Genomic DNA, 115,343 nt, shown 5'->3' with positions numbered 1-115,343 from the left:
ATTGGATTTGCAGTATCTGTATTATCTGTTATAACTGTAGATAACATTACTTGATCTACTACACTGTCTATAGTAGTAGGGAATTCTAATGTCCATTTATAATCTCCTGCATTTTGAGTTATTTCACTTGCTAAAGTTTTCAATATATTTTTAGACAATATTGTACCTGTATTATAATAAAAATTATCTGCCATGTTATATATCCTCTCCTTTATTTTTTATTAATTTTATTGTTTAGGTCTAATATATTGTAAATCACATAACAATTGACGAGAATTTCCACTGTTATTATGAAATACAATATCAATATCTTTATTAATATCAGCCAATTTTATAGAACGTAATAGATGCTCTTCTCCAATTTCTTTGGTAGGTATATTATTTAAAATTACACTTTTATCTACTTGTAAACCCCAAGTGTCTTCTGGCTTCCATCCAGTCATAGTAATAAATATACCACTAACATATATTAAACTGCCATAATTAAAAGTTATTGTATAATCATTCTTTATAGCTGGTATATTTATCATTTTTCCTTCAATAAAAAAATCTCCTTTTAAGGAGATTGCTTCTTGTAACATTTGTAAATATTTATTTTCTTCATTTATTATGTCTTGTAAATTAATCATACTTTTTATTTTTTCATCTATTTCAGTTATCTTTTTCTCCATTTCTGGGCTAAAATCTACTTGGCCGAGATTAGGATCTAATTTTATTTTTTCTATTTCATTTTTTAGTTCTTCCGATATATCGTCAATATTTATTATTCGTTTTGAACGTGTTAGTATCATTTTTTATTACTCCTTATTTTTAAACAGTATTATTTTCTAGAACATTAATGTCTACCCATAATATTTTATTACCTCCACTAGTATTATGAAATATTATTTTTATGATATCATCTTTACTTATATCTTTATATTTTTCAAAATGTTTATTTTCTCCAAATTCTTTAGTCGTCATATTCGAAAATATCTTAATATCATTTATCAATAAATCCCATGTATCATTATAATTCCATGCAGATAATGAATATACTATATCTGTAAGGAACCCATCTTCGTTAACCGTAAAATCTATTTCATAATCACCAACCGTAGCCGGAATAGACAAAGATTGCCCATATCCCTTATTTTCACCTGATATACCTAATTGTTGACTTAACCCTTGTATTGTAACATTTAAATTATTTAATACTGATTCTAATCCTGCTAAGTCAATAGGTTGTGGTATTTTATTATTAATTTGTGTCAATAAATTTTCCAAATCATCTGTATTTACTGTAACATCACCAATATTTACTGTAATATCATTGGATAAAACAGCAGCAATTAAATCTGCTAACTCATCCAAATTAACAATTACTACATCATTACCTGCAATAATATCTGACATTTTATTATTCGCCACTCTTTCTAATAATATATATAATTTGTTTTTATAACTTTATTATTTTCATCTCTAATAAATTCTGTTGTTTTTATAATATTTCCATCTTTATCACATAATACTATTTGGTTAATTCTGCCGTCAACATTTCTTCCGAATAATTCTTTATATAGAATTATTTCATTTTGTATATAATCTGTTTCTATTATTCTTTTACCTTCTGAATCATATATATATTCACTTGGCAACTCTAATAAATTTATACTACTACCAGAATTATTATTCCCGCTATTAGTATTGGAATTAGAGCCTCCATCGCCACCATTATTACTACTATTACTACCTTGATTTGTCCCAATTTTACTTATATTTATTATTTGTGTTATAGCATCAGGTACTAATCCATCAGAAGTTAATATTGGCTGAAATTCTTTATCTCCATTTCTATAGTATCCTAACATACCATTAGTAATTCTTATACCCTTATCTGAATTCCCTAGTTCATGAGAATACAATCCACGATAGTCTATACCAGAATTTTGACCTATTCCACCAACTATAGGTTTATCATTTGCATTATGTACAGAAGTATTTATAGTTTTTTGTATATTCTCTGTTTTATCTTTTAAAGAATTAATATTAGATTCTAACTTATTTATTTTCTCTCCTGCTCGTTTAGCATTTTTAAGAGTATTTAATAATTCTTCTTTTTTGGAGCTTTTATTTATATTATCTAAATCTGATATATTTAATTTTATAGTTTTATCTTTAGTGTTTACTGTATATCCAGTAAAATTACTTGTAGAAATATTAATATTATTATAATGTATAATCTTATTAAAATCATAGGGCAATATATTACTATCTGGCATCATAAATCCCCCTCTTCATCGGAAGGAATATACTCTTCATCACCATATCTGAAATCACTATTAATATCCAATGGCGTATAATTAATTATAATTTTATCTCCCAATTTTAGCTGTTTCCACATATCTTGTTCATCTATACATTCAAGGAAATTAACATAATCAATATTTATAGTAATCTTAGATTTATTCTTTTTCTGTAATTGAATTTGCCCTTCCATATATAAATCTTTTGGATCAATGTAACTTTCATCTTGCCATTCACCCACTATAATATAAGGCTTTAATTCCATTAATTCTGCACTTGTAAAATTATTTTCATAACTCAACTCTTTTTTTATATCATCTATTTCATTTTCTATATTATCTAATATAGATTGAATTTCATCTATTTCATTTTTTTTATTAGTTATATCACTTTCTATCTGTTCCTGAATATCTATAATAGGTTGAGTAGAGTTCCCCGATCCCTGTGCCACTGCTAATTTATCCGCAAATAAACTTTTTTGATTCTTTAAAGAATTCAATTCTTGATTCTTATATAACACTAAAGAATCATATGTATTTTTTCTATCTGTTAATTCATAAATTTTCCCTCTATATGTCATTATTTTAGCTTGATATTTAGTTATAGCAACGCACAAGTCATCCGACATCATATTATCACTATGTTTTAATATAGTACCATCTCTAGTCATTTCAAATGGATACATAAAATATGAGAAATCATCTATATATGGTTGTCCTGTTGGATTAATAGAACTAATATCTAAATTATCTTTTCCTCTACAATATAATCTTGTACACATTACTTCAGAATCAGCGTTCTTATCTTCGTTAATTGTTTTTAAGTATTTTTGCTCATTAAATACTATTCCACTATTGTTACCATAATTCTCGATATAATAAAAATTCAATAATCTATTTTCAGTATCAAATTCAACTATATATTCAAACATAGTTTTAAGATCTTCTACTATAGCCTGTAATACAGTCCCAGTATAACTATCAAATGTTCTATATACTTTATCATATCTTTTATCCATATAGCCAATAGACCATTGTGTATCTGATAATATACCTTTTGTTCCATCCAAATAATTACCTGCTAATATTTGTCGTAGTGTTGCAGATTTAGTTGTATAATTAAAGACTGTCGTATCTTTTAATTCATAACCTAAACTATAGCTTTGTATGACAACATAATCTTTCTCTTCTTCTCCTGTTTTATTAGAATCCATAATTATAAACCATTCTTCTTGATCATTATATAATACTTTTATTAATTTTCTATTAGATAACAATTTTATGTGCGGATTTTTTATTGGATATTCCCTACCATATTTCTCTGTTGTGTCATTAGGATTTTCTTCAAAATAATCTTCTTCTTCTAAAAAAGCCGGCATATTAAATGTCATTTCATCTATATTACTAACTTTATAACTAATTGTCGGTTCTATTTCGAATAATGAAGTTATGATTGTCTTATCTGGTTTTGCTAACCACAATTTAGGTCTTGGTATTTTCTTTTGAAAATCTGGTTCCAGAAATATAATTAATCACCTACCTTTTTTTCTTATTAAATAGAAAAATATGTTATAATAAGTATGCCACTAAAGTATTACACAAAAGAAAGGGGTGATCCCGTATGACCAAAAGGAAATCACACCTTAATCATTTGACTCTTATGGAGAAAATTGCTCTTACTAGTTTATTCTTTCAACTTATCTCCATAATCTTCATGTTCTTACACTAACGTAACATAAGCGGAATCTTGCCTTAACTCATTATAGGAAGTCGCAATTCCTTGTGGCATGAAAGTGAGACAAGCAATTCTGCTTTTTTAAAACAAAAGAAAGAAACTAGGTCGCAACTAGTTCCTTTCCCCCATATGACCATTTAATGTTTTAAATTATTAGCTTTCTTATAAATTAAAAGATTTTCATCTTCTAATGTACTTATATTATAGTATACTACACAAAAAAGTCAAGTTTTATTCCTAAAATGAGAAATAAATACACAAAAAAGAGACTTGGAAGTCCAAATCTCCTTTATAATATATTTATTTTTATTAATTTGCATTAATATCATTGTCTATATGATTTATGTATTTATCATATAATTTATCAATGAATTTAATAATTTCATCTATTTTATCTCTAATTAATTTACTCATATCTATTCCCATATTATCTGCTATTTCTTGTAATTTTTCTTTTTTCTCTTCAGATAAACGTATAATTATTTGTGCATTTTTAGTTGCCAATATAATCCACTCCCCAATTACGCAACAAATATAATTGATTTCTCTTATATTATAGACAAAATTAAATAACTTTTTGTTAGAGTATCTGCCACTTATACATTATTATATCATAATTTATAAATCAATAATAATCAAATATATTGTAATACAATTTCATTTATTAATTTTATTTCGCAGAGCATTTTATATTCTGTTTTTATTAATATTATATTCTTTAAATTTATTTATGTCAATATATAGTGTTTATTTTATATACAATATAATTAAAATAATATTGTATCATATGAATAATTTACTATAATTTATGTTATAATTTATATGTTAGTAACATATGTTGTCAGTCCGTTCATACTGGACATTTTCCTAGGGGATAGGGAGGTGTTAAACGAATGACTATACTTACTATATTACAAATTATAGCGTATATTTTAATAATAATTGCAACAATAATTGATATTAAAAAATCCATAAAAAATAATTAACCCAATAGTAATTCTAATTAGTATAAAATGAAACTCTTTTAGCAGAGAGAGAACGTAAAAATGCTATTTTTCACATATAGCACATCCAGTATTGATTATATTAATTAGAATTATTTAAGATATAAATAAAGTGGTCAAGAGTTAGCAGTCTCTTGACCTTTCACATTAAATAACTATACTCACTATATTTTTATGTCTTTTGTTCATGTTTAATATAGCACACAAAAAATAAAAAGTCAATAGACCTGAATTTTTAAAAATAGCAAATAGTAAGTAACTTTCGCAAGAAGCTACTTACCTTACACGTTTGTTTTCTAAATACATAAGTTAAACGAACCTTTCCATAATCCGTTCATCAATTATTATAACACATAATTTATATTTTTTGCAATATCCAGCCATTTTCTTTTTCCAAATAAATAAAGCATTCTATTTGCTTCTCTCAAATAGTTTTTCTCGGATCTCTTACAATTACATATAAAATAATTGCAATTAATCCAAAAAAGAATGTTGACCACCACCAGTTTGATGAATTCATATTTCTTTTTTTAGCATCTTTTGAAATAAGATTTGCTACAATAATATTAAAAATAATAAATGGAGTCAAAATTACCAAAAAAGGAGATATTCTACCTAAAAAAAGTAGAATATTATTTGTATTACTTGAAGAAGAAGTATTATTTTGTTCAGTATCTTCATCGGCAATATCCTGAGTAGAATCGCCAGTATTATCAGAAATATGATTAATATCTTTGTATACCAATTCTACGGTTGCATCATCTGGATAAATTTTATATAAAGTATTAACTATAGGCCCAAAATTACTGTAATAACAAGAGAGTTCTTCATCATCAAAATTATAACTAATAGAATGTCTATGAAAGACATAATCAACAAAATCATATTTAATAGATTTATTATTCTTATTATTTTCAATAAATTGACAAATATCGTCCAATTTATTTTTATCAATCTCATTAGTCGCATTTACATTTAATAAATTTTCTATATTTTTTTCTTCAGTAGTAATATTTCTTTTATCATTTTGCATTTTCGCTAACATCATACTAATAAATACAACTAATACTGTTAAAATACATATTATAATTTTTGTCCTTCTCCCCATAACAATCTCCCCTTAAAATATAATAATATGACATTTCTTTAAATTACTTTTTTATATAAAATAAGACAATTACTTCTTAAATTTTATTTTAATATCATATGTAACATACTTCAAGGTTTTATTTGTTAAATATATAATATCATACCATTTAAATATAATCAATATGGTTTTATTAATTATATTGATTATATTAAGAGAGTTATTAAAACTCTCTTAATATAATTTACATCTGTTGAAAAATATTCTTCTCACTATTATTTTCTATCATTTTATATACGTTACCACTTTCTTGATCTACTAAAAAAGTATTTTCTTTACTATCAAAAAACCACCAAAATCTTCTTTCAGATAAATTTATACCTTTGTCCGTATAATCGAAATCATGTCCAAATCCTTCCATACCTGATTCTAAACTGTTATCACCTGTTTTTTCTCTAACTATTCTTGTCGCTTGTTCTTCAGTTAAGCCATATTTATCTAACCAATGTGTATATTTTGTTAATACATCAGCATCACTATCATCAAAGTCTGGTATTGTATTTCCACCAATTTCAGAATTATATTTCCATACTTTATCCATGAAATCTTGAGGTATTAAACTTTCTCCTCCAATAATTTTTACATTATGAATTTTATCTGTATTTTCACCAATATATTTTTCAATTTCACTCATATTATTTTCATTAACAAATATAATTGGACTATTTGTTGTACCTGCTAAAGTTGCTACACTTAACCCATCTGCAAAAGATTTATCAGAAACAATATATACGGTATTAAAATTAAATTTATCTTTATAATAATCTAAAATTTTTTTATTTAAATTTTCTCTACTTGTTTCTGTTATAATATTAATATTTGTAGAATCCTTATACCATGAATGATCTGTTATTGTTTGAGCTGTATTATTATAATAATCTGTATTTGAAGAAAAACCTATTATATCAAATTTTTTTATATTTTGATTACGTAAAGTATCCGCACCACTTTTTTTAAAACCCACATCTGAACCATATATAATTGGTGTTTGAGTTGGACAAGATAATGGAGCAACCATTAAAGCCGATATCCAATCATCATCTTTTACTACATAAGCATTATCATTCTCAGGAACTAAATAATGAGCTACATTTATAGAAGTATCGAACCTATCTTCTCCGCCTGCTCTAAAATAAATAGAAATACCTAAATTATTTAACTGATTAACAACACTATCTGAAATAACTCCATTACCACCAATTAATATTACTTGCTTAGTTTTTAACCTTTTTAATTCATCAGTTATAACATTAGGAATAGAATCCTTATATGTTAATAATACAGGTGCTTCCATTTTATAAGCTATAGGAGCAGCAGTAATAGCATCCGCAAAGTTTGTCCCATTTACTAATACTGCATAATATGATTCACTAAAATCTTGACTAGATAATTTAGCAGAAGTTTCAAATCTATCTTGTCCATATATCCTAGTATCACTTAAACCTATAGTAGAATCTTCTGCTTTTACATCGTTTGAATTATATAAAAAACAACTAAGACTTATTACAACTATACCAATAACAATTAAAAGATTTCTTATAGTTCTCTTCAATCTGACCAATCCTTTCATATTTCTATTTACTTTTACATATATTATACTATAATATGAAAAGATTTACCAATATTTTTAACAATATATTAACATTAAAATTATTTTACTATATAATGTCTTACATTTTTAGCTATAATCAGTGAATTTGTGATATAATAAGGACAAGTTGTCAGCGACTATGTTAGCCCCTCGTTCATACTGGACACCAACTCTGTTGTGAGGAGGTGTTGTCATACGAAAATCTACAAAAGAGAAAATAAAATTTGTAAAAATTGTCGTAGATATAATCCTGAAAATATACACAACATTCTTTAAATAATGCATAAGAATTACAAAAGGCAAAATGAAACCCTTTGACGAGGGAGAACGTAAAAAGCTAATTAACCGTATTAGCAGTCCAGTATTGATTGCCTTTAGTGATTTTTATTTTTACATAAAGTAAAATACCAGAGATTGACGTCTCTGGTATACCGTAATATGCGAAAATCTACTTTTCTTTTTTCTACATTTATAATATAACACATACAAAAAAAAATGTCAACAAAACAACTTAAATATTATAAGTCTCTCTATAAGCAAATTGTATAGTAAAAGTTCCTTCTTGGCTTGATAACTCCACACCCTCTAATGGAACTTCAAGCCAATTATTATTAAAATTCTTATACCTATCCTTACCAGAATCACTAACTATTTTCTGATTTTCATTGTCTATAATCAAAGTTTCACCGGCATGTAAACCGTCAAGTCCACCACTTAACTTTTTAGCAGATAATTTGCCATTTACACAACTTGTATTCATATATATATTTCCTATCTCTCCTATTTCTTTATATACTATATTTAACTTTGTATAATCAATATTACTACTATTTTCTATAGTTGCGTAATCAATATCTATATTATTGTCATAATTAGTAATTTTATTCTTTAATGCAGTAATACAACTTTTCGCAGTAGGGTCTTCTCCTCCAATTAAGGTTTCATTATCCCATTTAGCAATTTGTTTTTCTCTTGTCAAAAAGTCTTGTAAATTAACTAAAGATGTATTACTAACAGAAGTATCAGTATCATTTGTAATTAAATAAGGCGTTTGATATTGCTGATTTACATTAGCTAAACATATAATATCATTATATCTCTTTCCACACATTTTATGCTCTATGGTTAATGTATTTGAATCATAATCTACTATATTATATTGATCCTTATTATAACGTTCTTTTTTATCATTTTGTTCTTCTATTGTCTTAGATAAAGCTATAATTGCATTACTACAAGTACAATCTTTTCCTCCCTCTAATGTAGGAGTTAAAAAATGATTTCCTGGATCTACCTTATCAATTAAACTTATTGGGATATTATATTTTGAACCATAATCTAATCCATCTAATTCCATTTCATTTTCATTTAATAATTGTGCTAAAACCATAGGATGTTTATATGTACCTTGAGAATATTCAACACCATATGTTCCTGTATTATTAATTGCTTTTATAAAATTAATAAGTGTATTTCTTATATCATTCTCTATTTTAAATTGATAAGATCCATCAAATAAATAATCTTCAGCTTCTCTTTCATCATACATTTTATATAAATCAGTTACTTCTATAGCAGATATATAATTCGTGGTTCTTATACTCTCATAAAAATCTATATGGGTTTTATTATTTGCTAATTCTGTCACCGATTTTACTATATGATATTCTATTTTCGTATTTTGGTTAATAGCATTTGTTCCTTTATTTAAAGACGGGGTATCTCCTTCACCTTGTCCATGATTATTTATTAAATTCTCTTCATTGTTTATCGTAATTTGTAGTTTTACAATATCTCCTGGAGCAACAGTCTTTATTTTTAAACCTTCACTATATTCTTTTATTTTTTGTTCTGTTTCATATCTATCTTTTCCACCTAATCTTGTCGCACCATTTAATGATATAGCACCAATTCCTTTAACCGTAACTGTTTCACCACCACTGGTTACAGCCGTATCAGTTGCTTGCATACCACCTACAACAACATCATTCTTAGTAAATCCAATATTACTTTTTTCTTCATCTGTCATCATACCTACATTAATAAAATTAGCAAATCCAAATCCATTTAAATACTTAATTGCATTATAATAATCTGTACCAGCTCCATATACATTGCTTCCTTCTGGCACACTATATACTAACGTTATACCATGCGGACATATATTAGATTCATATTCCAAATTATCTGTACCACCATGCTTTTCTTTTTCATATCTATCCCTAAATTCTTGCATTGCTGCTAAAGTACCTTTTCTTCCTGCATCAGCAGCACTTCCTTGTAATCTTTGAGCTGGATAAATATTTATTTCCATAGGTATTCCTGTTACTCTCGTAACTCTGGTATCATCAGGATTTGTTTCACTTGGTGCTGACGTTAATAAATTACCTGTTGTCGGATCGAAATCTGTAGGTATTGTTCCAGCCAAAACACCACCAATAACCAAGTCAAATGGTCTAAATAATATCTCTCTTTTTTCATCTAATGTCATACTTGTCGAATCTACTATCGTATATCCTAGTGGAGCTAATATTTCAACTGCATTAGTATAGTCGTCTTTTATATTATCAACAGCATCTATAGGACTTTTTCCTGCATATACCTTCGCTCCCACAGGAATACTAGATGGAATTAAAGCATTAGGATCTGCTTTGAAATCTTTATCATGATGTTCATATAAATATATATCATCACCTGGAATCATACCCTTTATCTTTTTTATATCTGTTTTTTTTATAGATGTATTAGGTAAAAATATACTTGAATCAATATTAATAGAAATTGCTGAATCATATTCTTTTGTTGTAAAAGTAACTATTTCTGTAGTCATATTCCATACTTGAATTCCTACATATGTTTTATTAATTACCTCTTTTACATAAGTCTCCATTCTTTCTTTCGTTTTTTCTCTATTTGTTGAAGCTAAATTTTCAGCATTATTTGTATTTATTCCCTTATCCGGTATACTAATAATAACTGTACCATCTTTAACAGTACCATCATCATTGAAATCACTTGTTTCTAATCCCCCAGTATTTTGCATCAAAATATCATCTTTTTGAAATATAACTTTATTTCCATTTGTATCATATATATCAGATCCTTGGACAGTATAGCCATTAGTTTTAATTACGTCAAAATAATCCCCAAATATAGCAACAGCATTTTCATAATCACCATCAGGAGGAACACTACCTGCAAAAACTCTTGGTTTATTGGTCTTTTTTACCTCAGAATTAGCATAAACATGATACGTAGTACCTTTCTCCCATACTTGTTGAGGTTCTATAGGAAATATTTGTATTCCACTATTATCTGCTGTCGGTTCAATCTTTGCATTTACCTTTTCGCCTTTACTATTCATAACCCATATATTATTGCTATTCACAGTAGCAGGATCTAAAGCATAATTAGTATGATAAACTATAGTTTTATCTATATTTACATCTGTATAATCATCTTGTAATGCAGATTTATTCCCCTTCTCAACTTCCGAATATGAGTCAGTCATTTCATCAGACAACCTTTGGGTTGCATATTCCTCTGTTTCAGTTATTAACTTATATCTTAAAGGTGCTAATATATTATTCTTTCCTTCTAATAACATAGCTTGACTGATATATAGAAAATAATAACTATTATAATTTAAAGGGACTTTTGGTGTTATATCTAACACATTATTAGCTAAAGGACTAATATTTACATCTACATAGACTTCATTATTATTTCCATCTAATAATTGCAACTCTCTACCAACAATACTGTTATCTACATATTTACTATCCAATTTTCCATCAAAAGGTATTTTAATAGTTTCAGATATGGGAACATTACCTATTGGTATAAAGTCCATATCTGCATGAGTTATATTGGTATCTTCGGCAGTAGTAAAATAAATTAATTTATTTTCAGTTACTATATTTTTGCCATCTACATCTTTTAATCCTTGCTCTACGTGTACTGTATAATTCTCATTATAATCGTATTTCGTTTTAGGCGAAATTTCTATTGTTTTTCCACTATTTATTAATTGAGTTTTCGTATCTTCTCTTATATAACTACCTGATTTAGTTACATAAACATAATTATTTATTGTTGAACTATCTATTTTATAAGCAGAATATATATAAAATGTTTTCGTAACTGGAACATTTTCATACCTTTCTGTAGAAGTATCACCTTCTTTTTTTGTATGAAACTTAATCCTTTTAGTTTGAGTATATTTTTCTCCATTTGCTTTCTTTAATTCTGGTGAAACATATACAAAATAATCAGAATCATATTTATAATCTTGTGTAGGAATTATACCTACTGTCTTTCCACCATCATTAGTAGAAATATCATAAGTGCAATCAATTAGTATACCCTCACTATCTCTAACTTGTATTGTATCAGAATTAACAGTAGATTTATCTATAGGCTCATTAAAAGCAACTATTACTCTACCATTTATAGGTACATCATCAATCTCAGTATCAAAATCTGTACCACTTTCCCCATCATTTAATACCCACACAAAGTCTTTATTAATATATCCCATTTTTCTTATACCTAGATCTGAAGGATTCCTTGTGATATTCCTTACTAAACAAGTATTAATATCTCTAGTTTGTTTTGTAGAAATATTAGTAGTATTAGTTTCTAATGACTCTCTATTAATTTCTAGATTATATACATCTTCTGAAAAATCACTCAATAAATGATCTGTCATTTTTATTACATCTTCTCTTGTGCCACCTTTAGCTATATAAGTAATATCCCCTATTTTTATTTTTTGATCAGGTGTTAAATTACTATTTAAATGTAATATTCCTTTAGCTCTACCCATATATAAACTGATATCCACCTGAATATCACTAGGAGAATATACCTCATTACTATCAAATTCAAATATCTGATCCCCTATAGTAATCGTACTAGCATCTTCCACTATACTTCCTTCATCAAAAACCAATCTATTATGAGCCTTTTTAGCATATACTGGTATTAAAATATTTTCTATATCATTCTTATTATATGGTTTCCCATATCCTAAATCAAATTCATACACAGAATCTCCTAACTTAAATTCTTCTCCATAATAAACCGTTCCAACTAATTGAAAAAAGCCACTTGCTTTACTACCTTTTTTTAATTGAAATATAGGATATTTGCTAAAATTATAAGCTTCATCTACAAATATTCTATTAAATCCATCATTTGTTTCATTACCTGCACCCGCATTTTCAGGTGTTATCTTATTACCTATTATTGTTAATCCTAAATTATTGGGATCTTCTCCATCACTCATACCTACTATTATTTTCATTTGAGGTAATATAGGAAAATCACCATGATTAAAAAAATTTACAATACTTCGCTTTGTAGGATCAATAATATTATCGTTTGTAGTAAGATTATATATATTTCCTCCTCTTTCTAATGAATAGCAATAAGGAGAATTTGTTTCGAATTTTATATCTCCAACGTATCCTTCAGGCATACCAAAATGATAAAAATTACCAGCATCTATAATAGTTGCTTTATAAATTCTTCGAGGCTTAGTTATATCATATGTTCCATCGATCTGTTTACAATCATCTAAAAACCACAAATCTTTATAACCATTATATGATAATAACCAAGATTGTATAGCTCTCAATAAGGAATTTGTAACTTCTATACCATATTCAAAAGCTAAACTTAATATAACTTGTTTATTATCTGATTGTATGTTTTGAAAATATGATCTAGATCTATATTTCAATTTTTCTTTGGTTAACGTTCTCGTTGAAAATAATGGATCTACCAACATAGTATTTGAACTATCATCTATATTAACATTCTTTACATGAAATTCTGTTGAATAATGCCCATTATAATAAAAATCCTCACTTGATCTAATCAAAATAATTCCCCTTCCTATTTTTTAATTTATTAAATATATTATAAAAGAAACTCATTCATTCCCTTTATAATATATTTAATAGTAAGGAAATACCATATTTAATGGTATTTCCAATAATTTATCCTTGTTTATTTATATAACTTAAAGCATCTCGTGCAAATTCTTCAGCAGTATCTTTATCAGTTCCATATACTTTACCAATCTGAATTATATATTGTGTTGGCACTACAGGAGTACTAACGTTATTACTATTAGATCCTCCAATATTATTATCCATAACATTTTTTATTTTAGACATAGTATTATAATAATCTTGAACCATAGGACTATTACTTAGACCTATGCTATTTTCTTTTAATTGCTTATTTACTACATCAGGAAGTTGCATTAAAAATGAATGTAGTCCTTGTCCTTGATCATAATTTATTACTGTTTCAGGTTTACTTTTACTACCATGTAACATTGCCATCCCTGTAAAGTCAACGTCACCGCCTTCAGCAAATCCTTCTATATCTACTGGAAATCTATCAAATTCATCTAATAATTTTTGTATTGCTGCTAAGGTATCTTGCCTATTATTCCCCCATAACCATCTAGCACCTGAAGGTAATACATTTTCACTACCTTTTATTACACCTGGGCCACCTACTACTATATCATTTTCATTTAAATCAATTCCACTAATATCATTGGTATCAATAAACGTATATCCAAATTTACCTAATAATTTCTTAGCATTTTCTAAATCTGTGCCAGTTCCAAATACTCTACCCGATTGACTCATAATTCCAAATTGTTTTATATAATCACTCATAGTTTGATTATTATATTCCGAAATATAAGGAATAGTACCATTAACCGAATCCTTGAACATTTGCAAAAATAATGCTGTTTGATACCTGTCTCTACCTGTCAAATTCGTTGCACCATTTATTTTATTATTAGGTACACTACCACTTAACACAATATCCCCTGATTGAGGATTAACTTGATCAGCAGATGTCCAACTTGTATCCACATAATTATATCCTTCTGTACCTAATATAGACTCAGCATTTTGTAAATCAACACCAGTACCATATACAGTTCTAACTTTAGATGTAGAATTGATTTTAGTCGTATCTAAAGTACCAAATTCATTCATTAGATCCTGTACTTCTTTTAATTGATCTATTAATTCAGTTTTTATTTTATTACCAAGAACTGTTAATCCTTCTCCGAATTCATCTTCATAATTCTTTAATGCAGTTTCTAAGTCCACCTTGTTTCCATTAGAATCTAATAAATAACCACCTATTAATGCTTGATTAGCTTGTTTATTTAAATTTGCATCATCATTACTATTATCAATAGCATCGGCATATGATTGTTCTAATTTCTCATATTCATCTTTAGCTTTATTCAAGGCATCTTCCCTATTTTGGATATTCTGATCCATAGTATCACTAGCGAATTGTCTATTGGCTTCATCTAATTGCTTCTGTAAATCTTCTCTTTGTGCTTTAGAAGCGATATCATCACCTTGTATAGCATTTAATTGCCTTTGCAAATCATTAATATTTTGAATATCTGTATAATTAGTTTCATTGTTTTCCAGTTTTTTTCTAGCTTCTTCTAATTTGTTTACTTCTTTATCTACAGCATCTTCAAATAATTTAAGATTCTTATCTAATCCATCTTTAAATAATTCATTGTTCTTAGATATTATTTCTTTAATTTTGTCAAGAATTGTACTAGTCAAATCGGATATAGAGTTTTTTATATCTTCAATTCCTTTGTTATCCTCAGATAATGTTGTTTTTGCTTTATCTAATTCAGCATTTATTTCTTTAATTTTATCAAAAAGATAAACCGCACCTGTTTTTGCTTCTTCTGCATTTAATTCACGCAATAAATCTGTTAAACTTTGAATATATTTTTTATCTTCATCTACTTTTTGAGTCTGTAATGATAATTTTGAAGATAAATCAACAGTTTTAGCATTATCTAATCTATTTAGAGCATTTTCAATTAAAGTTAAATTCGTTTGAATAGTAGTTGTAATATTATCAAACTTAGATTGTGCCCATGCATATCCAGCTTCTTTTATAGCTTTTTGTACATCTGTTATAGTATTTACAAGTTCAGTACTTTTTTCTTGCATCTCTTGTAATACCGCATCTGTATATACACCACCTGGATTCTTTAATTGGGAATTGACAAAATTTTGTTCGTTTTTTAATATTGCTATTTTACTATTCGTAGTATCTAATATTTGTTTTAAATTTGCAATATAAGCATTATCATTTTCGCCGTCTATATCTTTCATTGATTCCATTTTCTGAATGGAAGAATCTATTAATTTCGTTTGATTGTCGTATTGAGTAATCCAATCTTCATATATATCCTTATATAATTCATGTATTTTTTGAGTATCATCCTCAATTTTAGAAGCATATTCTTCAACTTTTGACATCATATCTTGTTCATCTGATAATGTCCCTGAAACTGAAGTTGTTGGCATTTCTAATTTATCGTTTGCAAATTGAGATGCATAATTTAATACTGCATTAGCATAAGATTGAGATCCCCCACCATATTCGCCTGTATTATATAAAGCTACACCTTGACGCTCACCATATTTTTTAACCAAATAAGCTAAATATGCAGTACCACCCATAATATTTTGATATGGATTATATACATCAGCAACACCCCATTCACTAGCTGTTCCAGGCATAAGTTGCATAAGTCCCTTAGCTCCTGCGGGTGATACAGCACTTGCATCCCAACTACTCTCTTCCTGAATAACACCAGCAATTAAATTGGGACTTAAACCATATTTTTGTGCAGCAGCATTTACTATATCTGCATATGTTAATTTAGAAGATGTTACCGAAGTATTAGAACCATTACCTGATATAATCCTTCTAGCACCGATATAATCATTTCTAGCATCTAGATCAGATATTTTAACAACATCACCAGTTTTGGGTGCTTGTACATATTTACCATCACCTGCATATATACCTACATGTCCTGGACTACTCCATGAACCATCTGAACCTTTAAAAAATACCAAATCACCAGGTTCAAGATCTTGTTTACTTACAGGAGTGCCTTGCTTATATTGATCATAAGTTGTTCTACTTAATTCAACACCAACTTGTTTATATACATATTGAACAAGTCCACTACAATCAAAGCCCTGTGGAGATTCACCACCCCACACATATGGGGTTCCCAAATACTTCTCTGCATCTGTAACAATTTGTTTTCCAATAGCTGTACCACTTTGATTTGCAACAATAGATCTCATACTAGTTACTGAAGAAGCACTAGCCTGAGCATCTTGATATATCCCAATTTCTTGCTTTACTAACTCAATCTCCTGTTGCATTGAAGTTCTACGTTTCTCAGAACCTTTTGCATAATTCTCAGTAATATCTTCTTGCTTTTTTATTACATTAGCCAATGAAGATAGTTGTAATTCATACTCTTTAGCTACTTCTTTAGCTCTATCCATTGTAGCTGTATTATCTTCGATTTTTTTCGTATTATTTTCTAATGCATCACTATTATCATTTACAGCATCAGTTCCATCTTGTGTAGATTTTGTATTGTCATTTTGAGCATTTGTATTATTCTTCACAGCGTCCGAAGCTTTATTATATTGAGTCATATATTTATTCCAATCTATATCACCCTGATTTTCACTTGCTGCTTCTGATTTTAATGCTTTCAATTTCTTTTCAGACTGATTCAATAAATCTACATTATAATTATAATCTGTAAGATCCTTACCTAATGTACTATTTTTTACTTTATCACCTATTACGGGGATTTTTTCAATAAACGTAATTAACCCCTTTAGGACAGTCATTTCTGCCTTATATGCATCTATACGCCCTTGAGCATTCTTTATCGTAGTTTCAGTTTGATTTATTTCATTTTGAATCATTGATTTAGCTTTTGCTTGTCCTACTTGAGCTACCAATGCAATATAATTTCCTTCAGCACTTAGAGAAACTATTTTTTCATCAATCATTTGTTTATTTTTATCGATGGCATCTGTATCACCATTAGTTACATCAATTAATCCAGGAACTAAATCTTTTAACTGTGCTGTTGTATCGGCTAATTTCTTTTTTTCATCTGCTGTTAAATCAGTTCTACTTGCTAATTTAACATATGTATCTTCTAAATTACTTAATTGGTTCTGTTCATCTTTTAATTGACTAGAAGCAAATGCAGTTTCAGAATCACTTTTTAAGTCTTCAATTTTTTCATTTATCTTTCCCACTAATCCCTGAACATCATCGAGATCATTCTATTACTTTCAGTATTTCTACTTACAGACCATATATTAATATGGCGGTTAAGGTACTTCCGAAAGTGTCTGGTTACACTTGACCTTAACTCTCACGTTTCATTTCTAGATTATAGCGTGATGTTTAGACTGTTCCACTAAGATATAATTACTATCCCATTGATTCGTTCCAGTCGTTGTTGGTGACTCAAAATATTTTAATAATAAAAATAAGCAAAGTGTGTCGAAGACTTTACTTATTCATTAATAACTTGACTTTTTTGTTTAAATATTAAATAATCATCATAATACATCCATCTTAAATGATCTCCTGTTATTGGATCTTTTCCCGCATATTTAGCTATATTTTTACAACAATTAATTATGTTAACATTGTTTTTAAAATACCTTTTTGCTTCGGATACAGAATTAAATATTTTTTTATTATTTAAACATATTACTTTCGTACCATTATTCCCAAACAATTTACCATTGTTTTTTTGAATTTGTTTAGGATTATATTGGCACCAATTTAACTTAGTTCCTTGTTTTAAATAATTTCTTATAGTACCGTCACTTATATTCAATATTTCCCCTATCTTATTAGTAGAATAATCCTTTTGTTGCCATAAATCACAAGCTTTTTTAACCAAGGAATTACATGCGTATTTATGGCATTTCAACCAATCTATTTTATTTAAATTAAATATATTATTTAATTTATTAATTATATTATTCTTTATGTATTTTAATTCTGATTTATTACATTCTATTCTAATAACTTCAATTTTATGGTTATTTGCTAATTTATCTTTTATATTATCTATGTATTTACTTTCTCCTTTTGTTTGTCCACTTATTTTATTATCTTTATTATGCCATCCTCCATCAGTTTCCACTATATATTCATTATTATTAATTTTAAAATAGAAATCATATCTGCCTTTTTTATTTTTACTATTTAATTTATATTTACACCACTTAGGAGAATATTGATATATAAATTTTATATTTAATTGTTCTGAAACTCCCACACCTAAAGGCAAGGGGTTCTTATATACATAAACTTCTATATTAACTCGAAAGCTAATATAACTGATTTATTTCTATAAGACTTTTACTATCAAGGATTGCAACCANGGGGTTCTTATATACATAAACTTCTATATTAACTCGAAAGCTAATATAACTGATTTATTTCTATAAGACTTTTACTATCAAGGATTGCAACCAATCCATTAACGATAGTATAAGGCTCGCTTCAAAACCTTTATTATAAATTCTATAAGCATTCATCCCACGCTTAAAAGACGTGGGCTTTCTGCTAAGATTTTGTAAACTATTAATAAAAACTTTTTTCATCCTTTTCTCCCTTGTACATAATACATTTCTACTTAAAAAATTCATTATTAATTTTCAACACTTTTTTATTTATTTTTTATTATTAAAATATTTTGAACCTTCCAAGGCATCGCCTATCACTAGGTTTCTGCCGTATATTAGAATCAATTTTCTTAGTAGTTTATGTATTATACTACTAAGCCACATTTTTCTTTATGGTAATAGTTCAGGATCTTCCTGTATGATTTTTTTATCTGATGCATTTAATTTACCATTTATCTTTATATCATTTAATATTTTATTATATTTATTGATCTGCCGGACATCAGTTGTAAATTGATTTTTAAATTCTTTTACACTTTTGTTTAAAGAATTTATTTTAGTAATATCTTGAGATATTTTACCGGTATCTATATTAAAAACTTTTTTTAACTGATTAGCAGATAATGAAGTACCTGATATCTGTTTTATCTTTTTTACTAAATTATCGGTATCTTTAGTGTACTTTTCTACAGGTACTGCTCCAGATTTCACTTGTTTATTTAACCTATTGATTTCGCTTATTAATTTTAAGCTATCATTATTAGCATATAACTTACTAACTGCATTTACTTGTTTCTGGACATCTATACCTGACTTCATCTTACTAAACTCAGTATTTTGCATTGCCCAATTCTTTATTGATGTTTGTAAAGCTGGATTAAGTTTTTGATAAGCATCGTCAATTTTTAATATATCTGGAATAATATTTTTATACCAACCAGATGCCTGTGCATTTTCTTTGTTTAATTGTGCTGTCATTGCTGCTGTTTGAGATTTATTAGCAAAGAAATCTTGAAAAGATCTTATCGGATGAGTAAAACCCATCTTTATATTATTTGCAAAATTTCCAGCTCCATAACTTTGATTTAAATATCCAATTCTGTTATTATTTTGTTCCTGTTCTGCTTCCGATTCTTCTTTAAATCCACTACTATTAATTACTTTTTGAGATTCCCATCTTGCTCTTTCTTTTTCTTTATCTATTAAATCTTGTAAATTACCTTTAACTGTTAATATTGCGTTCCCTTGAGAATCATAACCACTTACAAGATCAGGAAATTTAGATGCTAAATTATTGTTCATATCATTCAATGCTTTTGTATCTTCTGTTAAAGGCGTTAACCCTTTATCTTTGTATGTTTGTACTCTATCATATACATCACTATATTTAGCAGACATTTCACTAAGCATTGATACATTAGATTCATGATCTTGTATATTTTGCTTACTAGACTGTAATAATTCCTGGTTCTTTTGTTTTAATGTATCTACTTTATTAACATAATCTTCTATCTTTTGTATCAACATACCTATAGCAATACTTATTCCCATCGTGATGGCTGCGTTTAAAGCAATCTCTGCTACTCGCAATACTCCAGTAGCTACAGCTGTTAATCCAGTTTCTATTCTTAATGCTTTCATTGTAGCAGTTGTTCGTTCTAATAAAGTCGGAGTTTGCCCCGTTGTTTTATTTAGTCTTTGTACTGCTTCAATCGCTGTATTATATGATGTGCTTATATTCTTTATATCAGATAATCCTTTTCCAAATACACGTATTCCTGTTCCACTTACTAAATCTATAGGTTTAAAATTTTTAAATTTATCAAATTGCGTTAAAATAGGTACAATTCCGCTGAGCAAAGTTGGTAGCAAACCAAACTGACTTGTTAGGCTAGTAAAAGTTTTTAACAATCCATTAAGAGCATCAATACCCTTATTAATTTCTCCTGAATTACCTATAGTACGATATAATTCCTCTACCGAATGTTTGAAATCATTAATCTTTGCTTGTGTACCTTTAGACCACACATTATTATATTTATCTTCTGCGTATCCAGCACTTTTACCTATATCCTTAAGCATACCATTAACTTTATCATAATTCTGCATTAATACCTGGAAGTCATTCAAGTGATAAGTACCGGCCATTGCCTTGCTAACTGCTGCTTGTCCCACACCAGATAATTTATTATATTTACTAGCAACTTCATCCAATACCTCTTCAAATGACTTAAAGGTATTTTTGTCTTTTCTTATATCTATATTTGCATATCTTTTCAAATCTCTCTCAACGTTACTCAATGGTTCGTTATTAGGATCAAATTTTTTTCCACCTTTTACATTTTCGAATCTTGCGAACATTGCATTAAATGATTCGCCTATACTTGAAGCGCTTTTTCGTGTAGCACTAGAAACAGTACTTATATAAGATAACAAATGATCAAAATCGACTTGTACAGATTGAGCAGTTGAAGATGAACCCTGCATTGCAGTTGCAATCTCCTTAAAACTTGTAGCACTATCGTTATCAGCTTTTGTAAGTTTTGAAATTACATTCATCATGCCTTGTGCATCTTTAGTATTCATTCTAAAACCATTAGATATAGCTATTAACTGATCTGCTACTTCCTGATTAGTTTGTCCTGATAATGCAGCACCTATAGTGGTCGCTTTTAACATAGACTTACTTTCTTTAACAGTTTCTCCAGCTCTAAGGAAAGTTTCAGCTCCATCCATCATTTCTTTATTAGTAGAATGTAATTGAGTAGCTAAATCAGCATATTGATCTGTTAGTCCCTGTATCTGTTGATTATTCATTCCAGTAATCATCTGAATGTTCGTTTGAGATTTATTAAGTTCATTCAAACTTGAAATTGCTTCTTTAATTTGATTTAAAGTTCCAAAGAGTGCAGTACCAGCTACCGTCCATTGTAACATTCCTCTGATACTACTTAACATTTGTTCTCCAAGTGTACCATGCCTACTACTTAAATCTTGAATACCTTTTGACATATTATATATAGAACCTGTAGTTTCATCCATAACAGCTCTATATTTACTAACAATATTATGTCCTTCATTAACACTATAATTAACTTCTCTTATTTTGTTACCGAGACTATCTACATTGTTTTTAACGCTAGAAACATTCGCTCCTGCATTAACACTCTGACGTAAAAAATCCTGGATATCTCTTAATCCAGAATTCATATTTAATCCACTAGCAGAAAAACTACTAATTTTTTCACCCAAGTTTTGAGTTAAACTTTGTGTCCTAACACGTTCATTTAATTCATTTTTTAATTGTTGATGTTTGGTAATGATTTTATCCATATCACCAACTAAATTATTAGTTTCTGGATCAAATCCCTTTAGAGAATTGATGTATCTTTCAACTTCACCTGGATTTAATACAGATTTATATTTATTACTAATATTATTTAATTCATTTTCTTGTGATCTAATAAAACTATTTACATTTAGATATTCATTGGACAATCTACGTAAATTATTAATTTGTTCAGTAATATTAATTTTATCTTCAGCAGTTAAAGATTGCTTTTTTGCTTTATATTCATCTAACAGACTAAAAATATTCCTATATTGATTTTGTAAATTACCATATAAACCACTATTAGTATCAATTTTTGTACTATAACCAGATTGAATATTTTTCAATCTCTCTTGTTGAGAAGATATATATTTCAATAAATCCTCTTGTTCTTTTAATTGTTGATTCTCATCTTGAATCTTTTTTTCATAATCTTTTTGTTGTTCAACTAACTTATTATATTGAGTTTCAATACCTTTTAATTGACTAGTATCGGAAGTTCCAGCTAAAGAATTCAATCTATTCTCTAAATCTAATATCTTGGTATTATCTACTCCACCATTATTATTTCTATACAAGCTATTTATTTTAGCAGTGTACTTATCAATAAAGGAAATAACTTTTTGTATATTAGATTGCTGTTTGTTAAATAAGCTATCAGATTCTTTAGATACAGAACTTATTTGTTTCCTTATATTCTCAAAATCAAGTTTACTGCTATCTATATTTAAAGAATCTAAAGTTTTTTGTAAATTCTCTATAGTACCTGGAGATAACATATCTTTGTTATTAATTTGATTAATAGCTTGTGTCCATTTTTCTTTAAATTCTTCAACTTTTTTTACCAGTTTATCAGTATTATCAGTTATGCTTTTAATTCCATCAAATTTATAAAGATCTTTACCATTCATTGCAAATTGTAAGTCTACTATTTTCCCCTTTGCAACTTCAATAGAAGCAGCAAGTTTTTTTATACCATTTTCATCAATTAAATTACTTTTTATATTTCTAATCTCACCCAGCGACTTTAACTTTTGTTTAACTTCATCTAAGTTACCAGAATAATTTTTTAATTCCTTTATTTGAGTAAGAATATTATCCATATTGAAGCCAATCTTATTACCATTCAATCTTTCAGTAGCTTGATTAACTTTATTTATGACTTCATTTATTTGACTTAACTGTTGAGTTGTATCATTATTAATATCAAAACTTAGCTTCAAATTTGTTGCTTTTGATAATCTTTCCAATGCTCTGTTTAAATTTTGTAAATTAGCATTATAATTATCAAAATCAATATCAATGCTGATTTTTAATCTATCTTCACCCATAAAATCCCTCCTATTATTTATGTGATTTTATACATAATAAAGGAAGTGTATTAATAAGTTATCTTAAGAATATTTAAAGAGAAATAATTTATTAATACACTTCCAAAAACAAACTTAGAAGAATAGTATTGATATCTGTTATTATTTCACATCAATACCACTCTTCTTTAATCCATTTTTTAATGCCTGAACATATTGTTTATTTTGTTTTAAATCATTTATAGTATTTTTAGTGAAAGGTCTTGGATATGGTTGCTGTTTATATATATCGCTATATTCCCATGTATACCCAATACCTTCTTCAATTATATGTTCGATATATCCTGAAGTTGATCCCATTATCCATTTAGTGTTTCCTCTGGTGTTATTTGTTACATACATACTGATCCCATTAACATTATCAGTAAATTGAGCATCGATATTTTTTCTGTCTATTAATCCATTGTTTGACATTCTTCTTTCATACATCATAGGATAGTATGCATCATATACTGTTTTTTCAATAGTTTCTATTTCAACATCTTTTATTTTTTCTGTCATATCTTTTTGAGCTACTTCTCTAGCTCGTGATATAAGTTGTTCTCTTAATTGTTGTAAACTATTTGCCATATTATTTCTTACTACTTTCTAATGGATTTTTACTTATCTTTTCTATTTTCTGTAAATTGTCTCTGATTTCTTTTGGTACATTTAACTCATCTTGATTTATTAATTTATTGGCGTTTTCTTGTAACATAGCACCTTTTATTGCTATTATCGTTCCATTTATAATATCTTGTTTTACATCAAGCATTTTCATTATAAGTTTAGTTAATTCATTACTTAAAATATGATTAACTTCCTCTAAATCTTCGTCTGGATGCTCAATAATATCTTTTAATTCTCCATCATCAACTTTATCTATATCCTGCAAATCAGTTAATTCTTTATACAAAATTCTAAATACTTCTTCTCCACTAATTTCCACTTTATTATTTTCTTTATCAACATGAGATTCTACAAACTTTTCTATATAATTATACTGTTCAGAAGTCGGAGCATAAACAGTTATATCATTCACTATTTTTATTACTTTTCTTACCTCTTTACCATTCTCATCTAGTTTTTGTTTTTTATTAATTATACTAGTCGCCATTAATTTTTCACCTCATCATAATCTAAAATTTGGTCAGCACAAAATTCTTCCACAATATTATTAATTACTTTTAATATAGTGTTTTTAAGTATAATTCCATATTTACTAGGATCATTAAATAAATAATCAATAAACATTTTTTTCTCATTTCTTTGTAACTCTATATCAGTAATTAATTGAGTAGCCAATAAAAAAGTCATTTTATTAGTTATATCTATTTCTACTTTATCACCATCGTTTGATTTACTATTTTTTATTAAAGATTCTATAATCTTTTCCTTCACTTCCTCTGAAGGAGTTGTTTCTACTTTAATTGGAGCTTCACCATCATGTAAATCGACTTCTTTTATAGTAGATTTTCTTTTTAATATATTTAAATTTATTTTTCTACTCATATAAACCTTACATACTCCTTTAAAATATAATTATAGGTTGAGGAATATGCCCCCAACCTATTCATTCTAATTTATTAATTTATTTTTCTTTTATAGACATTTTGTTCTTTGTATATTCTACAGTAACAATATCACCCTTTTTATATTTATTATTTTTATTAATAAAGGAAAATCTTAATCCTTTAAAAGCAATAAAAAATTTATCATTTATTACTTCAACAACTCTGCAATTCATTGTTTTCGTTACATTATTAGTATTCACAGCAGGTTTTACATTCGTTGCTGATTTTACTGGTTCTGTTGCCATAATATCACTCCATTCTTTATTAAAATAACAATTAAATAAATTATTATGCTGCTATAATTTCGTCTTCAATTTGCATAATAATTATTCTTTGATCCCTTGTAGGTTTTAATGCTTGTATATCAAATTTGTATGTTGCTGGATCTCCATCAGGCTTAAATACAAATTCGGTATCTGCTATCAATTTTCCTTTTGGTATTATTATATGTGCATTATGATCATATCCATCTTGATCTCTGAATAATGTTTGACCTTCCCAATAATATGTACCTGCATATTTATCAGCATCTATAGATACTTCTGTCAAATTTTTATTATAATAATAATCTACAATCACCGTATCTCCTTCTACAAAATCATCTCCACTAAAGAACAATTTTGCAGAAGAAGCGGGAGCAACAGGTTCAGTGGTTGCAGGAGTATAATTCTGCAATACGTAATTACCCTTACTAACTGTAGTTGTTTCAGTAGAAGCCGTAATTTCTAAATCATTACTTGCTTCATCTGTTAATATTACAGAACCATTTCCTGCACCCTTAAACACATATATTAAATGATCGTTGCTATCTAAATCGACACCATGTATAGGTTCTCCATTTTTATCCAATCCTAATTCAACATAGTATTCTGCACCAGTTGGGGCAGTCACTCCAGGTGGTATACTTTTCACAAATAAAGCATCTTTTTCATTTACAAATTTTTGACCTTTTTGTACATTTGTATTAAAATATAATCCTAAATTCTTAGCAGAGAACAATGCATCTTCACAATTAAAAGTAGTTTCTCTATTTCCAGTCCATCCTATCAATTGAGGATTTCCTTGTCCACCTCTTGCATATACTGTTGAAGTTTTATTAGTTAATTGAGTTGCTTTCAAATAGTCAAAATAAACTTTTGGTTTTTTTGTAAGAATATCTTTAGCAACCATATTTAACACTTCTCTACTACCAAATTCTTGTCCTTCATTATTTCCCATAAATATAATTCCTCCTTATTAATTTTTTACTAACTCTTAACATATTATAATTTTTTTAGATAAGTATTATTTTTAAAATCAATACTTCCTCCACCAAAACTATTACCTAATAAATATTTCTGCATACTATAATTTTCATTTACTGCAATTCTTTGTAATTGATCTTGTAATATATACATATTAATATCATAAACACTTACTATATTAAGACCTATATCATTATTACTAGCCACAATAGATATGATATCTCGTAATTGTAGACCTGAATTTTCTTTACTTTTTTGCACCGTCTTTCGCATTTTATCTCTTAATTTTATTAATTCATTTGCAACACTATTAAATGGATTCAATTTTTCTTTTTTTTTTTCAACAATAACATTTTGTATTTTTAAAATAGTTCTTATGTCCTCAAAATTGCTTTCATTTATTAATTTGTTATCTTTTAAATCATTAATATAAAAGACTGCTTTTTTAATATCTTGAATACGACCACTAAATAAAAAACCAATTTTATCTTCTTTTTCCCCTAAAAAATATAATAGTGCATTTTGAAACAAATTAAAAAATTTTTTGCTTTGAGCACATTGTAAAACCAGCAAATCAAAACTAGTCATATTCATAAAAAGATTTCGTTCTACTTCATTGCATCTTTGTAAATCGAAATTTTGTAGTATATCATTTTTATCCAATAATAATATATTCAAACAATTATAAAAATTTTTTTGTCCATATTTAACTATTTCATTTAGAGATTTTGGCTTTATCTCTATGTTGTTTACTTTACAAGATAAATTTGCTAATGCTTTATCTTCAATATCTTCTTTATCCATATGTTATTTCCTTAATGTTCATCAATTATTTTATAAGCAAATTTAAAATGAACAAAATTTATATTATTTTTAGGATAATAATGTATCCAATTTGCATTTGTTAAATTTAATTGACCAATACCAAAATTTCTATTGTCACTAAGCAAACTATCTATTTGATTCATAATTTTGTACATTCTATTTCCATTAGATATTTTTATCAGTTTATTATACATAAAGATATCAATAACAAGGAAACTATTTTTATAAAAATTATTTGTGATATTAGGTTCAAAGTTATCGAAATAATAACAGATTATAGTTTTTTGCAAATCTTGTGTTGGTGTTATAGGAGCATCGAAAAAGTTATTCTCTATCAAATTCAATAAGTCCTTTTCTTTTAAATCAGCTTTAGATAGCGGATCATTATCAGTATAATTTATTAATTTTAATAATTTTTGATTAGATAAAAATAGTTCTAAAACTAATTCATCATAATGTTCAATCTGCTTTAATCTTGCTAGTATTTTATTATTTATCATTATTTATCATTCCTTATTTACAGTGATATTCTTTATAATAAAAGTAGGTAATCCTATCTCTTTTATATCTAATGTTTTCGTCCATGAATCAACGATCGCAAAAGCTTGATTACCTGTTACTGGATTAGAATTAAATAATTTTTCACCTACAGAATTAATTATTGTTAAATCATACATATCTTGACTAACATCTAAATCTTCTCTAAAAGTAGCATAAATTTCAGTATCTTTATATTCAGTTTTTGCCTGAGTTAAAGTAGTTATACTATCTTTAGCAACTATTAATTTTATCTCTTGAGTAGAACCACATACAAATTTTCCAACTGAATCAGGCGAATCAATATCTAAATCACTAATTTCTAATATCTCTTCTCCATTTTTTAGGATTTGTATAATTCCATCTACTCCGTTTGTACTTAACTTTATTGACGAAGGTAATGGCTCCAATATTACTGCATTTACATTTGTATATGAAGTAGTATCTACTTTAGATATCTTTAAATCTTCATTTATTATAAATTTCTGTTGAGACATAAAAACCCCTGGCTAAGGAAACTTAGACAAACTTAACCTCTCCTTTCTCTATTTTATTTGTTTCTTTCTAAGTTTAAAAATAATATATTTTATTAAATCTCCATATTAATTTGCAAGATTTAATTCCATAATTTCTGAATGTATTTCCTTTTATGGAAGTGAAATTTATATTTCCATTTGTTTTTATTGCTGTTATATATCCTATATAACTTTCTCCATTTCGTTTCGTATATTTAATTAAATCCCTGTGTTTGAATAATTCGTTAGTATTTTTTGCTTTCGATTGTCTCCTCATAGGCTTTATAATCCAATCTTTTATATTACAATCTTTAGAATTTACTCTTAAATCTGTTATGACCACAGCATCATTGCTATGACTTTTATTTACGCCCCAATCTATTCTCTTATTAGCAGTATCTCCACCTGTCGTTAATATTAATTCACCTAACTTACTTAATTCATTTCTTAAATATATTTTACCCTGCATCACATGTTGAGCATAATCAAATCTTATATTATTACCTTTTATTATATCTTGATAATGTTTTATAAATAATTTTTCTTTACCTTCTGTCTTTTGATGACAATTACTACATAACGTAATTAAATTACCTAAATTATTACCTCCATGCAATCTTCTGGGTACAATATGATGTACTTCAAGAATACAATCAGATTTCCCGCATTCTTGACATCTACAATCATCTCTTAATATAACTGCTTTTCTTATATTCTCATCTAATCTATTAGATTTTTGATATTGCCATCTATATAATTTATGTCCCTCTGTCAATGTTCTTATATCTATTGCTACATCTTCAAGATGATATTCCAAAATATCTATATATTTATTTAATCTATTAATCACCCTTAAAGTAGTTTGTTTTTTCTGCAATATACTTGGAGCAATTCTATTTTTCCTTCTACTATTAGCTCTATTATCAAATCTAGGTTTCCTATATCTTTTATGACTCCTATGATATCTTCTATATCCACGTCTAGTATCCATCAAAGATTTTACATCTTGTCTCTGTTCTATAGTCCCTTTAAAGACTACTTTATTTTTAGTTTTACATTTCTGTACTATAGCAATACCAACATGAGCAGATCCATCATCAATACCACAAATAAAGTCAGAATTATCTTTATCTTTTTTAGATTTTACTTCTCTTTTTAATTGAATTATCATAGGGTATTTTTTAACTTGTATTGCTTTGCCTTTTCTAATTAAATACCAAGCCTTATTTATCTTACAGGGACTTAATTTATTACCTTTATTATCAATAACAAAACTATATTGATTATTATTAATATTATTAGTCATTTCTGACTGACCTCACTTTCATGGGAATTCTCTTCTTGCCAATGTTATAAAGAGAATATGTGTTTCTCTGTTATCTCTACAGGACAATAGTAGAGTTTCTTGATTGGCACTCATAGAGCTTCAGACTGAAGATTACATCTAAAGGTATGTCTTTACCTTACTTTATAACGTAGTTCATCATGCTATAGATTTTTCAACCTACTACACTCACTAAGACTTGAGAACATAAAATAATCAATTATACAAAATATCAAATGTCCAATTTTGTATAATTATTTTACAACTATTTTAAGTTCCTTGCTAATTTGACGTTAAACTTTTTATTTCTATTTCAAAATCTCTTTTTATCATATTATTACGATCGCTTACCGATAAGATCAATATTCCGTATTGATGATTCTTATTACATTGTATTGTGCAAGAATTTGCAGTTGTACTAATTATATCGCCTAATAATACAGCTTGATTAATATCTTTATTTCTTACAGTAAAATTAAAGATTTCATCCTGTATGACTATATCATTATTTTTTAACTGTGCAATAAATGTATTATTTATAAAAGGCATTACACTAAAATTACCATTTTTATCTTTTAACTCAATACTATAATTATTTACTGGTGTATCTTCAATTACATTTAATGAACAATTATATACAGCAATATTATTTTCGTCTTCCTCATTACCTTGAATACTTATACTAATATTACATATACCTGTCTTATATGTAGTAACAACTATATTTTCTCCATTATTTTTAATAGTAGCAATATTTTCATTATCACTATAACAAATAATTTTATTAAATATATTTTTGTTATTTTTTATGTCTATAACACTATTTCTATTTTTTAACTCTATATTTAAATTTTGAGTACATCCTTTACTCAAAGTCAATATATTATTATTAGCGTCTAATATTGTTAAAAAATAATTGCTTTTTAAATTTGTATAGTTTGCAATGTTTAATTCTAAATTATCTACTAACAAATTTATTTCAGTACTTATCATCGTGATATTTAAAAGTCCTTTTTCTGAACTCCTATTTATATTTGTAATCTTAAATTTATCCACATGATCGAATATAAATTCCATATCTTTTTTTAGATTATTAGTTTCTTCATTATTCTGTACTTTTATTTCTATAACTTTATTTGTTACACTAATATCACCATAATATATATAATCATTCATACTTGATGTAGGAGAAGTGTATATACAAGGCATTGTGATAATATCTCCATTACCATTTATCCAATTAAGACAATTATTACACTCTCTAATAAAACTAATATCATAATCCTGCTTTTCTTCTCCACTCAATATACTCAGATAGACTTTTGTTTCACCTTTTATATTTCTATAAATATAATCACCTATATTAATTTCATCAATTATCGACCACATTTCTCTAGTTAAAGGATTAATTTTTTCTTTACTTATTTTTTTACTATAATCTACAACAATACGGGTTTCTTTTTTTATACTAGCAGATTTTACTATTACCTTTTCTGCCCTGTCTGTATTAATTAATATATTAAAAGGAGATATAGCTTTATGATATTGATTATTATATCTTTTAGATAAATCTAATATCATATTGTCATTTGTATCAGTATTACCATTTAAATATCTTCTATAATAATTAATATCCAAAGTCAAAACAACATCTCCTTTCTACTTATATATAGATTTAATTTCCCATGTTTTTCTATCCCTACTCAAATAATTATTTATATTTCTCATATTTGTATTCTCAATAGAGTTTAACATTTTTAAAAAGCTATCTCTATTTGCAGCAGGAGAAAAAACATTCAATTCATTAGAAGTAAATGTTAATTCATAAAAATGCATCTTGTTTCTATCTTCTGCTCTGTAACACTCGTACATTAAATCTACAAGTAACTTAATTTCTTGATTAAATAAAATTACATTAAATGTTTCATTCTTGTCATCTTTGTCATAAAAATCAACATCTGGTTTTCCTATATCATAAATTTTTCCTATAGCTTGATTTAATAAATCAACACAATGGTCTTTAACTAAATCTTCCACTTCTTCCTCAGAAATATTTTTATAGGCTAAAAAATCATCATCGTTTTTTAATCTCTTTACAAATTTATCAAATACTTCTTTATAAGTAGTCATACTATACACCTACTACACTGTTTTAGATTTTTCAGATGATGCTTTTGCCGTTGTTCTTTTACCTTTATTATTTTTTAATTCAGCGTTTTCTTTCTTTAAGTCTTGTACAATTTTCAATAAATCTGTTAAAGATTTCTTTGTTTCTTGTTCTGATTTTTGTTTTTCTTGTTTTAAATTATTAAATTCCTCAGATAATTTTTTAATCATACTAGTTAACTCATTTTCATTATTGGCTTTTTTCTGCTTTTCCAATAAACTATCTAAATATCCTTTTTCATTTTTCTTTCCCTGGTTTCGTAAGGAATCATATCTATCATTAATAACATTAATTATATCAATTGGAGCAGATTTACCAACTCTTTCTAAATTAAATAACATTGACTTCATTCTAGTTATTAAAGAAAAAGACTTAATATTATTTATTCTCTTTAAATTATCCATACTATCATTTAATAGTACCTTTACAATGTCTTCATCAGCCAATATATTTTCTCTATCTTCAATTCCTAATTTTTTATAAATTTCATCTTCCTCATCAGGATGAAATCTCAACATTCCAGTTCTAAAAATATCACTATTAGCATTTTCTTCTTCTATATCTTCCCAAAGAATTCGTTTCATAGTATATTCTTTGTCTTTGTCTTTCCCACTTATAAAGTTCCCTTTTTTTAATACATTTGATGGAAATCCAACCGATGAGTTCCTATAATTATATACACGTACTTTCCCATTCAACAAGTTCATTTTTAAATCCTCCATATAAAAAACGCAAAAATATTTGTTATATTTTTGCGTTTTTATTAATTATATATAATTTTATTAATTAGCAAAAACTATTCTTGCAATTCTATCCAGATTAAAAATTATATAATCTATACTAAATCCTGTAAATTTCAATTTTACTTTCTCAGCATCGTTATCATAAGTTTCATAATATCTTAGTTCTCCTCGAACATCCATTTCACCAATTCTTCCAGCTATACCAAAGATTCTTTTATCAGGTATCAAATTCTTACCATCAGCAGTTTTCCTAGCTGTTGGAACTGAATTAACTCTAACACCAGTATATGTTACCAATCTACCAGTCTTATTAAATTCGTTTTTCATATCTTCACTTAAATATTTCTCTGCTCCATCTAATCTTGCTATTGGATCAGTATATTTAGTCAAACCAATCATAAATGGATTACCATCAACTGCCATATCTCTTAAATATCTAGTAAATTCATCCAAAGTAGCAATTGGCAAAGCCGAGCCAGCATCAAGATTCTGTTCTCCAGTTAATGAATTTAACGCATTATCAACACCCGTAAACAATCTATAATATTTTTCATTATCAAAAGATTCTGCTGCAAACTCACTCAATTTAGAAATAGATTTAAATCCATTTCTTCTTAAATCACTATAATTTAACTCTGTTTCTATCTGTAACTCAAAACTCTGAGGAGTATATATAGTTGGATCTATGTAGGATTTAGGTATATTACCTCCTCTTACAGCATCGTGTGCAACCAAAGTATTTTTTGGTAATCCAGTAAAAGCTTTTTCATCAAATTCACCAATAGTTCCCATCTTAAACATATCATTTAAGATAGACTCATCTGGATTAAAAACCACTGGTTCAATGGTTTCTTTGATATAATTGGCTACTACTGCATTGTTCTCTGAACTTCTTCCCTGTTTTCCAATTTCTCTAGCAAAGTTATCAATAACTTCTATAGCTTCACTATCTTCATTAGATAATGATATTTTGCCTTTCTTTGATTGCTCTAATTTTTCTGATAATGATATAACATTTTTCTTTTTTACTATCTCTGCAACTTCTGTATTATATAATTTCATTAATTTTCCCTCCTATTTTCAAATTTATGCTATTGTCTTTGGTTCAACTATTTCAAATGCCTGTAACTCATGACCAGCATCATTATATTCGCCAACATATTTATAGACAGTTGTCTTACCACTAATTGCTTTTACAAATTTACCTACATCATCACCTGTACCAGCCATTAAATAATCACCTTTTGCTACTTCTGCCATATTTATCTGATCAGTTGCCCATACACTACCAACTGCTGGTTTTACTAATATTCCAAGTGTACCTGCTGGTACTATATCTGCTTGATCAGTATAAGCTGATATCTCCATATCTGACTGATATCCCATTGGCTGAAAATCAAAATCTAACAAATAAGTTTCAGTTCCTACATCATCTGCTTTATCCGCACTTTCAGTCGTAAGATTCTTTACCATTAAAGAACCTCTTCTTGTTTCTTTACTAATTTTATAAATTCTAGTTATATTTTCTCCTTCTATTACATTCCTTAACATTTATATTGTCTCCCTTCTTTATTAATTATTTTTTACTAACATTGATTTTATTATATCTGTTGCTGTTAATAGACCTTCATCAGTATTAGTTAAATCTGTTTTTATATTTGATTTATTAGAAGTATCAGAAGTCTCTATTGATGGCTTCTCATCTAATTTAGCAATTACTCTTTCAGCAATTTCAGCTTTTATACCCTTTTCATCTACTTCTTCTATCATTTTCTTTATCTTCTCTGACTTTTCTAATTCATCTTCAGAAATATATCCACCTTTTGTTGCTAAGGTTTTTAATTCTTCCTGCTTTTTAAGTTTATCTTTTGCTTCTTTCTCAGCAACTAAAGTATCATGTTCTTCTTTAAAAGGTTTCAACTCGGCAATTTCTTTATCTTTATTAGTTATTTGTTCTCCAAGTTTCGCTATGGCTTCTGTCTTATCAGACAGCTCCTTATTTACAGTAGACAATTCTTTTTCCAGTTCATTAATTTTAGTTTCTTTTGTAGAAAGCATTTTAGCTGTATCATCCAAATTCATATTAATATTAACATGAGTCATTTCTGACAATAGTACAGATAATTTCTTTTCTACTCCTTCACTTAATGTAAGATTATCATTTCCATCAACTGTATATGTAAATACCATTAAATCATCTTCAGAAGCTTCAATGTCCTGACATATTACTTTTTTTTCTTCAGGATAAACACTCCATATTGAATAATATGGTTGACTATCCCATCCTCTTGGATTTAATTGCTCCGAAATTTTCTGATATAAATCATATATTGTGAGACTTGCAGTTACAATTTTTTTTGCTTTTGGCATTTTATTTATACTTCCTTTCTCTATATTATTATTTATTAAATTTAATAAACTCATTTTTGTTGATTGCACATATTTATCTTTTAATTTATTCTTTTTATTATCTTTACTTAATGCATTAGACAATTCCAAATCAATACCACATGAAGATATTTCCAATACTTCTGAAGTACCATCATAAGCTGGAGTAATACCATTTTTTACTGATCCTAAAATACAATTTCCCAAAAATATCCAATTATCGCTACTACGAGGATTGGGTATATTTTTATTAGTTGTATTATCCGATGTAGAACTAATCATTTGTATTTCCCATGAAGTACCAAGCTTATCAGATCCATTGCTACTTATAGCATCATCCATCCTTTTTTTTAACGTTTCATAATATATAGGAAATCTACTTTTCCATATCCTTGCTTTACCATAAATACAAGGCAAAACAACTTTTCTATTTGAAAACACCGGCATTACTTCATCATTTTGAATCCAAGCTTTTATATGAGTACCTATAGCTTGTGTACCAAATTGTACTCCATTCACTGTAAATGATACCCGATGTCCATCAAAATCGTCTGTATCAATATTATAATACGCAACTACAGGAGTATTGACTAAAGATTGGACACAATTATCTACTCCATCACTAGACAATAATCTTATACCATTTAAGTTATAATCATCTAAATAGCACAATCTAACGGTTATATCACAGAAATTATCATCTTCTGAAATTTCATAAGATACAATTTTACTTTGTAAATTCGTATTTATTTTGTTTTTTATTATGTTTTTCTCACTCGTAAGTGTCACCTACTTTCCTAGCCAAATTCAATACCATTGTCTTTTAAATATTTTATAGCTTGTTCTTGTGACATCTGGATTTGTTTATTGTTTTTATAAATATTAATTATATTGAAATTATCATCTATTTTTATTAATATAGAATTTTGACAATATGGACATTTTACTTTTAAGGTCTTCAAAATATCACCTCTTTTAAGTTACACCATCATCTTTCTTTCTCTGCTCATCATAATCTTGTCTATCTATATCTTCATCGTCATTTGGTCTTCCAATATTAGAATTATTATCAACATCTGTACCACTTGTTGTATAACTTGTAGGATGTGGTCTAAATACTTGTTCATATTCTAAATTATTTTCTTCTTTTCTTCTTCTAAATTCTTCATTAATATCAATACCCAAAAATTTATACGCTGTTTCATAACTACATCCCATAGTAGAAAACAAGAATTGTACTAAATCTTTCACTATATCTTGAGATAATTTTTCACTATCTAAAATTTTTATTTTTGGACATAATGAAATATCATATCCATTGTCAAGCAATAACCCTTTATACCATTTCTCCAAAATATCAGACAATTGTGCAGCAATCTTATTTATTAATTTCATTAATTCTGTAATACTAATTTGTGAAGTACCAACTTTATCAGAACTTAAAAAATTAATTCCTAATGCTGTCATTATATCTAGCCTACATTGTTTCTTTGTTGCCACATCATTTTGTTCTAATTTAGGTTCCACATATTCTACTGATTCAATCCAAGGTGCTCCAGTATAAACACATGGATTTGTTTTTAATGCTTCTATAATTTCACCATGAGAAAATGATACAGCCTCTAACCAATTCTTCACTCCACTTTGTTGGAGATCTGTTATTAATTCTTTTCTTATCTTTTGAAATATAATTTTTTTCCCCTTCGCTTGAATATTAATATTGTCTGATTTTTCTATTTCTTCAAGATATATAATAGATTTTAAAGTTTTAAATATCGGAGACAATCCATATTTTCTACCTAAATTATTTATTCTCATAACTCCTGTATTCTCTATATTTAATTTAGCATATTTTTCCTTATTTTTATAGGCATTATATATTTCTATAGGATAATTATTTTTTATTTCCTCATCTAAATTTTTATAAAATAAAGGAGTCCCTTTTCTTGTTTTTTTATAAACTTTTCTTAATCTATTTGTTAATTCAGTTATATTTATTAAAACACATGGTTCTGCTCCTGCTTTATAATCAGCAATTTCAGCCACTTTCAAAGGAAAATAATCTATTGTATATGTTTTATTTAAAGAATCTTTTCTCAAATTTAAAATATAATTACCTTCATCAAAACATATTGGTATGGATTCAATGATTAATTGCCTTAATCCTATTTTATTATTAAAATCCTCTATTAAATCTTTTATCTCCGAAAGTAATTCTTTATTATCATCTATTTTTTTTGGAAATATAAGTTCATAGTCTGAATTAATATTAGTACCTATAACTTCGTGAACCTTCCCTAATATGTCATTTTTATTAATAAAATATCTAATAATATTATTTATTTTAATAATATTGTTTATTTTACTTTGAGCATTATAAGCCAAATCGTCAATATCTTTTATTGTAAAATTTATTAAAGAACTGTCTTCATTAAAATATGAAGACATGTAATTTTTACTGTTATATTGATATACAGCTTTTTCAATAGCTTTTCTAGATAACTTTTCCGAAGTTATTACCGTTGTATCTTCATCAACTTCTGTAATTAAAGTCTCTTTTTTTTTTTCAGTTATAGCAAACCACCTACCTTATAATAATTTAGAAACTAATTCTGGAGACAAAAGAATGGATTTTGGATAAATCTAATTGATTTTTTTTATTTATTATATTTTCTCTTCTCAAATTATATAAAAAATGACTTAATAAAATAATTGTATAAAATCTATCATCATGTATAGTGCTTTCTTTATCTTTAGGAATCCTATAAGTTTTATTAGTATTCTCAGGATTTGTAATTTTATGGATAGCTGTTAATTCAATTTTTAACAGATCCATTTGCATTAATGCAGTTTCTTCTTCTCTACTTAATTTTTTATCATATAACTCTATTTCACCATTCTTTTTCTTTCTCTCTAATGTTATATATCCTTTTCCATTATATTCTTTAGGAAATTTCAATAGATCTAATTTCATTAATTCTATGAATTCTTCTACCATTTGAGTTCTATATTTTTTAGCACTAATCAAATGTAATTTATCACTTGTATTAGGATATCTACTAAAATACCCCTCATACCTTTCATCGTGTATATCTAAGAATCCTTTATGTGAAATCCCTTTTGAATCCTGCCATTCTTCTAATAAATTATCTCCAAAAGCCGAAATTCCTCCACCACCTGCTCCATCATCAAGGTTAATAGCTAATATATTTTCATAATCTGGAGCATTACCATTATAATTTAAAATTTGTTCTTTTAAAATTTTTATTTGTTCAGGAGATGATAATTTTATATTCTTATTACTAGTTTTATCAATTAAATTGATACAATTTACTATTTTACCATAATATCCAATATTTTTATCCTTGATTATCTTCATTATAGTAATAATTGAATTATCATTTATTCTAGCAGGATCAAAAGCTATAACATATTTTCCTCCTGCTCTATCACTACATACTTCTGGTAATAAAAAAGTCTCATTTCGTCTAATTTCTCCCCATTTTACAATCTGGTCTTCTCCTCCATCTTTTGTAAATTTATTGAAATATTCTCTAATTGCCTTTTCTTTATTTGATTTCATTGCACTATCTATTTTTGATTGTGTTAATAATGCCGTATATTTTTCACCATTCATTATGGGGTGTAAAGGTATTTCACATGGTATATCACAACAAAAATAATTATTATCCCCTAAGAACATTTGTTTTGCAAAGTCTTTATAATGTCTAAAAAAAGTAGTATCAACATCACTAGCAGAAGACGCATATATTAATTGTGTAGGACATTTTTTCCTTTTAGCTTTTACATCATAATTCTTTTTTGTTGAAGTTGAAAAATTAGAATTTTGAGTCGCAAATGCTTCCATAATACTTATAGCTTCTTCCGACATGAAACCACTTTCATCAAAAAATACAAGTGAACTTCTCTTACTTCTGTTATTGTCTGGTTTCCCATTCAAACTAGTTATTTCTGATCCATTATAAAAAGATACATGGAATCCCGATTGAGCATGAATAAATCCTGTTGAATTAGATTTCGTTATAACTATTTCTTTAGAAGCTATCTTTTTTAATGAATCTATAGATGCTGAAGTTTTACCTACTTTTAATACAATTTCTTCTATTTTTGTGAATAATTCTTTACTTTGGTCACCGACTGGAGCAGCTATATATATACTTTGGTCTTCATATAATAATGCTTTTAAAAGTATTATTATTGCACCCATAAATGATTTACCTGCGTTCAGTTACGGCTACAACACCAAAGACACATTGGTTTGTTCCAAGATTCTTGCAATATGTATTTCTGAAAATCTAAAAGTTCTATTCCTAATAAATCTTCACAAGCAATACATGGATTTCTCCTCCAATATTTTATTATTTTAGAATTTGCAGAATATAGTTTTATTTTTCTTGAACTTAATGTTGCTTTAGCTCTAATAGCCATATATATAACCACCCCCTTATGTGAAATATTCAATTATTCATATTGTAAATAATCTTTTTGCGTTCCTTCAAAGTTTGCTATCCCCAATTTAATAATTTTATTAATTTTAAAATATGATCCTGTCCAACCCATGAAGTCATTCATTATCAAGATTATTCCATCCTCTCTATTTGCCAATTCATCTCATGATTGAAATCACGAGTGTTCTTGTCAATTTCTTAAAACCTGCATTTTAACATGTAGTTGCCTGTTTTCTTCTTCTAAATCCATTACTTTATCTTGTAATTCTTTTATTCGTTTCCTTTGACTAAAAAACATCTCATTAACATCATTTTCATCAAATTGTAATTGTTCCAATATACTTTTATTTGAAATATCTGCACAAACCTTCATGCCATAAGCTTTGTTTTGATCATAATAATCTTGTTCTGCATTTTCAAACCCTTTTTCTCTATATTCTTTCATCTTAGATGTTAATTCAGATTCGCCGGTCTTCTTATCCGATCTGTTTTTAACTGATATACCATTTTCTTTTGCTAATTTATCTGTTGTCTCAGATATGGCTTTTACTATATTTGTAAGTTTTTTTAATTCTTCTGCATTTTTTAAAATACCATCAGTAATTAATTTATTTTTTTGTATATTTATATTCCTAATTTGGCTGTTATTATCTACTATCTGTATTATTTGACTTAAAAGATAACTATCTTCTAATGTCTCTTCATTTAAATAAGGTAATAATTCATTATATAAAAATTTCTGATCCGCTTTAGAATATTGGCAAAATAAATCATATCCAATTAATTCGACAACTTCACTTTTTACTTTTTCATCTTTTCTAGTAAATATATTAGTATTATCGATATCCTTATTATTTATATTTAGTGGAACATTTTCTTCTTTATAATCATCACTATCAGAGAACCGTAATTCTGTATATGCATTAAATGAAATATCTTTTAAATATGTACCTAAATCAAATCCTCCTTCAGAATTCAATAGCTTTAAATAAACATCTTTAATAAATGGTTTGTTTAAAAATTTTAATACATACATTAAACCATTTATATTAATTTGATTATCAGAACCCATACAAAGTTCTTTTAAGCAGCCTTTACAAATAGGAGCATATCCTCCGCACATCTCATTGTTATGAATAGGGTTATTTGATTTATAAAAATTATATGCGTTTCTAACCAACAATCTATGACCACAACTTGTACCTTGGCATTGAATCTTAGGTTTTTCTCGATTTATTTTTTTAGGCATTATATCACTTCCCTTGTGCTTTACAATTTATTAATGATATGCTAAGCTTTTTCGTTGACAACTTTATACTCTACATTATCTCTTATCTCATTATTCTCTCTAAAAATTTTAAATTTATTTGCCAAAATACAATCTACGTTTTCCTTTATACTGATTTCTTTATCATTATCTATTATCATTACTACTTTATATTTCCCATTCATTTTTCTCCTCTTTCCTCTGAAACATTCCTTATTTCTTTCTTGACTTTTATTAATTATAGTATTATAGTATAATTAATGGTTTTTTTAAATTTCTTAAGAATAAATTAAAGTATTTATACTTTAATTTTGATTTTCTATCATATTAGTAACTCCGTCAGCCAATTCTTGTGCAATTTGCAATCTATCCAGCATAACCCCAACATAATAACCTTCCGCAAATAGTTCTGTTAATAATTCTCTCTTTTTATCTTCATCGGTAACATAATATGATATATCCAAATACCGATCTACAATCTCATTAGAAGCAATCTCATATTGCTTAGTAAGATTATAACCTTTTATATCCTCTGAATTATCATTACTCATATCTTCAATAGAAGATTTATCAAATATTTTCATTTTTTCATCTTTATTACTCAAAATATAAGCTTTATTAATTATACGATCTTTGTAATCGCTTAATTTTTTAATATCATCTTCTTCTAATAAACAATAATTACATTTTTTGTTGGTTGATTTTATATCTTTATCTGTTATTACGAAATCTATATTATCTTCACCTATATTTAACAATATATCATTCACAAATGATTCCGCACCTATTATTAAAATATATTGTTTTTTATTCAAATTAAACACTTTTTTACAAAATTCCATTTCACTCTCATAATCTTGAAATTTCTTTAATTCAGCCTTCATAATCAACACCTGCTTTTTCTGAATTTAGATTAATATTATAAGTACACTCCCGCCAATCATCATTATTAAAAATTATTAATTTTTGTGATGGCTTAGAAGTTCTTCTAATATTCTTAGCATATTCATCCACTCCAGACAAACTGCTGTTTACTACAACATCTACATCATGATATTCATTTTCTTCATGATGATGAGTATGTCCCAAACAAACCATAGAAGGAATAATCTTTAACATTAGAGTTAAATTAGGTACAACATCTTTTACTTTATCTTTATCACCATGTACTCCAAAAACATATTTACCACAGATATTTGCAATAACTATACCTTCATCAACTTTGTTATCGACAAATTCTATATTATTAATATCTTTTAACCTTGCTTTTAAATACCAAGGAATTAAAAACATAAAATTCTCATCCATTAAGGATTCTTGTTTATTTGGCATAAGTCTATCATGATTTCCAACAGTATTATAAAAATATATTTTTGGAAAATTTTCTGATAACTTTAATAAGAAATTACTTAATAATTCAGCTCCTAATTGTGTTTGTTGAATTACATTCTCAGTATTTGTTATTCTTGCTGTTATATGAATAAATCCATTTATCAAATCACCCAATGAAAAAATATGTAATTTATTAATTCTATGTAATTTACCATATTCTATTACTTTATTTAATAATTTATTTACCCTTTTATATAAAACATCTTTATTAAATTCATTCCAATAATTACTACAGAATAGCCCTACATGCCAATCAGACGTTAAAAGTAATCCTTCTTTATACTGATCAGGATAATAATGTATTACCTTTATTTGTTCTAATGGTGTTATATCTTTTATTGATTTCTGTATTTCGCCATAAAAATGTTCTGCTCTACTCCATTTTCGTACAATATTTCTTAACTCTCTTTTTTGATCTTGATATTTAATTTTTTCTTTTTTCAATTCGATCATCTTTAGATCTATTTCATTTAATTTATTTTGTATATTCTTATCAATACAATCTGATTTATTGGGAAGTTTTCCCTGTTTACGTAATTCCCGTTTAATAAATTGACGTACATTCTCGCCTGAATTATCAAATAAATTCGGATATTTATCTGATATTTCTTGCCACGATAACTCTATTTCACGATTACGTTTTTTTATGCCTAAATTAAAAATCTCTTTTAAATCTTTATCCATAATATATACCTCTTTATCATATATTTACTTTATTTTGAAATTATATTTTGTTCTCCACACTTATTACAATATATACTCCTAACAACTTGTTTTCCTGCATGTGTTGTTTCTATGTCTTCTTCTCTAAGTTCGATTTGATCTCCGCAGTTAAAACATTTTATGAATTTTTTCTTACGTTTCCTGCCCATGTTTTTCAGTGTCAATTCTATTACAATCCTTTCAAATAAAATTTCAATTTTATTAATTTATTTTCTTATCTAAAGAAAATCTATTAAACCATCTAATATTTTTCCTTTATATTCTTCCATTTTTATATAATTCCTTCCTTTTTTAATACTTTTTGTTCTAATTCCCTTCTATTAATCCATTCTAAAACAAAATTATAATCATACCATTCCCCACTAATATTTAAATATGAACTAAACACTCTATGATAATATGCTTCAGTATCTCTACTTGCACCATCAATCACATATAATAATTCCAATTTATATGGACATCCTGTCTGAAGCTGTTTGAGTCTTTTACTAGGATCATTCTTTGTATATCCAATTTTAATACCCATCCTATTACATCCTATGAAATAAACTTTACCATTTTTCACTAAATCACTCCAAAAAAAGAGTAGAAAATTAATTCTACTCTTCTAAAATTATTTATTTTATAATCACTCTCTTTTTACCATTTAATACATCTTTACTCCAATTGAATGGAATAATATCTTTTAATGCTTCTTCCGAACTAACATATATATGCTTTTTATTATTTAATTTATTAATATTTAATTTTCTCATTATATTCCCTTCAGAATTTTCCAATAGAACTTAGAATTTATATACTTATTTATTTTATGTATTCTAACTTTTTGGTATATCCCTTATTTCTCAATTCTTCATTGATCTTTAATTTTAAAATATCATACTTTGCTTCACAGGTAGCTTCTATGATATTTTTTCTTTGCTGAAAATCCATATTTGCAATTAACAAAGAACTATTTAATATTTGCAACTCATATAATGCTTTATTTATTTCAATTCTTAGATGTTCTCTAGTATTAATATCATTAAATGATAGAAATTCTTTTATACTCTTTGCACTTTGACCTATCAAAGCGATATTAAGCATATCAGCCTCTTTAGCAAATACATAAGGATTTATTTTTGCTCCTGGATAATTACGGGTATACCAACCAGCTATGTATTCCCTCATTTCATTATATCCTGCTTTTTCTGGCTCCCTAACCACTAAATGTTCAGTCATACCTTTTACAGCTTTTTCCATCAAAATAAAATAGTTTCTTGCCTCATGAGCATTTATTGTTCTAGCTTGCATTGTCAGATGTTTAGCAAATTCAATAGATACCTCAAAATCCATTGTTGGTCTACCTCCAAGAGAGTTTTCGACTTCATGTCGAATACCTACCCAATCCACATTTTCTTTAAAAAACTCATTCTTAATAATATTTTTTGTGTACCATCTTGCCCACTGTGTTTTATTTAATCCAATTTGTTCATATAATCTCCTTACACTTTTAATTTTAGTAGCACCATTCTCTAACATTTCTGGAAATATCCTTTGTGCTTTCATTACCAATTCTGTTTCTTCTTCATTAAATCCAAGTACCTCATTTAAAAATCTTTTACTAAATTTCTGTGACATTAATATATTACCTCCATGTAATTTATTAGCGTATAATATTCTTATACACTTATTGCAGAATCCAAAATATTTAACGCATAATAGAACCTACCCTTTTTACGGATAAGCTCTATATACGCTAAATATGGAGCATGGAGTCTCCAATAAGTGTATAAATAAGGCTCAAGGCTTCAAAAGTTTCTTGAGCACGATCTTTTCTCATTTTTATTAATTTTATTTGACAAATTTATTCTTCATATCAATCCTCAAGACTCAAATATTTCTTTTTCCTCATGATTATCATCAAAATATTCTCTTACTTTACTTCTATATTCTGGATTTAGTATCATTTTTCCAATTTCATAATCACCTTTATCAATTTTCGCCAACTTATCAAAACATTTTTTATTAAGTTCTTTTCTTTCTTCAACAGTTAATTTACTATATCCAGTTTTTTCTTCATGCTTCTTAGCCATTTCTAATAATCTTTTAGATGGCATAATATCCACTCCTTAATTTTGTACTTAAATTATTGGATGGGCGGTGTATCCATCATCTCAGGTACTCTTTCAAGTGCGTCGGGAACCATTTCCGACCTCAATAATCCTATAATATTTTTAATATTAAATTTAAGAAGAAAATTTGTATTCCGCAGATTCCAAATTTTCTTCTAATGACTGATTTTTCTGTTGTCCGCCAACGGTTAGTACATTCGTCTAACAAGAATTTTTTAAAAAACTTCGGATTGATATAGTGTCAGTCACACTCATTTTTAAGTATTTATACCAAACATGTACCACACTGATCACAATATTTACTATTGGATTTACACATCTTACCGCAAGTAGGGCATTGATTCTTTGTTTTCACTGTGACACCACCAACCGTTACCGCCCATCTATATTATTTACACTATATCCAACTTACAAATATTTATATTTTCTTCTTTTAACTGTTCTTTTAATAATTGATATACACCCAAACCAAGCCCTCTAATATCAATAAAATATGTCAAATCTACATTGTTTCCATATTTATGTACTAAGTTATTATTATACGTTTTTACTATATTACCAATAGTAGACATAGTGACATCTCTCAATACTAAATAACCATCTCCAAAAATAGATGTTTTCATTCCTTTTTTCGTTTGATAAACATCAATATAAACATATAAAGGTGTTGTTGCTGCATCATTACAACAACTTATCACACCATTTGTAATTCTTATACCTTTCTCATTCATATTCATTTCTCCTCTTCATTTTATTTATTATCTACACTCTGTATTTTTCAAACTGACTTGTGACAGTCTTTGGTTACATTATAGATAAATATCAGGAAATTAATCCCAATTATTTAAACATTCTTCTAATTCTTTTTGCGTTAATTTAATTGTTATAATCATATATCTCACCTCTTTTATTAAAAAATAAAGATAGATGCTCCAACATAGGAGTCATCTTCTCAATATCACATAGTTTTGGTTATCACCCATAGTCACTACCCTATTTCCCCAATTAACATAATAGAGGTTATTCATTATTTGTTCAGGTTTTCCACCCATTTCAATCTTCGTGCTATTTCACCCAATGTATATTGTACTCATTACTTCAACTATAAGCTATGAGACTCAGGTTACAGACAAACTTCTTCAAGGCTCACGCCACTTGCCATCATATATAATCCTCTGAACCACTTCTGAATTATATACTATCCAACTTGTCTTGACATACCTTGGGTAGGTTTCTGCCTATCTCTCATATAGAACGATTGGTATGGTTCACCATTTTTTGAATATCTTCTTTCGATTTCCCTATCTAAGTTGTAGTAGACATAAAGTTCTTATCAAACTCCATAAATATAGCATCTTAGAACGATATTTATTTCATCATTGGCAGGGGTTCAAGGCTTCGATCCCTGAGCACTGATTTTGGAGATCAGTATGCTACCAATTACACCAAACCCCCCGAATTAATAAATATAGAGTAGGTGAGGATTCGCACCCCACATGATAAGCCCCAACTTTTTAGACTTTCGGAATTCCTTTCCCATAACGGTACTTGCTTATCTTCTCCGCCAGTGTTTACTGGTATCCATGCCCTCTCCCTGCATATTTTATTTATGCAGTTGGATATTCTATTCCACCACTACTCTATCGCCCGCAAAACACGAGCCCCAGATAGCTAACTCACATCCAAATACGGATATTTTCACTATCATAACACCATTAGGTGTATTATATACCGGTTACGCCTCAACGTCCCGGTGGTCTCTTTGTACCATAGGTACATGAGCAATAAAATATTAGTTTTATAGAGGTGAATACACCTCTGACTCGTAAAGAGTTAGTACTAATTATTGTAGTTGGTTTTACGCTTTTTGGACTACCCTTCTACCCATATATTATTGTATTAAGGGTAAATATTTACAACTAGTATTTAATATTTACCCTGCTCTATTATGCTTAGAGCCAATACAAGGAATCTATTCTCACTTATATTCACATTTTTCTCTGTAATGGAAATGGGTTTAAAGTCTCCATTCCGACCTATTTAATACTAGTTAATCCCTTGTACTTCGGGATAGATAATAACCAGCAATCACCACAAAATTAAAGGAATTTGCAACCCGCCAATTCTCTTTGAGCATTATTAAAAGGCTTGAAAAGGCTCATCGGAGGCCAGCTTTTATTTATAGTGTTGACCTAGCCAGTAACACTATTTACCTGGGGGAGAGGCAAATATTAAAAATACATAATTGTTAATTTACATACCCTCATTTTTAAAACCTTCTTTGTCTAAAATAACAAACTCAATGAGGCTAAATCAGGGAGGATTTGCAATAGTAGAAGCATTGATCCAATTTAAAAACGCCCTAATTTAAGTTTTTTTATTGTGGCAGTATTAAACTACTATTTTCTTTGTATAATCCACAAAAGGTTTGTAATTAAGCGCAGCTATACTGCTTTGTCCTATTTAAGTGTCACTGAATGACATTGTTATTATAATTAGATTTAGACTTTTAAAGACTTCTAATTGTCTACAACATTTTATGTTGGTTGTCAGCCTGGCATATCATATAGACATGCAATTAAAATTTACTTTTTATCTTGTTTTATTAATTTTATCATTCTGTCTCTATCTCTATTTTCTTTTTCGGTTCTTTATCTAATATCAAAGTAATAAAAGTCAATCCATTCCTACTCTTTACTTTTATTTTATTTATTTTATTCATAATACCATTAGCAATCGGAAGTTCCATTGACGTATTATATGTATCTTCCTCTATTTTTGTTTCACCTTGTACCTTTAATCCCCATTCTGTTTGTTCAATATTCAAATCAGAAGGTTCAATTCCCAACGTCTTTATTGTACAAATATAATCTCCATTCTCATTTTTCTTCCAATTCGTTGGATAAAGATCTTTTACCGAACTGTTAAAAATCAAATGTCTTGGCTTACCAAAAATTCCTTCTACCATTTCATCAAAATCATCATTAAAATTGCTTAAAAAACTTGTCATAAAAAATTCCTCCTTAAAAATTTAAAAATATTTATTAAAAGCAGAGAACCTGCCAATAATCCAAAAAACTAGGCAAATTGTAATACAATATCATTATCATACACTGTATGATCTATACATATTTCTTCATTTTCGGGTGAAGAATTTAAATCTCTATTACTAATTATTAATTTTCTTTTATCTAAATCTTTAGGCATAGAATATACTCTAATAATTTCACCATTTAAATCTAATATACTACTATGTCCGATATATCTTTTGAATCCACTTAATTGACTTATCTTATGATAAGCATATGTACCACATCTAAATGTTACATTATCCGAATCTAAATCGACAACATATTTATATAAAACGTATTTTACATCACCCAAATATATATTTGAAACCATTGGTGTATAAATCATAATATTATTATTCTCATTTACTATTCTTTTTATAATAAAAATATCATTTCTAGCATTTAAATCAGATATTTTTACAACATCATCAATATGTGATGCTTGTATATACTTTCCGTTTCCTACATATATTCCTACATGTTCTGGCTTAGTAATAGTATTCGATCCACCTTTAAAAAATATTAAATCTCCAATTTTAATATTTACAGTAATTCTATCATACCCTACTGTTAAACCAATTTTACACTGTTCATATGTGGTTCTAGGTATGCTTATTCCCACTTGTTGATACACATATTGTACCAATCCTGAACAGTCAAATCCTATATCAGGTGACTCACCACCCCACATATAAGATATCCCCAAACATTTTTTCGCTTCTTCTACAATTTTTTCATTTAAATTTTTCACTAATAACCTCTCCTTACTACTGGTCGAATTCATCGCACCATAATTATTTTTTAATATTTTTACTAATTTGGCAGGGAATAATGGATTTGAACCATCAGTCTCCAGAGTCAAAGTCTGTTGCTTTACCAAGTTAAGCTAATTCCCTATAAAAATATGTGATAGAATCTCCTAGCCAAAACTAGGTAAGTAATATAATGTAATATTTTGCATATTGTAATACCTATCTTTTATTAATTTTATATTAATCATATAATCTACTATTCATTACCCATCGCACTTCTACCTACAAGACTTTGGACTTGCCATTGGTGATTTAATATCAAGGAGTATCAGTTACTCCTCTGAAAATACTTTATTTCTTCCTTACAAGTATTATATTACTATTATTTATTTCACTTGTCAATACTTTTTTATTAATTTCACATAAAATCTGTATTTTAACCTCATTCGTTTTCTAATTCTGTTGTCTCTTCACAATCTTTATATCCAGTTAAAAATGCTTTTTTAGTTGCTGTTTTTATCTGCCTTGCTAGCTCTTCATTGATAAATGGATGAACCAATCCTTCGCCAGATAATACACTGTCTATGTATTCATCTATAGCTTCATTATGTGCTTTTCCAATATACATTTATATCACCTACTCTTCTGGAGGTATAACGCAATCCTGTGACACATTAATTGACAATCCCTCATAGCTAATAAATTTATCTAGTTCCTTTGATAAATTATATATTTTACTATCATCTTTATTTATTTCTTCAACTATATATTCACCTTTATCATTTTTACTCAATGTAGCTTTACTAAAGCTTATTTTATTTGTACTTTTTGCCATTTATATAAAACCTACCTTTTATTAATTTTATTTTAAAAATCAGCAAATATTTTACTTGCATCCGATCTTACATCCTCATCCAACACTACAATTCCAACTAAAGGATTCCCTTTCGCATATTGGATGAATTGTGAAAGACCATTATTATGTACATATTTAGTTTCTGCCTGCTTCCAATCTCCTGTAAATACAATGCAAGAATCTTTCCCTACTCTAGTACCAACCAATTTAAATAAATCTTTATCTAAATCTTCACATTCATCTATTAACATAAAAGTACTATTAAAACTTGTACCTTTGAGATAATAGGGTATTTGACATTCTATTTGCCCTTTTGTTAGCATATCTTGCATTTGGTATTCTCCACCATCAAGATTTTGTTCTATAGGTGCATAAAATTCTTTTATTTTATCTTGCTTATCACCTTTAATAAAACCAATCTCTTGGCCTGATCCCACAGGATTTCTTACCAATAGCATTTTTGTATATGTACCCTTGTCTAATATATGATATAATCCTAATTTTACTGCAAGCTTGGTCTTGCCGGAGCCGTACGTTCCAGCTATAATTTTAATTGGAATGTCTTTATTCATTAACAAATCCAAAGCACATCTTTGTTTTACATTCCATCCTTTTATAACGTTGCTTGATGGTAATTTTAATCTTTCTAATTTATTATTATAATATTTATATTCTATATATTTATCTGTATCCGTATTATATATAATTAAATACTCATTTTGAAATAAATCTAATTTGTTTGAACCTTGCAAATAGCCATCTATAATATCATTGACATAATTTGTGTCTCCTGATAATTCAATATATCCTTTATAATTCTCATTTTCTTCTTTATTAATTTTATCAGTATGTAATTTAAATATATTTTTAGCAATATTATAATTACAAGTATCATTTGTGACATATATTAATTGATCATTTAGCTCTAAATTTTTTATATATGCACATGTTACTATTAAATTATCATTCGTTTCTGGTAATCTATAAGTATGTAACATATTGTAAGCTTCATCTTTTACTATTATACACTCATATTTATTATCATTATCTCTTAAGAACCTACTTACACATCTTGCTTTATATCTTACATCTTCCGTTTTATTCTTAGATGTTTTTATATTTTCTAATTCATTTAAAACTACACTACTTGTATAGAAAAAATTTATTTTATCTAACTCATCACTTAATTCTAACAAAGTATTTGTATCATAAAATTTGACTTTACCATCATCCATAGTTTGCCCGCCCATCTATAATAATATCATGAGCAGAGAGAATAAAATATGTATGATGACACTCTGCCCATTTATTAATTATCTTATAAAATATGTATTATTCACCTTTTACTATGTTTTTGAATTCTTTTCCTATGATTTTTTATATATTCTTTTAATTGCTCTTCGGTATTGTTATAGTTTCCATATATATTATGGAAACTGCCTTTTTGATTAGGATTATGACATTTTTTACACAACGTAATTCCATTATTTATATCAAATCTTAAATTTTCATGATCTGAAAAATTCTCAATATGATGTGCTTCTAAATTGTTACTAAGACTATTTTTACAACATTGGCAAGTATAATTATCACGCTCAAATACTAATCGTCTCCAATTTATATATTCATCAGAATGTCTTATAGACTCATTTATTGGAGTAATACCACCTTTCCAACTTGGATGCCCTTCTTTTCTTTGCAATTCATGTTGACAATAGAAACACATTCTTTTATTTAAAATCATTCTAAAACTTTTGTATTGTATAATGTTTTTGTGTTTTTTGCAAATACATTTCATAGGTTTATCTATAGTTGTATATTTATTTTCTAATAATATAAAACCTTGTTGTAAATAATCCCTCTTCACTTCATCGTATGTATATATTACATGTGTGCAATTATAACAATAATACTTATCATTGTTAAGTTTTTTATATATTTTCCAACTAATAAATTTAGTACAATCACAATTAGGGTTATCACATTGAACTTGTACTTTTGCATTACTCCCTTTGCTTAAGTCTTCAACTTTAACATCAAATTCATCACCATTTTTTGTCCATTTATAACCTTTTGATTCATACCATCTTTTATTGTTTGGATTCCATTTCATTTTTACAATTTTACTTATTAATATATTTACTCACCTTTTACTTTTATCTTAAATTCTTTACCAGCTTTAAATACAGGAACCGTAGACTCTGGTATCATTCTTTTTTCTGTATCTCCTGCTTTACCTGGGTGTAATGGGACTTCTCTTGCTGCTCTTTTCCTCGGCTCAAATGTACCAAATCCAACTAACTGAACCTTTTCACCAGAAGCTACAAATTCCTCTACAGATTCTATAAATCCCTTCAAAGCCAATTCAGAATCCTTCTTAGTCAATCCTGTCTTCTCTGCTATCTTTGTTATTACTTCATTCTTATTTGCCATTTTATTTCTCCTTTTCCCTTAACAGTTTTACTGGTTTACTGATAACCAAATTTATTTATTATTTATATTTATTAATTTTGTTTTGACTTTTTTAATTTTTTATATTTTTTACACATTGCTATTTCTGCATTCTCACAACATGATTGTTGCTTACAGTCATTCATGCATTTTTGACACTTTTTAGGTATGTATAAAATTTCTTTTCTCCTCATTTAAATTTCATCTCTAAATCCTCCGACATTTATTTATTTTGTTTATTCCCCTAAAAGACTCATCTTGTTAATTGCCCTGTATCCTACTAAAATCAATACCTAAGCACACTTTTTTTAAAATAAAAATATTATCGAATCCTCTTCAACCCTAGTGATACCAACGGTTTGTGGGGTATTTCTATTTCAAACACTTTCACTACTTTCTCTCTTTTTACGCCTGTTCTCTATAGTTTTTTGTATATTGATTTCCCTGGCGCACTGCGGACAATATTTCTGCTTCGGACTCTTGTGTTCTATTCTCTTTTTGCACTTCTTACATAACTTAGTTCCTTTTAAATTATGTTTTAAATTCATATAAATTGTTTTACCAAAACAAGCCCATAATGTAGTTTTAAATCTAGTATTTTTCTCATTATATAAATACTTTACCAAAACATCTGTAACATATCTTTCTGCAATTAAACTTTTTTCTTCTTCAAAAATAACTTTGTCATCTTCAAAATTATTTCTTAATTCTTGTATTCCTATAGTTATTAATTTTTCTTTTATTTCTTTATATAAATAAATAATATTACTATCTTCAATATCTTTACTTTCCTTCTTATTCATAAAGAAAGGTTTCTTTTTATCTAATTTATTATACATATTAATAATATTAGAATTTAATTCTATTTTATTATCATACATTAGTTTTTTATAATTAAATTTACTTATTCCTAACTTTTTAAATGTAATATTTGAATTGGGAATAATATTTTCCAACTTATCCATAGTATTATTGGTAATTTGTTCAACTTGACTTTTATTTTTATCTTTGGCATATATAAAAAAATGTGGAACTTTCTTTGATGTATATTTTTTTATTATCTTGTCTATTTTCTTAGGTCTAACAGGTTTATATAATGTTTTAGCATAATCTATAGTAAAATTGTTTTCCATACATAACCATTTAATAACTTTTAATTTTTCTTCTAAATCACCATCATTACTATTCCAAATTTTAGTAATATTATTGCTAATCATACCAATATTTCCACCCTTATATGCCGAAATCAATCCTTTATAAATAGTATTTGAATTAATTTTTGTAGGTTCAGCCTTTTTCATATCATAATATAATGGTACAATATTATTATTTTCAATATTTCTTTTTGCTACTTCTATTATTGTACTATCAGCACACACAAGACTTTTATCACCATCTACATCAAACATAAGTATTTTACTTATTAAATCATGGCAACTAGTATATAAAGCATTTGTAGTAAACCATTCAGATATTTTCTCATTTACAATGTTTTTTCTAACTGCATGTTCCATATATAGATGAGGCGACCGTAAACAATCTAATTCTTTATATTCCTTAAATATTTTACAGGAAACCTCCCCATTTTCTAGCAATCCTTTAGGATTCTTGTCTCCTAAAAACAAATTTTCACAAAAAGCATATAAATCAGGTGCTATAAATGTATATGTACCATTTATTATTATACGCCCTGCTCTCCCCTGTTTTACAATACTTTTCTTTATATCTCTTATAACTTCTTTACAATAATTATCTTGTAACATCTCAGGGTATATTTTTAAACTTTTTTGAAGAAAATTCTTATTTTCTCTATATGTAGAAACCCCTAAAACTCTTAGCATTGTATCCATATTTGATCCTATGTCTTTTATATCTTTAATTGTTCGATTACTTATATTTATAAGTTCTTCATCTTTCATGTCTATTAATGTCTGTAACATTTGATAATTTATTTTTGCTTTATCAAAATTATCCTCTTCTTCATTACATTTTCCTGCTTGACAATGATATTTAATAAACTTTGTCTGATACTCAGACCATGAAGAATAATATTTATACATTTTAAACTGACTTTTTGTAAAAATTATTTGTATGTTTTCTTTTATAATATCATGTTCTTGTCCATAAATATCTACAACTGTACTATGTGTTACATCAGGATCTTCTTTGTCTGCTTTTTTAATAAATTTATCAAAAGGAAAACTGATAAGTAGTCCCTTTACCCAAGGTAATCTAATCATCATATTTTTTTTACTAAAAGATGGCAATATCATACCACATCCATCAGTATGAGGTACAGGAATTTTAATATTTTTTCTACGTTCTATTTCGTAATTTTTATCATTTATAAAATCAACCGTACCTTCAACATCTGTTTCCATATCTGAAACAACAATAGTTTTATTAATATCAAAATTTTCTATTATATCAGTAGCTGAATTATTCAATGCAGTATACGCTAAATACTTATTTACATTTATACCACCCTTAGCATTTATATGCTCAAGAGTCAAACCACAAGTTATAGTATTAGAATATTTTTTTAATAAATTCTCTTTTATATATACTGTTTTTTTCTTTCTTATCTGTCCTGCACTTGCAGTTAAACATATGTATTTTTCTCCATTATATATAAATCCATTCTTCACAATATCTTTTAGTACATCAAAAAAATATGCAGTTACAATTATTAAATCTGTAGATAAACTATCTATAGGTATATTCAAAACTCTTGTTAATGTTGATTCAAAGATAGAAACTATATTGTATTTATTAATTTTTTCTTGTCGTAAAATTCTAATATCCTTATTTTGATTAAATAAATCCTCCAATTCTTTTTTTCTTACTTTTATTCTCTTATTATTACGAGTATAATACCTTTTTACTTTATTTAAATATAACTTATTTTTTTCTTTTGCCGAACGCTTAATTATAGATTTTAATAATCTTTTATATGTGTACAACTTACTCAGTTTCTTATATAATTGAACTTCCTCTTTATTATAAAACGCACCAGTATCTATACTATATATATGTATTTGTTTATCTAAAGCTATGATAATTACCCCCTAATTTTGTTAATTTTCCAAATATTTAAAAATTTTATTTTTTAAAAGTTTCCTTAGTTCAAATTGTATATCAGTCTTCAAACATATTTCTTTTAAATTACTGAATTTATAATTATATATTTTATATCCTAGCTGTTTAATAATATCAATAGAGTCCTTGTCATTGTTAATTAAACAACTCGGTTTTTCCTTGCCATGACCACAACAACATCCTTTTGTTATAACTCTATTATCCACCAAAAATTTTATTTCTTTACCTATGCAAATATCTGTCATTATTGTCTCTTTATCAAAAATTTTTTGCTGCTTCTCATTTAATTGTATAACATATAAATCTATTTCTGGACTTCCAGCACATAAATTACATATTAAATTCTCCAAATTCTTAATCTCCTCTTATATAATTATTTATTTTTATTAATTTGTTTTCTCTAAAACCAATAGACAGTTAGAATCTGGCAATTGAATTTTGTTAAGATCATTATCAAAAAATTCTATTCTATCAATTAAATTATTCGCATATCCCTGTTGGAGATAAGTATCAAATTTAATTATTTTTAGTTTTTCTCCAAATAATTTTTTTATGAAAGATTTATATCTAGACTTGCTGAAATACCCATACTGTTCTTGTACTTCACAAGCATAAGATTCATATCCCCATGTATATGTATATAAAAATTCCATTGCATCATTTTTATAAGTGGTTATTGTATTATTAGTATCATCAGATAAATAAAAAATTCGTCTTCCTTTGAAATCTTTCACATATTGCTTAAAAAAAGATATTCCATCTCTATCTAAAAATTTAATTTTTACTAAACTATTATTTTCTCACATAATCCCATCTCTAATGATAATCCTACCATTCGGTTTTAATATTTGATATGCTATACTAAATATATATCTTATGGTATCATAATTGAACTTTTTATTTTGCCATTCTGTATAAGAAAATAATTCATGAATTACTGAACAAAATATTAAGGTGTCTATACTATTTTCCTTAAAATATTGATTTAAATATAATCCATTACCCTTAAACACATTCCACGAATGTCTCTGAATTTCTTTCTTTAACTTTAATGTATTTATAACCCTATCGGAAATATCTATACCTGTTAAATTACAGTTATAATTACTTTCTATTAAATTTAAATTGATTCCACTTCCGCAACCAACTTCTACTATATTTTTTCCACACAGATATTTTAATATTTTTTGTTTATCATTTCTCCCAGATTCTTCATTTAAAAATTTCTGTTTCTCATCAAATACATTCATATCTCATATGCTCTCTTTCTATTCTTATCTAACTTACTTATATTTATCATACCTACACCCCTAAAAACCCGATTTTAAGAATCAAGGAATACCAACGTTTTTGGATACCGTATTTTCACAAATTTGCGATTTAAGCCCCTTGAAATTCTAAAGAGGTATAGTTGTATACCTAAAAATTTAAATGCCTTAAATCGGCTCTATGAAGGTTAAATTTTTAAAGTATATATATTTATATATACTTTTTTTATCATTGTAATGATAATTTCTTTTCCAATTCTCTCACTTTAGCTGACAAATATTTATTCTCAGTTCTTACTATGTCGTTTTCCTTATTGACTTCTGCTACCTTCTTTTTTATGTTTTTATATGTATTATTTATCATCTCATCCATATTAATTTTGTTCTCTTGTTCTTCTTTGTATATCTTCATTCTTTTATTAATATTATTAAGTTTGTTTGTTAATATTTGATTTTGTTGTTTTATCATTGTATTTGTAAAGTTTAATTTATTATTATTATCTATTAATTGCTTGATTTTACCTTGAATCATTAAACATAAGCTTGTCCCTCCCTCTCTCTTCTTATCTTTTATATGTAATACTTTAGCTATGCGTTCTAATTCTGTTGACATTTATTAATTTCTCCTCTCTTTTTATTTTTTATCTATTAATTTTATATTATTTTCCTCTCTCTCTATTCCATCTCTATATTCTATGTCCTGCGGAGGTGTGGAACAAGCAGCAAGATACATTTGTAGCGTAGCGTTAAGCAAATGTATCTCTGTTCCACCATTTAACCCTTTTTATTATACGACTACTATTTTTATTAATTACGTATTATCGTAGACTGTCATAAGAATTAAGAGGAGGAAATAGATTAATATGCCCATAAACATAGTAATAATCAACATTCTTTTAATATTTTAATGGTCGTGTTTTGTTGCTAAAATGCCATTTTTGGTCACTTTTTGTGGGAGGCTAATAAATATACACGTTTCAAGCCATCCGTCTTGTGAAAATATTTAGATATCTTTGCAAATATCAAATAAAACAAATAAATATTTTAAATCATTAACAACTCTATTTCTGTAAGCAAATAAAGGATTAACTAAAATAATACTAGATTTATATTCAGGTTGATCTTGCAAAGTCATGAATAAACTATATCCATAAAATTTTATACCATAAAAATAATATTTAAATCTACCAATATTTTTCTTATTATAACCCACGATATTAATAATATCTTCTATATGTAATATATCTATTTTTTCTTTGCATGTTTCTTTGATATTGTTACATAATACATTATACTTCCAATTGATATAAGGAATTAATTTATAAGCCATGGCTAATTTCTTAGGTCTTTTATAATTACTTTTATATAATTCTCTAGTAGCATTTATATAAATTCTAGTATAATTTTCTAATTTGTTACCCGTTATACTTTTATAATTAATTTCTTTCCCTCTCCAAAAGTAATATATATTTATTTTATACTTATCATTTATTTCTGTTAGCAAATTATTTGATATAATATTATTAAAAAATTTTTTGAATGCAGTATCCCCCATTTTTAATAAATTTTGCATTTCTTTTTTAGTAATATAAGTTTTATTATTATCTAAAATCAAATATCCATTACTTTTAGTGAATGTCCCTAGATATATGTATCTAACTAAATCATTGTCTGATAAAATCTCTTCTAGTTCATTTACTGATTTATATAGGAAGAATATAAAATTTCCCATATATGCTGATTGTATTGTCTTAAATTCTTCAAACTCTTTAGATCTTCTTATCCCCTCTTTTTTCCGTTTTACATCTTCTATCTCATCAATATTAAAATTTTCATTTATTATTTCTCCTGTATCATTATCAATAACTGTACATTTCTTACTCATTTTTAATTATCTCCTTATTTTTATTAATTTTACTATCACTAAAAATATGAATATTTTCCTTACAACATTATATTATCATATTCTATATGAAATGTCAACATATTTTATTAATTATATTTCATAAATTTTATATATTTAAATATAGAAGATAGTTCTATATTTAAATATATAAAGGTGGAAAAATTGCCTATGACTAATTAAAATATTTCTCATCTATATCATAATAAGGTGGTTTCATTCCTTTTATTAGAAATCCTTTTATATTTTCTCTAATACTATCATGTCTTAATCGTATATCAAATAATCTTAATAAAGCTTTTATATATTCTATACGATCTTGTTTAACATAAGTATCTACCTCATTTTCATCAAATCCTACATTCAATAAAGTAGTTATAATCTCTTCTTTCTTATTATATTTGTTCAATCCATAATAATCTTTTTTTGCTTCTTTAATGTATTCCTTATAGGCATTTTTTCCACCTTTTATATCTTCAAATATACAATATATTCCCTTCTTGTCGGATAAAAAACCATTCATATATTTCCTTTCTATCAATTCTTTACAAGCCTTCCTTATATATCTATTTTTTTCTTTATTAGGCATGGGCTTCTCTTCCACCGATATGGGGTTTAAAGGTATTCGTTCATATAGGGTTGTATAATTAAAATATACATAAGGTCTTTTATCACAATACCAACCTTCAAATAAAGTGAACAACCTCTGAGATACATCTTGTTTCAATGACATAAGCATATCTAAAGATATAATACGAAAATATCCAGTTCTCATATTTTGCAAAAAGAACTTATTAATAGTTACTTTATTGTATTCTTTGATTTTTCTCGGAGACAATCTACTTTTACCTTTACCAAGTTCACTGTATTCATACATATCATATTCTTCAATAATATGAAAACCTTTCTCCTGAGATTCAATATACTTTTTATTGTTAGCGTCATATATTCCACCAGTATATAGACTGGTTATAGTACAATTGGCTAATTTTCTGATAGATTGTTTTATTCTAGTACCTGCACTACCACCACAACTCTTATATCTTAATATTTTTGAAATCTTTGAAATTGTATAATTGATTTCAATAGGCATATTATATTCTTTTTTATCATAATTATATTCTATAACTTTATTTTGTTCAGAATATAATTTCTGTAGTGCTGCAAGTACTTTAATATCAAATCTTGTTAGCATATTATATCCATCTGTCATAGATATCTTTATACCTCTAAGTTTGTTTTTTCCATCTTTCCATTTTACAATTATAGTACCTACGTCTCTTTCTTTGCCTATAGGTGCTAGTGGTAGCAACAACCAGTTTAATTCCATAATCATGCCATCAAGGTTTATTTCTATTTTTTTTCTTCGTTTGGTCTTTTTAATCACAATTTGTTCACAGCTGATATCCTGTAAAAAAGAAGTCTGTTGTATATTATCCACATTATCCACATCCTATCTCCTGTTGATAACTATATCGTTTTATTTTGTTATAGGCATTTTCTCCACTTTATTATCGGCATATTTTCCACCTAAAAGTATATTTATATACAGTTTTATCCACAAACTCATAGGCATATTTTCCACTTTATTATCGGCATATTTTCCACCTACATTATATATGAATTATATATACCATGCAAGTTAAGGATATATTCTTTTTTCGAGTATAACTAGTATATTACTGAAGTCTATGACATTTTTTTTTGTAGGTCTATAAATAGTATAGAAAAGAATAAAATGAACCTCTTTCTACTCTATTCTATTCTTGTTTTTACAAAAATATGCTATTATAAAATAAAAAACTAGATATATAGAATTTTAAAATCTTATATATCTAGTTTTAAACCACTTTTAATAATTAAGTATAAAAAACCTACTATGACTATAGCTATTCTCTACAAATTCTTTGCCTAAGGACCAAAAAAGTTTTTAATACTATTAAGTATACCTTCCTTTTTATTTCGTTGCTTTCTACTAGTAATTTCACCAGAAAGATACTCTATTTCTTTAACTAGCTTTTCGTTTTTTTCTTGATTCTTTAAATTAGAAGAATTTATTTTCTTATCTAATGATTCAGCAATTTTTTTAATTTCTTCAATGTTTAAATTTTCTTCTTCTTTACCTTCAGTTATTTTTTTTTGATTCTCTATAATAGATTGATTTTGTATATTCATATTATCTAATTTTGTATTTATTTTTTCTAATGCATCACTCATTGTGTTTATTTTTTTATCTTGTGATTTTAATATTTGAACCAAAATAGGTAAAATAGATTGTTCTGGTAAGATATTTTTCCTTACGACGAGAGAATCTTCATGTTCGTTTAAATATTTTCTTGTGTCTTCAATACTTAAATCTTTATCTATATTCAATCTTCTTATTTTCTTTAAATTTTGAACGTCAATGTCATCAAATAATTGATATTCCCCAATGGATTGAATCTTTAACAAATCACTAAATTTTTTGCACCAAAATACTACCGTAGGCTTGTCTATATTTAAAATATTAGCTATATCCTCTAAAGAATAATAGTTCATGTTTTTACTATGATTGATCTCTGTATAATCTGTATCTATAAAGGATTTTTCATTATTTATATTCATAAGATTTTCCTCCATATTAGTATAGAAATATAATTAATAATATTTCTATACTAAGCAATTTACTTATAATATATCAAGCAAATTCTTTTTCATAATCTTTTTCATTTTTTTATTGACAGATATATCTTCATCAGCTCTTTCTCCTTTAGTAATATCTGTTTTGATATTACTTATAACTGTTTTGTTGTCTGAATTTATGGGAGTAGTAAACTTTTCAAAATCTGTGTCTTTTTTATTTGATTTTTTAAGTCGATCTGTTAATTCCTCGTTAATTAACTGAATAGAAAGATATGGAGGCAATAATCCAGTTAAAATTAATAAATTATCATCTTCATTGTACCCATAATAATTTTCTTCGTTAAATTCATATTTTCTTAAGAAATCTTCAATTTTATAATTCTTATCATTAATCGAAATACCAAGATATCCACATCTGATTTTTTTATTTCCTTTATCATCTATTTTTATCATTTCTTTATCAGCAGTATATATCTTGGCTAAAATACTGTTTTTGTCTGCCATTTCTATAGCTTGGTCAATATTTTCACATCCTGAAGGTAAATCATATATAAAACTGTAACCATGAGAATTTATTATATTGCCTAAATTGCCGTTATCAAACTTAGTACCATTAACATCAGGAATACTAAATATTTTATCAAACAAAATAGCGAAATTCTTATTTATCTCATCTTCTTTTAATGTTCTACCATTAATCATATTGTTGTTGTCTATAAATAGCATATTATTTATACATTTGTAAGTCATAATTTCATTCCATGTTTCACGTGCGTTTTTAAGTATAATAGATGGTGAATTTAAATCAGGTAGTATACCTATAATATTTACTGTCTTGTTAAATTGGCCATCATTTTTTAAATTGTCAATTGCTCTTAATAAAATTGAAGCTGAAGAACTCCCACTTCCTCCTCCTAAACTAAAAATTATAAATATAGTGGATTGATCATACTCTAATATAGTTTTCACCATCAGTGCCAACTTATCTTGAGCAAATATTTTACCAGTTTCTCTATCTCTACCTGTTCCATTATTTAATGAAGTACAAATATAATTTTTAGTTTTAGAATTAAATTTTTTTAAGTTTTTCATATCTGTTTTGGAACTATTAACGAAAAATCCTTCGAACAACGGATTTACTCTCATTATCATATCTGTAATTTTATTGCCTGCTCCACCATGTCCCATCAAAAGTATATCATCACGATCCATTTATTCTTCCTCCTTATCCTCTTCCGATTCTTCTTCAGGAATATATTTATATGCACTGTCTATATTTAGTACATGTTCATTTAAAAATTTGATACCTTTTTCAGATAAATAATAAGTGTCGGCATTACCAATCTTATAACCTTTAAGTATGTAATTTAATGATAATAGTCTTTTTACTCTTCTTACAATTGTATAATAAGTAATATTTTGTTTTTTTAAAATAAAATTATGTAACTCTTTTATTTTAATAGAATATAAAGCATCCTCCTTTTTATATGAATACATATAATGTAACATACTTATATCTATTTTATCTATTTCAGTTTTTAAACCTTCTATATGCTCTATATTGTTATTTGTATTTTGCACTATATCAGACAAAACTTAATTACATCTCCTTTCATAATAGATTTTATATCATTATATCACCATTTGGATATTATTACAAGTATTTATTTTAATTATATAATTATGTGTAATATTCTTTATTACATATTCATGAGTAGTAATAATTAGAATTGATTATAAATATATAATAATAGCACACATTACTACTTAATTATAATTAACCTTAATCATTTAATTATGCCACTAACTAGATTATTCTTTATACTAATGTGTAGAAATTAGTAGTATTTATAAAATAATATAAAAATTAATACACATGTATATTATTTTATACTAAGTACTACTAATTAATATGTATTTGTAATATCTGTATTTTATAACGTAGAATATAAGGAAATAACTACTTATCTATTAATTTTTCTGAACTTTTATATCATTTTTTATCGATAGGTTAATATTTTTTTATAACGTTGATTTTTGTGTTTAAATTGGCAAAAACACTACTATAATTGTGATTGCAATAGGTTCATAGTATTAAATTTTTATTGTATATTTAGTAGAAGGGAAGTCTTATAAACATTGATATAATACTATTCTTATCGTTATAAAATTTTATTTTTATAACGTGAAAATAGCAGTATTTTGATGGGATAAAAATTTAGGTATGAATTATATATTTTTAAAACTTGCAAATCCTAAAAGATGTGCAAATTGATGTGTTCGGGAAATTCTGGAAAAAATCAAGGCGGGTAAAATTGTAAAACAACCCCCCTACATCATCGAACGCCATTAAATATATAGTTTAATGGCGTTCAGCTAACATTATGTGGAAGTGATGAATATAAATGTAATAAACTAATGATTTTAAACCAATTTTTTATATTTTTGGACAACAGGCACAGAGAATAAATAAATATATTGATTGTCTTATAAAAATTTTAAAAAAGTTATTTTTAAAAAAATGAAATGTAGAATTTTAAAAAATTCTTTTTTCTGAAAAATTTACAGATGTATGAATAAACCACGTATTTCCCTCATTCTTCAACTGTATATATACGATATATACAGTATATACAATTAAATACAATGAAATAAATTGCAAAATTAATAAAATAAAACTAGAAAATTTGTCCTAAAAGTGCTATAATATAAGTATACCAATTAAAGGAGAATGATATTAATGAAAACTATAAATATAATGACTGAAGCTGAGAACGTATTGAGAGAGTCTATATTTAAACTTGATATGCATTTTGGACACAATAGCACGTATTCTGAACTGTTGTCGGATGATACATATACAACAGTACAGGAAAAACTCCAATATCTATGTGACACTTTGACAATACAGATAGAAGAACTATACGAGGATGAAGCAGAGACAAAAAAATTTCTAATAAATATAAAAAGTAAGCTTCAAGGATATATCTAATCGGATATATCCTTTTCTATGTACTTCTTTATTTTACATCGTCCATATGACTTTTATAACCACTACCAAAATTAAAACAGGTATAACCACTCTACTAATATACAAAATTGCATTTGTGCCACGATATGAGCCATATAACCACATATGGTATAATATACAGTATATATAGATGTTGTATTCTCTCTATAGCATCCAAATACATATATAAAATAAATAGTAATACCACGTAAAAAAGAGAATAAGCGAGCAAATGAAAGATATATGAATCTAATCTATATTAAATAAATAATATAACCGTTCCTCCGCCTTGCATACAACTATATTATAGAATATAATATAGTTGTAATAAAAAAAGAAGCAATTAAGTGAGGACATAATAATAAATTAAAAAACTTGAATAAAATTAATAAAAAAGCTTGACAATTTGAGATAAACTATAGTATAATAAATATAATGAAAGAATTAATAAAACATCTACAGGGTAATGACAAAGGACAAACAAAGTATTAGACATGCATCACAGGAGAGACAAAGCCAAACATTCAAGATCGACACAAACATAACACTACATATCTAATACCTAGAATGATAGGCAACAAAATTAATAAAAATGACATTGATTTTCTAATTCAATTACTCGATTTTTGGAATTAGAAATAGGCAAAAACTTGCAAATGGTAGCTTAAGCATGATCAGACACAGAACTGAACATGATGGGTATAAGGCTTGATATACTAGCATTGAAACGAGGATCAAGCGTGTCGGGGAGAGTATGCAAGTAACGACCTTAACAGGTCGATAAAAGTAGCTGAAATCAAATAAAGGGTATTTGTAAGGTTACATATAAATACGTGGATCAAGGATGCACAGGACAATTTACTTACAGATATCAAACAAAATTAATAAAAATACATTCTTAAAATGTTTATATATTTAAATACATTCTTTATATCATTATAGGAAGAGAATTGATTTAATGACATCTATGTGATCGCTTCATGTATGAGTACCGTGTGGGAAAATGACAAGCGGTTAAACTATCGATAAGACAAAATAAAAGAGAAAAAACAGACGTTGTGAGTCCATTGTGTGCCTCGGTGAATGAGTATCTTTTATAGAGTCGACCTTAACAGATCGATTCTTTTTCTATTGATGATATTACATTTAAAATTTAAATAGAGTATATTATAATTAATTTATAATATATTGTATTTAAATTTTATTTTAAAAGGATGTGTTAATATGAATAAAAATATTATTTTTACAAAAGCCGAGATCAATACACTTGGTGGTATATTGTTGAACGATATAGCACAGTTAGATCCAAGTATACCAGATGAGGACCTAGAATTTTATATAAATCTCCATAACAAAATAACAGGAGACGATCTTACCGTTCAAAACGTGAGAGAAAGTATATTCCCACAAGCTGGAAAAACTACTTCTCTCAAAGAAGATGAAATTGATCAGTATGGATCGTATGTAGATCCATACTAAAATTTATATATTGATAAAGCACATCATCAAAATTTGGTGTGCTTAATTGAATATATAAATGAAATTAATAAATAATTAAGGAGTGTATAAACATGATAAAGACAAAACTAAACAAAATTAAGGAAGCTACAAACAACGCTATGGAGAAATGGATTATATCCGACATTCTGCACGAGTGTCAGAATCTTGATGATGCTGAAACACTCAGTTATATGAAAGATATTGCCAATTATGGTTGTTCAAGTGGTACAGTTTCCAGTCTGATCTATTACAATCAAACTGAAGCATTCTTTAGAAATTTCTCGATTCAAATTCTTGGAATGGTGTCAGAATTTGAATGTGATTCCATAACAGATCCCAACGATCTGGCATGGCTTGCATATGAGAACACTGTACAAAAGTTGCTTGAAGAACTAGAAGGAACACCAGATCAAGAATTCGATCTGGTAAAAATAGCATAAAAATTTATATACTTATAGAACACATCTATATTAATTACAGGTGTGTTCAATTAAATATATAAATTAAAACAAAATTAATAAAGGAGTGTATCATAATGCCAAAATTAAATAGTATTAAGCAGTATATCAAAGAACAACTTGTATCTAGAGGGCTTGATCAGTATGGGCAGATCCGTATTGATTTTTCTGGACTCTGCACCGAAGCAGAGACAAAGGCAGCAGCCAATGCCTTGAGATTCGAGACATATCCAGCAGAAGGGCAAGGATGCTTTTGGTTGTTTTAGAAGCTTCAAGGTACTTCCAGATCGTTTCCACCTTAACAGGAAGCGATCCCCATAAAATAAATAAAAAAAGCAGGTGATCAAATTTCATTACATTTTTATAAAGATGCTGGAACGAACGATCTATTGAGAAAAAGCGGATTACACTGTGATCGGCTTTTTCTCAATGTCTATCGTGGTAAAAAATTATATCAATATTGTATCGGATCGGAGATATCATTGGACAATTCAGTACGAATGATCCAATGATTAACAAATGGTTTTTGTTTGCAGGTTGTACCATAACAAAACAACTTGTATTCCATAAGAAAATAATTAATAAAAATGGCCTTAACAGGCCTTAAAAGGAGTGTATTATAAATGAAAAATGTAAGAATTATTAATCTCACACCGCATACAATCAATATCATGTTAGAAAATGGAAGGACTCTCGACATTCCTCCGTCTGGAACAATTGCCCGTTGTAAGACGGGTAGGGAAAAAATTGGGACAGTAAAAACTATAGACGAAAAAGATCCATGTGCGAACTGTTTGCAAAGTGGCCAGGACTCTACAAATTGCGATCTGGCTATATCACCAGACATTTTCGGGGATAGTAGCAGGGGACAATGTCCAAATATTACAGTACAGATTCCGATCAATCGTACTGTATTTGGGGACATTGAAAACCTACCAGAGCCACAACCCGATACAATATTTGTGGTGTCCTCTATTGTTGCCCAAGCTGCCCAAAATAGGGATGATTTATTTATCCCTGATGATACTGTACGAGATGAAAATGGCAGAATTATTGGCTGTCGAGCATTAGCACGAATTTAAAAAAAATAGGGGTTCTAGATCATTTTTCCCCTTAACAAAAAAGTGATCCCCATGCAAAAAATATAAAATTAATAAAAATGTTTCACGTGAAACATTAATAAAAGGAGAGCGTATTAATATGAAAAATGAAAAGAATGTACAATTCTATGAGATCAACAGTGATACTTCATTGAGTCAGTGGGGGAACTTGATCCGCCTTAACATGGAGGATTTTGAATTCTCTATGTTTGTTGACAAGTGTATCGGTATATATACAAAGGAGGATTTATTGAAGCTGAAAACTTCAAACTTTGATGTATTCAGCACCGATGATTATATTGACGAGGATAAATTCAAGGGTTATTATGCAGTGGTGAATCTGTTTGATTTTGAGGAGCTTCATAACCTATTCACAAATTATTGGGGGGATATTGAGGATGAGGATCTAGCAGAAGCAGGCTACACCCGGGAAAAAGTCATTCAAATATTGCAAAACAATATCATAGATACCTTTGACTATGACTTGATCACGTTGCCATATTGGGACGGATCAAATTGGGATAAGTTATATATCTATGATTCTTTAGACTTTTACAATTGCCATGTGGATGCTGCTGCCGATGGATTAAGCTGTCTGGAAGAAGCAGATCATTCTGACCTTAACAGAATGATAGAAATAGAGTATTGCAAGGAGAAAACATATAGCAATACTTTATATAAGACACCAAGCGGAAAATATTACCTCAAAGAAGACAGCTTCTGGCAGGGTGAATATTCGAATATATTCGATATATTCACAGAAGTAGAAGAATCGGAACTTCCTGAGATACTCAAAGAAAAATTCAGATATTCCAAAAGAGAAATAGACGACTTTTTCAAGAAAAAAGTTGCCATAACAGCATAGTTAAATAGGTCTAAGAGGCGATCCTTGAACTAAAAGCCTCTTCCAAACTAAAATTAATAATTAAAAAAATTAAGGAGATGTATTATAATGAAATATGTAAATAATTCTTTAACTATAACGGAGTTTAAGAGACAGGGTAACAAACGACCAGTAAAAATGTTATTTATAAAAATTGGCAAATATTATATGGTTGTCAATGATGCGGATATAAAAAGATATGTAAAAAATGCAAAAGAAACCTTAACAACAATAGAAAGGATGAATATACCAGATTATGACAAAGTCTTTTTAGTTCACGAAGCCATCGAATTAGTTCCTGAATGTTTTGAAAAAACATTCAATAAATATCAAAACGGTAATTATCATTATCGTTTTGATGTAAATTTAATATTGTCAAAAGACGAAAGAGAAAAAATATCAGAAGTTTTAAAAAACTGGAAGGAGGGAATAACAGGAACATATAAAGAGAGAAACGGATTCATATATAATATTTATACAAATATATTATATGAAGATGGTGAGGACCAAAATTGGAAGGACGGAAGTTATAAATTGTTAAAAACCATATAACACAAGTCGATCGGGCGACACTAAACAGACTTCAAGCCCGATGCGTTGCATACTATTTTACCTATAGTATGCAAGTAGTATAAAATTAATAATTATAAAAAATGGCCTTAACAGGCATTAAAAGGAGTGTATTCAATTGATGATAGGAGGTAATAATTTAAAACTAATAAAAATAATATCTTAAATGGTTTTTAAGGTGGTTTTGACCATAACAAAAACTACCTTCCATACGAAATTAATAAAAAAGATTTACAATTTTAAAATTAAAGGAGTGTATTATAAATGAAATTTCAATTAAAAATAACTAACGGGTACGATATCAAAGTAGAGGGAATGGAGGCAACAAAATTATTGTCGCAATTTGGAATTAATGATAATTACGTTGCCGGTGATGGAAGTATAGTTCTCTATTTCAATAAAAAGGAAGTAGAGAATTCAAAATTGTTGAGTATATTATTTGAGTCTGCAAATAAGGCTTATCTATATAATTCATTATCAAAAGAAAATAAATTAAATGAACTTATAGATATGAAAAAATTATATTTATATCAGCATCCCACTTCATTTGACCTAGAACAAAGGTACGACAAAGATCAAAGAGGATATTTTCTAAAAGACAATGCCAAAGAAATTTTTTATAAAATATTTAATAGCCTTATAAATGAAAAAATTTATGTTTTTAATAATATCCCAAATGAAGGCATTGCGGGTTATATTAAAAAGGGGATATTCGAAACTCCAAAAATAACTTTTAAAAAAGCGGGGTTATTTGGGATAGATAACTTAGAAGATTGGAAAAGATTTTTATCAAAAATAAATACTTTATATCCAGACGAATCTAAAAAAACCAAACAAGAATTTCACGAATTAGAAAAAGGATATGTAGAATTACAGAGGTATGTCGAAACACTAAAATTTGATATACCCTTAATGTTAAGTTCGCAAGAAGATGAAATTAAAAATAAGAAAAAAGAAGTATTAAAAAGGTACTTCTACGAAAAAAAAGACTTCAATAGCCACGAATGGATCAGGTTCTATGAAGATGAAGAAGGACAGCCAAATGTCGAATGGGCTGAAGGTTGCCATGATCGTGGACTTGGAGGACTTGAGAACTTCGAGAATAGAATAGAAGAAAAATATGGGAAAGACAAAGAAAGTGTACCATATAGATTCTATATGGTACATGATGATTTAATGAGGCTAAAAATGAATTTACCAGCTAGAAAAGTAATAAATACTGGTAAAATATGTAACCTCAACTATTTATTAAAAGCAAGAAAAGATCAAATAAAAAACTGGTTAAACAGTCAAAGTAAAAACAACTTTTATCTTCCGAAAAATAAATTTTGGTTTTCAGTAGCAGATAGAGAAAATGCAAATTTTCTCTATCTAGATGACGGCATAGGAAATGATGAGGATGATTTTTACTATGACTTAGTCACAGTGGAATTTGAAGAAAAACAAGTTGCTATACCTGTACCAATTTTAGCGGAAGCATTGAACGTACAGAGAAAAGATATTTATTATTGTTTTCCGGAAGGAAAACGCAATAATAGAAATGAAGTAGAATTTATATAAATTCTACTTCATAGTTTTTCCAGACGGTTTTCACCTAAAAAAACCGTCCCCATTTGAATTTTGAATAAGGAGGTGTATTTATAATGTTAAGCCAAAGAAGCTGAGAGCATAAAAGGAAATGTATATATTGTTAAAGTAGATAACAACATAAAAATTATAGTTAGTAAACCAGGATTTTCAGAAGATTTTTTAAAAGATGATAATCTAAATTATGATGAAAATTTAATAATAGGATTGACACCAGATGAAATATTAAAAGAAGATCATGGAATATATAATCATTGGGAGACTAATGTTAAAAATATTATAAATGCTATTAATAAGGATTATAGAAGTTATAATTTTATAAATTAATAATAATTAAGGAGTGTTAAAAATGGAGACTATCAAAGAAAAATTAAATAATGGTAATATTATAGAATATAAAATAATAAATGAAACTGCTTATCATGCCGATACAGATAAAAAAGTTATTGACATATTGGAAAATACAAGAATGAGTAATCAAAGAATCAGATTATTTTACGGTGACATAAAAACAGGTAGAGACTGGATGGAAGAATATGATACAATAGGATATATCGGCAGAAGTACAGGAAAAATAAAAATTCCCTTACTAGTAAAAACTAATAAAAGTTATGGGGGTGGAGCAATACTCGATGATTGTATTGTAAAAATTACATTAGATAAAAAAATCATATATCAGCATCCAAAATATCACTTGCCAAAAATAAATATATTAGATGCTGTAGAATCATTAATAAAAGATGGATATAAAACAAGCGTATTTGCTGGCAATAAGAACATAGCCAATTTCAGAAAATCATTTCAAGCATATCATTATAAAGATTTTCTAAAAGGGAATCGTAATAGAATTTAAACAAAATAAATAATAATATTATACCATAACAGATCCACTTATGGTATAATATTAATAAAGGAGTGATCAGATTGAAAAATGAAAAAAGTAAATTAGAATTCTTAAAGCAGTATGAAGATGATATAATAAAAAAGAGAGACTATTATTTTTATAAAGTTGACGATCAAAAAGCATTACATGATATGAATACTATATTAAAAACTATCAAGGATATAAAAGATATTCTTGATATAGAATAGGGGATATAAAAATGACTAACAAAGAAATAAGGGATAATTATTATAGTAAATTAATGAAGAAATATAATGAATATGACTTATATATTTTAGTTGAAAAACTCACTAATAAAGAGAACGAAATCAGAGAAAAATTAGAATTAAATTGCTTATAAAATATATAGATGGAGATATATTTGAATAATGCCGGGGATTTTTCCCGGCGAATATAGAAGGTATGTAAAATTGAAAGAATGGTTCGAATTATGGAAAAAAGAGATAAGAAAAGACTATAAGAAAGCTGAATATAGTGGAAACTATGAGGATTTTTATAGAAATTGGCATAATAATTATATTGATTATTGTGCAGAAGCAGAGGAAAGTGGTATAGATTATAGGCAATTTATAGATGACATTCAATCGTTATTAAAATAAGGTTTTTATCGTGGCTTTACCTTAACAAAACCACGTACCATATATAATAGTAATGAGGTGATTATAAATGAATGATGCAAAAATAATGGAACTTATCAACGATGAAGTGTCTAACAGAGGTCTTGATGATTTAGGTAGAATTCAGATTGATTTTACTGGATTTGACTTTGATGATGTGTATTATGTAGCCAATAAAATGGGATATCTAATACAAGTAGAGGGAAACAGCGGTAAAAATATTGTACAATTATCAAGAAAAGAGGGGAAATTTGATGTTGACGACGTAATCAGAGATATTTATAAAATTGCTAATGGTAAAGAATGTATTATTAATGTCGATTATGATTCTTACCCTCGTGTTATTAAATTGTCATCGGCAACTACTGATACGACAATTTTTGATGTCATGAGGAATATTAAAAAATTAAAGTTCTCAAAATTTCCAACTGACGATGAAATCAAAGAGGGTATTAGAAATGCTTTTGGGGATTATGAATTTGACGGGGAAACAGAGGTCGCAGTTGAAAAAACAAGAACTAGACCTTATGATTATGCTGCTTGCATAGATACAACAGGAGCAGCTGAGATAAGTATAACAATTGACTGGGAACACTCCAAAGTTGAAGATGTTGATATAGGATAAATTAATAAGGAGGAATAAAGGTAATGAAAATAAAAGAATTATTAAGAGAGAATGATCAAAGGTATTTTGAAGCAAGTGCCGAAGATCATAAAGTGTTATTTTACGTCTATGAATTCGATCATTCCTATACAATGCAGGAAATAGAAGACGGATTCAAATACGCAGCACTACCAGAAGAGGGGATAACAAACGGGCCATTGCTTATATATCAATTAGATATGTATAAATTTGGTAGTTTTTTAAAATCCATGTATATGAGTATATGGGACTACTTAACGTTTATAAAGGGAATTAATAATGCCCCAAAAGCTTTAAAAATGGCTTTTATAAATCAAAAAAACTACCATTTTTATATAGCTTGTGAAAGTAATGATAATGATAGTATGATTACACGTAGAAATATGCAAATAGTAGAAAAGTATGTCGCTACCATAACAGACGAATTAAGAAAGCTTCTGCATAAAGATTTTAGCCATGTAGAAGCTTATTATTAAAAATAATATTAATAAAATGGAGGTTTTAATATGAAATTTAAAAATAAAAATGAATTAATAGACTTTATAAGAAAGCAAACAAATATATCACTTAAAAATAATAAAAATGACATAAACAATAATAAAAGGAATTTATTGTATACAAAAATAGATATAAATAATAAATATTCTATATTGTCACTATTAGAAGAATATAATATAAAATATGAAACACATCTTAATGATTTTTATTGGATTCATATTAAATAAATAATAAATGGGGGTTTTATAATGAATAAAAAAGATATATCGTATAAACAATTTATTGATATGGTTAGAAATGCAGGATCAGAAATGACTGTTGAACAAATAGCTAAAATGGGAGAAGAAGCAGAGAACAAATTTAATATAAATAAAGACTCTTTGATGTTTCTTCTTCTAAGTGGTAACAAAGAATTTAAAGAATGGTTGTTTAATCAAGCGTCCATTCTTTATAATAATAAAATAAATAAATAGGAAGGGTAACCATGCTAGTATTAGATAAAAATCCAAAGATAACAAAGTTGTGGAAACAGATTAAAAATATAGACATAAAGTTAGATATATTAGATGCTCAGTATTGGGATATTCAGAATCATAGAAAAAGTCAAGGACTAAGTCTGGCTATATATAGATGTACCGATCCAGAGGCTATGCAGCTTATTTCAATAGATAACAAAACAAAAGAATTAGAAAGACTTCAGGATCAACTGCTTAAAGAAAAACGGGACGAATCTGACCGGCAATGGAATAAGCAATTATGCAAATTAATAAAATTGTATGGTGGAAAAAAATATAAAATAGAAATAAATAATAAAATTGTTGCCATAACAGATAATTTTCACGAGACTATCAAAAGCTCAAAACCTACAGATAAAATAAAAGTTAGTAAATTAATTTATTGTCATATGGAAAAAATACTTCCATATGAAATAACTATCTATTATAGGAGAATTAGAGAAGATCAAAAATCTGAGCAAGTATACGAAGATCGAGACTACATAGCTAACGATGGAACACTGCTTGATCATCAAAAATATTGTAACGGGCATTTATGGTGGCGAGAAATCAGAAGGAGTGATAATTTCTTTTATGCTTTCAATACAATATTTAATGTAGAATTTTTTAATTTTCATAATTATAGTGCTGATGGAAAAAATTTCTTTAGCACGTGGATATGGTTAAGTCCTAATAAAGATGTTACTACAGATATCTGTTTTGACAATTATACAAAAGGTATTCCAGATAAATACAGAGATAAATTTAATAAACTTGTAAATAGATATAAGAAAGATAAATATCTAAAAGATATATTATTACGTATAGATCAAATTAAATATTAATCATATGGAGGTAACAAAAATGGATAATTCAATAGTAAATTTAATAAATGTAGTAGAGAATTTAGACACTATTAAACAGGCCCTTGAGAACATGACAGTTGATGATCTGGACAGCAGCAGAATACAGCTCGTGTCACTCATAGAGGACACTAGGGAGGTTTTAAGTAATGTTTAAATTCAGAGTATTAGTGCAGAACAAACGGGCTAAAAATGGCATATATCGTTTTAGAAATGGCTACATAAGAGCTATGTCAGAATCGGAAGCCATTCAGAATTTACAAACTGTATTTTCTGGATTCGATTATGAAATAGATTATGTAAAGCCAGTTTTATATGTGGCTGCATAACATAACAAAATTAATAATTTTATATTGTATCTATAACAGGGATATAGTATAATATATGTATAGAATTAATAAAAGAGGTGTAATAAATGGATAATATTATAAAGGAAGTACAACAACTTTTTGAAAGGAACAAACTTGATTGTACAGAAGAAAATGCCAAAACAGTATTAAATGTTATTTTAACAAATAGCAGAATATCTAGGAAAGCAATTTTATTGAGTGTTAAAAAGTTTTACGATTTAGAAAAAGATTAATATGTATTGATTCAGCATATAATATTTTTATATATGCTGAAATGAGTACATATGAAATTAATAAAAGGAGTGAATGACATGTCAAATTATTATGAAAAACGAAATGCAAAAGTAAGAATAGCACATGAATTAATGAATAGAGGTTGGGATGTGAAAGACTATAAACCAGATAAAAGTGATAGTATGACCGATTATTATAGTCCGGCAAATTGGGGCGGTATAGCAATAAAAAATGGTTATATATTATGTGTAGATACTCCACACGCAGCGAAAAGAGTACCAATTACAAAATATAATTATAAAAGTTGTTTAAGTATAGGAGATCAAAACAAGATAGAAAAATTGTCTGCCTTAACACAAGAAAGAGGAGCGACACCAGGGGAAGAAGCAAATGCCAAAGCTTTAATAGAAAAAATTAAAAATTCCAAAGACACTACTCCAAAAAAAGAAATAACAGGATATACAATTGCTCATATGGCGAATCCAGGACGTTGTAAATGGCATATTGAAAAAGATGGATCAATATACGATAAAGGATCTGCCATAACAAAGTACAGTGAAATACCTGAATCATACGTATATGATATAGGGAAAATGGAATTTAAAGATGGCTATAAAACATGGCGTGATGGACAAAAGAGAAAACTTTCAGAACGTCAAGAGAAAGTTATCAATGATTTTAAAAAATTAATATTGAGGTGGGAAAGAGTTGTTAACTCTATGAATGGTATGGGAGATGGTACAAAAGAAACCGAAGAGGCAGCACAAGAACAATTAAAAAATGAGAAAATGGAAAAAATTATTAAAAAGGTTACAAAAAAAGTTAAAAAAATGGTAGAAATAAAGAGAAGTTATTTTAAAATTGGTGATTATATTACTCTTCCCTATCATGGCCATTATTGGAAAATAACAAGTGAAAATATGTATAAAGGGAAATGGAAAGGTATAGAAGAATCAAGAAAAGTGTTTGTATATGAATTGATAGGAGCAGCGTCAAGAGGGTATCAGGATTTAAAAAGCCCAAAAAGTTACTACCAATATGAATATCAAATGTTATCCGAACTTGAAAAAGGTAATATTAAAATATATGAACTCAAAGAAGTTGAAGAAACAAAAGAAATAGAAAACTGGGTAAGGGTAAAAAATCCAAAAGTAAAGGACATAAAAAAGAAAGAGACTCAGTCAACTACAAATACCCAAAATACTTCCGTAGAAGCCGATTTAGATACTTTAACCGTAACAGGCATACAAGTACAGTATAATCAAGAAAAAGGCGGTATAGAGCTTATATTTCCCGGCAAACCAGAAACAGAGGTCTTGTCACAATTAAAAGCCAATGGTTTCAGGTGGTCAAGATATCAGAAATTATGGTGGGCCAAAGATACAGCAGAAAGAAGGGCATTTATAAAAGATGTTCTTCAAACTAAAAACAATAATATTAATAATTCTATAATAACAGAAGATACAGATCAAACTATGCAACAAAAAAAGGTTGCTTATCCAGAAGTCAACATAAATGACATAGATTCTTATACAGTGCCAGAAGAATTATCTAAACGAGAAAATAATAACGCAATGTTTAGAAGTGAAGATATTGACCATACTAAAGAACTTCAAAAAACTTTACAGAGTGCAAATAATGACGTAATAGAATTGTGTAAAATGCCAAGTTGCACAGAGTATATCCAATACAAAGCAAAGAGTTATTTACAATCATTCAAAGGGAAATATACTGATGCTTATATTTCAATATTAGAACACAAAGTAAATAATCCATCATGGGTGGTCACTGGTAGAGGTAATTTAAATACCAGTAAATATAATAAAAAGCAAGAACAATACGATAGGAAGCTGCAATATGCTAATAGGTTAATTGACAAATTCAATTCTAAGATACAGCAATACAGGAATCAAATTAATTCTATTAATAATAAAAAGGAATATAATCAATACTTGCAGGATATCAAGGGTATTGATCCATCAAAGGAAAAATTTAAAAAAACTAGAGTTAAGATCAATCGTGGAGCAGTAGATCATATATTCAATAACGCAGACTATGAAGTAGCTGCATATGAATATAAAGGCTATTATATTCTAAAGAATTATAGTCGATTTAATATATATGATAGCAAGGGTCAGGAGATAGAGCAAAAATATACAGATGGCACGTTAAGGAATGCAAAGATCAATCTTATATATTACTTGTCAAATCTTACCGTAACAGAACAGGTTATATAGTGTCTGTTCTGTTAACTAAAATTAATAAAGGAGTGTTAAAAATGTATAAAAACAATGATAAAGAAATTGAAGAAAGAATAAACAAAAAAATTGACAAATGCAATATGGCTTACAAAATAAAAGACATTGAAGGTAATATCTTTGTTTTTGGTGGAATTGAAAATGGTTATGCTTGGTATCGTGGAACACGTGGGGATAAACATATATTTAATTTAGATGGATATGAAGTTATAGAAAAATACTGTGTACTATAATTATAATAAAAGGAGTTGTTAAAAATGAGTTTTAATGATGGGTTGTTAAGAGGTATTTTAGGATGTGGCACAATGGAATTAGAAAAATTAAATGATTGTAAATATGATCCTTTTAACGTTATAGAAGAATGTAAAATAAATTTTAAAGAAATTAATTTTGATAATATAATTGACACTATATTTAGAGAGGCTCAACGAAATTTGAGTAAAAGTATACAAAATAAAATCAGTGAATTAGATGAATCGGATAGTGAAAAACAAAGAGAATTGAGAGAAATACAGAAATTAAATTTATATGAAGATATTGAATATTCCATAAATGGCATAGATACGTATATGTCTTTTAGAAGAAATGGAGACATATACAATAAATATTTTAAAGATAAATTAAAAGAAATAGAAGGAAACACAGGGTTCAATGTATTTTATTAATAACCATAACAGAGAAGGAGAGATTTAAATGAAGTATGCAGAAATAAAAATCGGTTATGAAAAAATGTCAGAAGAAACAGAGAAGGAAATTCGATTTATTATAAATAAAATATTGTCAAGAATTCCAGATGTAAAAGAAGTAAGTTATCTTAATAAAAACAACATAAAATAAAAGTTAAATTTTATCTTATCTTATATAAATAATTAAAAAAGGAGTGTTGAAAATAAATAAAATTAAATTATCATATGAAGAATCACATAAAATAATTAATGGACAATTATATAAATTATGTAGTAAATGCAATAATTGGTTGCCTTGTACTGAAGAATATTTTTATAAGACAAATTCTAAATATCATAAAGGAGATGGCTTATTTCCGTATTGTAAAGAATGTAATAAGAAGAAAGCATTAAAGTGGCAATATAATAATTATGATCATTGGAAAGAAATAGTTGCAGTAAGAGATGCAACTCCAGAAAAAAGAGATAGAACTAGAGAACTTGCTAAAAAACAAAAGGAAAATGGATATTATAAACAATATCAACAAGAAAATAAAGACAAATTTCAAAAATATGCAAGAAAAAGAAAATTACATAAAGAACATAATATTACACAAGAAGAATGGAATAAATGTAAAAAATATTTTAATAATTCATGTGCTTATTGTGGAATATTAGAAGAAGAAGCAAAAGAACAACAAGGACAATATCTTCATAAAGAGCATGTTGACTATAATGGAGCTAATGATTTAAGCAATTGTGTCCCCGCTTGTAAATCTTGTAATAGTCAAAAGTGGGAATTTAAATTAGAAGAATGGTATAATAAGAACAATCCAAATTTTACACAGGAAAGATTAAATAAAATAAATAAATGGCTTAATGAAGATTATAAAAAAGTTAATAAATGAAGTATTTTATCCGTAACAGATTATATAAAAAATATGGTAAAATAAATGTTAAGGAGGTGATTAAATGTTAACTGGAGTCATAGGGGTACAATTTGGAAAAAGAATTTTTATGGAAGCAGAATGGATAGATCACGATCACATATTTGTTAGTGGATATGGATACAAAGTATATAGAGAAAATCATGGTGGATGTTTAGCCATATGGGATGTTTCCGATATTGAATATTTATTACAAAATGATACGTATTCAGAGGAATTTGAGGATAGGCCAGAAGAAAATCTTTCTAAAAGTGAATATATTCAGGAAGTAGAAAGATTAAAAGAACAATATAATGATTTAATAAGTAGTCATTAGAAAAAGAGGTGATAGTATTGGAAAAAGACAAAAATATAAATATAAAAGAATTGACTTTAGAACAATTAAAAGAATTGAAGATAGAAATTGAACAGAGAATTAAAGAATTAGAAAGTGCTGAAAATAAAGAATACGAATTTGATTTTGAAGCAACTAATGATCCCAGGAAGGGAACCCCCTATGTCGCAAGAATAACAGAAGCAGGAGGAAAGTTACAAAGAGATTTCATAAACCTTAATAGGGAATATGGTAAAGGTGATGTAACAGTTTCAGGCAGCTATACAGCAAAGGAAGATGAAGTCTTAGAGATAAGAAGTGGCGGGAGTTGGAAGAATGATTATAGAAAAATGTATATTGTCCAGAATGGAGAATTGAAAAGTGTAGCAGATTGTTCTGAATCTGCTGATAAAGTTAAGGTCTTAAATTACTTGCAAGGTAAGATCACAAAGGAGCAATTACTACGAAAATAATTTTAAAAAAATAAATAAGGAGCATAACCAAAAATGCTATACTCCTTATTTAAAATCTGTAAATTTTTGAAATTTGAAAAGTTTTAATTCCTCATAGGTAGACTAAAAATTAAATGTATATTACAAAAGCACAATTTTCAAATCCCTGTAGGTATTCTAAAATAATATACATTATTGCAAATAGACATTGCAAACTTACAGATTTCGATTCCTTATAGGTAAACTAAAATATATACTAAACACATACATATTAAACTTACAAGTTTCAAATCCTCATAGGTAATCTAAAAATATGTTTAGTAATTGAAACTTTATATACATTATAGTCTATTTTATTGTAAATGTAAAGAAGTAGTTTACAAATTCGCCATAACAGCATGGATATAAAACTTGACTTTTATTGTCAATTCAAACATGATAAAATGTAATTATTCAATGCGAAAAGGAGTGTGAATAAAAATGACAAATGAAAGAATAAAAGAAATAGCAAAAATAGGTGGAGAATTAGAAAGAAAGGTTACTGAATATTTAGGAATTCAAGAAAATACAATTACGTGTGATACCTTAAAAGACCAAGGTGTTACCGAAAGAATGTTGAAACAGTTTGATACAAAGCCTGTATATATAGGAGAACAAAAAGATAAAATGAGTTATCCAAAAGGAATTAAAAAATATACTTATATGGGTTTTAGAGTATTTGATGATCCTGTAATTAAACTTTATTTTATTTTAAAATTAGTATATGCTGGTTATCCAGAAGAATATTCAGTACCAGAACAAGAGTTTTTATTTGAGATACCATCTAAGTTGAAAGATTGTGGGACACAAGGAAGCTATATAGGTGGCAAAGGTATGACTTATGTACACAAATTTGACTTAGAAGATCTGGAGAAATATATAAAAGAAATACAGAATAATATAGAAAATATAGTTTGTGTAGCTAACTAAAATCAATGGAATCTAACCGTAACACATAGTGTATTAACAGTAATATTATGTTAAAATTAAGCATAAAGGAGTTGAATGTTTATGGATAAGAAAGACTTACAAGAAATTTCAGAATTACTAGATCAAAAATTTGACAAGAAGCTTGAGTCTATTAAATTACAGTTAGACGAGAATACCCAAATTCTTAAAGCATTGGTACACAGTACTGAGGTGTCTAAAGCTGAGAGGGATAAGATGAGTAATGATATTGCACATATAAAAGGTAGCATAACAAATATCAACGAAAATATGGATGCTGTAAAAGAGATACTAGGCAGACATGAAGTTGATATTACAGTATTAAAACGTAGGCCTGTATAATTTATTTTAATTATATATAAGAGTTCATATATATAAGGGAGGAAAATTAAAATTATGGTAAACTTTTTTGATAAGTTTGAGAAGAAATTTTATGATAGATTAATTTCAGAAGGTCAGATTTAATATATTCATATTGTGGTATAAACCATAACAAAAGAGATTCAAAAAGTAATTTAATATCTCAGGAAGGTAAAGATTATGTATTAAAAAAAAGGATAAAGAGGGATATTGTATATGTGTAGATTGCAAAAAAGAATGTGACGAAAAAGGATTGAGATAGGAGGGGAAATATAATGAAAAAGGTAATTAATATAAATGATAAATATTTTGAAAAAGAAATAAAAAGAATATTAAAAAATAATAATGGTAACGGATATACTCGTATTGCGGGTATCATAAACTCTTTACGCTTGTTAGGGAAAACGAAGGAAGAAATTTTAAATCAATTAAGGAAAATAAATTAGTGAGGAAATACGTATAATGAATAAAAAGTTAACAACAGATATAATTAATAAGTTAAACTTAAAGCTAGAAGATAAGGGAAGTTGCTTGAGATATGTTGTAAAAGGAGATATAGGAGTATATGATTAAATATTATTATAAAAAGAAGGTGTTTTAAATGGAAGACTTTAACAACTTCATAGATTATTATGAAGATGACTTAATTAAAGATTTTTTTAATGCTAAGACAGAGAAGGAATTTAATGATCTTTTTAATAAATGGTATGATATATACAAGAACAGAAGTCAAGCTAATAATATTAGTTATATTTTATTCTTATATCATTTATTAAATTGGTGGTTTGTTGTCAATAATTAAATAATAAGATATTTTAGATAAAAAGTTGATTTTATCTAAAATTAATAAATAATATGTATGGGTTAAAGCTGAAATGAAGCCTGCCAGTAGTTCTATAATCTTCTCTACCATAGCAAAAGAAGATGTATAAATAAGTCATAAAGTAGTAAATTATATTTAAATATGGTAAAATTAAACCATAACAAGGAGGGTATTAATTATGGATAAAATAGAGACAAAAGAGAATGCAAAATATTTTTTGGAACATTTTAAAGAATTTGCCCGGGAAGATGATTATGGTGGATTAGGATTTGACTTTTATAACAGTACTTTAAGTTTTGGTGGTCATTCTGGTGGTACTACAAGGATAGAAAAGAAGAAAGACGGATGGACTATATTATCATGGGGAAAAGATTGGGGAGATCAGAATCCTAGTTATCTAGACGACCCTGAAAAATATGTTTTTGAACATAAAAAAGATATCAATAAATGGATATAAGGAGGGAAATAGCATGAATAAGTTAATGGAAAAGAGAAAAGAATTTAATTTAACTAGAGAGGATTTATCAAAGAAGACTGGTGTGACAGTAGAAAAAATTCGAGACTTAGAATTAAGTCTGTTAGATGTTAAAGAACAAGATGACAAAATAGTTAATAGCTTAGCAAAAGTTCTCAATATAGAACCTTTAAAGCTAAAGCAAGGATGCTATTATAAGTATATAGGTACTAATTATAGAATAGCACAATTACAATATGTTGTAGTCACTCATGAAGAATGGAAGAAATTAAAGTGGAAGAAATCTGGAATACAGATGCATCATAGACATAAATATCAAAAAAATGGAGAAGTAAAAGAAATTTATATAAAAACAAATTATGATGCTGCTTTTGTATTAGGATATAAGATATTTGCAGGAGTTAATACAATAGAAAGTGATGAGAATATTCAAGAATGTTATATAAAAGATGAGAAATTATATATGTTCTCCTTAAAAGAAGCGTGGAATGATGACATTTATATGGTTGAAATACCACGTAAACCTGAAGAAGTAATAATACGATAGAAGATATAGGAATAGAGGGAGTATAATTAATTATACTCCCTCTGGTGGTAAATGATTAATTAAATTTGTTTTAATACATTCTATGTTATGGTTCAAAATTTTAAGTAGTTAATGGTACACAACTTAACTTACATTTACATACAACATTTGTTATTGTTCATTAGATTTAATATAATATATATAAAACAAAAAGTCAATACATAGAGAATTAAATATAAAAAGAAAGAAAATAAATTCAGATAAAATGTATATTTTATCTACATATTTTTACATTATAATTCAGATATTTTCAGAGCAGAAGGGAGTTTTTAAATATGGTTAAAAAAGCAGAATTGGTAGAAGGAGAATATTATGTCATGAGTCGTTATGGCGTGTGTTTATATATTGGAGAAAAGTTTTTGAATAATAAAGGACTTTTTCATTGTTTTATATTTGATAAAGGAAGTCCTTATTATGCACAAGATGGAGAATTAAATGGATTTTATAGATATGGGAATGTAGGAAGTAATCCGCCTAAATTAAGTTCCCTATTTAATAATACAAGTTGGAAACGAAAAAAACAACGATCAATGACTGAGGCTAGAGAACAGGCAAAGGAATTATTAAAAATATATCAGAATAGAGCAAATACAAAAGGGTTTGCTTTTTCAAAAGATACAGTATTACAAGAACAATTTGAAAAAGAAGTACCTTTTACATTGTCCCCTGGTCAGTTCAGGTGTATGGAAGAAATAAAAAAAGATATGGAATCAGATAAACTTATGGATAGGCTTTTATGTGGAGATGTAGGCTATGGAAAGACAGAATTAGCAATGAGAGCAGCCTTTAAAGCTGTACAAGATGGAAAGCAGGCTCTAGTTTTAACTCCTTCAAGGATATTGTCAAAACAACATTATAATGATTTTATAGAACGTTTTAAGAATTATAATGTAAAAATAGGTTTATTGACAAGCCAAAGAAATAAAAAGAGGACTAAATTATTAAAGGATATTGAAGATGGTAATATAGATATAATTATAGGTACTCAAAACGTAGTATCTAAATGTGTTAAATACCACGATATAGGACTTATGGTTATAGATGAGGAACATAGATTGGGGGTAGCAACAAAAGAGAAAATAAAGGCAATTTCAGCTAATGTAGATGTCTTATCTATGTCGGGTACACCAATACCTAGAACTTTAAATCTAACTAAATTACACATTAGAGATATAAGTATAATAGATACACCTCCAGCAAATAAAAAAGCACCCATTACAGAATCATGTCCTTGGAATAATAATAAAATTAAGTCAATTATAGAGAGAGAGTTAAATAGAGGTGGGCAAATATTTTTTGTTGATAATAATATAAATGAATTATATGCTTTAAAAGAATATATAGAAAAATTAATACCAGGAATTAAGACTGGTATTGTACATGGAAAAATGAGACAAAATGAAATAGATGATACTATGGAAAATATGTTAGATAAAAAGATTGATTTATTATTGGCCAGTACAGTAATAGAAGTGGGAGTTACTGTTAAAAATGCTAACACAATGATAATTTTTAACAGTGATATGTTAGGACTTGCACAGCTCCATCAGTTGCGTGGTCGTATAGGAAGGAAAAATGATGGGACACAATCTTATTGTATACTAACATACCCTAAAAAGAAACATTTAGAACCTACAGCAAAAGAAAGATTAAAAATAATGTGCGAAAATTCATATTTGGGTAGTGGATTTAAAATCTCAGAACAAAATGCTGATATAAAAGGATTTGGAGAATTAATAGGGATTAAACAATCAGGGCATTTGCCGGATGTTGGAATGGAGTATTATATAGAAATGTTGACTCGATCTGTAGATAAAGAGAAAGAGTGTGTGTAATGAGACTAAAAATATCTTATATAAAATTAATAAAAATTATTGACAATATCCTCTATATATGATAATATAAATATAGAGGACGTTATAGTTTTTTGTAATAAATAAAATTAATAATTATGTTATAATTATATTATAGAAAGGAAGTGAATATTGTGAAATCTAAAACCCCTAGTTATATTTTGACTTTACAATTACATACTGAATTATTTCAAGAATATATAATTGATAAAAGATTAGAGATTGCTAGAAATATTCAAAATGCTTTAATTAATGTTGCTCTTAAAAAATATTACCATATGCTTGATTCTAAATTATATACCAAAAATAAAAAGCAATTAAATAATATTAATAAATTATATCATAGTATTTCTAATAAGAAAGAAAAATCTAATTTAAATAAAAAACGTAAAGTATTATATGATAAAAGAAAAGACATATATAGTAAATTTGGATTAACACAATATTCATTTTATGATGATGTCAAACCTATGTATAAGCATTTCAAAGATAATATAGGGAGTATAGAAGCACAAGCTATTGCAGATGATGTATGGAGTTCATTTGATAAATTATTGTTTGGTGATGGTAAGAAAGTTTGTTTTAAAAAGTATGGAGAAATAAATTCAATACAAAATAAATGGAATAAATCAGGTTTAAAATATAGAGATGGATATATTATATGGAATGGACTAGAAATACCAGTAATAATTAAAAAGAATGATATATATGCTCAAAAAGCAATACGAGATAGAATTAAATTTTGTAGGATAATAAGGAAATTGATAAGAGGTAAATATCATTATTATGTTCAATTAGTATTAGAAGGAGTACCTCCTATAAAGATAAATAAGGATACAGGAGAATTAAAGAGAAGTATCGGACAAGGTAATGTAGGTATAGATATTGGTACTCAAACTATTGCTATATCAAGTCAATATGATGTAAAATTATTAGAGTTGTGTCCTGAAATTGATAATATAGAACATAAAAAATGGTTATTGCAAAGAAAATTAAATAGACAACGTAGGAGTAATAATCCTGATAATTATAATTATGATGGAACAATTAAAAGAGGAGTTAAATTAATATGGAATAAATCTAATAAATATATTAAAATACAATATAAATTAAAAGAGATACAGAGAAAACAGGCAGCAATAAGAAAACAATCACATGAAAAATTGAGTAATTATATACTTAGTTTAGGTGATAAATTTTATGTTGAGCAAATGAATTATAAAGGATTACAGAAACGTAGTAAAAAGACTACTAAAAATGATAAAGGTAAGTTTAATAAAAAGAAAAGATTTGGCAAAAGTTTAGGGAACAAAGCTCCTGCTATGCTGATAGAGATAATTAATAGGAAATTGGGGTATATAGGTCAACAGATAAATAAGATAAATACAGCAAAAGTAAAGGCATCACAATATAATCATATAACAGATAATTATAATAAGAAGGAACTTAAAGATAGATGGAATAAAGATTTAGGCATACAAAGAGATATGTATAGTGCATTTTTGATAATGAATGTGAATGATAATTTAGATAAAGTTGATAGAAGTAAATGTATTAATACCTTTGATAATTTTAAGATATTGCATGATAAAGAAGTAGACAGATTAAAGAGTTTAATGGGAAATGGGAATAAAATGATAAGTAGTATGGGAATATAAAGATAATAAATCGTCTTGAATCGGGCGATATACTAACGTTAATAGATATATAGATATCTTTGTTAGTGAAAATCTTATAGAAAATAGATTAGTATTAATATGTTGTAATATATAGAAGGAATGTAATACCTATATATGAGAGTATTAAAGAAGTCTATTGTATATAAGAACCACGTGACTTTAGTCATGTGAGATTCAGTTCAATATAAGGAGAGATATAGATTGATAGATGAAAATTATAATAATGATTTAGAAAATTATCTGAATAATATAGTTGGGAAAAAATTATTTAAAGATGATAAAAAAGAATTAATTGATAAAATAAATTTGCGAGATAATAGAAACAGGCAACAAAAATCAATTAGTTTAATAAATACTTATTTAAAAGAAAATAAATTCACATATATTATTGATACTGGAAGAGAAACAAAGAAGAAATTAGATAATGGAGATAAAAATCCAAGATATAGAAAAACTTATTGGAAAGTAGGAGAAATAAAATACAATAAAGAATAATTTATTGATACCAAAAATATGGCATATGTTCTATATATAACATATAAAATTAATAAAATATATCAAAATCATTGGTATTACTATATTTATAAGTAATATTTATTATATTTTTACTCCATATTTTTGGTTAATAAGATAAATAAAAGGACTAAAATGGTGGAACAGAGATACATTTGCTTAACGCTACGCTACAAATGTATCTAGCTGCTTGTTCCACACCTCCGCAGGATATAGAATAAATATAGATAACATAAGATCAGGTGATATTAATTATCTGATCTTATTTATTTTTTATGTAAATAGCGTTTCCTTACAAGGAAGCCCTAAATTTATTATATAAAATTAATAAAAATAGTATAAAATTCTTGTTTTATTTGGATGATTATGCTATAATATATTTAACAAAATTAATAAATATGAAAAGGAGAAATAAAAATGAAAAATTTAGATGCCATATTAAACAAAATAAATAGAGAAACAAATATAAATGAATTAGAAAATATAATTGCGGAGTTGTCAATAATTAGAAAAGTATTAATAAAGAAGAAACAAGAATTGGTAATATTAAATATGCTAAATAAATTGGAAATATAATACATTTAATGATATAATTTTATCAATGACACAAGCATGTACATACCCATGAAAGGAATGGTAAATATGTATGTAATATTAATTGATAAAGTTACAAATAAAATTCTTCAAAAAGTAAGATGTACTAAAGAGAATTCTCAAAAAATTAGATATCAATTAGAAATTAATTTGGATTTGACTAAATATGTAGTAAAAATAATTGAATAATAATTCGTCTCAATAGAGGCGGATACATAAAAATCTGAATATAAAAATTATAGTCATTAATATATTCATTTTGATATAAACATACTCATTTGATCATAAATGACTATGTTTAATATAAAAATAATATAATTAATAAAATATAAGAGAAAAGGTGAGATAAATGTGCAAAGAAAGGAAATACCAGTATTATGATATTAGAGTGACAAATAATATTAATAATTCAGTAGAAAGTATTAGTCTATTGAATAAAGAAGAGGTGGACAAGAGTAATTATAAACAAATGCTAGATGTTTATAGAACTATCAAAGAACAATATAAACATGATAATGTAACTATAGATTTTTATGGTGTAGATGATAAATCTATTATGAAAGTTTTATATGAAAAAGAATTTAGAAAAAACAATAATACTGATATAAAAGTTGAAACAAGTGAAAATGTAATTGATTTGTGTAAGCAGCTAAATGATATTTGTAAAAAATTTAATAATAAACAAGAACAAATAACCAATCAAAGAGCAATATTTGACAAACACCAGGATTTGTTACTTCATAAATTAGAAAATTTAAAGAAAAAAAATATATATGAATTAAATGATCAAGAAAAAGAGAATATTTTACAAATAGCAATTAATATCCAAGATATTAGATTGCAAAGACGTGAAACGAAAGACGAACAAAAGGTTCTTCAATCTATGAGAGATAAAAATTTTATAAATAAGCTTAATCAATTAAACAAACAAATGAATACATTTTGTTCCAATAAATTTGAGCAGTTAAACCATATAAAACAATGTTGTAAACAAGGTAAAATTAATAAATCTATGGAATATAAAGAAATTCCATATAAAGATTTTAAAGAAAGAATAAATATAATGAAGCAAATGCAACAAAAGTTTGAGCAGGTCAGGTATGATGAAAATAAAAAAGTTATCTTTTGTTATAATAATTGCAAAGGATAAGTATAAAATTAATAAAAAAAGGAGATTATACCATGAAAAATATTAATCAATTTATTTCAGAAATAAGAGAAGTACATACTTTAGAAGAGTTAGAATCAGGAGCCGATCTGTTTCAGTTTGGTGTAGATCGAGGAGATTATACGATAAAAGAAGTAAATCTTTTTAACTATATATATTGGAACAAGAAAAATCATTTGTTAGCACGTCAGTTATATAAAGAAAATAGGACAAATTATCTAAGATTATTTGATATTATTAAATATGCACCGGCGATCATTAAGGATGATATTAAACAATTAAAACAATACATATATGGCAGAAATAACGGCTTTAAAGGAAAAGTGGCTTAGTATAGACAATAATAATGTTAATATAAATAAAATTAATAAAAAATACAAAGGAGTAATAATATTATTGAAAAAAATAAATAGGAGATGAAAATAAGATGAATTGGAGAAAAGAAGGGTATGAAGTAGGGCAGGAAGTTTGTTTGGCGACAGAGATGTTGTATAGTGGAACTAAAATAAACAAAGTACAAGTAATATATGTTGGGACAAAGGTACTTAAAATTAAATATGGGGATAGGATAATAGAATTTAAGAGTAGCAGAAGTACTGGAAGTCAATTTTCTTTTGGAATTTTATATACAATATATAAATCTGAAGAAGAATATCAGCAACATTTAAAATTAGAACAGGAAAAAGAAATATTAATAAATAATATAAGAAGAGGACTTAATAGCTTATCACTAGATAAATTAAAAGAAATAAATAATATTATAAAATAAATTTGGTTAGCAGCTATCCAAAAAAACTGTTATATGAAAGGATATTAAAATGGATGAGGGAAAAGTAATAGAATTATTTACAGATGGAGAGGTATCTATGGGAGACAGAACATTTACAAGATTGATGGGTGGCTTTGGTGATAATTTACCTATGTTTACTGTTTGGCAAGCAGGTGAACTAGTAAATTTAAGAGTTGCAAAAGTTGTGGAAAATTTTACTAGGAATATAAGAAATTTTGAAAGAAATGTTGATTATAAAGATTTAAAATCCGTTATCCCTGAAAAGGACAACGAGAAAATCGTTGATATAACTAAGTTCTTAAAGGATGTAGGATATTCTCAGAATAGACTAAATAGAACAAAGCAATGGTTAATATTTAGTTATTCAGGAATGATGAAGCTTGTAAAAATAGCAACAACAAAAGAATCATGGGAAATATATGATAGGTTTTTAGAGGATTATTTTAAACTTCAAGCAGAAAATCAGGTGATGAAAGAATCTATTGATGATGAAATTAAAGCATTAATAGAAGATAAAGCAACTTTATTGGGAAAATCGATAATTGCTAAGAGCGAATTAGAGAGGATTGATTTTGCTAGAAGAGTAGAAGATAAAAATAGACGAATAATAGAATTGGAAAAGACTAAATCAGAACAAGAAATTATTAAAAAAGTACAAGATAAAATAAATATTGCAGATGGATTAGGTAGTGCTAAAGGCAATATAGACATGGGAGATTTTGCAAAAGTACTTGGGGTCAAAGATATGGGAAGGAATAATTTATTTAAGTGGTTCAGGGAGCAGCAGATTTTAAAATCAGATAATGTACCATATCAGCAGTATATGAAATATTTCTTCGTACAGGCAATTCCAGGAGCAAATGGATATACATATTATAAAACATTAATAAAGCCAGCTGCTATAGGATATATCCTAAAGAGATTAGAAAAAGATGGGAAAATAATAACTAAATCAATTGATGATATATTAAATGAGTTAAAGGAAATTGCTTAAGATAATTACATGAAATTAATAAATACATATTAAGATACTAATTAACCTTAGTATCTTTTTTTTTATTGTATCTATGAGGTATTTATATTATAATAATTATTAATGGAGGGTATGTAAAATGGGAAGAAATCAGATGCACATTATAGATAGGAATTTTTATAAAAAATTTAAAGAGGAGTATAATCGAATTTGTAGAAAATTAAAAAAAGAAGCTATATCTCAAAGAGATTGGGATAGATATAACAAATTGGTATGTAGAACAGTTATGAGAAGAGAATTAGGAGAGACATTTAATAGAACTTTGAGGTATGCTGGCTGTAAGGTTCTTAAAAGGAGCTTCAGTAAAGAGGAATCAGAAGAATTAAACAGGAAAATATTAAATTTAAGATTAGAAGGAGATTCCTATAGAGAAATAAGTGAAATACTAGGTATAAGTATAATGACAGCTAGGAGAAGGACAAATAAAATGTATGAATGTAGTAATAAAAATATAAAAGATAGATTAGATTATGTAAAAAATTACAATATAGAAAAGAGATATTTAAAGAAGAAGACAATGGTATAAAATCGTTATTTTATGGTAATTAAATCTGAAAAATTTATACGTTTCTCAAAATATCTTTGAAAAAACTATTGACTATTTTGATTTCATGCTATATAATAATATTGTAGTTAGAAATGAGGTGACAAAATGAAAATAGGAGAATATATTTCTCAAATATTAGAGAATCAAGGTAGAAGACAAAAATGGTTGGCAGAACAATTAAATATGTCTGAAGCAAAATTAAGTTATAAAATAAATAATAATGCTATCAGAGCAGATGAATTAATAAAAATCAGTAAATTATTAAATATTGATTTAAATGAATTGAAGGAGGAATTATAATGGCTATAACAGAGAAATTATTAAAAGAAAAGGGATTTAAATTAAATACTTATCCAGAAGGTAAGTTTTGGGAATATATAACTGAGGATGATGAGAAAATAGAAGCTATTTTACAAGATGAATATTGTGGAGATGAAAATAATATTTGCTTGCAATTACAAGAAGATTTTACTAATATAATTGAACAAGTGGATATTGATACTTATGATTTGACGGAGGAACAATTTTTAAAACTTATAAAAAGGATACCATCTAAGGAGATTGCCAATGAATAGATTAAAGCAGAAAATAATTATGGATAGCAGATTAAAAAAGAATATTGAATCATTGTATAAATATGAAAATGAATGTTGTTCAGTAAAATTTAAAGACATAGATGATGTATTTTGGTTTAATAACATAACAGGTATACAAGAATTTCTGAATAACCAGGCAGTAGAGAGGTATTATGATAAATCTCTCAGAAAAGGATACTTTGATTATATAAACGATCATGGTGAGAAATTTAGGTATCTAATCAACAAAGTATTTAGGGGTAGATTGGAAGTTAAAGAGGAGAAGATTAATGCTTGATATAAATGAGATAAGAAAACTTGTTGAAGATAATAAGATACAATGGCGAGGGCATATACTAATACGAATGCAACAAAGAGGTATCAGAATTATAGATGTAATTAATTGTATAATAAATGGAGAGATAATAGAATATTATGAGAGTGATTATCCTTTTCCAAGTTGTTTAATATTAGGATTCGTAGATATGCAAAAGGGGATACATGTAGTTTGTGCAGTTGGCCAAGGATATGTATGAAGTAACTTATTAATAAATATTATAAAATATATTAAAATTTTTAATAAAATATATTGACATCTTATTAATTATATAATAAGAATATAGAAAAGAGGTGTTAATATATTGAAAGCAAAAGAAGTTTTAGAGTTATTACAAATTACTTTACCTAATGGTAGATATGATTATAATAAAGATTCTGTTTATAAAATATTTAATAAAGGAGTAGATAGAAAGACTTATTTATATGCTAGAGTGTCTACTCCTAAACAAAAAACTGATTTAGAAAATCAAATTAATTTATTAAAACAATTTTCTTTCTCTAATGGTTATCAAATAAATAAAGTATTTCAAGATATCGCTAGTGGTATTAGTTTTGAAAAAAGAAAAGATTTTTTTAAAATGTTAGATGATATTATAGATGGTAAAGTTGAACGTGTCATTATAACTTATAAAGATAGATTATCAAGAGTTGGTTTTGATTTATTTTATTATTTATTTAAAAAATATCATTGTGAAATAATTGTAATGAGCGAAGTTGGTTCTGCAAAATTGGATAGTCAAGAAATATTTGAAGAAATTGTGAGTTTATTGCATTGTTATTCTATGAAATTATATTCTAAACGAAAAGGACAGAAAATAAAAGAAGTGTTGAAGGGAGATGAATGATTATTATGAAGAAAGATGGTCAATTACAACGTGTTGAAAAACATTTGATTTTCTATAACAATCCTTATTTTAAATTATTAGATGAATTTTGCTTTAAATCTAAAAATTTATATAATTTTGCTAATTATCACATACGTCAAGAATTTATTCATAATAATATTTATCTCCCTTATAATAAAATGGATAAATTATTAAAGCAAGACGATTTAAGTTTTGATTATAAACAAATGCCAGGAGCGAAGATAGCACAACAAACTCTTAGATTGTTAGACAAGAATTGGAAATCATTTTTCGTATCAATTAAAGATTATAGTATTCATCCTGATAAATATTTAGGTAGACCTAAATTACCAAAATATAAAAAGAAAAATGGTAGGTATAATTTAATATTGACTAATCAATCCTGTAAATTAATAAAAAGAGATAATGATTTAAATTATATTCAATTTCCTAAATCTTTTAATGGTTTTATGGTAAAAACTAAATTAAATGATTTTCAACAAGTTAGAATTCTTCCTAGAAATAAATATCTTATATTAGAGATAGTTTATAATCTACCGTTAGTACAAATAAAACAAGATAATAATAAATATATATCAATAGATATCGGAGTAGATAATTTAGCTACTATAGTAAATAATTGTGGTATAAAATCTATAATTATTTCTGGTAGAAAACTTAAATCTATCAATCAATATTATAATAAACAAATATCTAATTATAGAGAAATAGCTAAACGTATGAATAATTTAGATTATACTAATAGAATGAATAAATTAACAATAAAAAGAAATAATATGATTACTGATTTGATGCACAAAGCAAGTAAAAGTATAATAAATTATGCTTTAAGCTGTGGAGCAAATACTATAATTATAGGTAAAAACAAGAATTGGAAACAAAAGAGTAATATGAGTAAGAAAGTGAATCAGAAGTTTATACAGATACCTACTGCTATATTAATAGAAATGGTAGAATATAAAGCAGAGAATATAGGATTAAATGTAATATTGACTGAAGAAAGTTATACAAGTGGTACAAGTTTTATAGATGGAGAAGATCCTATAAAAGAGAATTATAATAAAAGTAGGAGAATATATAGAGGTTTATTTATAAGTAATATAGGAAAAAGAATAAATGCAGATATAAATGGAGCATTACAGATAATGAGAAAAGTATTCCCAAACATGAGATATCATAATGGGATAGAGGATATCGGGTTATATCCAATTAGAGTAGGTATTTAGTTTAATAATAGATTAGATATTGACTAATAAACATAAGAATATTATTTATTGAAATATTTAATATATTTTAGTATTTTTAATGTTTTTATAGACCTGATGATCTTAAAACAAGAAAGAGGTGATTTGAAAATGAATTGTATTTTATGTAAAGGTGATTTGGTACAGGGCAGAGTTAATCATATTGTTGATTTGGATGGGCATATTATCATAATCAAAGGTGTTCCGGCGAATGTTTGTAAGCAATGTGGTGAATATTTTCTTGAAAATAATATTGCTGTAAAAATAGAAAAAATAGTAGAAGAAGCTAAAAAGAATAAAGCTGAAATATTGGTTATTAATTATTCGGAAGTAGCAGCTTAAAAAATATAGAACAAAAGAAGCTGCTATTAAAAGAGCTAAAGAAATGAGAAATAAAAAGGTTAAAAATCTTGAAAAACAGATTGAGAAATTAAAAAATATGAAATTCGAACAGGAGAGATGATAGCATGGGGGATAATTATTATTTTAAATTAAAAAATGTTAAAGGACAAGTACAATGCTCTTTTGCAAGTAAAGAATTACAAGAATTATTACAAAAACAAATTGATGATATAATAAATAATGTATCAAAAATTCATATTGGTAAAGCGAGTGCTGGATGGAAAGCATTATTTCAAAAAACTGATTTTTATGCAAGTATAAATGAGATAAAAAATTTTTATAATAAGAATAAAGACAGTTTAGATATTGTAAACGAGTATGATGACAAACTAACTTTAGATGAACTAGAAAATGAATTATTTAATTGGAGTAAAGATAAAAGTAAGCTTCAATCACATTTAGATGATAAAGATTGTTATAGAGATGAAAATGGATATGAATTTTGTAAATTAAACTTTGAATAAATGAATGTTTTTAATTGGGATTTATTACAAATAAAATAGTGATATAATTATTATAAATTAAATTTTAGGAGGATAAAAATATGTTTGAATTTTTAGAAGATCATACTTATTTCAATGATAATTTTAGTGGAGAAGTTGTGGGTTTTAATAAGAATACTAATAATTTAATTGTTGAAGGAGGAGATAAAAATACTGATGAAGAAAGAAATTTAGAGGTAAGTATTTTTGACTCAAAAATAGTACAAGATATAGATGAGTATGAGAATTGGGAAGAAAAATTATATAATACTTTAATAAAAAATAGAGGAATAGTAGATATATTTGTTCTATCCACTGAAAGTGGGAATGGCTATAATTTAAGTATTTATAAAAATAAAACTTTATTAAATACTCATGAATATAGTGAGAAATTAGTTTTGATAAATTATGCTATTGTATTTGCAGATAAAATAAAAGGAGATATATTAAGTTTTCAAGAAATTGAGTATCATGCAAATGATGAATTAAAAAAATTTACAAAATGGATTGATAATCAAATTTATAAAGTGTCAGAATTTAATTATAGTCAACAATGGAATACTTTTAATTCAATTATTGTTAGTGATGCATTTAATACAAGTGAAGAACTTAAATTATTATGGCATTTATTTAATGAAAAGTGGTTTAAAACTAGGGTAAGAGAAGCATAAAAATATAACTTATTGGTGTGAATTAACTAATGGATATGTAGTAGGTATAAATGAAAGTCCTGCTAGAGGATTAAGTTTTCCAATAAAGAAGATAAAATAATTTAGAGAAGATAGGGGAATATAATGCCAAATACACAATGGAATAAGTTAAACAATTTACAACTAGGGAGATATGCTGAATATTTTGCGAAAATGGAATTTGCATCTTATGGGGTAGAGGTTTATTCTTTGGAGGCGGTAGATAGGTTTCTATAACTTGTACACAAGTTTGTGGTTTTAAACATTATCTTGTATTAGGAAATGGTATAGAGGGGAAATTATTTTTTGAAGGAAATTCTGAAGAAGATAGAAGAGACTGTTTATCGAAGTTGTATTTGTATATATTATCTTTGGAGGAAGAAGGATATAATAAATCTATATCTAATATAGAAAAATATCAGGAGGTGTAAATATGAATAGTAAATTAATAAATTGGTTTAATGATGGAGCTTGGAAGTGTAATCACTGTGGGGCAGTTTTTAAAGTATATGTCAAAGATGGCTATGAAGATGTACAATTTTGTCCATATTGTTCCTCAACAGGGGATATAATTGCTTGCGATGAGAGTGGTAATGAAATTAATGATCAATAAACAATATAAAATTAATAGAGGAGGAAAAGTAAGATGACAAATAAAAAGGTTTTTAAATCAATTAATGGATTGGAATTAGTTGTATTATATAAGAAATCTGCGGTTATTTTTGAAATTGGTAATAATGAAATTGATAATAGATTTGATTTTAGATTTAATTCGAAAACATTTAAAGAATTGTTTTATTATCTTAAGGATTTCGCTAATAAAGCATGGGACAATATTCAACTAAGAGAATGTGATAGTCTCGGCTCTGATTATGTTGGATATTATGATAAGGAATTAGATAATGATGGATATTTGCAACTAGATTTAAATGAGTTGTTTATAGAAAGAGTTTGTATTGGTAATAATAGGTTATATAAATTTAATAAAAGAAAAATGGAATCTTTTTTATATGATTTTGATAAATTAATAAAAAAGAGCTATTAAGATAAAACTTGGTTAGGGAAATTTATCTTTAGAAAATATAATTTTTGCAAAAATAGTCATGTATAGATATAATATAAAAGAATAATTACGTTTAAGAGAGTAGTGATTATAATGAAATATGAAGAGATATTAAATAAGTGGGCTGAATATACAGATTATAATAAGGATCAAACGAAGTTTAATATGCTTGATTATAGTTTTGAATTACATCAAGTAAATGAACGTATTGGAAGAATTATGAAAAATTATGATGAAACAGGAGCATTAGCAATAATTCAGGCCAAGATTATGTTTGAAAAAATATTAAAAAAGATATCTTATAATGCTTTTGAATATATGGAAAATCCCAATATAGTAAAAAGAGAAAAAGAAATATGGGATATGTTCCATTGTAAAGAAGTATTAGAAATAGAGAATTCTTATATTAATTCAATAGATCAATTATCAAATAAAGTGATAGGAAGAACTTTAATTGGGAAAAGAAATGATAAAGATATGTTAAATGATTTGTTTGATGCAACAGATATTGTATTAAATTCATTAGAAAAGTGCAATGTTGATTTGTTTATTCGTGGAGGAGAAATACTACCTATCGCAAATATTTCCACAAGAATCCATTTGTTTGAAACGTTGGCTGAATGTTTAACAATATTAGAAAATACTAATGATGGACTATCGTTATGTTATATTAATTATGGAGGTTCAGCAGACGGATATTTTAGTTTCTTTTTAAAAAGTAATGGTAATTTATTATCTATTAATGAAAGAATTGATGAAGCATATGTGGGACAACATAGTCATTGTAGAAATGGTCATTGGACAGAAGCTAAAAAAGATGAATTATTTCCATATAATTATATTTTTAATTATGTAAATCATGATTATAAGGAGTATGCAACAAATTATTTAATAGATGATAAAAAACTTGAATTTTTTAAATTAGGAAGGAAGGTATATCTTCCAATTATAGTAGCTATGATTATGATAAATAAACAATATACTGGAAAAACATTTAATGATATGGATATTAAGTTTGTAGATTCATTACTATCATGTAATATAAAAAAGATTGCTGAATCAAATAACAAACTTATAGTAATGAATAACAGTTCGCTTATTAATTCTCATAATAATATTGATCTGTCTTTTGATTTAAAAAAAATAATGACTGGAGATTATTCAGAAGAGTTTAATTATGGTAATAATAAAGATTATAAAGAGTCAGGGACTTTTACGAATAGTAATCAAATATTTGTAGATTTATGGGGGAAAGATTTTGAGTATGACTCTTCAAAAATATATGAAACAAATGCAATTTTGAGAATTACAGATAAGGATTCTGAAATGAATAATATTTCTTCAGAATTTGTTGGTACTAAAAAAAGAATGCGGTTACAAGGTTATTATAAAATAAGAGAACAATTAGCCGATTTTATACGAAATAAAATGCATAATGAATGGGTTGCTTTTGGTAAAACTTTAGCAGTTAAAAGGTGGTATTTAGAACATATAAATAAAAATATGGATAAAATTGAGAGATTAGTTATAGAAAAATACTTAAAAATTCAGAGTGGCGAAAAAAGTTTAGAAATAAACATGCATACGACAGACTCAGATATATTAGATATATATTATATCGAAAGAAGATATCCAGAGGGATGGGGAAATATTATTTTAAATAAAAGAAAGGATAATTATGGAAATAAATACTATTGTATGCAAACAGGAGCAATATGTAGCATGTTTTTTACTTTTGCTCCAAAAGATTGGAGACAGCTTGAAATATTATGCGGATGTGAAGTCCCTAAAATAGTAAAAGGATGGAATATAGATGGGCATTTTGGAGATGGTAATCCGATTCTTGAGGCAACGGATATGGTAACGGAAGTAGGAACACCATTTGAGAAATATGAATCAAATAGATATAAAGAACTTTATGATGAGCATGATGCAGTTAGATTTGATTTTAAATTCTCTATTGGATATTCAAAACGTGGTTTAAAACAGATTCTAAAAAAATATCAGGAGGTGTAATAATATGAAAAAAGTATTTGGTCAGACAGTAGAAAGGTATTTCTATGAAAATGAGGGAGAAAGAACTAAGCATGTAGAAGAAATGAAAGAGAAAGGATGGCAAGTTAGTTCTCAGGAAAAAGAGTTTGTAGGTAATCTTTTCTTAGATGATGTGGATGATTGTAGGTTATATAAATGGTTTGCAGAATTTTATAAAGGAAATTAATAATTGGACTTTTTTATTTAAGTAAAAGTATAAAAATAATTGACAAATACACCTTATTAGATGTATAATATATTTGAGGTGATAAATATGTCATTTAGGAAAATCGATACAAAAGAAGAAATAAAGAATGCTATTAAGAAAAAACCTGAATTAGAAAAATATATAAGAGAATCGGATTTGAAGTATGAATTAATTAAATCTATAGTAACTTATAGAAAAGAACATGGTATTACTCAAGAACAAATTTCTAAAAAAAGTAGATTAACCCAACAAATGGTTTCAAGAATTGAAAAATTTACTTATTCCCCATCACTAGATACTTTTATTAGGTATTTAGATGCAATGGGGTTGGGATTAACTTTTAAAAAGCAAAAGGAGAATTTATAGAAGGGGAGTTTCAAAATGATTATTTTAGATTCTATTGGACAAGTAAAAAAAGATTATTTAAAAGAATTTAATGTAAAAAAAGAAAATATTGTATGCTGGCAACCAAATAAAACTTGTAAAAAGAACCTATTATGTGTAAGAATAATAGGAACTGAAGGCATGAATACTTTAAGAACTTATAATATCAAAAATGGAAAATATATAAAATACTAATTTTAATACTGATAAACAAAGTAAATAATTAATAAAAATATAGTAAATTAGATTAATTTATGATATAATATTCATATAAAATAAATAAATGGATGTGAGTAGAATGGAGAACTATAAAAGAGAAAATTATTTAAGAGAAAAACGAATGGATAAAGAATTTAAAGAAGTTATGGACTCAATAGAACATAGTTTATAGAATTAATAAACGGAGGGTAAAAACATGGAATATTCAATTTATAAAGTCAATTATATTAATAGAAATAAAAAAGTTTGTATATATGATTGTATAGACAATATTGAAGAGGCAGATTTATTAGCACAATTAGCTATGAATAATAAAAAAAATGATGAAATAATTATAATAGTACCAGGATGGAATATGGGAGTTGAAGATCATCCAAAGCAATATGAAAAAGCTTTGGAATTAGCTAAAAAATACAAATACGAAAAACAATAAATTATTTCTTTTAAATAAAATTAATAAATAGCTTAGCAATGATTTTTACACTTCCACATGAGATATATTTATGGTATATTATATATAATACATATATATTAAGAGGTGGAAATTATGGGCAGAAAAATAATATACTTACCTAACGAAATATATAAGGAATTTCAAAAGGAATATGATAGAATTTGTAATGATTTAGATAAAAGTTGTATAACAGAAAGGGAATATAATAAACATACAAACTATTGTTGTCTGAGAACATTAGAGATACGAACAGGTAAATCTTTTGGTAGGTTAGTGTTGAGTGTTGAAAGAAAGCCAACCAGAGTATATATGACGGAGAAAGAGAAAAAGAAATTCACTAAAAAAGTATTGAAATTGAGGTTAGAAGGGTGTTCGTATCCACAAATTGCTGAGATAATGGATACTAATGATATGAAAGTAAAGAGATATATAGATGAAATATATGATAAATTAGATAAAAAAACACAGGATGAGTTAGATAAGATAAAAGAAGAAAATATGATTAAAAAATTCTATAAAAGGGGAGAAAAATTATGTTGAAGTATAAAAGTATGAAAACCATAGATCAAATAAGGATATAAAATTCTAAAAGAATTTCCAAGAAAGGCAAATATATTGATTGAAACTGTAAATATAGACGATATTGATAAAGGTTGGTATAGAATTGTAGAATAAAATTCCAGTTTTATTTTGAATTTTAGGTATAAATATTACTAATTTAATAATATACAATGATATATTTTAATAATATATTAAAAAATAGGAGGCAACATTATGTATAAAGATATGTGTAAAATTTTAGATGAAGGAAAAGAAGGAGATTTTATTTTAGAAAAATATACTATTACAGATAAAGATTGGAGAGCATCATTAGAAGGTATTCCCAATGGAGAATATATAAAATTAATAGATTATAGAGACTGTATTATGTCTAATACTCCTATGGAGCAAAGAACTAATGTTAGTTTTGTGCATAAAGCTAATGGCGATGTATTTATTGCCGGATTAGGTTTAGGAATGATTGTGCTACCTGTACAAGAAAAAGAAAATGTAAAATCTATTACTATATTAGAAAAATATCCAGAAATAATTAAATTAGTTGGAAGTCAGTTACCTTTAAATGATAAGGTGAAAATTATTCAAGGTGATGTATTTGATTATGAATTCCCTAAAGGTACAAAATTTGATAGTATTTATTTTGATATATGGAATTATATAAATTCAGACGTATATGAAGAAATGAAATTACTTAAAAAGAAATATAGAAAGTATAAGAGAATGAAAAAATATAATCCTAATGTATTTAGTTCTTGTTGGGCAGAATATCAAGCAAGATATGATCGTAGATTGATTTAAAGGAGGAATAACAATAAATTTTAATAATTATATAGTTACCTTAACAAATGGGATTGTAAATAGCACTTATAAAATACAAGCTACGAATAGAAGAAAAGCTGTTATATTGGCACAAGCTGAAGCTATACAATTAGCTAGAGGTTATGAATTAGTATCTGTAGAATCAGCCGAAAAATATAAATGTATACAAAGTCATAAAAAATGTGATTATTTATGTGATGTTAGACAATGTAATTATGAAGAGAGATTAGGAGCTAATTATTTAGATTGTCAATATCTGAGGTGAGAGATGAATATCAAATAAAAGATATAAGAGAAGGGGATTAATATGAAATTTAAGGATATACCTAAATTCACATCTGAAGGAAATTATAATACAGATATGAGATTACCATTCTTTGTTGATTGGATAAGAGAACAAGAGAAAGAGTTAAATTTGCAACTTAATCCAGATTTTCAAAGAGGTAATGTTTGGACTGAACAACAACAAATAGCTTATATAGAATATCTTATTAAGGGTGGTAAATCAGCCACTACTATATATTTTAATCATCCAGGATGGCAAGATACATGGGAAGGTGAATTTGTATGTGTAGATGGCTTGCAGCGTATAACAGCTATTCAAAAATTTATAGGTAATGAAATAAAAATATTTGGACATTACCTAAATGAATATGAAGATGCAAAAATACTATTAAGACAAATAACAATTAAAATAAATATAAATAATTTAAAAACTAAAAAAGAAGTACTTCAATGGTATCTCGATATGAATACGGGTGGTACAGTGCATAGCAAAGAAGAGATTGATAAGGTCAGAAAGATGGTTAATGAATTAGGAAAGGAGCGATAATTGTGTTTAGGTATGAGAATATATTACCTTCGATGAGTATTAAAAATATATTAGAAGAAGTAGAAAAAATAGCCGAGCAGGGATATAGTATAGAGTATATGCCTATAAATCAATATGATAATGGTCACAAAGATGAAGTTAATGCGGGAGAAATACCTCTGGTAACATATACTTTAGATATAATAAATATGGAAAATGGTGAAAGTATATATTCTAAGTCTTTTAATCACATACAAGATTGTCTAAGAGTCGGTGTAAAATGGGTAAGAGAAAATTTACAGAAAGGTAAAAATAATAATGCAATTTAAAGAATTAAAATGGCGGAAATACATGAATGAATATCGTGCAGATGTTAGATTAAAAGGTGTGTTTGGAATTAGATTTATATGCGGTATAAGATATATAGAGCCTACTACAAATACTGAAAAATGTTTTTATAGGTGGATTATTAATGGTAAAAAATGTGATGATTTATTTGAATTTAATTGCAAGAGTTTGGAAGATGGGAAGCGTCTTTGCGAAGAAAAATATTTAGAAATATGTAATAAAATTATTAACATAATATGTGAATAAAAGGGAGATTTTAAGTTGTGAACGAGAAAGTAGGTAAGTATTGTAATGATAAATAAGTATTATTATTTATTTAAGAAAATAGTAGATCCAGACTTCTTTTATATAAGAAATAATGATTTATTGGAAGAAATTAAAACTAAATATAATATACCAGAATGGGTAAAGTAATAGATTATATTAATAGCTTAAACATAACTAAAAAGAGACAATTTTTAATAACCAAAAGGAGTCTAAAGTTAGCAGCTAAAATAAAAAAAGAAATTGGAGTAGATGTTTTTCCTATCATTATTAGACAATATTTGGGTTCAATGCATAATGAAGCAGGATATTGTACATGGTATATGCTTGATAGAACTATGAATATGATTGGATCGGCAGATTCAACCTCTGATTTATTATTAAAAAAGAATATTATAGAAATATGTTGGTATGAAGGTGATAATATTTATATTTCATTTTGTTTGAAAGAAGCGAAAAATGTTTAATATTAATATAAAAGATGAGTTAGGTACTCATACATTAAATAGTGATAGAGATTGTGAGTGGGTATGTCCAATATGTAATAAAGAAGTAGATGTAATTGACATTGATGTAAAAAGGAATACTTTGATATCTCCAAAATGTCCATCTTGCCATAACAGAATGAAATTGTCATACTGGCTAGATCAGATTCATGATGAAGAGGAATATACAAAATTAATAAAAAATAAATAGAATCATCACTTTATTAGAAAGAATTAAATTCGTAACAAACTTCCTAATTTTATTTAAAAATTAATAAAATTATGTTGACATATAGGACATATTAGAGTATAATCAATAATACATAGATAATATAGTTTTATTAATTTTTATTATTAAAATTTATATAATATAAAATATTAATAAATAAAATTAGGAAGGGTGATAAGTGAATGGATAAAACTTTTAAAGAACAGTTGATGAATTATGCATATAAAAATAGTGTAAATGTAAAAGATTTTGTAACACGAGGAGATGTTTTCTGGGCTGATTTTGGTGAAAAAAGAGGTCATATACAGGGAGGAATACGTCCTTGTATAATAGTTAGTAATGATACTTGCAATAGAAGATCTCCTGTTATTACTGTAGCACCTGTTACTACTAGTATGACAAAAAATACATTACCTACACATGTTGTAATGAATGAAATAGTGTTAAAAACTTCTATAGTATTATGTGAAGGAACTACTACTTTAAATAAGAATGATTTAAAAGAAAAGATTGGACATTGTACTGAAAAACAAATGGTCGAAGTAGATAAAGCAGTGGCAATTCAGATGGGATTAACTAGTTATTTTTCAATTAGTTCGAAATTTAATGATGAAATTTTTGATATTTATAAAGTGCAAAAAATGGTTAAGAACATAAATGAGATGCGAATGTTTATTGATAAATTTGATAATCCTATGGTGCAACCAGTTAAAGATGGAATGAACACTTTAATATTGGAATTAAAGAGTTATTGTCAAAGGTTTAATAAAAATATTGATTTGTTTTATAAAGGAAATAAAATAAATAAAAATCAAAAAAAAGAAAGATGTCAAAGTCAAAGAGAGGTTGTGGCAATTGGATAATCGATTGAGTAGTAATATTGAAATAAAAAATACTATAAGGATTCATTATTTTAATAAATATTATTATAAATGTATTAATTTGTGTAATAAATTTTTATATATCATAAAAAAACAACGAAGGAAATTTTTAATTGATATAAGAGATGAGTTGTTTTTTGTTAATTTTTATTTAGGAATCTCATATAAAAATTTATCAGATTGGAAATTAAGTAAATATTATATTAAAAAATCAATAAAATATAGTTTAAATGATACTTTTTTAAATCTAAGTATAAAGCAATTGGCTGATTTTTATGTCCATATAAGAATGTTTAATAAAGCAATTAATAGTTATAAACTAAATCTTTGTTTTTACAAGAATATAAATGATGTAAAAAATAGAGCAGATATATTATTTAATGTTGCTATGATTAGAGATAGACCAAATCACATGCAACAAATTATTTATATTATGGAACGTAATAATTATTTAGATGGTAATAAGTATCATAATCTAATAGTACAAAAATATATTGAATTAATAGAGTATTTGTTTGAACATAATCAAGGTTATAAAGGTAAAAAAGTGTTAAATAATATAGGAGATATTAATATCAAGTCTCAGGTTTGCCAAGGACTATATCAAAAGATTGCATAAGGGTAGAATTTTTAATATTCTATTCTTGTTTTCAAAAAATAATAAAAATATATTGACTATAATAAATAAATAGTGTGAAATAATAATTAATAAAAATAGACATAAAATGCATGTTTTATTTATTTAAATACTTAAATTATGATACAATATAGTTGGGAGATGATTGAATGGAGAAACCTTATTTATTAACATATGAAGATTGTGGAGAATCAAATTTTGCATGGTTTTATACAGAAGAAGATATGTATGACTTTATAACAGATTATAGAGTTAATGTTATACAAGCATTTTTAATTAGAGATGCAGAATTGATATTAGATGGAGATGACTGATATGAGAGATATAAATGCTGATATATCAAAAATTAAAAAATCAGAGCTAAATAAATTTGTAAAACATTTAATATATACAAATAAAGTAATATGGGATGCTGAATGTAGCTGTGAAGAAATCGTAAGATCAGATATTTTCAAGTCATTTTTTAATGAAATCGAAGAAAATAAAAGAGATCAATTTCTTGAACAGATCGCTGAGATTTTCTATAAAAAGAATAAAAATTATGATACAAGTATGGCTGAACCAGAAATGCATGATGGTGAATTTGCAGAATTTGAACAATTTGGACGAGATTTGCAGCCATTTTTAGATAAAGTATATGAAAGAGAGGGTAAGTAAACTATGATAGAAGAAGGAAAAGAGGTAAGAACTAAATTGCTAGTAGATGTTTCTTCAGAAATGGAAGATGTACCTGAAAATGACGGGGAGACTATAAGATATTGTATAGAACAAGACCTAGAGAATCAAGGGTATGAAGTTTATTCTTGTGAAGTATTGAATAAGGATGGATTGGATAAAGATACTTTGCAAAAGATAATAGATAGATTGACTGAAAATATAGATAAGTATCAAGATGAATTAAATAAATTAATGGCTGATAATCAGGTAAATTTTATGGAAGAACTTAGGCAAAATACTAAGATAAATGGTATTAGGATAGCTAGAGAAATAATTTGTAAAATGTACAGAGAAAAGTGGACTGATTAGTAATGAATGTAAATCAAATCGTAGGTAAAACAATTAAAGATATTCAAAATAGATTAGATTATATTTATATTATTTTTACTGATGGTAATTGTATCACAATAAGTTTAACATATAATGGACATGAAATAAATAAATTAAATTACAAATAAATATTTTATAACATATATTATAACATTAAGATAAAATATGGTATAATAAAAGTATACTTATAAGGAGGAATATTTATGGATTTAGATAGTTTTAAAACTATGGAGAGCTTAAAGAAAAAGGTATCAGAACAGAAAAATATTTTGGATAAATGCGTACGAAAACAGAGGGAAAAATATTTAGAATGTGCTAAAAAAGATTTTTTATCGTTTTTTAAAAACGAACAATTTAATGTTCAAGATAATGATACTGATATCACAGTAAAACTTGAAAATATGTCTATAATATTGGAAATTCATGGGATAGGTAAATATATTAATGAACATATGGCTCTAAATATTAAAATAAAAGATAAAATAGATGAAAGATACAAAATTTTGATCGTTAATAAAAACAAGGTTAACAACAATTTTATTATTTCTGATAATATAGAAGAGTTAAAAGAGCAATTAACTAAAATTAAAGCAAAGATAGATAAAATTGAGAATGAGTCATTTGTTTTTATGATATGTGAACCAAATGATAATCGAAAATTTAATTCTATGGAAGAATTATTAAAAGAGGTTATTAAACAAATAGAAATTTAATGATAGATCATTTTTTATTAGAATTAATCTTTTAATTGAAGTTAAGGAGGATATTAATCATGAGACAAACTGAAAATATTTTATTATTAAAAGGAGTAATAATAAAATTTGATTTAAAGAAATATTTGGAGGAAATAAAACCTAGTATGGAGATACAAAATCAAAATATAAACGATGGTTGTGGCTTATTAGAAAATAATATATGCAAAGGAGAAAAAGTATGAAGAATGATAAGGGCAATATATATCTAAACGAAATAGTAGAAAAGCATAAAAATATATGGATAGATATAAAAAGGATGTCGGGTATGCCTTGTATTAAAGGGACTAGGATTCCAGTATCATTAATAGTATCATGTTTAAAAGATGGTTTAACTATAGGAAATATAATGAAAGATTATAAATTAAGTAGGCAGCAAGTTACATCAGTTTTAGATTATGTTATAGATATATTAGATAGACCTTATATGGAGGTTGATGTTAATGAAATATGATACAAATAAATTATATCAAGATTATTTGGCTTCGTTAGGAATAATGCCAATAAATAACGTTGAAGAATTAAAAGAAAAGTATGGATATATGTTTAATATTATTGAATATGATAAATTAAAGTGGTATCAAAAAATTTTTTATAAAATTATTGGAGATGTTGATATAAAATTAATAAAAAGATTATTTTAATCCAAAGGAGATGAAATTTTATGTTTTATGTATATGATAAAAGAGATACTATAAAAGAAAATATGAAAGTTTATTCTGTTCAATATAAGCATGGATATCCATTCTTTACTTTATATAAGAATGACCAATGGATAACAGAAAGTGCAAAATACTATGTTCCGATAGAATTAAAAGATATAGAAAGAAAAAAAGAAAGAGATATAATAGATAAGTTTTGTAATAGTATTAAAGAAAAATATTCTGATATAAAATTTAAGGTAGAATATAATATATGGGAAAATTTTTGGGATATATGGCATAGCTATAAAGATTATTTAGATGATGATTTTAGACGTTTTACAGGTGAACAGATAATAAAATATTTTGGAGATAATGATATATTTAATACTGGATTTGCTTATGGTTATCATATTTTTGAAAATAAATAAGAAAGGATAGATGAAAAATGAAAAATTATTTGTGTAAAGATTGCGTACATAACAATAATGGTTGGTGTGAAAAACGTAAATTTAATGGGTTAAAGAAGATAACTGAATGTACAGATAAGAAAGTAGAAGGATATTTTTCAGCAGAAGAGAAACAACGTTATAATGATAGTATTAAGGAAATATTTCATCCTATAAATATTACAGAGTATAAGAATTTTGGTAAAAGAGAAGAGTTTTATAATATTCAAAGACAAATCGAGGCTATGGACAATAATAGTACTATCACCGATATAAAACAAATAATGGTCAATTTGGGACAAATGTTGGATATAGAAGAAAAAATTCAAGGAATTGCAACTGAATATGAGATAGATCAAGATATTGTCAGCGGAAGTAAAGCATTAAATAATAAGTGGTTAAAAGAAGTCGGAGCTTATAAAGGAGGAATACAAGTTAAGTATGAATAAAAATAATATTAATAAAGCAATAGACTATGTAATACAAATATATTCTGATAAATATAATTGTTCAATAGAAAAAGCTACTAATATTGTAAATGATTCTAGTTCTATTGAATTATTAAAATTAAATCCAGATTATGTATTGCATTATAATTTGGAATATTGGGCTAAAGAAATAAGGAGGGAAGCATTAAAGTGATAGGAATAGAATTATATATAATTACTGTAATATTCTCTATGATAATTGTTGTATGGAGTAAATATAAAATTCAAAGTGATCCAATTTTAATAGATAGAATTTTGCATTCAGATTCAGATAGTAGTAAAAATATTCAGCATCCATTAATGTATGTTTTTATCCCTATAATTAATATTATATTTGATTTTTTTATGATCTGGATATTAACTACTGATATAAATAATGTAAGAAAATTTTTTGAATAAAATAAATAAGTAGGTGCAATAAGTATCATGAATAGATATCAAGTGGTAGATTATAAAGGACAATGTAAAGAAGTGATTTATGATTTTGTAAAAGAGAAAGAATTCTGTTGTAAGGGAGAATTAGATTCCTTTGTAAGAATGCATCCCTCTTGCTTTTTATGTTATTAAGGAGGCATCTTCAGATAAGATTATAATTATAGCTTATTTTAATATGTATTATCATGAATACTTAAATGAGAATGGTAGAATATATAATGAATTAAGTTATAATTCTGATCTTTTCGATGATAATGATTTAGCAGAGTATTATGAACTGAAAAAAAGAGAATATGGTCTTAAAAAAGAGTTAAGTCATTTAAAAGAATTGACAGAAAAATATGAAAAATAATTATGAATTGAATAATAAGTGCTTAAAAGACGTTGGAGCTTATGAAAGAGGTGTATAAATTAAAAATATAAATTGAGTTAAATATGTTATACTAATATATATGATCTTATAGGAGGAAATAATATATGGACAGTAGAAAACAGAAAGCTTTATTATCAGTTAGAGTTACTACAAAATTTAAAAAACAACTAGAAGAGATAGCTGATTCTAAAGGAATAACTTTACCTGATTTGGTAAGATTTATATTGACAAGCTATATTGAGGAAAATAAAGAAAAATAAATATATATTAGTATAATTTATTATATTGACAACTTATAATGGTTAACAATAGTTGATATATGTAAACTATAATTATATACTGTAAACATCAAGTAAAACATATTAATTATTTGCTTGATAATATAACTATAGGAGATGTTTTAACTATGATGTTAAAAAAAATTAAAGAGCAATTACAAAATTTAGATAAGAGGACATATTTAGTTCACCAGCTAGATCCTAAATTTGAGAATTTGGAATATATGAAATGCTGTACAGAAGATAACTACATTAAAATCTTTGGATTATTTGATAACTTGGACAACATAATTAAAATCAAATATGACAGTATAACTGAATTGCATATAGATAGTATTAATGTTTATATTGAATTAAAGAGTGGACAATCGTATTATTTTAAAGAAAAAAGAAATAATTTAGTAGAAATCTTTGCAGATTTTAAGAAACATGATTTGGATGTAAGCATAGATAAGTTCTACATAATAAAGGATTATTCTATAGTAGGACAAGATGATGGGACATACATATTAAGAGGGATGACAGTATACGAAGAAGATGAAGAATTAGAAGAGAATGAATATAAGGATTTTAGATATAAGCTGAAATTTGATAATATAGTGGAAATAGATGAAGATTATGAAGAAGGATATCATCATTTGCAATTAAAACTTATTAATGGAGAATATATTGAGTTTGAGGCAGAGTGGTAAGATATTGGTCTATGAATACATATTGAAAGGAGGTGAATTCTTATTTTGAAAGTAAATAGAGCGGAACAAATACAAATCAATAAAAATCATCCTATGTGGCATATTATCGATCAATTTAGTTTTTATTCTAAAAACCTTTATAATTATGCTAATTATATTATTCGTCAAGAATATATTAATAATCATAATTATATTAAATACAGCCAAATGGCAAAGGATTTAAAGACTACAGAACCTTATAAGCAATTAATGTCACAAGCTTCTCAATGTACTTTGCAAGTATTAGATAGATGTTGGAAATCTTTTTTTAATGGAATGAAACAATATAAAAAAAGTCCAGATAAATTTCTTGGTAGACCTAAGCTACCTAAATATAAAAAGAAAGATGGTAGATTTCCTTGGTTTCTTAAAAATAATCAGATATATTTTGAGAACGGTTATCTTTGGTTTAAATTAAAAGTATTTAACGGATATAAATTCAAGACTCATTTAACTGATAAAGATAGAATTATTTCAATCAGATTTATTCCTAGAGGGTGTATTTATGTATTAGAAATAGTATATGAGAAAGAGATACATGATAAAGTAGAAATAGAATCTAAGAGGATTATATCAATTGATTTAGGCGTTAATAATTTTGCAACTATAACAAATAATATTGGTAAACAACCAATTATTATTAATGGCAGAGGAATTAAATCTATAAATCAATTTTATAATAAAAGACGAGCAAAAATACAATCTATATTAAAGAAAATAAATAATAAAGATTGGAGTAATCAATTAAATAGAATTACATTAAAAAGGAACAATAGGATAAAGAATTTCATGCACCATGCAAGTAAATATGTTATTGATTATTGTATTAAAAATAATGTTGATACAATAGTTATAGGGAAAAATGATGGATGGAAGCAAGAAAGTGTATTAAGAGATAAGGTAAATCAGCACTTTATAGGAATACCATATGAATTATTTATACAAATGCTACAATATAAAGGTGAAGATAATAATATTAAAGTTATAGAGAGTAAAGAATCATATACGAGTGGTACATCATTTTTGGATAATGAGTTACCGATAAAAGAGAATTATAATAAAAATAGAAGAATAGTAAGAGGTTTATTTCAATCAAATAAGGGGATATTAATAAATAGTGATGTAAATGGGAGTTTACAGATAATGAAAAAGGTATTTTCAGATGCTATAAAGTATGGCTATGGAATAGAGGGATGTCTGACCCCTATAGTTATAGATGTAGTGAAATTGGTTGCATAAATAATTATAAATAACTTTGTAAAAAGTCAATAGAAGAAGAATTTTATTAATTTTTTCTATACAAAATAAATAAATAGTGATATAATAAAATTAATAAATTGAAAAGGGGTTCTAATTATGAATGATTTAGATTTTCATTTTTTCGGATGGGATACTAATGAATTTAAGACTGCACTAAAAAAAGCTATAGAAGGTGTCAGTAAGGCTAAAATTGATGATTTAAAAGCAATGATAGATTTAGCATTAGATATACATAATAAAGAGATGTTTAATGAATATACAAGTAAATATAAAAAATTAATAAATAATAAGAGGTGATACATATGCAATACAAACTAAATCCAACCATAACGGAACAGGAATTAAGGGATTATGGATTCACTGATTTTAGTAATGGGCATTGGTATTATTGTAAGGATTTATATAAAGGAGACATAAGTTTTAATTTAGATGTGTTAAAATCAAATTATAATTATATTGAAATTGATGTACTGGATGAGTGGTGGTGTCAACCATATGATTATGAATGGTTACTATCTATGAATAAAAATGCTAAAGTTGCTAATAAAGTTAAAAGAGAATATGATAAAATGGTTAGAAAATTATTAAAAGACAAAATTTTAGTGGAGGTGGATTAAATGAACAAAATCAATAGAATAAAGGAACTCGTAGAATTGTTAAATAAAGCATCTGATGCTTATTATAATACAGATAGACCTATTATGTCAGACATAGAATTTGATAAGTTATACAATGAATTACAGCAGTTAGAGAAAGAAACAAATTTTATAATGACTACATCACCTACTATTAATGTTGGATTTGAAGTTAAAAGCAAATTAGAAAAAATCACACATACTATACCTCTTTTATCTTTAAATAAAACTAAAGATATTAATGAATTTAGTAATTTTGTAGGGAATAAACGTATTATATTAATGTATAAGGGTGACGGATTAACTCATGAACTTATATATGATGATGGAGAACTGCAACAATCTAGTACTAGGGGTAATGGTTATATTGGAGATATTGATACTTTTAATGCTAAAACATTTAAAAATATTCCTTTACATATAAATTTCAAAGGGTATTTAAAATTGTCAGGTGAAGCAGTCATTCTTGATAAAGACTTTGAAAAGATTAATAGTGAGTTGCCTCCAGGTGAGCAATATTCAAATAGTAGAAATTTGGTTGCAGGATCTATAAGACAATTAAATTCAAAGATATGTAATAAAAGAAATGTTAGATTTTATGTTTTTAGTCTTATAGAATGTGAAGGGAAAGAATTTAAAACTATGAGAGAGCAACTTAAGTTTCTTGAAAGTTTAGGTTTTCAAATTATTAATTATATAAGTAAGAGATATGTTGTTAGAGAAGCTTTAGAATCAGATATTAACATGTTAAGGAATAGAGCTAAACAAGAGGGATTTCCTATAGATGGTGTTGTAGTTGCATATAATGATTTAGACTATGCTAATAGTTTGGGTAATACTGCTCATCATCCACTTAGTAAACTTGCTTTTAAATTTACAGATGAAGAATATATTACTAAATATATAAGAACAGAATGGCAGGTATCAAGGACTTCTATGATTAATCCTGTAGCTGTATTTAAACCTATTGAAATAGATGGAGCAGTTATAACACGAGCCACATTACACAATATTGATTATTTTAAAGCCTTACAACTAGGTAGAGATGATAATATTCATGTAATTCGTGCGAATCAAGTTATACCCAAAGTTGTTGGAAATGATACTAAAAGTAATACAGAAGTAATTCCTGATAAATGTCCTATTTGTGGTGCCAAAACAGAAATTAGATTGCTAAAAACGGCTAATGTTTTATATTGTATTAATAATAAATGTCCATCTAAGCAAGTAGCACAATTTAGTCATTTTGTTTCAAGGGACGCTATGAATATAGTTGGACTATCAGAGAAGTCAATTGAAAAATTTATTAATTTAGGATTTTTAAAAGATTTACCTGATATATATAAATTAGAGCAATATAAAAATCAAATTATTAATTTAGAAGGATTTGGAGAAAAATCTTATAATAAACTAATAAAATCTATTAATAATTCAAAAAATTGTAATCTGGCTAATTTTATATTTGCTTTAGGAATTCCAAATGTGGGATTGTCTACTGCAAAAGATTTAACAAAATATTTTGGTAATGAAGTTAATTATATTTTAAATGCTAAAATAAATGATTTATTAGATATAAAAGACATAGGGGAAATTGTAGCGAACTCTATATATAATTGGTTTAATGACAAAGATAATCAAGATATATTACAGGAATTATTTAAATATATTGAGTTTAATGAAAAAAAAGGAATGAATAATAATTTGAAAGATTTAACAGGAATGACTTTTGTGATAACAGGAGATGTTCATAGTTTTAAAAACAGGAATGAATTTAAATCTTTAATTGAAAATCTTAATGGTAAAGTAACAGGTTCAGTTAGTAAGAAAACAAATTGTTTGATAAATAATGATATAACATCAACTACAGGTAAAAATAAAAAGGCAAAAGAATTAAATATTCCTATTATTACAGAAGAACAATTTAACAATATGATTGGAAGAGAAAAAAATGGATAATATTACAAAGTGGAGATTAGAAGATAAAATAAAGAAATATTTAATTAATAGAGTAAAAAATGGGGCATCACAGGAACAGATAAAAATAGTAGATGTCGATATGACTAATCCTAATATAGAAGTAGTAATTAATGAATTGTGTCAATTAGACTATATAAAACTAATTAAAGGGGGTTCTTCTGAAAAAATAATAACAAAAGATTTTTATGATTATATAAAAAAAAGAATGGATGGAGGAGAATATCAAATGAATATGACAGTTATAAATATTAATAACAAAAGATTATTAAATTGGAAATCTACGCAAGTTGTTCAAAAGATTAATGAGGAACAAATAGTTATCGTAGAAGAATTACATATTAAAGGAAAGGGACATATTAGTTTAACTAAAGTAATTGAGAAGTTCAAAGATAAGGATATTATAGATAAAAGGATAGTCATAAGACCAATAAATAATGATAAATATGCTTTAGTAATGGGCTTAAAATGGTTGTTGCTTGCTAGAGAATTAAAGAAGCCATTAACATGTATAATTGTTGATACAAGCTATACTCATAGGAAACTAGTAAAAGAAATTGGATTGTTAGGATACTATTTTAAAGTACCTAATAATACTGAAGATATATTGAATCTAAGAGATATCCATATTTCTAAGAGTTTTAAAAATACTAAACCTCAAAAATATAAAATTAATAAGTATAGAAATTATTTTAATGAACATAAATGTTTGGATAAACCAGTTGTAGTTCAAAAGAAAAATGTTGATGGTAAGGAGTATATGTTATTGACAGATGGATATATAAGATATCTTATATTTAAGAAAAAAGGCATAGTAAATATTCCTGTTAGATATGCGAAAGAAAGTGGAAATAATGCTGTTAAAATATCATAAAATAATAGGATGGAAAATCAATAACTAAAGATATTAATATTAATGTGATAAGTGAAGACGAGGATATAGAAGTTGATACAGAAGAAATTAAATAGAAGGAGTACATATGAGAGAATGTAAATTTAGAGGGAGAGCAATATGTGATTATGAACAATTTGGTATTATTGGTATCAAGAAAAATACATGGGTATATGGATATTATTATAAAGATGTTGAAGAAATAGATGATGAGCAATCATTTGAATATGTATCTTATATAAGAATGCCATATGGGGATCATTATGTTGATATTGAGATTATTCCAGAGACAGTAGGAGAATATACAGGCTTGAGAGATAAGAATGGCAGAGAGATATATGAAGGAGATATATGTAAAGAACTATACGAAGATGGTATGGAAACAGGAGAGATATTACAGATTATATGGTCAGGATATTACAAATTTGATGCCAAAGTAATTAAAGGAGGAGTCCTAACGGAAGGACTTAATTTCCCTTTATGGCATTGGGATAAACGTGAAGAGAATGGATATAGGCAATTAGAAGTTATAGGTAATATCTATGAAAACCCAGAAAT

At 26.6% G+C, this 115,343-nt stretch carries 143 protein-coding genes and 2 tRNA genes (2 of these 145 cut by a window edge); 86 read left to right on the top strand and 59 right to left on the bottom strand.

Features of this window, described 5'->3' with window-relative positions; genetic code table 11:
- From ACFHWD_RS04160 to ACFHWD_RS03870, 59 genes are all read right to left on the bottom strand, one after another.
- On the bottom strand, positions 1-194 hold the beginning of the coding sequence (locus ACFHWD_RS04160; protein ID WP_378060672.1) for a hypothetical protein. The gene continues 1,453 nt to the left of window position 1, outside the view; the window shows 194 of its 1,647 coding nt (coding positions 1-194); the start codon lies at positions 192-194; its stop codon lies beyond the left edge, outside the window.
- A gap of 33 nt (positions 195-227) precedes the next feature.
- Positions 228-791, bottom strand: coding sequence for a hypothetical protein (locus ACFHWD_RS04155; RefSeq protein WP_378060670.1), 564 nt, complete (start codon positions 789-791; stop codon positions 228-230).
- Positions 792-810: 19 nt separating this feature from the next.
- Positions 811-1,395, bottom strand: coding sequence for a hypothetical protein (locus tag ACFHWD_RS04150; RefSeq protein ID WP_378060668.1), 585 nt, complete (start codon positions 1,393-1,395; stop codon positions 811-813).
- Positions 1,396-1,415: 20 nt separating this feature from the next.
- Positions 1,416-2,261 (bottom strand): hypothetical protein, encoded by an 846-nt coding sequence (locus ACFHWD_RS04145; protein WP_378060666.1) that lies wholly within the window; start codon positions 2,259-2,261, stop codon positions 1,416-1,418.
- Positions 2,261-3,766 (bottom strand): hypothetical protein, encoded by a 1,506-nt coding sequence (locus tag ACFHWD_RS04140; protein WP_378060664.1) that lies wholly within the window; start codon positions 3,764-3,766, stop codon positions 2,261-2,263. The genes ACFHWD_RS04145 and ACFHWD_RS04140 overlap by 1 nt, the downstream gene beginning before the upstream one ends.
- 563 nt (positions 3,767-4,329) lie before the next feature.
- On the bottom strand, positions 4,330-4,524 hold the full coding sequence (locus ACFHWD_RS04135; RefSeq protein WP_378060662.1) for a hypothetical protein: 195 nt from the start codon (positions 4,522-4,524) through the stop codon (positions 4,330-4,332).
- A gap of 924 nt (positions 4,525-5,448) precedes the next feature.
- The gene (locus ACFHWD_RS04130; protein ID WP_378060660.1) at positions 5,449-6,132 is read right to left on the bottom strand and encodes a hypothetical protein; all 684 of its coding nucleotides are present in this window, start codon (positions 6,130-6,132) and stop codon (positions 5,449-5,451) included.
- Between the two features lie 223 nt (positions 6,133-6,355).
- Positions 6,356-7,723 (bottom strand): cell wall-binding repeat-containing protein, encoded by a 1,368-nt coding sequence (locus tag ACFHWD_RS04125; RefSeq protein WP_378060658.1) that lies wholly within the window; start codon positions 7,721-7,723, stop codon positions 6,356-6,358.
- Between the two features lie 550 nt (positions 7,724-8,273).
- Positions 8,274-13,649, bottom strand: coding sequence for an Ig-like domain-containing protein (locus ACFHWD_RS04120; protein WP_378060656.1), 5,376 nt, complete (start codon positions 13,647-13,649; stop codon positions 8,274-8,276).
- Positions 13,650-13,767: 118 nt separating this feature from the next.
- Positions 13,768-17,931 (bottom strand): NlpC/P60 family protein, encoded by a 4,164-nt coding sequence (locus tag ACFHWD_RS04115; protein ID WP_378060654.1) that lies wholly within the window; start codon positions 17,929-17,931, stop codon positions 13,768-13,770.
- Positions 17,932-18,194: 263 nt separating this feature from the next.
- Entirely contained in the window at positions 18,195-18,983 is a 789-nt protein-coding gene (locus ACFHWD_RS04110; protein ID WP_378060652.1) for a hypothetical protein, read from the bottom strand.
- A 508-nt stretch (positions 18,984-19,491) separates the two neighbouring features.
- Entirely contained in the window at positions 19,492-23,763 is a 4,272-nt protein-coding gene (locus tag ACFHWD_RS04105; RefSeq protein ID WP_378060650.1) for a phage tail tape measure protein, read from the bottom strand.
- Between the two features lie 141 nt (positions 23,764-23,904).
- Positions 23,905-24,372: a hypothetical protein gene (locus tag ACFHWD_RS04100; RefSeq protein ID WP_378060648.1), complete on the bottom strand. Its 468-nt coding sequence runs from the start codon at positions 24,370-24,372 to the stop codon at positions 23,905-23,907.
- A 1-nt stretch (position 24,373) separates the two neighbouring features.
- Positions 24,374-24,898, bottom strand: a complete 525-nt coding sequence (locus ACFHWD_RS04095) for a hypothetical protein (RefSeq protein ID WP_378060646.1) — start codon at positions 24,896-24,898, stop codon at positions 24,374-24,376.
- Positions 24,898-25,293: a hypothetical protein gene (locus tag ACFHWD_RS04090; RefSeq protein ID WP_378060644.1), complete on the bottom strand. Its 396-nt coding sequence runs from the start codon at positions 25,291-25,293 to the stop codon at positions 24,898-24,900. Before ACFHWD_RS04090 ends, ACFHWD_RS04095 begins: the two co-directional genes overlap by 1 nt.
- A 79-nt stretch (positions 25,294-25,372) precedes the next feature.
- Positions 25,373-25,600, bottom strand: a complete 228-nt coding sequence (locus ACFHWD_RS04085) for a hypothetical protein (protein ID WP_378060642.1) — start codon at positions 25,598-25,600, stop codon at positions 25,373-25,375.
- A 43-nt stretch (positions 25,601-25,643) separates the two neighbouring features.
- A complete protein-coding gene (locus ACFHWD_RS04080) occupies positions 25,644-26,573 on the bottom strand; it encodes a hypothetical protein (RefSeq protein WP_378060640.1) in 930 nt (309 codons plus the stop codon).
- A 44-nt stretch (positions 26,574-26,617) separates the two neighbouring features.
- Entirely contained in the window at positions 26,618-27,403 is a 786-nt protein-coding gene (locus tag ACFHWD_RS04075) for a hypothetical protein (protein ID WP_378060638.1), read from the bottom strand.
- An 11-nt stretch (positions 27,404-27,414) separates the two neighbouring features.
- Positions 27,415-27,924: a hypothetical protein gene (locus ACFHWD_RS04070; protein WP_378060636.1), complete on the bottom strand. Its 510-nt coding sequence runs from the start codon at positions 27,922-27,924 to the stop codon at positions 27,415-27,417.
- Between the two features lie 6 nt (positions 27,925-27,930).
- Complete coding sequence (locus ACFHWD_RS04065; RefSeq protein ID WP_378060634.1) at positions 27,931-28,458, bottom strand: hypothetical protein; 528 nt, start codon at positions 28,456-28,458, stop codon at positions 27,931-27,933.
- A gap of 73 nt (positions 28,459-28,531) precedes the next feature.
- The gene (gene iscB, locus ACFHWD_RS04060; protein WP_378060632.1) at positions 28,532-29,782 is read right to left on the bottom strand and encodes an RNA-guided endonuclease IscB; all 1,251 of its coding nucleotides are present in this window, start codon (positions 29,780-29,782) and stop codon (positions 28,532-28,534) included.
- Between the two features lie 300 nt (positions 29,783-30,082).
- Positions 30,083-31,444: a hypothetical protein gene (locus ACFHWD_RS04055; protein ID WP_378060630.1), complete on the bottom strand. Its 1,362-nt coding sequence runs from the start codon at positions 31,442-31,444 to the stop codon at positions 30,083-30,085.
- Between the two features lie 15 nt (positions 31,445-31,459).
- Entirely contained in the window at positions 31,460-31,930 is a 471-nt protein-coding gene (locus ACFHWD_RS04050; protein WP_378060628.1) for a hypothetical protein, read from the bottom strand.
- Positions 31,931-31,942: 12 nt separating this feature from the next.
- Positions 31,943-32,674, bottom strand: coding sequence for a hypothetical protein (locus ACFHWD_RS04045; RefSeq protein ID WP_378060626.1), 732 nt, complete (start codon positions 32,672-32,674; stop codon positions 31,943-31,945).
- Between the two features lie 75 nt (positions 32,675-32,749).
- A complete protein-coding gene (locus ACFHWD_RS04040; protein ID WP_378060624.1) occupies positions 32,750-33,772 on the bottom strand; it encodes a hypothetical protein in 1,023 nt (340 codons plus the stop codon).
- Positions 33,773-33,796: 24 nt separating this feature from the next.
- Positions 33,797-34,261 carry a hypothetical protein gene (locus tag ACFHWD_RS04035; RefSeq protein ID WP_378060622.1) on the bottom strand — a complete coding sequence of 155 codons (465 nt, stop codon included), beginning with the start codon at positions 34,259-34,261 and terminating at the stop codon, positions 33,797-33,799.
- A 21-nt stretch (positions 34,262-34,282) separates the two neighbouring features.
- The gene (locus ACFHWD_RS04030; RefSeq protein WP_378060620.1) at positions 34,283-35,887 is read right to left on the bottom strand and encodes a hypothetical protein; all 1,605 of its coding nucleotides are present in this window, start codon (positions 35,885-35,887) and stop codon (positions 34,283-34,285) included.
- 8 nt (positions 35,888-35,895) lie between these two features.
- Complete coding sequence (locus tag ACFHWD_RS04025) at positions 35,896-36,060, bottom strand: hypothetical protein (RefSeq protein WP_378060618.1); 165 nt, start codon at positions 36,058-36,060, stop codon at positions 35,896-35,898.
- A 13-nt stretch (positions 36,061-36,073) separates the two neighbouring features.
- Positions 36,074-37,546 (bottom strand): hypothetical protein, encoded by a 1,473-nt coding sequence (locus ACFHWD_RS04020; protein WP_378060616.1) that lies wholly within the window; start codon positions 37,544-37,546, stop codon positions 36,074-36,076.
- A gap of 151 nt (positions 37,547-37,697) precedes the next feature.
- The gene (locus tag ACFHWD_RS04015) at positions 37,698-39,326 is read right to left on the bottom strand and encodes a hypothetical protein (protein ID WP_378060614.1); all 1,629 of its coding nucleotides are present in this window, start codon (positions 39,324-39,326) and stop codon (positions 37,698-37,700) included.
- Between the two features lie 17 nt (positions 39,327-39,343).
- Positions 39,344-39,547: a hypothetical protein gene (locus ACFHWD_RS04010; RefSeq protein ID WP_378060612.1), complete on the bottom strand. Its 204-nt coding sequence runs from the start codon at positions 39,545-39,547 to the stop codon at positions 39,344-39,346.
- A 210-nt stretch (positions 39,548-39,757) separates the two neighbouring features.
- A complete protein-coding gene (locus tag ACFHWD_RS04005) occupies positions 39,758-40,816 on the bottom strand; it encodes a hypothetical protein (RefSeq protein ID WP_378060610.1) in 1,059 nt (352 codons plus the stop codon).
- Between the two features lie 41 nt (positions 40,817-40,857).
- Positions 40,858-41,019 carry a hypothetical protein gene (locus ACFHWD_RS04000; protein ID WP_378060608.1) on the bottom strand — a complete coding sequence of 54 codons (162 nt, stop codon included), beginning with the start codon at positions 41,017-41,019 and terminating at the stop codon, positions 40,858-40,860.
- 120 nt (positions 41,020-41,139) lie between these two features.
- A complete protein-coding gene (locus tag ACFHWD_RS03995; RefSeq protein WP_378060606.1) occupies positions 41,140-41,718 on the bottom strand; it encodes a hypothetical protein in 579 nt (192 codons plus the stop codon).
- Positions 41,708-42,910 (bottom strand): hypothetical protein, encoded by a 1,203-nt coding sequence (locus tag ACFHWD_RS03990; protein ID WP_378060604.1) that lies wholly within the window; start codon positions 42,908-42,910, stop codon positions 41,708-41,710. The genes ACFHWD_RS03995 and ACFHWD_RS03990 overlap by 11 nt, the downstream gene beginning before the upstream one ends.
- A 310-nt stretch (positions 42,911-43,220) precedes the next feature.
- Positions 43,221-43,514, bottom strand: a complete 294-nt coding sequence (locus ACFHWD_RS03985) for a GIY-YIG nuclease family protein (protein ID WP_378060602.1) — start codon at positions 43,512-43,514, stop codon at positions 43,221-43,223.
- Between the two features lie 52 nt (positions 43,515-43,566).
- Positions 43,567-43,704 carry a hypothetical protein gene (locus ACFHWD_RS03980; protein WP_378060600.1) on the bottom strand — a complete coding sequence of 46 codons (138 nt, stop codon included), beginning with the start codon at positions 43,702-43,704 and terminating at the stop codon, positions 43,567-43,569.
- Positions 43,705-43,753: 49 nt separating this feature from the next.
- Complete coding sequence (locus ACFHWD_RS03975; protein ID WP_378060599.1) at positions 43,754-44,569, bottom strand: antA/AntB antirepressor family protein; 816 nt, start codon at positions 44,567-44,569, stop codon at positions 43,754-43,756.
- Between the two features lie 245 nt (positions 44,570-44,814).
- On the bottom strand, positions 44,815-45,048 hold the full coding sequence (locus ACFHWD_RS03970) for a hypothetical protein (protein ID WP_378060598.1): 234 nt from the start codon (positions 45,046-45,048) through the stop codon (positions 44,815-44,817).
- Between the two features lie 407 nt (positions 45,049-45,455).
- Positions 45,456-45,794 carry a hypothetical protein gene (locus ACFHWD_RS03965; protein ID WP_378060596.1) on the bottom strand — a complete coding sequence of 113 codons (339 nt, stop codon included), beginning with the start codon at positions 45,792-45,794 and terminating at the stop codon, positions 45,456-45,458.
- A 649-nt stretch (positions 45,795-46,443) separates the two neighbouring features.
- Positions 46,444-46,518: transfer RNA gene (locus ACFHWD_RS03960), tRNA-Trp, on the bottom strand.
- A 1,159-nt stretch (positions 46,519-47,677) separates the two neighbouring features.
- A complete protein-coding gene (locus ACFHWD_RS03955) occupies positions 47,678-48,073 on the bottom strand; it encodes a hypothetical protein (RefSeq protein ID WP_378060594.1) in 396 nt (131 codons plus the stop codon).
- A 68-nt stretch (positions 48,074-48,141) separates the two neighbouring features.
- Complete coding sequence (locus tag ACFHWD_RS03950) at positions 48,142-48,885, bottom strand: C40 family peptidase (RefSeq protein ID WP_378060592.1); 744 nt, start codon at positions 48,883-48,885, stop codon at positions 48,142-48,144.
- Positions 48,886-48,953: 68 nt separating this feature from the next.
- Positions 48,954-49,030, bottom strand: a tRNA-Gln gene (locus ACFHWD_RS03945).
- 298 nt (positions 49,031-49,328) lie between these two features.
- On the bottom strand, positions 49,329-49,514 hold the full coding sequence (locus ACFHWD_RS03940; protein WP_378060590.1) for a hypothetical protein: 186 nt from the start codon (positions 49,512-49,514) through the stop codon (positions 49,329-49,331).
- Between the two features lie 9 nt (positions 49,515-49,523).
- Complete coding sequence (locus ACFHWD_RS03935; RefSeq protein WP_378060588.1) at positions 49,524-49,721, bottom strand: hypothetical protein; 198 nt, start codon at positions 49,719-49,721, stop codon at positions 49,524-49,526.
- Positions 49,722-49,753: 32 nt separating this feature from the next.
- The gene (locus tag ACFHWD_RS03930) at positions 49,754-50,977 is read right to left on the bottom strand and encodes a PhoH family protein (RefSeq protein ID WP_378060586.1); all 1,224 of its coding nucleotides are present in this window, start codon (positions 50,975-50,977) and stop codon (positions 49,754-49,756) included.
- Between the two features lie 101 nt (positions 50,978-51,078).
- On the bottom strand, positions 51,079-51,855 hold the full coding sequence (locus ACFHWD_RS03925; protein WP_378060584.1) for an HNH endonuclease: 777 nt from the start codon (positions 51,853-51,855) through the stop codon (positions 51,079-51,081).
- Positions 51,856-51,881: 26 nt separating this feature from the next.
- Positions 51,882-52,175, bottom strand: a complete 294-nt coding sequence (locus tag ACFHWD_RS03920; RefSeq protein WP_378060581.1) for an HU family DNA-binding protein — start codon at positions 52,173-52,175, stop codon at positions 51,882-51,884.
- Between the two features lie 395 nt (positions 52,176-52,570).
- Positions 52,571-55,156: a hypothetical protein gene (locus ACFHWD_RS03915; protein ID WP_378060579.1), complete on the bottom strand. Its 2,586-nt coding sequence runs from the start codon at positions 55,154-55,156 to the stop codon at positions 52,571-52,573.
- A 114-nt stretch (positions 55,157-55,270) separates the two neighbouring features.
- Positions 55,271-55,642, bottom strand: coding sequence for a hypothetical protein (locus tag ACFHWD_RS03910; RefSeq protein ID WP_378060577.1), 372 nt, complete (start codon positions 55,640-55,642; stop codon positions 55,271-55,273).
- Between the two features lie 36 nt (positions 55,643-55,678).
- The gene (locus ACFHWD_RS03905) at positions 55,679-56,026 is read right to left on the bottom strand and encodes a hypothetical protein (RefSeq protein WP_378060575.1); all 348 of its coding nucleotides are present in this window, start codon (positions 56,024-56,026) and stop codon (positions 55,679-55,681) included.
- Positions 56,027-56,092: 66 nt separating this feature from the next.
- Positions 56,093-56,542 (bottom strand): methyltransferase domain-containing protein, encoded by a 450-nt coding sequence (locus tag ACFHWD_RS03900; protein WP_378060573.1) that lies wholly within the window; start codon positions 56,540-56,542, stop codon positions 56,093-56,095.
- Positions 56,543-56,789: 247 nt separating this feature from the next.
- Positions 56,790-57,173, bottom strand: a complete 384-nt coding sequence (locus ACFHWD_RS03895; protein ID WP_378060571.1) for a hypothetical protein — start codon at positions 57,171-57,173, stop codon at positions 56,790-56,792.
- Positions 57,174-57,563: 390 nt separating this feature from the next.
- On the bottom strand, positions 57,564-58,445 hold the full coding sequence (locus ACFHWD_RS03890) for a hypothetical protein (RefSeq protein WP_378060569.1): 882 nt from the start codon (positions 58,443-58,445) through the stop codon (positions 57,564-57,566).
- A gap of 193 nt (positions 58,446-58,638) precedes the next feature.
- A complete protein-coding gene (locus ACFHWD_RS03885; RefSeq protein WP_378060567.1) occupies positions 58,639-59,913 on the bottom strand; it encodes a hypothetical protein in 1,275 nt (424 codons plus the stop codon).
- A 461-nt stretch (positions 59,914-60,374) separates the two neighbouring features.
- Positions 60,375-61,067 carry a MerR family transcriptional regulator gene (locus ACFHWD_RS03880; RefSeq protein ID WP_378060565.1) on the bottom strand — a complete coding sequence of 231 codons (693 nt, stop codon included), beginning with the start codon at positions 61,065-61,067 and terminating at the stop codon, positions 60,375-60,377.
- Positions 61,068-61,130: 63 nt separating this feature from the next.
- Complete coding sequence (locus ACFHWD_RS03875) at positions 61,131-62,297, bottom strand: hypothetical protein (protein WP_378060563.1); 1,167 nt, start codon at positions 62,295-62,297, stop codon at positions 61,131-61,133.
- Positions 62,298-62,678 (bottom strand): hypothetical protein, encoded by a 381-nt coding sequence (locus tag ACFHWD_RS03870; protein WP_378060562.1) that lies wholly within the window; start codon positions 62,676-62,678, stop codon positions 62,298-62,300. It abuts the gene before it with no gap.
- Positions 62,679-63,825: 1,147 nt separating this feature from the next.
- Here ACFHWD_RS03870 and ACFHWD_RS03865 point away from each other — a divergent pair.
- From ACFHWD_RS03865 to ACFHWD_RS03440, 86 genes are all read left to right on the top strand, one after another.
- On the top strand, positions 63,826-64,077 hold the full coding sequence (locus ACFHWD_RS03865; RefSeq protein ID WP_378060560.1) for a hypothetical protein: 252 nt from the start codon (positions 63,826-63,828) through the stop codon (positions 64,075-64,077).
- Positions 64,078-65,319: 1,242 nt separating this feature from the next.
- A complete protein-coding gene (locus ACFHWD_RS03860) occupies positions 65,320-65,574 on the top strand; it encodes a hypothetical protein (protein ID WP_378060558.1) in 255 nt (84 codons plus the stop codon).
- A 140-nt stretch (positions 65,575-65,714) separates the two neighbouring features.
- Positions 65,715-66,035: a hypothetical protein gene (locus tag ACFHWD_RS03855; RefSeq protein ID WP_378060556.1), complete on the top strand. Its 321-nt coding sequence runs from the start codon at positions 65,715-65,717 to the stop codon at positions 66,033-66,035.
- Positions 66,036-66,130: 95 nt separating this feature from the next.
- The gene (locus ACFHWD_RS03850) at positions 66,131-66,319 is read left to right on the top strand and encodes a hypothetical protein (protein WP_378060554.1); all 189 of its coding nucleotides are present in this window, start codon (positions 66,131-66,133) and stop codon (positions 66,317-66,319) included.
- Positions 66,320-66,676: 357 nt separating this feature from the next.
- Positions 66,677-67,135 (top strand): hypothetical protein, encoded by a 459-nt coding sequence (locus ACFHWD_RS03845; RefSeq protein WP_378060552.1) that lies wholly within the window; start codon positions 66,677-66,679, stop codon positions 67,133-67,135.
- Positions 67,136-67,253: 118 nt separating this feature from the next.
- Positions 67,254-68,018: a hypothetical protein gene (locus tag ACFHWD_RS03840; protein ID WP_378060550.1), complete on the top strand. Its 765-nt coding sequence runs from the start codon at positions 67,254-67,256 to the stop codon at positions 68,016-68,018.
- A gap of 87 nt (positions 68,019-68,105) precedes the next feature.
- A complete protein-coding gene (locus tag ACFHWD_RS03835; RefSeq protein ID WP_378060548.1) occupies positions 68,106-68,588 on the top strand; it encodes a hypothetical protein in 483 nt (160 codons plus the stop codon).
- A gap of 282 nt (positions 68,589-68,870) precedes the next feature.
- Entirely contained in the window at positions 68,871-70,166 is a 1,296-nt protein-coding gene (locus tag ACFHWD_RS03830; RefSeq protein ID WP_378060546.1) for a hypothetical protein, read from the top strand.
- A gap of 376 nt (positions 70,167-70,542) precedes the next feature.
- Positions 70,543-71,046, top strand: coding sequence for a hypothetical protein (locus ACFHWD_RS03825; protein ID WP_378060544.1), 504 nt, complete (start codon positions 70,543-70,545; stop codon positions 71,044-71,046).
- Positions 71,047-71,117: 71 nt separating this feature from the next.
- Positions 71,118-71,285 carry a hypothetical protein gene (locus ACFHWD_RS03820; protein WP_378060542.1) on the top strand — a complete coding sequence of 56 codons (168 nt, stop codon included), beginning with the start codon at positions 71,118-71,120 and terminating at the stop codon, positions 71,283-71,285.
- 11 nt (positions 71,286-71,296) lie between these two features.
- Positions 71,297-71,437 carry a hypothetical protein gene (locus ACFHWD_RS03815; RefSeq protein ID WP_378060540.1) on the top strand — a complete coding sequence of 47 codons (141 nt, stop codon included), beginning with the start codon at positions 71,297-71,299 and terminating at the stop codon, positions 71,435-71,437.
- 28 nt (positions 71,438-71,465) lie between these two features.
- A complete protein-coding gene (locus tag ACFHWD_RS03810; protein WP_378060538.1) occupies positions 71,466-71,696 on the top strand; it encodes a hypothetical protein in 231 nt (76 codons plus the stop codon).
- An 85-nt stretch (positions 71,697-71,781) separates the two neighbouring features.
- Entirely contained in the window at positions 71,782-72,339 is a 558-nt protein-coding gene (locus tag ACFHWD_RS03805) for a hypothetical protein (protein WP_378060536.1), read from the top strand.
- Between the two features lie 23 nt (positions 72,340-72,362).
- The gene (locus ACFHWD_RS03800) at positions 72,363-72,833 is read left to right on the top strand and encodes a hypothetical protein (RefSeq protein WP_378060534.1); all 471 of its coding nucleotides are present in this window, start codon (positions 72,363-72,365) and stop codon (positions 72,831-72,833) included.
- Between the two features lie 30 nt (positions 72,834-72,863).
- Positions 72,864-73,082 carry a hypothetical protein gene (locus tag ACFHWD_RS03795; protein ID WP_378060532.1) on the top strand — a complete coding sequence of 73 codons (219 nt, stop codon included), beginning with the start codon at positions 72,864-72,866 and terminating at the stop codon, positions 73,080-73,082.
- Between the two features lie 21 nt (positions 73,083-73,103).
- Positions 73,104-73,328, top strand: a complete 225-nt coding sequence (locus tag ACFHWD_RS03790; protein ID WP_378060530.1) for a hypothetical protein — start codon at positions 73,104-73,106, stop codon at positions 73,326-73,328.
- Positions 73,329-73,339: 11 nt separating this feature from the next.
- The gene (locus ACFHWD_RS03785; protein ID WP_378060528.1) at positions 73,340-74,194 is read left to right on the top strand and encodes a hypothetical protein; all 855 of its coding nucleotides are present in this window, start codon (positions 73,340-73,342) and stop codon (positions 74,192-74,194) included.
- Positions 74,195-74,213: 19 nt separating this feature from the next.
- Positions 74,214-74,369: a hypothetical protein gene (locus tag ACFHWD_RS03780; RefSeq protein ID WP_378060526.1), complete on the top strand. Its 156-nt coding sequence runs from the start codon at positions 74,214-74,216 to the stop codon at positions 74,367-74,369.
- Entirely contained in the window at positions 74,362-74,541 is a 180-nt protein-coding gene (locus tag ACFHWD_RS03775) for a hypothetical protein (RefSeq protein ID WP_378060524.1), read from the top strand. The genes ACFHWD_RS03780 and ACFHWD_RS03775 overlap by 8 nt, the downstream gene beginning before the upstream one ends.
- A gap of 86 nt (positions 74,542-74,627) precedes the next feature.
- Complete coding sequence (locus ACFHWD_RS03770; RefSeq protein ID WP_378060522.1) at positions 74,628-74,795, top strand: hypothetical protein; 168 nt, start codon at positions 74,628-74,630, stop codon at positions 74,793-74,795.
- Between the two features lie 78 nt (positions 74,796-74,873).
- Entirely contained in the window at positions 74,874-77,033 is a 2,160-nt protein-coding gene (locus tag ACFHWD_RS03765) for a hypothetical protein (protein ID WP_378060520.1), read from the top strand.
- Positions 77,034-77,074: 41 nt separating this feature from the next.
- Positions 77,075-77,287 carry a hypothetical protein gene (locus tag ACFHWD_RS03760; protein ID WP_378060518.1) on the top strand — a complete coding sequence of 71 codons (213 nt, stop codon included), beginning with the start codon at positions 77,075-77,077 and terminating at the stop codon, positions 77,285-77,287.
- A gap of 24 nt (positions 77,288-77,311) precedes the next feature.
- Positions 77,312-77,719 (top strand): hypothetical protein, encoded by a 408-nt coding sequence (locus ACFHWD_RS03755; RefSeq protein WP_378060516.1) that lies wholly within the window; start codon positions 77,312-77,314, stop codon positions 77,717-77,719.
- 28 nt (positions 77,720-77,747) lie between these two features.
- Entirely contained in the window at positions 77,748-77,891 is a 144-nt protein-coding gene (locus tag ACFHWD_RS03750) for a hypothetical protein (RefSeq protein ID WP_378060514.1), read from the top strand.
- A 46-nt stretch (positions 77,892-77,937) separates the two neighbouring features.
- Positions 77,938-78,627: an HNH endonuclease gene (locus tag ACFHWD_RS03745; RefSeq protein ID WP_378060512.1), complete on the top strand. Its 690-nt coding sequence runs from the start codon at positions 77,938-77,940 to the stop codon at positions 78,625-78,627.
- A gap of 64 nt (positions 78,628-78,691) precedes the next feature.
- Positions 78,692-78,982, top strand: a complete 291-nt coding sequence (locus ACFHWD_RS03740; RefSeq protein WP_378060510.1) for a hypothetical protein — start codon at positions 78,692-78,694, stop codon at positions 78,980-78,982.
- A 17-nt stretch (positions 78,983-78,999) separates the two neighbouring features.
- A complete protein-coding gene (locus tag ACFHWD_RS03735) occupies positions 79,000-79,452 on the top strand; it encodes a hypothetical protein (RefSeq protein WP_378060508.1) in 453 nt (150 codons plus the stop codon).
- Between the two features lie 459 nt (positions 79,453-79,911).
- Positions 79,912-80,400, top strand: a complete 489-nt coding sequence (locus tag ACFHWD_RS03730; RefSeq protein ID WP_378060506.1) for a hypothetical protein — start codon at positions 79,912-79,914, stop codon at positions 80,398-80,400.
- A gap of 81 nt (positions 80,401-80,481) precedes the next feature.
- On the top strand, positions 80,482-80,760 hold the full coding sequence (locus ACFHWD_RS03725) for a hypothetical protein (protein ID WP_378060504.1): 279 nt from the start codon (positions 80,482-80,484) through the stop codon (positions 80,758-80,760).
- Positions 80,761-81,053: 293 nt separating this feature from the next.
- Positions 81,054-81,224, top strand: a complete 171-nt coding sequence (locus ACFHWD_RS03720) for a hypothetical protein (RefSeq protein WP_378060502.1) — start codon at positions 81,054-81,056, stop codon at positions 81,222-81,224.
- Positions 81,225-81,779: 555 nt separating this feature from the next.
- Positions 81,780-82,058 carry a hypothetical protein gene (locus ACFHWD_RS03715; protein WP_378060500.1) on the top strand — a complete coding sequence of 93 codons (279 nt, stop codon included), beginning with the start codon at positions 81,780-81,782 and terminating at the stop codon, positions 82,056-82,058.
- A gap of 13 nt (positions 82,059-82,071) precedes the next feature.
- Positions 82,072-82,623 (top strand): helix-turn-helix domain-containing protein, encoded by a 552-nt coding sequence (locus ACFHWD_RS03710; protein ID WP_378060498.1) that lies wholly within the window; start codon positions 82,072-82,074, stop codon positions 82,621-82,623.
- Positions 82,624-82,937: 314 nt separating this feature from the next.
- Entirely contained in the window at positions 82,938-84,497 is a 1,560-nt protein-coding gene (locus ACFHWD_RS03705; RefSeq protein WP_378060496.1) for a DEAD/DEAH box helicase, read from the top strand.
- 152 nt (positions 84,498-84,649) lie between these two features.
- Entirely contained in the window at positions 84,650-86,173 is a 1,524-nt protein-coding gene (locus ACFHWD_RS03700; protein WP_378060494.1) for an RNA-guided endonuclease TnpB family protein, read from the top strand.
- 222 nt (positions 86,174-86,395) lie between these two features.
- Positions 86,396-86,689 (top strand): hypothetical protein, encoded by a 294-nt coding sequence (locus ACFHWD_RS03695; protein WP_378060492.1) that lies wholly within the window; start codon positions 86,396-86,398, stop codon positions 86,687-86,689.
- 435 nt (positions 86,690-87,124) lie between these two features.
- Complete coding sequence (locus ACFHWD_RS03690; protein WP_378060490.1) at positions 87,125-87,283, top strand: hypothetical protein; 159 nt, start codon at positions 87,125-87,127, stop codon at positions 87,281-87,283.
- 367 nt (positions 87,284-87,650) lie between these two features.
- Positions 87,651-88,451 carry a hypothetical protein gene (locus ACFHWD_RS03685; protein WP_378060488.1) on the top strand — a complete coding sequence of 267 codons (801 nt, stop codon included), beginning with the start codon at positions 87,651-87,653 and terminating at the stop codon, positions 88,449-88,451.
- Positions 88,452-88,483: 32 nt separating this feature from the next.
- Positions 88,484-88,801 (top strand): hypothetical protein, encoded by a 318-nt coding sequence (locus ACFHWD_RS03680; RefSeq protein ID WP_378060486.1) that lies wholly within the window; start codon positions 88,484-88,486, stop codon positions 88,799-88,801.
- A 95-nt stretch (positions 88,802-88,896) separates the two neighbouring features.
- Positions 88,897-89,238 (top strand): hypothetical protein, encoded by a 342-nt coding sequence (locus ACFHWD_RS03675; protein WP_378060484.1) that lies wholly within the window; start codon positions 88,897-88,899, stop codon positions 89,236-89,238.
- A 49-nt stretch (positions 89,239-89,287) separates the two neighbouring features.
- A complete protein-coding gene (locus ACFHWD_RS03670) occupies positions 89,288-90,253 on the top strand; it encodes a phage antirepressor KilAC domain-containing protein (protein WP_378060482.1) in 966 nt (321 codons plus the stop codon).
- A gap of 118 nt (positions 90,254-90,371) precedes the next feature.
- Positions 90,372-90,818 (top strand): AsnC family protein, encoded by a 447-nt coding sequence (locus ACFHWD_RS03665; protein WP_378060480.1) that lies wholly within the window; start codon positions 90,372-90,374, stop codon positions 90,816-90,818.
- A gap of 126 nt (positions 90,819-90,944) precedes the next feature.
- Positions 90,945-91,139: a helix-turn-helix domain-containing protein gene (locus ACFHWD_RS03660; protein WP_378060478.1), complete on the top strand. Its 195-nt coding sequence runs from the start codon at positions 90,945-90,947 to the stop codon at positions 91,137-91,139.
- Positions 91,139-91,414: a hypothetical protein gene (locus ACFHWD_RS03655; RefSeq protein WP_378060476.1), complete on the top strand. Its 276-nt coding sequence runs from the start codon at positions 91,139-91,141 to the stop codon at positions 91,412-91,414. Before ACFHWD_RS03660 ends, ACFHWD_RS03655 begins: the two co-directional genes overlap by 1 nt.
- On the top strand, positions 91,407-91,712 hold the full coding sequence (locus ACFHWD_RS03650) for a hypothetical protein (protein ID WP_378060474.1): 306 nt from the start codon (positions 91,407-91,409) through the stop codon (positions 91,710-91,712). The genes ACFHWD_RS03655 and ACFHWD_RS03650 overlap by 8 nt, the downstream gene beginning before the upstream one ends.
- Positions 91,705-91,950 carry a DUF4258 domain-containing protein gene (locus ACFHWD_RS03645; RefSeq protein WP_378060472.1) on the top strand — a complete coding sequence of 82 codons (246 nt, stop codon included), beginning with the start codon at positions 91,705-91,707 and terminating at the stop codon, positions 91,948-91,950. The genes ACFHWD_RS03650 and ACFHWD_RS03645 overlap by 8 nt, the downstream gene beginning before the upstream one ends.
- Positions 91,951-92,055: 105 nt before the next feature.
- On the top strand, positions 92,056-92,598 hold the full coding sequence (locus tag ACFHWD_RS03640; RefSeq protein ID WP_378060470.1) for an IS607 family transposase: 543 nt from the start codon (positions 92,056-92,058) through the stop codon (positions 92,596-92,598).
- A 5-nt stretch (positions 92,599-92,603) separates the two neighbouring features.
- A complete protein-coding gene (locus tag ACFHWD_RS03635) occupies positions 92,604-93,845 on the top strand; it encodes an RNA-guided endonuclease InsQ/TnpB family protein (protein ID WP_378060468.1) in 1,242 nt (413 codons plus the stop codon).
- 129 nt (positions 93,846-93,974) lie between these two features.
- Positions 93,975-94,205 (top strand): type II toxin-antitoxin system MqsA family antitoxin, encoded by a 231-nt coding sequence (locus ACFHWD_RS03630; RefSeq protein ID WP_378060466.1) that lies wholly within the window; start codon positions 93,975-93,977, stop codon positions 94,203-94,205.
- Positions 94,206-94,330: 125 nt separating this feature from the next.
- Positions 94,331-94,729 carry a hypothetical protein gene (locus ACFHWD_RS03625; RefSeq protein ID WP_378060464.1) on the top strand — a complete coding sequence of 133 codons (399 nt, stop codon included), beginning with the start codon at positions 94,331-94,333 and terminating at the stop codon, positions 94,727-94,729.
- 80 nt (positions 94,730-94,809) lie between these two features.
- Positions 94,810-95,418, top strand: coding sequence for a hypothetical protein (locus tag ACFHWD_RS03620; RefSeq protein ID WP_378060462.1), 609 nt, complete (start codon positions 94,810-94,812; stop codon positions 95,416-95,418).
- A gap of 123 nt (positions 95,419-95,541) precedes the next feature.
- Positions 95,542-95,673: a hypothetical protein gene (locus ACFHWD_RS03615; protein WP_378060460.1), complete on the top strand. Its 132-nt coding sequence runs from the start codon at positions 95,542-95,544 to the stop codon at positions 95,671-95,673.
- 196 nt (positions 95,674-95,869) lie between these two features.
- On the top strand, positions 95,870-96,049 hold the full coding sequence (locus ACFHWD_RS03610; protein WP_378060458.1) for a hypothetical protein: 180 nt from the start codon (positions 95,870-95,872) through the stop codon (positions 96,047-96,049).
- Positions 96,050-96,082: 33 nt separating this feature from the next.
- On the top strand, positions 96,083-96,481 hold the full coding sequence (locus ACFHWD_RS03605) for a hypothetical protein (protein ID WP_378060456.1): 399 nt from the start codon (positions 96,083-96,085) through the stop codon (positions 96,479-96,481).
- 111 nt (positions 96,482-96,592) lie between these two features.
- Entirely contained in the window at positions 96,593-98,515 is a 1,923-nt protein-coding gene (locus tag ACFHWD_RS03600; RefSeq protein WP_378060454.1) for a hypothetical protein, read from the top strand.
- A gap of 4 nt (positions 98,516-98,519) precedes the next feature.
- A complete protein-coding gene (locus tag ACFHWD_RS03595; protein WP_378060452.1) occupies positions 98,520-98,720 on the top strand; it encodes a hypothetical protein in 201 nt (66 codons plus the stop codon).
- A gap of 87 nt (positions 98,721-98,807) precedes the next feature.
- The gene (locus ACFHWD_RS03590; protein ID WP_378060450.1) at positions 98,808-99,107 is read left to right on the top strand and encodes a helix-turn-helix domain-containing protein; all 300 of its coding nucleotides are present in this window, start codon (positions 98,808-98,810) and stop codon (positions 99,105-99,107) included.
- Positions 99,108-99,122: 15 nt separating this feature from the next.
- Positions 99,123-99,320, top strand: coding sequence for a hypothetical protein (locus ACFHWD_RS03585; protein WP_378060448.1), 198 nt, complete (start codon positions 99,123-99,125; stop codon positions 99,318-99,320).
- 220 nt (positions 99,321-99,540) lie between these two features.
- Positions 99,541-99,777, top strand: coding sequence for a hypothetical protein (locus tag ACFHWD_RS03580; protein ID WP_378060446.1), 237 nt, complete (start codon positions 99,541-99,543; stop codon positions 99,775-99,777).
- 114 nt (positions 99,778-99,891) lie between these two features.
- Positions 99,892-100,338, top strand: coding sequence for a hypothetical protein (locus ACFHWD_RS03575; RefSeq protein WP_378060444.1), 447 nt, complete (start codon positions 99,892-99,894; stop codon positions 100,336-100,338).
- Positions 100,339-100,572: 234 nt separating this feature from the next.
- Positions 100,573-101,154: a hypothetical protein gene (locus ACFHWD_RS03570; protein ID WP_378060442.1), complete on the top strand. Its 582-nt coding sequence runs from the start codon at positions 100,573-100,575 to the stop codon at positions 101,152-101,154.
- Between the two features lie 328 nt (positions 101,155-101,482).
- Positions 101,483-102,007 carry a DUF262 domain-containing protein gene (locus ACFHWD_RS03565; RefSeq protein WP_378060440.1) on the top strand — a complete coding sequence of 175 codons (525 nt, stop codon included), beginning with the start codon at positions 101,483-101,485 and terminating at the stop codon, positions 102,005-102,007.
- A 2-nt stretch (positions 102,008-102,009) separates the two neighbouring features.
- Positions 102,010-102,315, top strand: a complete 306-nt coding sequence (locus tag ACFHWD_RS03560) for a hypothetical protein (RefSeq protein ID WP_378060438.1) — start codon at positions 102,010-102,012, stop codon at positions 102,313-102,315.
- 22 nt (positions 102,316-102,337) lie between these two features.
- Positions 102,338-102,580: a hypothetical protein gene (locus ACFHWD_RS03555; protein WP_378060436.1), complete on the top strand. Its 243-nt coding sequence runs from the start codon at positions 102,338-102,340 to the stop codon at positions 102,578-102,580.
- Between the two features lie 155 nt (positions 102,581-102,735).
- Complete coding sequence (locus ACFHWD_RS03550) at positions 102,736-103,065, top strand: hypothetical protein (protein WP_378060434.1); 330 nt, start codon at positions 102,736-102,738, stop codon at positions 103,063-103,065.
- The gene (locus tag ACFHWD_RS03545; protein WP_378060432.1) at positions 103,058-103,294 is read left to right on the top strand and encodes a hypothetical protein; all 237 of its coding nucleotides are present in this window, start codon (positions 103,058-103,060) and stop codon (positions 103,292-103,294) included. The genes ACFHWD_RS03550 and ACFHWD_RS03545 overlap by 8 nt, the downstream gene beginning before the upstream one ends.
- Before the next feature lie 200 nt (positions 103,295-103,494).
- Positions 103,495-104,175, top strand: a complete 681-nt coding sequence (locus ACFHWD_RS03540; RefSeq protein ID WP_378060430.1) for a type II toxin-antitoxin system PemK/MazF family toxin — start codon at positions 103,495-103,497, stop codon at positions 104,173-104,175.
- The gene (locus ACFHWD_RS03535; protein WP_378060428.1) at positions 104,168-104,812 is read left to right on the top strand and encodes a hypothetical protein; all 645 of its coding nucleotides are present in this window, start codon (positions 104,168-104,170) and stop codon (positions 104,810-104,812) included. The genes ACFHWD_RS03540 and ACFHWD_RS03535 overlap by 8 nt, the downstream gene beginning before the upstream one ends.
- A 167-nt stretch (positions 104,813-104,979) precedes the next feature.
- Positions 104,980-105,144: a hypothetical protein gene (locus ACFHWD_RS03530; protein WP_378060426.1), complete on the top strand. Its 165-nt coding sequence runs from the start codon at positions 104,980-104,982 to the stop codon at positions 105,142-105,144.
- Position 105,145: 1 nt separating this feature from the next.
- The gene (locus tag ACFHWD_RS03525) at positions 105,146-105,487 is read left to right on the top strand and encodes a hypothetical protein (RefSeq protein ID WP_378060424.1); all 342 of its coding nucleotides are present in this window, start codon (positions 105,146-105,148) and stop codon (positions 105,485-105,487) included.
- Between the two features lie 3 nt (positions 105,488-105,490).
- The gene (locus ACFHWD_RS03520) at positions 105,491-105,856 is read left to right on the top strand and encodes a hypothetical protein (protein WP_378060422.1); all 366 of its coding nucleotides are present in this window, start codon (positions 105,491-105,493) and stop codon (positions 105,854-105,856) included.
- Positions 105,857-106,080: 224 nt separating this feature from the next.
- Positions 106,081-106,590 carry a hypothetical protein gene (locus tag ACFHWD_RS03515; RefSeq protein ID WP_378060420.1) on the top strand — a complete coding sequence of 170 codons (510 nt, stop codon included), beginning with the start codon at positions 106,081-106,083 and terminating at the stop codon, positions 106,588-106,590.
- A 59-nt stretch (positions 106,591-106,649) separates the two neighbouring features.
- Positions 106,650-106,814 (top strand): hypothetical protein, encoded by a 165-nt coding sequence (locus ACFHWD_RS03510; protein WP_378060418.1) that lies wholly within the window; start codon positions 106,650-106,652, stop codon positions 106,812-106,814.
- Complete coding sequence (locus ACFHWD_RS03505) at positions 106,811-107,083, top strand: DUF433 domain-containing protein (protein WP_378060416.1); 273 nt, start codon at positions 106,811-106,813, stop codon at positions 107,081-107,083. The genes ACFHWD_RS03510 and ACFHWD_RS03505 overlap by 4 nt, the downstream gene beginning before the upstream one ends.
- A complete protein-coding gene (locus ACFHWD_RS03500; protein ID WP_378060414.1) occupies positions 107,073-107,273 on the top strand; it encodes a hypothetical protein in 201 nt (66 codons plus the stop codon). Before ACFHWD_RS03505 ends, ACFHWD_RS03500 begins: the two co-directional genes overlap by 11 nt.
- A gap of 20 nt (positions 107,274-107,293) precedes the next feature.
- The gene (locus ACFHWD_RS03495; protein WP_378060412.1) at positions 107,294-107,701 is read left to right on the top strand and encodes a hypothetical protein; all 408 of its coding nucleotides are present in this window, start codon (positions 107,294-107,296) and stop codon (positions 107,699-107,701) included.
- A gap of 17 nt (positions 107,702-107,718) precedes the next feature.
- Positions 107,719-108,168 (top strand): hypothetical protein, encoded by a 450-nt coding sequence (locus ACFHWD_RS03490; RefSeq protein ID WP_378060410.1) that lies wholly within the window; start codon positions 107,719-107,721, stop codon positions 108,166-108,168.
- Complete coding sequence (locus tag ACFHWD_RS03485; protein ID WP_378060408.1) at positions 108,161-108,361, top strand: hypothetical protein; 201 nt, start codon at positions 108,161-108,163, stop codon at positions 108,359-108,361. The genes ACFHWD_RS03490 and ACFHWD_RS03485 overlap by 8 nt, the downstream gene beginning before the upstream one ends.
- Positions 108,358-108,606 (top strand): hypothetical protein, encoded by a 249-nt coding sequence (locus ACFHWD_RS03480; protein WP_378060406.1) that lies wholly within the window; start codon positions 108,358-108,360, stop codon positions 108,604-108,606. The genes ACFHWD_RS03485 and ACFHWD_RS03480 overlap by 4 nt, the downstream gene beginning before the upstream one ends.
- Positions 108,607-109,119: 513 nt before the next feature.
- Positions 109,120-109,275: a hypothetical protein gene (locus ACFHWD_RS03475; RefSeq protein WP_378060404.1), complete on the top strand. Its 156-nt coding sequence runs from the start codon at positions 109,120-109,122 to the stop codon at positions 109,273-109,275.
- Positions 109,276-109,421: 146 nt separating this feature from the next.
- Positions 109,422-109,985 carry a hypothetical protein gene (locus ACFHWD_RS03470; RefSeq protein ID WP_378060402.1) on the top strand — a complete coding sequence of 188 codons (564 nt, stop codon included), beginning with the start codon at positions 109,422-109,424 and terminating at the stop codon, positions 109,983-109,985.
- A gap of 45 nt (positions 109,986-110,030) precedes the next feature.
- A complete protein-coding gene (locus ACFHWD_RS03465) occupies positions 110,031-111,263 on the top strand; it encodes an RNA-guided endonuclease InsQ/TnpB family protein (RefSeq protein ID WP_378060400.1) in 1,233 nt (410 codons plus the stop codon).
- A 117-nt stretch (positions 111,264-111,380) separates the two neighbouring features.
- The gene (locus ACFHWD_RS03460; RefSeq protein ID WP_378060398.1) at positions 111,381-111,581 is read left to right on the top strand and encodes an IDEAL domain-containing protein; all 201 of its coding nucleotides are present in this window, start codon (positions 111,381-111,383) and stop codon (positions 111,579-111,581) included.
- A gap of 5 nt (positions 111,582-111,586) precedes the next feature.
- The gene (locus ACFHWD_RS03455; protein ID WP_378060396.1) at positions 111,587-111,901 is read left to right on the top strand and encodes a hypothetical protein; all 315 of its coding nucleotides are present in this window, start codon (positions 111,587-111,589) and stop codon (positions 111,899-111,901) included.
- Positions 111,902-113,875 (top strand): NAD-dependent DNA ligase LigA, encoded by a 1,974-nt coding sequence (gene ligA / locus ACFHWD_RS03450; protein WP_378060394.1) that lies wholly within the window; start codon positions 111,902-111,904, stop codon positions 113,873-113,875. It begins immediately after the preceding gene.
- Positions 113,868-114,767 (top strand): hypothetical protein, encoded by a 900-nt coding sequence (locus ACFHWD_RS03445; RefSeq protein ID WP_378060391.1) that lies wholly within the window; start codon positions 113,868-113,870, stop codon positions 114,765-114,767. The genes ligA and ACFHWD_RS03445 overlap by 8 nt, the downstream gene beginning before the upstream one ends.
- Positions 114,768-114,873: 106 nt before the next feature.
- A protein-coding gene (locus ACFHWD_RS03440) for a YopX family protein (RefSeq protein WP_378060389.1) crosses the window boundary here: on the top strand, positions 114,874-115,343 show its 5' portion. The gene runs 19 nt beyond the window's last position; 470 of the gene's 489 nt are visible here — the first part of the coding sequence; the start codon lies at positions 114,874-114,876; the stop codon falls past the right edge of the window.

The sequence above is a fragment of the Clostridium sp. MT-14 genome, assembly GCF_042436595.1.
Classification (GTDB): Bacteria; Bacillota; Clostridia; order Clostridiales; family Clostridiaceae; genus Clostridium_B; species Clostridium_B aromativorans.
Note: the sequence above shows the minus strand (reverse complement) of the source record. Positions and strands in the feature narration are given on the sequence as shown.

Excerpts from the sequence above, each read along its gene's own strand:
- ACFHWD_RS04155 (WP_378060670.1), bottom strand. The coding sequence starts at position 791 with ATGATACTAACACGTTCAAAACGAATAATAAATATTGACGATATATCG.
- ACFHWD_RS04150 (WP_378060668.1), bottom strand. The coding sequence starts at position 1,395 with ATGTCAGATATTATTGCAGGTAATGATGTAGTAATTGTTAATTTGGAT.
- ACFHWD_RS04145 (WP_378060666.1), bottom strand. The coding sequence starts at position 2,261 with ATGCCAGATAGTAATATATTGCCCTATGATTTTAATAAGATTATACAT.
- ACFHWD_RS04130 (WP_378060660.1), bottom strand. The coding sequence starts at position 6,132 with ATGGGGAGAAGGACAAAAATTATAATATGTATTTTAACAGTATTAGTT.
- ACFHWD_RS04105 (WP_378060650.1), bottom strand. The coding sequence starts at position 23,763 with ATGGGTGAAGATAGATTAAAAATCAGCATTGATATTGATTTTGATAAT.
- ACFHWD_RS04100 (WP_378060648.1), bottom strand. The coding sequence starts at position 24,372 with ATGGCAAATAGTTTACAACAATTAAGAGAACAACTTATATCACGAGCT.
- ACFHWD_RS04095 (WP_378060646.1), bottom strand. The coding sequence starts at position 24,898 with ATGGCGACTAGTATAATTAATAAAAAACAAAAACTAGATGAGAATGGT.
- ACFHWD_RS04090 (WP_378060644.1), bottom strand. The coding sequence starts at position 25,293 with ATGAGTAGAAAAATAAATTTAAATATATTAAAAAGAAAATCTACTATA.
- ACFHWD_RS04085 (WP_378060642.1), bottom strand. The coding sequence starts at position 25,600 with ATGGCAACAGAACCAGTAAAATCAGCAACGAATGTAAAACCTGCTGTG.
- ACFHWD_RS04080 (WP_378060640.1), bottom strand. The coding sequence starts at position 26,573 with ATGGGAAATAATGAAGGACAAGAATTTGGTAGTAGAGAAGTGTTAAAT.
- ACFHWD_RS04075 (WP_378060638.1), bottom strand. The coding sequence starts at position 27,403 with ATGGATAAAGAAGATATTGAAGATAAAGCATTAGCAAATTTATCTTGT.
- ACFHWD_RS04070 (WP_378060636.1), bottom strand. The coding sequence starts at position 27,924 with ATGATAAATAATAAAATACTAGCAAGATTAAAGCAGATTGAACATTAT.
- ACFHWD_RS04065 (WP_378060634.1), bottom strand. The coding sequence starts at position 28,458 with ATGTCTCAACAGAAATTTATAATAAATGAAGATTTAAAGATATCTAAA.
- iscB (WP_378060632.1), bottom strand. The coding sequence starts at position 29,782 with ATGACTAATAATATTAATAATAATCAATATAGTTTTGTTATTGATAAT.
- ACFHWD_RS04050 (WP_378060628.1), bottom strand. The coding sequence starts at position 31,930 with ATGACTACTTATAAAGAAGTATTTGATAAATTTGTAAAGAGATTAAAA.
- ACFHWD_RS04045 (WP_378060626.1), bottom strand. The coding sequence starts at position 32,674 with ATGAACTTGTTGAATGGGAAAGTACGTGTATATAATTATAGGAACTCA.
- ACFHWD_RS04040 (WP_378060624.1), bottom strand. The coding sequence starts at position 33,772 with ATGAAATTATATAATACAGAAGTTGCAGAGATAGTAAAAAAGAAAAAT.
- ACFHWD_RS04035 (WP_378060622.1), bottom strand. The coding sequence starts at position 34,261 with ATGTTAAGGAATGTAATAGAAGGAGAAAATATAACTAGAATTTATAAA.
- ACFHWD_RS04020 (WP_378060616.1), bottom strand. The coding sequence starts at position 37,546 with ATGTCTTCATATTTTAATGAAGACAGTTCTTTAATAAATTTTACAATA.
- ACFHWD_RS04015 (WP_378060614.1), bottom strand. The coding sequence starts at position 39,326 with ATGGGTGCAATAATAATACTTTTAAAAGCATTATTATATGAAGACCAA.
- ACFHWD_RS04010 (WP_378060612.1), bottom strand. The coding sequence starts at position 39,547 with ATGGCTATTAGAGCTAAAGCAACATTAAGTTCAAGAAAAATAAAACTA.
- ACFHWD_RS04005 (WP_378060610.1), bottom strand. The coding sequence starts at position 40,816 with ATGCCTAAAAAAATAAATCGAGAAAAACCTAAGATTCAATGCCAAGGT.
- ACFHWD_RS04000 (WP_378060608.1), bottom strand. The coding sequence starts at position 41,019 with ATGAATGGGAAATATAAAGTAGTAATGATAATAGATAATGATAAAGAA.
- ACFHWD_RS03995 (WP_378060606.1), bottom strand. The coding sequence starts at position 41,718 with ATGAAGGCTGAATTAAAGAAATTTCAAGATTATGAGAGTGAAATGGAA.
- ACFHWD_RS03990 (WP_378060604.1), bottom strand. The coding sequence starts at position 42,910 with ATGGATAAAGATTTAAAAGAGATTTTTAATTTAGGCATAAAAAAACGT.
- ACFHWD_RS03980 (WP_378060600.1), bottom strand. The coding sequence starts at position 43,704 with ATGAGAAAATTAAATATTAATAAATTAAATAATAAAAAGCATATATAT.
- ACFHWD_RS03975 (WP_378060599.1), bottom strand. The coding sequence starts at position 44,569 with ATGTCACAGAAATTTAGTAAAAGATTTTTAAATGAGGTACTTGGATTT.
- ACFHWD_RS03970 (WP_378060598.1), bottom strand. The coding sequence starts at position 45,048 with ATGCCATCTAAAAGATTATTAGAAATGGCTAAGAAGCATGAAGAAAAA.
- ACFHWD_RS03965 (WP_378060596.1), bottom strand. The coding sequence starts at position 45,794 with ATGAATGAGAAAGGTATAAGAATTACAAATGGTGTGATAAGTTGTTGT.
- ACFHWD_RS03955 (WP_378060594.1), bottom strand. The coding sequence starts at position 48,073 with ATGACAAGTTTTTTAAGCAATTTTAATGATGATTTTGATGAAATGGTA.
- ACFHWD_RS03940 (WP_378060590.1), bottom strand. The coding sequence starts at position 49,514 with ATGTATATTGGAAAAGCACATAATGAAGCTATAGATGAATACATAGAC.
- ACFHWD_RS03935 (WP_378060588.1), bottom strand. The coding sequence starts at position 49,721 with ATGGCAAAAAGTACAAATAAAATAAGCTTTAGTAAAGCTACATTGAGT.
- ACFHWD_RS03930 (WP_378060586.1), bottom strand. The coding sequence starts at position 50,977 with ATGGATGATGGTAAAGTCAAATTTTATGATACAAATACTTTGTTAGAA.
- ACFHWD_RS03925 (WP_378060584.1), bottom strand. The coding sequence starts at position 51,855 with ATGAAATGGAATCCAAACAATAAAAGATGGTATGAATCAAAAGGTTAT.
- ACFHWD_RS03920 (WP_378060581.1), bottom strand. The coding sequence starts at position 52,175 with ATGGCAAATAAGAATGAAGTAATAACAAAGATAGCAGAGAAGACAGGA.
- ACFHWD_RS03900 (WP_378060573.1), bottom strand. The coding sequence starts at position 56,542 with ATGAATGTATTTGATGAGAAACAGAAATTTTTAAATGAAGAATCTGGG.
- ACFHWD_RS03895 (WP_378060571.1), bottom strand. The coding sequence starts at position 57,173 with ATGTCAACAGAATTAGAACGCATAGCTAAAGTATTACATATAAAAGAT.
- ACFHWD_RS03890 (WP_378060569.1), bottom strand. The coding sequence starts at position 58,445 with ATGAGTAAGAAATGTACAGTTATTGATAATGATACAGGAGAAATAATA.
- ACFHWD_RS03880 (WP_378060565.1), bottom strand. The coding sequence starts at position 61,067 with ATGAATATAAATAATGAAAAATCCTTTATAGATACAGATTATACAGAG.
- ACFHWD_RS03875 (WP_378060563.1), bottom strand. The coding sequence starts at position 62,297 with ATGGATCGTGATGATATACTTTTGATGGGACATGGTGGAGCAGGCAAT.
- ACFHWD_RS03865 (WP_378060560.1), top strand. The coding sequence starts at position 63,826 with ATGAAAACTATAAATATAATGACTGAAGCTGAGAACGTATTGAGAGAG.
- ACFHWD_RS03860 (WP_378060558.1), top strand. The coding sequence starts at position 65,320 with ATGAATAAAAATATTATTTTTACAAAAGCCGAGATCAATACACTTGGT.
- ACFHWD_RS03855 (WP_378060556.1), top strand. The coding sequence starts at position 65,715 with ATGGAGAAATGGATTATATCCGACATTCTGCACGAGTGTCAGAATCTT.
- ACFHWD_RS03850 (WP_378060554.1), top strand. The coding sequence starts at position 66,131 with ATGCCAAAATTAAATAGTATTAAGCAGTATATCAAAGAACAACTTGTA.
- ACFHWD_RS03845 (WP_378060552.1), top strand. The coding sequence starts at position 66,677 with ATGAAAAATGTAAGAATTATTAATCTCACACCGCATACAATCAATATC.
- ACFHWD_RS03840 (WP_378060550.1), top strand. The coding sequence starts at position 67,254 with ATGAAAAATGAAAAGAATGTACAATTCTATGAGATCAACAGTGATACT.
- ACFHWD_RS03835 (WP_378060548.1), top strand. The coding sequence starts at position 68,106 with ATGAAATATGTAAATAATTCTTTAACTATAACGGAGTTTAAGAGACAG.
- ACFHWD_RS03830 (WP_378060546.1), top strand. The coding sequence starts at position 68,871 with ATGAAATTTCAATTAAAAATAACTAACGGGTACGATATCAAAGTAGAG.
- ACFHWD_RS03825 (WP_378060544.1), top strand. The coding sequence starts at position 70,543 with ATGGAGACTATCAAAGAAAAATTAAATAATGGTAATATTATAGAATAT.
- ACFHWD_RS03815 (WP_378060540.1), top strand. The coding sequence starts at position 71,297 with ATGACTAACAAAGAAATAAGGGATAATTATTATAGTAAATTAATGAAG.
- ACFHWD_RS03810 (WP_378060538.1), top strand. The coding sequence starts at position 71,466 with ATGCCGGGGATTTTTCCCGGCGAATATAGAAGGTATGTAAAATTGAAA.
- ACFHWD_RS03805 (WP_378060536.1), top strand. The coding sequence starts at position 71,782 with ATGGAACTTATCAACGATGAAGTGTCTAACAGAGGTCTTGATGATTTA.
- ACFHWD_RS03800 (WP_378060534.1), top strand. The coding sequence starts at position 72,363 with ATGAAAATAAAAGAATTATTAAGAGAGAATGATCAAAGGTATTTTGAA.
- ACFHWD_RS03795 (WP_378060532.1), top strand. The coding sequence starts at position 72,864 with ATGAAATTTAAAAATAAAAATGAATTAATAGACTTTATAAGAAAGCAA.
- ACFHWD_RS03790 (WP_378060530.1), top strand. The coding sequence starts at position 73,104 with ATGAATAAAAAAGATATATCGTATAAACAATTTATTGATATGGTTAGA.
- ACFHWD_RS03785 (WP_378060528.1), top strand. The coding sequence starts at position 73,340 with ATGCTAGTATTAGATAAAAATCCAAAGATAACAAAGTTGTGGAAACAG.
- ACFHWD_RS03780 (WP_378060526.1), top strand. The coding sequence starts at position 74,214 with ATGGATAATTCAATAGTAAATTTAATAAATGTAGTAGAGAATTTAGAC.
- ACFHWD_RS03775 (WP_378060524.1), top strand. The coding sequence starts at position 74,362 with ATGTTTAAATTCAGAGTATTAGTGCAGAACAAACGGGCTAAAAATGGC.
- ACFHWD_RS03770 (WP_378060522.1), top strand. The coding sequence starts at position 74,628 with ATGGATAATATTATAAAGGAAGTACAACAACTTTTTGAAAGGAACAAA.
- ACFHWD_RS03765 (WP_378060520.1), top strand. The coding sequence starts at position 74,874 with ATGTCAAATTATTATGAAAAACGAAATGCAAAAGTAAGAATAGCACAT.
- ACFHWD_RS03760 (WP_378060518.1), top strand. The coding sequence starts at position 77,075 with ATGTATAAAAACAATGATAAAGAAATTGAAGAAAGAATAAACAAAAAA.
- ACFHWD_RS03755 (WP_378060516.1), top strand. The coding sequence starts at position 77,312 with ATGAGTTTTAATGATGGGTTGTTAAGAGGTATTTTAGGATGTGGCACA.
- ACFHWD_RS03750 (WP_378060514.1), top strand. The coding sequence starts at position 77,748 with ATGAAGTATGCAGAAATAAAAATCGGTTATGAAAAAATGTCAGAAGAA.
- ACFHWD_RS03740 (WP_378060510.1), top strand. The coding sequence starts at position 78,692 with ATGTTAACTGGAGTCATAGGGGTACAATTTGGAAAAAGAATTTTTATG.
- ACFHWD_RS03730 (WP_378060506.1), top strand. The coding sequence starts at position 79,912 with ATGACAAATGAAAGAATAAAAGAAATAGCAAAAATAGGTGGAGAATTA.
- ACFHWD_RS03725 (WP_378060504.1), top strand. The coding sequence starts at position 80,482 with ATGGATAAGAAAGACTTACAAGAAATTTCAGAATTACTAGATCAAAAA.
- ACFHWD_RS03720 (WP_378060502.1), top strand. The coding sequence starts at position 81,054 with ATGAAAAAGGTAATTAATATAAATGATAAATATTTTGAAAAAGAAATA.
- ACFHWD_RS03715 (WP_378060500.1), top strand. The coding sequence starts at position 81,780 with ATGGATAAAATAGAGACAAAAGAGAATGCAAAATATTTTTTGGAACAT.
- ACFHWD_RS03710 (WP_378060498.1), top strand. The coding sequence starts at position 82,072 with ATGAATAAGTTAATGGAAAAGAGAAAAGAATTTAATTTAACTAGAGAG.
- ACFHWD_RS03705 (WP_378060496.1), top strand. The coding sequence starts at position 82,938 with ATGGTTAAAAAAGCAGAATTGGTAGAAGGAGAATATTATGTCATGAGT.
- ACFHWD_RS03690 (WP_378060490.1), top strand. The coding sequence starts at position 87,125 with ATGAAAAATTTAGATGCCATATTAAACAAAATAAATAGAGAAACAAAT.
- ACFHWD_RS03685 (WP_378060488.1), top strand. The coding sequence starts at position 87,651 with ATGTGCAAAGAAAGGAAATACCAGTATTATGATATTAGAGTGACAAAT.
- ACFHWD_RS03680 (WP_378060486.1), top strand. The coding sequence starts at position 88,484 with ATGAAAAATATTAATCAATTTATTTCAGAAATAAGAGAAGTACATACT.
- ACFHWD_RS03675 (WP_378060484.1), top strand. The coding sequence starts at position 88,897 with ATGAATTGGAGAAAAGAAGGGTATGAAGTAGGGCAGGAAGTTTGTTTG.
- ACFHWD_RS03670 (WP_378060482.1), top strand. The coding sequence starts at position 89,288 with ATGGATGAGGGAAAAGTAATAGAATTATTTACAGATGGAGAGGTATCT.
- ACFHWD_RS03665 (WP_378060480.1), top strand. The coding sequence starts at position 90,372 with ATGGGAAGAAATCAGATGCACATTATAGATAGGAATTTTTATAAAAAA.
- ACFHWD_RS03660 (WP_378060478.1), top strand. The coding sequence starts at position 90,945 with ATGAAAATAGGAGAATATATTTCTCAAATATTAGAGAATCAAGGTAGA.
- ACFHWD_RS03655 (WP_378060476.1), top strand. The coding sequence starts at position 91,139 with ATGGCTATAACAGAGAAATTATTAAAAGAAAAGGGATTTAAATTAAAT.
- ACFHWD_RS03650 (WP_378060474.1), top strand. The coding sequence starts at position 91,407 with ATGAATAGATTAAAGCAGAAAATAATTATGGATAGCAGATTAAAAAAG.
- ACFHWD_RS03645 (WP_378060472.1), top strand. The coding sequence starts at position 91,705 with ATGCTTGATATAAATGAGATAAGAAAACTTGTTGAAGATAATAAGATA.
- ACFHWD_RS03635 (WP_378060468.1), top strand. The coding sequence starts at position 92,604 with ATGAAGAAAGATGGTCAATTACAACGTGTTGAAAAACATTTGATTTTC.
- ACFHWD_RS03630 (WP_378060466.1), top strand. The coding sequence starts at position 93,975 with ATGAATTGTATTTTATGTAAAGGTGATTTGGTACAGGGCAGAGTTAAT.
- ACFHWD_RS03625 (WP_378060464.1), top strand. The coding sequence starts at position 94,331 with ATGGGGGATAATTATTATTTTAAATTAAAAAATGTTAAAGGACAAGTA.
- ACFHWD_RS03620 (WP_378060462.1), top strand. The coding sequence starts at position 94,810 with ATGTTTGAATTTTTAGAAGATCATACTTATTTCAATGATAATTTTAGT.
- ACFHWD_RS03615 (WP_378060460.1), top strand. The coding sequence starts at position 95,542 with ATGCCAAATACACAATGGAATAAGTTAAACAATTTACAACTAGGGAGA.
- ACFHWD_RS03610 (WP_378060458.1), top strand. The coding sequence starts at position 95,870 with ATGAATAGTAAATTAATAAATTGGTTTAATGATGGAGCTTGGAAGTGT.
- ACFHWD_RS03605 (WP_378060456.1), top strand. The coding sequence starts at position 96,083 with ATGACAAATAAAAAGGTTTTTAAATCAATTAATGGATTGGAATTAGTT.
- ACFHWD_RS03600 (WP_378060454.1), top strand. The coding sequence starts at position 96,593 with ATGAAATATGAAGAGATATTAAATAAGTGGGCTGAATATACAGATTAT.
- ACFHWD_RS03595 (WP_378060452.1), top strand. The coding sequence starts at position 98,520 with ATGAAAAAAGTATTTGGTCAGACAGTAGAAAGGTATTTCTATGAAAAT.
- ACFHWD_RS03590 (WP_378060450.1), top strand. The coding sequence starts at position 98,808 with ATGTCATTTAGGAAAATCGATACAAAAGAAGAAATAAAGAATGCTATT.
- ACFHWD_RS03585 (WP_378060448.1), top strand. The coding sequence starts at position 99,123 with ATGATTATTTTAGATTCTATTGGACAAGTAAAAAAAGATTATTTAAAA.
- ACFHWD_RS03580 (WP_378060446.1), top strand. The coding sequence starts at position 99,541 with ATGGAATATTCAATTTATAAAGTCAATTATATTAATAGAAATAAAAAA.
- ACFHWD_RS03575 (WP_378060444.1), top strand. The coding sequence starts at position 99,892 with ATGGGCAGAAAAATAATATACTTACCTAACGAAATATATAAGGAATTT.
- ACFHWD_RS03570 (WP_378060442.1), top strand. The coding sequence starts at position 100,573 with ATGTATAAAGATATGTGTAAAATTTTAGATGAAGGAAAAGAAGGAGAT.
- ACFHWD_RS03565 (WP_378060440.1), top strand. The coding sequence starts at position 101,483 with ATGAAATTTAAGGATATACCTAAATTCACATCTGAAGGAAATTATAAT.
- ACFHWD_RS03555 (WP_378060436.1), top strand. The coding sequence starts at position 102,338 with ATGAATGAATATCGTGCAGATGTTAGATTAAAAGGTGTGTTTGGAATT.
- ACFHWD_RS03550 (WP_378060434.1), top strand. The coding sequence starts at position 102,736 with ATGGGTAAAGTAATAGATTATATTAATAGCTTAAACATAACTAAAAAG.
- ACFHWD_RS03545 (WP_378060432.1), top strand. The coding sequence starts at position 103,058 with ATGTTTAATATTAATATAAAAGATGAGTTAGGTACTCATACATTAAAT.
- ACFHWD_RS03540 (WP_378060430.1), top strand. The coding sequence starts at position 103,495 with ATGGATAAAACTTTTAAAGAACAGTTGATGAATTATGCATATAAAAAT.
- ACFHWD_RS03530 (WP_378060426.1), top strand. The coding sequence starts at position 104,980 with ATGGAGAAACCTTATTTATTAACATATGAAGATTGTGGAGAATCAAAT.
- ACFHWD_RS03525 (WP_378060424.1), top strand. The coding sequence starts at position 105,146 with ATGAGAGATATAAATGCTGATATATCAAAAATTAAAAAATCAGAGCTA.
- ACFHWD_RS03520 (WP_378060422.1), top strand. The coding sequence starts at position 105,491 with ATGATAGAAGAAGGAAAAGAGGTAAGAACTAAATTGCTAGTAGATGTT.
- ACFHWD_RS03515 (WP_378060420.1), top strand. The coding sequence starts at position 106,081 with ATGGATTTAGATAGTTTTAAAACTATGGAGAGCTTAAAGAAAAAGGTA.
- ACFHWD_RS03510 (WP_378060418.1), top strand. The coding sequence starts at position 106,650 with ATGAGACAAACTGAAAATATTTTATTATTAAAAGGAGTAATAATAAAA.
- ACFHWD_RS03505 (WP_378060416.1), top strand. The coding sequence starts at position 106,811 with ATGAAGAATGATAAGGGCAATATATATCTAAACGAAATAGTAGAAAAG.
- ACFHWD_RS03500 (WP_378060414.1), top strand. The coding sequence starts at position 107,073 with ATGAAATATGATACAAATAAATTATATCAAGATTATTTGGCTTCGTTA.
- ACFHWD_RS03495 (WP_378060412.1), top strand. The coding sequence starts at position 107,294 with ATGTTTTATGTATATGATAAAAGAGATACTATAAAAGAAAATATGAAA.
- ACFHWD_RS03490 (WP_378060410.1), top strand. The coding sequence starts at position 107,719 with ATGAAAAATTATTTGTGTAAAGATTGCGTACATAACAATAATGGTTGG.
- ACFHWD_RS03485 (WP_378060408.1), top strand. The coding sequence starts at position 108,161 with ATGAATAAAAATAATATTAATAAAGCAATAGACTATGTAATACAAATA.
- ACFHWD_RS03475 (WP_378060404.1), top strand. The coding sequence starts at position 109,120 with ATGGACAGTAGAAAACAGAAAGCTTTATTATCAGTTAGAGTTACTACA.
- ACFHWD_RS03470 (WP_378060402.1), top strand. The coding sequence starts at position 109,422 with ATGATGTTAAAAAAAATTAAAGAGCAATTACAAAATTTAGATAAGAGG.
- ACFHWD_RS03460 (WP_378060398.1), top strand. The coding sequence starts at position 111,381 with ATGAATGATTTAGATTTTCATTTTTTCGGATGGGATACTAATGAATTT.
- ACFHWD_RS03455 (WP_378060396.1), top strand. The coding sequence starts at position 111,587 with ATGCAATACAAACTAAATCCAACCATAACGGAACAGGAATTAAGGGAT.
- ligA (WP_378060394.1), top strand. The coding sequence starts at position 111,902 with ATGAACAAAATCAATAGAATAAAGGAACTCGTAGAATTGTTAAATAAA.
- ACFHWD_RS03445 (WP_378060391.1), top strand. The coding sequence starts at position 113,868 with ATGGATAATATTACAAAGTGGAGATTAGAAGATAAAATAAAGAAATAT.